Annotated in this window: 96 protein-coding genes and 1 pseudogene (2 of these 97 cut by a window edge); 44 read left to right on the top strand and 53 right to left on the bottom strand. The window is 69.5% G+C overall.

Features of this window, described 5'->3' with window-relative positions; genetic code table 11:
• Nucleotides 1-1,118, bottom strand: partial view of an ABC transporter substrate-binding protein gene (locus ETAA1_RS17100; RefSeq protein WP_202920185.1) — the beginning only. Its footprint begins 1,582 nt before the window's first position; only the first 1,118 of its 2,700 coding nucleotides appear in the window; it begins with the start codon at nt 1,116-1,118; the stop codon falls past the left edge of the window.
• Nucleotides 1,119-1,257: 139 nt separating this feature from the next.
• Between ETAA1_RS17100 and ETAA1_RS17095 the strand changes: the two genes are divergently transcribed.
• Nucleotides 1,258-1,587, top strand: a complete 330-nt coding sequence (locus tag ETAA1_RS17095; protein ID WP_145240536.1) for a hypothetical protein — start codon at nt 1,258-1,260, stop codon at nt 1,585-1,587.
• 60 nt (nt 1,588-1,647) lie between these two features.
• On the opposite strand, the gene ETAA1_RS17090 is transcribed toward ETAA1_RS17095, so the two are convergent.
• Nucleotides 1,648-3,012: a sulfatase family protein gene (locus tag ETAA1_RS17090; protein WP_145240534.1), complete on the bottom strand. Its 1,365-nt coding sequence runs from the start codon at nt 3,010-3,012 to the stop codon at nt 1,648-1,650.
• A gap of 223 nt (nt 3,013-3,235) precedes the next feature.
• Here ETAA1_RS17090 and ETAA1_RS17085 point away from each other — a divergent pair, with 223 nt between their 5' ends.
• From ETAA1_RS17085 to ETAA1_RS17070, 4 genes are read left to right on the top strand one after another with little or no spacing between them, the layout of a single operon-like run.
• Nucleotides 3,236-4,300, top strand: coding sequence for an NHL repeat-containing protein (locus ETAA1_RS17085; protein ID WP_145240532.1), 1,065 nt, complete (start codon nt 3,236-3,238; stop codon nt 4,298-4,300).
• A gap of 2 nt (nt 4,301-4,302) precedes the next feature.
• Nucleotides 4,303-4,767: a hypothetical protein gene (locus ETAA1_RS17080; RefSeq protein ID WP_145240530.1), complete on the top strand. Its 465-nt coding sequence runs from the start codon at nt 4,303-4,305 to the stop codon at nt 4,765-4,767.
• Nucleotides 4,768-5,826 (top strand): sensor histidine kinase, encoded by a 1,059-nt coding sequence (locus tag ETAA1_RS17075; RefSeq protein ID WP_145240529.1) that lies wholly within the window; start codon nt 4,768-4,770, stop codon nt 5,824-5,826.
• Between the two features lie 5 nt (nt 5,827-5,831).
• Nucleotides 5,832-6,449: a response regulator transcription factor gene (locus ETAA1_RS17070; RefSeq protein ID WP_145240527.1), complete on the top strand. Its 618-nt coding sequence runs from the start codon at nt 5,832-5,834 to the stop codon at nt 6,447-6,449.
• Here the strand turns inward: ETAA1_RS17070 and ETAA1_RS32050 are convergent, their stop codons facing one another.
• Genes ETAA1_RS32050 through ETAA1_RS17055 form a run of 3 tightly spaced genes read right to left on the bottom strand, consistent with a single transcriptional unit; the run spans nt 6,450 to nt 7,990 of the window.
• Nucleotides 6,450-6,659 carry an Rdx family protein gene (locus ETAA1_RS32050; protein ID WP_202920184.1) on the bottom strand — a complete coding sequence of 70 codons (210 nt, stop codon included), beginning with the start codon at nt 6,657-6,659 and terminating at the stop codon, nt 6,450-6,452.
• 56 nt (nt 6,660-6,715) lie between these two features.
• Entirely contained in the window at nt 6,716-7,435 is a 720-nt protein-coding gene (locus ETAA1_RS17060) for a DUF3379 family protein (protein WP_145240523.1), read from the bottom strand.
• 39 nt (nt 7,436-7,474) lie between these two features.
• Nucleotides 7,475-7,990, bottom strand: coding sequence for an RNA polymerase sigma factor (locus ETAA1_RS17055; RefSeq protein WP_145240521.1), 516 nt, complete (start codon nt 7,988-7,990; stop codon nt 7,475-7,477).
• A 597-nt stretch (nt 7,991-8,587) separates the two neighbouring features.
• Here ETAA1_RS17055 and ETAA1_RS33475 point away from each other — a divergent pair.
• A complete protein-coding gene (locus ETAA1_RS33475) occupies nt 8,588-8,719 on the top strand; it encodes a hypothetical protein (RefSeq protein WP_261341987.1) in 132 nt (43 codons plus the stop codon).
• A 102-nt stretch (nt 8,720-8,821) separates the two neighbouring features.
• Here ETAA1_RS33475 and rho read toward each other — a convergent pair whose 3' ends face one another.
• The 3 genes from rho to polA all read right to left on the bottom strand — a co-directional run bounded on the left by rho (nt 8,822) and on the right by polA (nt 14,026).
• Nucleotides 8,822-10,255 (bottom strand): transcription termination factor Rho, encoded by a 1,434-nt coding sequence (gene rho / locus ETAA1_RS17050; protein ID WP_145244692.1) that lies wholly within the window; start codon nt 10,253-10,255, stop codon nt 8,822-8,824.
• A gap of 204 nt (nt 10,256-10,459) precedes the next feature.
• Nucleotides 10,460-11,092 carry a dephospho-CoA kinase gene (gene coaE, locus ETAA1_RS17045; RefSeq protein ID WP_145240519.1) on the bottom strand — a complete coding sequence of 211 codons (633 nt, stop codon included), beginning with the start codon at nt 11,090-11,092 and terminating at the stop codon, nt 10,460-10,462.
• A gap of 45 nt (nt 11,093-11,137) precedes the next feature.
• Nucleotides 11,138-14,026 carry a DNA polymerase I gene (gene polA, locus ETAA1_RS17040; protein WP_145240517.1) on the bottom strand — a complete coding sequence of 963 codons (2,889 nt, stop codon included), beginning with the start codon at nt 14,024-14,026 and terminating at the stop codon, nt 11,138-11,140.
• A 325-nt stretch (nt 14,027-14,351) separates the two neighbouring features.
• On the opposite strand from polA, the gene ETAA1_RS17035 reads away from it, so the two are divergent.
• The gene (locus ETAA1_RS17035) at nt 14,352-15,995 is read left to right on the top strand and encodes a hypothetical protein (protein ID WP_145240515.1); all 1,644 of its coding nucleotides are present in this window, start codon (nt 14,352-14,354) and stop codon (nt 15,993-15,995) included.
• Nucleotides 15,996-16,044: 49 nt separating this feature from the next.
• Here ETAA1_RS17035 and ETAA1_RS17030 read toward each other — a convergent pair whose 3' ends face one another.
• The gene (locus ETAA1_RS17030; protein ID WP_145240513.1) at nt 16,045-16,758 is read right to left on the bottom strand and encodes a 4'-phosphopantetheinyl transferase family protein; all 714 of its coding nucleotides are present in this window, start codon (nt 16,756-16,758) and stop codon (nt 16,045-16,047) included.
• A gap of 82 nt (nt 16,759-16,840) precedes the next feature.
• Here ETAA1_RS17030 and ETAA1_RS17025 point away from each other — a divergent pair, with 82 nt between their 5' ends.
• Nucleotides 16,841-17,287, top strand: a complete 447-nt coding sequence (locus tag ETAA1_RS17025; RefSeq protein WP_238389239.1) for a YybH family protein — start codon at nt 16,841-16,843, stop codon at nt 17,285-17,287.
• Between the two features lie 50 nt (nt 17,288-17,337).
• Here the strand turns inward: ETAA1_RS17025 and ETAA1_RS17020 are convergent, their stop codons facing one another.
• Entirely contained in the window at nt 17,338-18,360 is a 1,023-nt protein-coding gene (locus tag ETAA1_RS17020; protein ID WP_145240509.1) for an AAA family ATPase, read from the bottom strand.
• Between the two features lie 160 nt (nt 18,361-18,520).
• Between ETAA1_RS17020 and ppc the strand changes: the two genes are divergently transcribed.
• Entirely contained in the window at nt 18,521-21,268 is a 2,748-nt protein-coding gene (ppc, locus tag ETAA1_RS17015) for a phosphoenolpyruvate carboxylase (RefSeq protein WP_145240507.1), read from the top strand.
• 55 nt (nt 21,269-21,323) lie between these two features.
• Here ppc and ETAA1_RS17010 read toward each other — a convergent pair whose 3' ends face one another.
• Together ETAA1_RS17010 and ETAA1_RS17005 are read right to left on the bottom strand one after the other, a co-directional pair.
• Nucleotides 21,324-21,665, bottom strand: a complete 342-nt coding sequence (locus ETAA1_RS17010; RefSeq protein ID WP_145240505.1) for a hypothetical protein — start codon at nt 21,663-21,665, stop codon at nt 21,324-21,326.
• Nucleotides 21,666-21,804: 139 nt separating this feature from the next.
• A complete protein-coding gene (locus ETAA1_RS17005) occupies nt 21,805-23,121 on the bottom strand; it encodes a homoserine dehydrogenase (protein WP_145240503.1) in 1,317 nt (438 codons plus the stop codon).
• A 197-nt stretch (nt 23,122-23,318) separates the two neighbouring features.
• Here ETAA1_RS17005 and ETAA1_RS17000 point away from each other — a divergent pair, with 197 nt between their 5' ends.
• From ETAA1_RS17000 to ETAA1_RS16975, 6 genes are all read left to right on the top strand, one after another.
• Nucleotides 23,319-24,677 carry a serine/threonine protein kinase gene (locus tag ETAA1_RS17000; protein WP_145240500.1) on the top strand — a complete coding sequence of 453 codons (1,359 nt, stop codon included), beginning with the start codon at nt 23,319-23,321 and terminating at the stop codon, nt 24,675-24,677.
• Between the two features lie 114 nt (nt 24,678-24,791).
• A complete protein-coding gene (locus ETAA1_RS16995; protein ID WP_145240498.1) occupies nt 24,792-25,328 on the top strand; it encodes a YceI family protein in 537 nt (178 codons plus the stop codon).
• Nucleotides 25,329-25,342: 14 nt separating this feature from the next.
• Nucleotides 25,343-26,281, top strand: coding sequence for a hypothetical protein (locus ETAA1_RS16990; protein WP_145240496.1), 939 nt, complete (start codon nt 25,343-25,345; stop codon nt 26,279-26,281).
• A gap of 52 nt (nt 26,282-26,333) precedes the next feature.
• Nucleotides 26,334-27,191 (top strand): sugar phosphate isomerase/epimerase family protein, encoded by an 858-nt coding sequence (locus ETAA1_RS16985; RefSeq protein WP_145240494.1) that lies wholly within the window; start codon nt 26,334-26,336, stop codon nt 27,189-27,191.
• A gap of 9 nt (nt 27,192-27,200) precedes the next feature.
• Nucleotides 27,201-28,610 (top strand): CehA/McbA family metallohydrolase domain-containing protein, encoded by a 1,410-nt coding sequence (locus ETAA1_RS16980; RefSeq protein WP_145240492.1) that lies wholly within the window; start codon nt 27,201-27,203, stop codon nt 28,608-28,610.
• A 101-nt stretch (nt 28,611-28,711) separates the two neighbouring features.
• On the top strand, nt 28,712-30,661 hold the full coding sequence (locus ETAA1_RS16975) for a PAS domain-containing hybrid sensor histidine kinase/response regulator (protein ID WP_145240490.1): 1,950 nt from the start codon (nt 28,712-28,714) through the stop codon (nt 30,659-30,661).
• Here the strand turns inward: ETAA1_RS16975 and ETAA1_RS16970 are convergent.
• A complete protein-coding gene (locus ETAA1_RS16970; RefSeq protein ID WP_145240488.1) occupies nt 30,636-31,565 on the bottom strand; it encodes a DUF1571 domain-containing protein in 930 nt (309 codons plus the stop codon). The two genes, ETAA1_RS16975 and ETAA1_RS16970, sit on opposite strands and share 26 nt — an antisense overlap.
• A 180-nt stretch (nt 31,566-31,745) precedes the next feature.
• On the opposite strand from ETAA1_RS16970, the gene ETAA1_RS16965 reads away from it, so the two are divergent.
• From ETAA1_RS16965 to ETAA1_RS33850, 3 genes are all read left to right on the top strand, one after another.
• Nucleotides 31,746-32,579, top strand: coding sequence for an alpha/beta hydrolase (locus ETAA1_RS16965; RefSeq protein ID WP_202920183.1), 834 nt, complete (start codon nt 31,746-31,748; stop codon nt 32,577-32,579).
• Between the two features lie 12 nt (nt 32,580-32,591).
• Entirely contained in the window at nt 32,592-33,695 is a 1,104-nt protein-coding gene (locus ETAA1_RS16960; RefSeq protein WP_145240484.1) for a BBP7 family outer membrane beta-barrel protein, read from the top strand.
• A gap of 459 nt (nt 33,696-34,154) precedes the next feature.
• Nucleotides 34,155-35,762, top strand: a complete 1,608-nt coding sequence (locus ETAA1_RS33850) for a hypothetical protein (RefSeq protein WP_390621217.1) — start codon at nt 34,155-34,157, stop codon at nt 35,760-35,762.
• Here the strand turns inward: ETAA1_RS33850 and ETAA1_RS16950 are convergent.
• Nucleotides 35,723-36,343 (bottom strand): annotated as a pseudogene (locus ETAA1_RS16950) (ISAs1 family transposase); the annotation flags it as partial. The gene ETAA1_RS33850 and the pseudogene ETAA1_RS16950 overlap by 40 nt on opposite strands.
• 112 nt (nt 36,344-36,455) lie before the next feature.
• On the opposite strand from ETAA1_RS16950, the gene ETAA1_RS16945 reads away from it, so the two are divergent.
• On the top strand, nt 36,456-37,067 hold the full coding sequence (locus ETAA1_RS16945; RefSeq protein WP_202920182.1) for a GMC oxidoreductase: 612 nt from the start codon (nt 36,456-36,458) through the stop codon (nt 37,065-37,067).
• Between the two features lie 2 nt (nt 37,068-37,069).
• Here the strand turns inward: ETAA1_RS16945 and rpe are convergent, their stop codons facing one another.
• From rpe to ETAA1_RS16915, 6 genes are read right to left on the bottom strand one after another with little or no spacing between them, the layout of a single operon-like run.
• Nucleotides 37,070-37,750 (bottom strand): ribulose-phosphate 3-epimerase, encoded by a 681-nt coding sequence (gene rpe, locus ETAA1_RS16940; protein ID WP_145240481.1) that lies wholly within the window; start codon nt 37,748-37,750, stop codon nt 37,070-37,072.
• 18 nt (nt 37,751-37,768) lie between these two features.
• The gene (locus tag ETAA1_RS16935) at nt 37,769-38,071 is read right to left on the bottom strand and encodes a hypothetical protein (RefSeq protein WP_145240479.1); all 303 of its coding nucleotides are present in this window, start codon (nt 38,069-38,071) and stop codon (nt 37,769-37,771) included.
• Complete coding sequence (locus tag ETAA1_RS16930; protein WP_145240477.1) at nt 38,068-39,135, bottom strand: HlyD family secretion protein; 1,068 nt, start codon at nt 39,133-39,135, stop codon at nt 38,068-38,070. Before ETAA1_RS16930 ends, ETAA1_RS16935 begins: the two co-directional genes overlap by 4 nt.
• 11 nt (nt 39,136-39,146) lie before the next feature.
• Complete coding sequence (locus tag ETAA1_RS16925) at nt 39,147-39,875, bottom strand: ABC transporter ATP-binding protein (protein WP_145240475.1); 729 nt, start codon at nt 39,873-39,875, stop codon at nt 39,147-39,149.
• The gene (locus ETAA1_RS16920) at nt 39,872-41,023 is read right to left on the bottom strand and encodes an ABC transporter permease (RefSeq protein WP_145240473.1); all 1,152 of its coding nucleotides are present in this window, start codon (nt 41,021-41,023) and stop codon (nt 39,872-39,874) included. Before ETAA1_RS16920 ends, ETAA1_RS16925 begins: the two co-directional genes overlap by 4 nt.
• A gap of 51 nt (nt 41,024-41,074) precedes the next feature.
• Nucleotides 41,075-41,767: a CerR family C-terminal domain-containing protein gene (locus ETAA1_RS16915; protein WP_145240471.1), complete on the bottom strand. Its 693-nt coding sequence runs from the start codon at nt 41,765-41,767 to the stop codon at nt 41,075-41,077.
• A gap of 139 nt (nt 41,768-41,906) precedes the next feature.
• Here ETAA1_RS16915 and ETAA1_RS16910 point away from each other — a divergent pair, with 139 nt between their 5' ends.
• Together ETAA1_RS16910 and ETAA1_RS16905 are read left to right on the top strand one after the other, a co-directional pair.
• The gene (locus ETAA1_RS16910; RefSeq protein WP_202920181.1) at nt 41,907-42,233 is read left to right on the top strand and encodes an Mpo1-like protein; all 327 of its coding nucleotides are present in this window, start codon (nt 41,907-41,909) and stop codon (nt 42,231-42,233) included.
• Between the two features lie 209 nt (nt 42,234-42,442).
• Nucleotides 42,443-44,863 carry a TolC family protein gene (locus ETAA1_RS16905; protein WP_145240467.1) on the top strand — a complete coding sequence of 807 codons (2,421 nt, stop codon included), beginning with the start codon at nt 42,443-42,445 and terminating at the stop codon, nt 44,861-44,863.
• A 30-nt stretch (nt 44,864-44,893) separates the two neighbouring features.
• Here ETAA1_RS16905 and ETAA1_RS16900 read toward each other — a convergent pair whose 3' ends face one another.
• A complete protein-coding gene (locus ETAA1_RS16900) occupies nt 44,894-45,859 on the bottom strand; it encodes an SMP-30/gluconolactonase/LRE family protein (RefSeq protein WP_202920180.1) in 966 nt (321 codons plus the stop codon).
• A 56-nt stretch (nt 45,860-45,915) separates the two neighbouring features.
• Here ETAA1_RS16900 and ETAA1_RS16895 point away from each other — a divergent pair, with 56 nt between their 5' ends.
• Nucleotides 45,916-46,710, top strand: coding sequence for an SDR family NAD(P)-dependent oxidoreductase (locus tag ETAA1_RS16895; RefSeq protein ID WP_145240463.1), 795 nt, complete (start codon nt 45,916-45,918; stop codon nt 46,708-46,710).
• Between the two features lie 2 nt (nt 46,711-46,712).
• Here ETAA1_RS16895 and ETAA1_RS16890 read toward each other — a convergent pair whose 3' ends face one another.
• Entirely contained in the window at nt 46,713-47,645 is a 933-nt protein-coding gene (locus ETAA1_RS16890) for an excisionase family DNA-binding protein (protein WP_261341985.1), read from the bottom strand.
• A 276-nt stretch (nt 47,646-47,921) separates the two neighbouring features.
• Here ETAA1_RS16890 and ETAA1_RS16885 point away from each other — a divergent pair, with 276 nt between their 5' ends.
• The 5 genes from ETAA1_RS16885 to ETAA1_RS16865 all read left to right on the top strand — a co-directional run bounded on the left by ETAA1_RS16885 (nt 47,922) and on the right by ETAA1_RS16865 (nt 53,095).
• The gene (locus ETAA1_RS16885; protein WP_145240459.1) at nt 47,922-48,695 is read left to right on the top strand and encodes a sigma-70 family RNA polymerase sigma factor; all 774 of its coding nucleotides are present in this window, start codon (nt 47,922-47,924) and stop codon (nt 48,693-48,695) included.
• 17 nt (nt 48,696-48,712) lie between these two features.
• Entirely contained in the window at nt 48,713-49,954 is a 1,242-nt protein-coding gene (locus ETAA1_RS16880) for a PQQ-binding-like beta-propeller repeat protein (protein WP_145240457.1), read from the top strand.
• A 144-nt stretch (nt 49,955-50,098) separates the two neighbouring features.
• A complete protein-coding gene (locus ETAA1_RS16875) occupies nt 50,099-50,482 on the top strand; it encodes a hypothetical protein (protein WP_145240455.1) in 384 nt (127 codons plus the stop codon).
• Between the two features lie 100 nt (nt 50,483-50,582).
• Nucleotides 50,583-51,344, top strand: coding sequence for a 3-deoxy-manno-octulosonate cytidylyltransferase (gene kdsB, locus ETAA1_RS16870; RefSeq protein ID WP_145240453.1), 762 nt, complete (start codon nt 50,583-50,585; stop codon nt 51,342-51,344).
• Nucleotides 51,345-51,481: 137 nt separating this feature from the next.
• Entirely contained in the window at nt 51,482-53,095 is a 1,614-nt protein-coding gene (locus ETAA1_RS16865; RefSeq protein ID WP_145240451.1) for a CTP synthase, read from the top strand.
• Between the two features lie 44 nt (nt 53,096-53,139).
• Here the strand turns inward: ETAA1_RS16865 and ETAA1_RS16860 are convergent, their stop codons facing one another.
• The 7 genes from ETAA1_RS16860 to ETAA1_RS16830 form a co-directional block, all read right to left on the bottom strand.
• On the bottom strand, nt 53,140-54,357 hold the full coding sequence (locus ETAA1_RS16860; protein ID WP_145240449.1) for a serine/threonine-protein kinase: 1,218 nt from the start codon (nt 54,355-54,357) through the stop codon (nt 53,140-53,142).
• Nucleotides 54,358-54,641: 284 nt separating this feature from the next.
• Entirely contained in the window at nt 54,642-55,430 is a 789-nt protein-coding gene (locus ETAA1_RS16855) for a hypothetical protein (protein ID WP_145240447.1), read from the bottom strand.
• Nucleotides 55,431-55,530: 100 nt separating this feature from the next.
• A complete protein-coding gene (locus ETAA1_RS16850; RefSeq protein ID WP_145240445.1) occupies nt 55,531-56,307 on the bottom strand; it encodes an inositol monophosphatase family protein in 777 nt (258 codons plus the stop codon).
• A gap of 27 nt (nt 56,308-56,334) precedes the next feature.
• Nucleotides 56,335-57,288, bottom strand: coding sequence for an ROK family protein (locus ETAA1_RS16845; protein WP_145240443.1), 954 nt, complete (start codon nt 57,286-57,288; stop codon nt 56,335-56,337).
• Nucleotides 57,289-57,358: 70 nt separating this feature from the next.
• On the bottom strand, nt 57,359-58,003 hold the full coding sequence (locus tag ETAA1_RS16840; protein ID WP_145240441.1) for a phosphoribosylanthranilate isomerase: 645 nt from the start codon (nt 58,001-58,003) through the stop codon (nt 57,359-57,361).
• 1 nt (nt 58,004) lies between these two features.
• The gene (locus ETAA1_RS16835) at nt 58,005-58,622 is read right to left on the bottom strand and encodes a Uma2 family endonuclease (RefSeq protein ID WP_145240439.1); all 618 of its coding nucleotides are present in this window, start codon (nt 58,620-58,622) and stop codon (nt 58,005-58,007) included.
• Nucleotides 58,623-58,643: 21 nt separating this feature from the next.
• Nucleotides 58,644-59,576: an ROK family protein gene (locus tag ETAA1_RS16830; RefSeq protein WP_145240437.1), complete on the bottom strand. Its 933-nt coding sequence runs from the start codon at nt 59,574-59,576 to the stop codon at nt 58,644-58,646.
• A 131-nt stretch (nt 59,577-59,707) separates the two neighbouring features.
• On the opposite strand from ETAA1_RS16830, the gene ETAA1_RS16825 reads away from it, so the two are divergent.
• The 4 genes from ETAA1_RS16825 (at nt 59,708) to ETAA1_RS16810 (ending at nt 64,146) form a co-directional block, all read left to right on the top strand.
• Nucleotides 59,708-60,190 (top strand): GNAT family N-acetyltransferase, encoded by a 483-nt coding sequence (locus ETAA1_RS16825; protein ID WP_145240435.1) that lies wholly within the window; start codon nt 59,708-59,710, stop codon nt 60,188-60,190.
• A 598-nt stretch (nt 60,191-60,788) separates the two neighbouring features.
• Nucleotides 60,789-61,364, top strand: a complete 576-nt coding sequence (locus tag ETAA1_RS16820; protein ID WP_145240433.1) for a response regulator — start codon at nt 60,789-60,791, stop codon at nt 61,362-61,364.
• A 118-nt stretch (nt 61,365-61,482) separates the two neighbouring features.
• Nucleotides 61,483-63,171, top strand: a complete 1,689-nt coding sequence (locus ETAA1_RS16815) for an FAD-dependent oxidoreductase (RefSeq protein ID WP_145240431.1) — start codon at nt 61,483-61,485, stop codon at nt 63,169-63,171.
• Nucleotides 63,172-63,192: 21 nt separating this feature from the next.
• Nucleotides 63,193-64,146 (top strand): aldo/keto reductase, encoded by a 954-nt coding sequence (locus tag ETAA1_RS16810; RefSeq protein WP_145240429.1) that lies wholly within the window; start codon nt 63,193-63,195, stop codon nt 64,144-64,146.
• 8 nt (nt 64,147-64,154) lie between these two features.
• Here ETAA1_RS16810 and ETAA1_RS16805 read toward each other — a convergent pair whose 3' ends face one another.
• Genes ETAA1_RS16805 through ETAA1_RS16790 form a run of 4 tightly spaced genes read right to left on the bottom strand, consistent with a single transcriptional unit; the run spans nt 64,155 to nt 70,032 of the window.
• Nucleotides 64,155-65,120, bottom strand: a complete 966-nt coding sequence (locus tag ETAA1_RS16805; protein WP_145240427.1) for a prenyltransferase/squalene oxidase repeat-containing protein — start codon at nt 65,118-65,120, stop codon at nt 64,155-64,157.
• 15 nt (nt 65,121-65,135) lie between these two features.
• Complete coding sequence (locus ETAA1_RS16800; RefSeq protein ID WP_145240425.1) at nt 65,136-66,254, bottom strand: dienelactone hydrolase family protein; 1,119 nt, start codon at nt 66,252-66,254, stop codon at nt 65,136-65,138.
• A gap of 14 nt (nt 66,255-66,268) precedes the next feature.
• Nucleotides 66,269-67,702, bottom strand: a complete 1,434-nt coding sequence (locus ETAA1_RS16795; protein ID WP_145240423.1) for a DUF1501 domain-containing protein — start codon at nt 67,700-67,702, stop codon at nt 66,269-66,271.
• 20 nt (nt 67,703-67,722) lie between these two features.
• Nucleotides 67,723-70,032 (bottom strand): PSD1 and planctomycete cytochrome C domain-containing protein, encoded by a 2,310-nt coding sequence (locus tag ETAA1_RS16790; protein WP_145240421.1) that lies wholly within the window; start codon nt 70,030-70,032, stop codon nt 67,723-67,725.
• Nucleotides 70,033-70,330: 298 nt separating this feature from the next.
• Between ETAA1_RS16790 and ETAA1_RS16785 the strand changes: the two genes are divergently transcribed.
• Nucleotides 70,331-74,569, top strand: coding sequence for an FG-GAP repeat domain-containing protein (locus ETAA1_RS16785; protein WP_145240419.1), 4,239 nt, complete (start codon nt 70,331-70,333; stop codon nt 74,567-74,569).
• Between the two features lie 13 nt (nt 74,570-74,582).
• Here the strand turns inward: ETAA1_RS16785 and ETAA1_RS16780 are convergent, their stop codons facing one another.
• Complete coding sequence (locus ETAA1_RS16780; RefSeq protein WP_145240417.1) at nt 74,583-75,971, bottom strand: hypothetical protein; 1,389 nt, start codon at nt 75,969-75,971, stop codon at nt 74,583-74,585.
• The gene (locus tag ETAA1_RS16775) at nt 75,968-76,780 is read right to left on the bottom strand and encodes a sugar phosphate isomerase/epimerase family protein (protein WP_145240415.1); all 813 of its coding nucleotides are present in this window, start codon (nt 76,778-76,780) and stop codon (nt 75,968-75,970) included. The genes ETAA1_RS16780 and ETAA1_RS16775 overlap by 4 nt, the downstream gene beginning before the upstream one ends.
• 78 nt (nt 76,781-76,858) lie before the next feature.
• Here ETAA1_RS16775 and ETAA1_RS16770 point away from each other — a divergent pair, with 78 nt between their 5' ends.
• Nucleotides 76,859-77,077, top strand: a complete 219-nt coding sequence (locus tag ETAA1_RS16770) for a hypothetical protein (protein WP_145240413.1) — start codon at nt 76,859-76,861, stop codon at nt 77,075-77,077.
• Here ETAA1_RS16770 and ETAA1_RS16765 read toward each other — a convergent pair.
• The 3 genes from ETAA1_RS16765 to ETAA1_RS16755 form a co-directional block, all read right to left on the bottom strand.
• Nucleotides 77,064-78,047, bottom strand: coding sequence for a WD40 repeat domain-containing protein (locus tag ETAA1_RS16765; RefSeq protein ID WP_202920179.1), 984 nt, complete (start codon nt 78,045-78,047; stop codon nt 77,064-77,066). The two genes, ETAA1_RS16770 and ETAA1_RS16765, sit on opposite strands and share 14 nt — an antisense overlap.
• Before the next feature lie 146 nt (nt 78,048-78,193).
• Nucleotides 78,194-79,573, bottom strand: coding sequence for a sigma-54-dependent transcriptional regulator (locus ETAA1_RS16760; protein WP_145240409.1), 1,380 nt, complete (start codon nt 79,571-79,573; stop codon nt 78,194-78,196).
• Complete coding sequence (locus tag ETAA1_RS16755) at nt 79,570-80,892, bottom strand: sensor histidine kinase (protein ID WP_145240407.1); 1,323 nt, start codon at nt 80,890-80,892, stop codon at nt 79,570-79,572. Before ETAA1_RS16755 ends, ETAA1_RS16760 begins: the two co-directional genes overlap by 4 nt.
• A gap of 43 nt (nt 80,893-80,935) precedes the next feature.
• Here ETAA1_RS16755 and ETAA1_RS16750 point away from each other — a divergent pair, with 43 nt between their 5' ends.
• Nucleotides 80,936-81,475: a translation initiation factor gene (locus tag ETAA1_RS16750; RefSeq protein WP_145240406.1), complete on the top strand. Its 540-nt coding sequence runs from the start codon at nt 80,936-80,938 to the stop codon at nt 81,473-81,475.
• Here the strand turns inward: ETAA1_RS16750 and ETAA1_RS16745 are convergent.
• Nucleotides 81,472-82,068 carry a glycine zipper domain-containing protein gene (locus ETAA1_RS16745; protein WP_145240404.1) on the bottom strand — a complete coding sequence of 199 codons (597 nt, stop codon included), beginning with the start codon at nt 82,066-82,068 and terminating at the stop codon, nt 81,472-81,474. The genes ETAA1_RS16750 and ETAA1_RS16745 overlap by 4 nt on opposite strands.
• A gap of 173 nt (nt 82,069-82,241) precedes the next feature.
• On the opposite strand from ETAA1_RS16745, the gene ETAA1_RS16740 reads away from it, so the two are divergent.
• From ETAA1_RS16740 to ETAA1_RS16730, 3 genes are read left to right on the top strand one after another with little or no spacing between them, the layout of a single operon-like run.
• Nucleotides 82,242-85,253: a PVC-type heme-binding CxxCH protein gene (locus ETAA1_RS16740; protein ID WP_145240402.1), complete on the top strand. Its 3,012-nt coding sequence runs from the start codon at nt 82,242-82,244 to the stop codon at nt 85,251-85,253.
• A 6-nt stretch (nt 85,254-85,259) separates the two neighbouring features.
• On the top strand, nt 85,260-86,948 hold the full coding sequence (gene ggt, locus ETAA1_RS16735) for a gamma-glutamyltransferase (RefSeq protein WP_145240400.1): 1,689 nt from the start codon (nt 85,260-85,262) through the stop codon (nt 86,946-86,948).
• A gap of 52 nt (nt 86,949-87,000) precedes the next feature.
• On the top strand, nt 87,001-87,210 hold the full coding sequence (locus ETAA1_RS16730; RefSeq protein ID WP_145240398.1) for a hypothetical protein: 210 nt from the start codon (nt 87,001-87,003) through the stop codon (nt 87,208-87,210).
• A gap of 1 nt (nt 87,211) precedes the next feature.
• On the opposite strand, the gene ETAA1_RS16725 is transcribed toward ETAA1_RS16730, so the two are convergent.
• Nucleotides 87,212-87,589 carry a holo-ACP synthase gene (locus ETAA1_RS16725; protein WP_145240396.1) on the bottom strand — a complete coding sequence of 126 codons (378 nt, stop codon included), beginning with the start codon at nt 87,587-87,589 and terminating at the stop codon, nt 87,212-87,214.
• A gap of 76 nt (nt 87,590-87,665) precedes the next feature.
• Between ETAA1_RS16725 and ETAA1_RS16720 the strand changes: the two genes are divergently transcribed.
• On the top strand, nt 87,666-89,921 hold the full coding sequence (locus ETAA1_RS16720) for an ATP-dependent helicase (RefSeq protein ID WP_145240394.1): 2,256 nt from the start codon (nt 87,666-87,668) through the stop codon (nt 89,919-89,921).
• A gap of 3 nt (nt 89,922-89,924) precedes the next feature.
• On the opposite strand, the gene ETAA1_RS16715 is transcribed toward ETAA1_RS16720, so the two are convergent.
• From ETAA1_RS16715 to ETAA1_RS16680, 8 genes are all read right to left on the bottom strand, one after another.
• Complete coding sequence (locus ETAA1_RS16715) at nt 89,925-90,824, bottom strand: serine/threonine protein kinase (RefSeq protein ID WP_238389238.1); 900 nt, start codon at nt 90,822-90,824, stop codon at nt 89,925-89,927.
• A gap of 15 nt (nt 90,825-90,839) precedes the next feature.
• Nucleotides 90,840-91,670 (bottom strand): acetyl-CoA carboxylase, carboxyltransferase subunit beta, encoded by an 831-nt coding sequence (gene accD, locus ETAA1_RS16710; protein ID WP_145240392.1) that lies wholly within the window; start codon nt 91,668-91,670, stop codon nt 90,840-90,842.
• A 13-nt stretch (nt 91,671-91,683) separates the two neighbouring features.
• The gene (locus tag ETAA1_RS16705; RefSeq protein ID WP_238389237.1) at nt 91,684-92,922 is read right to left on the bottom strand and encodes a phosphoglycerate kinase; all 1,239 of its coding nucleotides are present in this window, start codon (nt 92,920-92,922) and stop codon (nt 91,684-91,686) included.
• 77 nt (nt 92,923-92,999) lie between these two features.
• The gene (gene gap / locus ETAA1_RS16700; RefSeq protein WP_145240390.1) at nt 93,000-94,052 is read right to left on the bottom strand and encodes a type I glyceraldehyde-3-phosphate dehydrogenase; all 1,053 of its coding nucleotides are present in this window, start codon (nt 94,050-94,052) and stop codon (nt 93,000-93,002) included.
• Nucleotides 94,053-94,147: 95 nt separating this feature from the next.
• Nucleotides 94,148-96,085 carry a DNA gyrase/topoisomerase IV subunit B gene (locus ETAA1_RS16695; RefSeq protein ID WP_145240388.1) on the bottom strand — a complete coding sequence of 646 codons (1,938 nt, stop codon included), beginning with the start codon at nt 96,083-96,085 and terminating at the stop codon, nt 94,148-94,150.
• A 47-nt stretch (nt 96,086-96,132) separates the two neighbouring features.
• A complete protein-coding gene (locus ETAA1_RS16690) occupies nt 96,133-98,481 on the bottom strand; it encodes a DNA gyrase/topoisomerase IV subunit A (protein ID WP_238389236.1) in 2,349 nt (782 codons plus the stop codon).
• Between the two features lie 200 nt (nt 98,482-98,681).
• The gene (locus ETAA1_RS16685; RefSeq protein WP_145240386.1) at nt 98,682-99,578 is read right to left on the bottom strand and encodes a phosphate/phosphite/phosphonate ABC transporter substrate-binding protein; all 897 of its coding nucleotides are present in this window, start codon (nt 99,576-99,578) and stop codon (nt 98,682-98,684) included.
• A 95-nt stretch (nt 99,579-99,673) separates the two neighbouring features.
• On the bottom strand, nt 99,674-101,017 hold the full coding sequence (locus ETAA1_RS16680; RefSeq protein WP_145240384.1) for a TolC family protein: 1,344 nt from the start codon (nt 101,015-101,017) through the stop codon (nt 99,674-99,676).
• A gap of 227 nt (nt 101,018-101,244) precedes the next feature.
• Between ETAA1_RS16680 and ETAA1_RS16675 the strand changes: the two genes are divergently transcribed.
• Together ETAA1_RS16675 and ETAA1_RS16670 are read left to right on the top strand one after the other, a co-directional pair.
• Entirely contained in the window at nt 101,245-102,774 is a 1,530-nt protein-coding gene (locus ETAA1_RS16675) for a thiamine phosphate synthase (RefSeq protein ID WP_145240382.1), read from the top strand.
• 72 nt (nt 102,775-102,846) lie between these two features.
• On the top strand, nt 102,847-103,392 hold the full coding sequence (locus tag ETAA1_RS16670) for a hypothetical protein (protein WP_145240380.1): 546 nt from the start codon (nt 102,847-102,849) through the stop codon (nt 103,390-103,392).
• Nucleotides 103,393-103,456: 64 nt separating this feature from the next.
• On the opposite strand, the gene ETAA1_RS16665 is transcribed toward ETAA1_RS16670, so the two are convergent.
• The 5 genes from ETAA1_RS16665 to ETAA1_RS16645 are packed head-to-tail and all read right to left on the bottom strand — an operon-like array spanning nt 103,457 to nt 110,491.
• Nucleotides 103,457-104,170, bottom strand: coding sequence for a phytanoyl-CoA dioxygenase family protein (locus ETAA1_RS16665; RefSeq protein WP_145240378.1), 714 nt, complete (start codon nt 104,168-104,170; stop codon nt 103,457-103,459).
• Nucleotides 104,167-105,624, bottom strand: a complete 1,458-nt coding sequence (locus tag ETAA1_RS16660; protein WP_145240376.1) for an APC family permease — start codon at nt 105,622-105,624, stop codon at nt 104,167-104,169. Before ETAA1_RS16660 ends, ETAA1_RS16665 begins: the two co-directional genes overlap by 4 nt.
• A 22-nt stretch (nt 105,625-105,646) precedes the next feature.
• A complete protein-coding gene (gene purU, locus ETAA1_RS16655; RefSeq protein WP_145240374.1) occupies nt 105,647-106,501 on the bottom strand; it encodes a formyltetrahydrofolate deformylase in 855 nt (284 codons plus the stop codon).
• 39 nt (nt 106,502-106,540) lie between these two features.
• Nucleotides 106,541-108,931, bottom strand: coding sequence for a DEAD/DEAH box helicase (locus tag ETAA1_RS16650; protein ID WP_145240372.1), 2,391 nt, complete (start codon nt 108,929-108,931; stop codon nt 106,541-106,543).
• A 36-nt stretch (nt 108,932-108,967) separates the two neighbouring features.
• Nucleotides 108,968-110,491: a purple acid phosphatase family protein gene (locus ETAA1_RS16645; RefSeq protein WP_145240370.1), complete on the bottom strand. Its 1,524-nt coding sequence runs from the start codon at nt 110,489-110,491 to the stop codon at nt 108,968-108,970.
• A 135-nt stretch (nt 110,492-110,626) separates the two neighbouring features.
• Between ETAA1_RS16645 and ETAA1_RS16640 the strand changes: the two genes are divergently transcribed.
• The 4 genes from ETAA1_RS16640 to ETAA1_RS16625 all read left to right on the top strand — a co-directional run.
• On the top strand, nt 110,627-112,060 hold the full coding sequence (locus tag ETAA1_RS16640; RefSeq protein WP_145240368.1) for a Gfo/Idh/MocA family protein: 1,434 nt from the start codon (nt 110,627-110,629) through the stop codon (nt 112,058-112,060).
• 61 nt (nt 112,061-112,121) lie between these two features.
• Nucleotides 112,122-112,598: an RNA polymerase sigma factor gene (locus ETAA1_RS16635; protein WP_145240365.1), complete on the top strand. Its 477-nt coding sequence runs from the start codon at nt 112,122-112,124 to the stop codon at nt 112,596-112,598.
• Nucleotides 112,595-112,951: a hypothetical protein gene (locus ETAA1_RS16630; RefSeq protein WP_145240363.1), complete on the top strand. Its 357-nt coding sequence runs from the start codon at nt 112,595-112,597 to the stop codon at nt 112,949-112,951. The genes ETAA1_RS16635 and ETAA1_RS16630 overlap by 4 nt, the downstream gene beginning before the upstream one ends.
• A gap of 22 nt (nt 112,952-112,973) precedes the next feature.
• A protein-coding gene (locus tag ETAA1_RS16625) for a hypothetical protein (protein WP_145240361.1) crosses the window boundary here: on the top strand, nt 112,974-113,990 show its 5' portion. 453 nt of this gene lie beyond the right edge of the window; only the first 1,017 of its 1,470 coding nucleotides appear in the window; its start codon is at nt 112,974-112,976; its stop codon lies beyond the right edge, outside the window.

The following is a 113,990-nucleotide window of genomic DNA, read 5'->3' as shown; positions in this document are numbered from 1 at the left end:
CGGGCGGTGACGGGGCTGAGTCGCTCGGGGAAGACACGCGCCCCGACGGTCAGCGTGGTCGAGCCGGTGCCCAGGTCGCGGGCGAGCTCGCGGAGGCCGGGTAGGTTCGGGTCGAGCGCCTCGGCCTGACGGGCGTAGTCGCGGGCGCGCACGGGATTGCCGTTGGCCTTGTCAGCGCGGGCAAGCGTGAAGAACCGTTGGGCCTCGTCCGAGAGCTCTTTGCGGGCGCGCTTCACCGGGTCGCCGCCGGCCCCGGGGAACTTCAACTCGAAGTCGTCGAGAAGTTCGCGGGCCAACACTTGGTCGCCGAACTGCTTCGTCCTCAGCAGTCGTTCCGCCTCGGCGACGCGGGCCTCGGCGGCCTCCTTCGCCATGACTGGGTCGTTCGGGTATGCGGCGATGATCCGCCCGGCGGCCTCGCGGACCCGCGCCCACTCACCGGCTGTGGTCGCCTGCCGCAGGTCGCGGATGCGGGCCTCCTTGAGCTTCTCGTACAACGGCCGGCGGACCTCGTCCCACTGCTTGCCGGTGCGGAGGTTGTTGGCCTTGGCGTAGTCGTGATACCGTAGCCCGGCGGCGAGCAACTTCTCGGCCCCGGCCAGGAACTCGGGCGGCGGCCCGCCGTCGGGCGCGCCGCTCCTCTTCAGCCACACGTCGGCTTCGATCAGCATCATCTCCTCGAAGTGCTCGAACCGCCTTACCTCAGACTTGGCAACGTTCTTGCTCGGGCCGGGCACACCCGTCGGCGATAGTTCCTGAACGCCGAACTCGGCCGGAAGTCCGCCGGACCTGTGGACCGGGATCGGCTTCACGCGAACCGCCCCGGTTGCGCCGGTGAGTCGGTCGAACGGCACGAGGTACTTCTCGAACGCGGCCTTGATCGCCGGGTTGGTCGCGGCTTTCGCCGCGGCCGCGAGTTCGTCGAGCTTCACCGACGGGTCGCCGGTCGGTCCGGTGGTTGGCCCCTTCGGCGGTAGCGGGTCGGGGTCGTCCACGACGATCTTCTTCAACTTCGGCTTGATGTCCTCGACTTCCGGGGGCTGGGCGGGCGACGCGGTAACGACGAGCGCAAGGCCGAACGCCAGGGCGACGGCTGCGGGGCGGAACGATGTGAGCACGATGAAAACTCCTCGCCCGCGGAACCGACCCGGCGACACGGGGTTTGTGAATGATACCATGTCGGTGCGTCCGCTCGTGGTCAAGCCCCGGGCCGGCCCAGGGCGGAGAAGTACGTTTCCCCTCTCCAGGAGTCGTTCGATGCGGAAGATGCTGATGGCCGTCGGCCTGGCCCTGTTCGCGGTGGGCGTGGTGTGCGCCGACCCGGTTACGCTGGTGAAGTACGACGCCTCCAAGAAGGAGGTCACCGTGAAGGACAAGGACGGCAAGGAGGCGACGTACAAGCTGACCGAGAAGACCAAGTACTTGACCACGGACAAGGACGGCAACAAGAAGGAAGGCGACGCCGAGAGCGCCGCGAAGATCCTGGGCAACGAGAAGGCCGCCGGGAAGGCCAAGTTCGAGATCACCACCGCCAACGGCGCCGTGACCGAGATTCAGTTCAAGCGCGGCGGGAAGAAGACCAACTAAGGCACGACGACAGCGAAGCCCACCCGCCGCGGCGAGTGGGCTTTTTTCGTTTCTTCAGGCTCACTCGTGACGGTACTTCACGACCCAGGGGTCGCTCGTCGCTTCCTGCCACGCCCGGCAACTCGCACGGAGCTGCCCCAGCACACCCGCCGCGGCCGGGTCAGCAGCCAGGTTCCGCAGCTCGTCCTGGTCGGCCGTGAGGTCGTACAGTTCCTCGCGCGGCCGGTTCAGGTACGCCGCCACGGTCCGCCGGCCGAACATTCGGTCGCCGCGGCTCAGCACGCCCTGCCACGTCGGCGACGCCCACAAGTCGCTGGCGTGCGGCACTTCCAGCCCGTGCGCCAGGTTGAGGAGGTACTTGTGCGTCCGGGTGCGGACCATCCGCGTCGGGTAGTACATCGTGATCTCGTGGAACTGGTGCGAGCCGTACACGTGGTTCCAGCCCTCCGGGTTTGCATGCGTCAGCCCGGGGGCGATCGAGCGGCCCGGAAGCCCCTTCGGAGCGGGAACGCCGGCCCAGTCCAGGATCGTCGGCGCGATGTCGGTCCAGCTCGCCATCGCGGCGGTGGTGGCGACGTGCTTCGTGCCCGGCCTGCGAACGACCAGCGGCAGGTGGACGCCGGGGTCGTACAGCGTCGTCTTCGCGCCCTGGAACGGCGGGCCGTTGTCGCTCAGGAAGATGACGAGCGTGTCGTTCAGCACGCCGGCCAGTTCCAGCTCGCGGAGCACGAGCCCGACGCCGTGGTCGAGCCGAGCGACCGCCTGAAGGTACTCGGCCCACTCGCCGCGGGCGTCGGCGTTGTCCGGCAGGAACGACGGGATCGCCACAGTTTTGGGATCGAACGTCACTGCCGGGACGCCGGCCGGTTGCTTCTCCTGGTTGCCGAACCCCTTTGCCGTGCGGTGGGGTTCCGCGAACCCGACGTGCAGGAAGAACGGCTTCCCCTCCCGACCGGCGAGGAACTGCCGCACCTGAGTAGCAATCTGCACGACGTTTCGGGCGGGTGCCTCGACGTGGAACGGGTACACCGCCTGCGGCAGAACGTGCAACTTGCCGACGACGCCCGTTCGGTAGCCGGCGGCGTTGAGGAGCTGCGGCAGGCTGCGGACCGTCCGGAAGCTGTGAACGTTGTGCTCGGCGTGTGCGTGCCCGAACTGGCCGCACTGGTGAGTCGGCATCCCGGTCAGGAGTGTGGCTCGGCTGGCACTGCACGACGCGACGCTGGCGAAGCCGTGGGTGAAGCGGGTCCCCTGGGCGGCGAGGCGGTCGAGGTTCGGGGTGCGGGCGGTGGCGTCGCCGTAGCAGCCGAGTTGCAACCCGAGGTCGTCGGCCACAAGAAGTACGACGTGCTTCGGTGCGTCAGCCGCGGCCGTCGGTGAGCTCAGGCCTGTGACCAGCGCGACGGCGAGTACATGGCGGAACATCGGATGAACCTCCGGAGAGACATGGGGTGAGTGTAGACGGTAGGTGCCCGGCCCTGGGCGTCGAACGGAGCGGTTGACAGGTGAACAAATGTAACCTATGGTTATCGTGGAGTCAACTCGCGGCCTCACAAACCGGCCGATTGTGCGGGCCGGCCGCCCGTTGCACCTTTCCACGCCGGCGGTTACATTCAATCTCAACACTCACCCACAACCCCTCTCCGCCATGAACCGCCGCACGTTCCTGAAGGCCGCTTCCGCCGGACCGCTGCTCCTCGGCACTACCGCTCGCGGGCAAACCGCCACGCCCGTGGTCGGCAGCGGCGAGCACCGCTACGAGTGCCACCACAACTGGGGCACGCTTCCGCCCGACTACGTCTGGCAGACCACACACAACGTCGCACTCGACGCCGAGGGGAACGTCTACATCACGCACCAGGGCGTCGGGAAGGGGATGGACACCGTACTGGTGTTCGACCCGCGCGGCCGGTTCGTGCGGTCGTTCGGCAAGGAGTGGCACGGCGGCGGCCACGGCATCGAAATCCGCCGCGAGGGCTCCGAGGAGTTCTGCTACCTGGCGAACACCTGGACGCCGACGATGAAGCTGGTGAAGACCGACCTGCGCGGCCGCGTCGTGTGGCAGAAGGGCCGGCCCGATTGCCCCGAGTACGCCCCACGGCCCGGCGGCAAGGAGCCGAACGGCATGATCACGCCGCCGTACAACCCGACCAACATCAGCTTCCTGCCGGACGGCGGGTTCACCGTCGGCGACGGGTACGGCTCGAACCACCTGCTCAACTACGACCGCGAGGGGCGGCTCGTGAAGGTGTTCAGCGGCACCGGCACCGACAAGGGGAAGTGCCGCACCCCGCACGGCAACTGGCTCGACACCCGCGACGCCGCCAACCCGCGCATCGTCGTCTGCGACCGCGCCAATGCCCGCCTTCAAACCTTCACCCTCGGCGGCGACGTCGTCGACGCCACCGAATCCGGCAAGTCGGTACTGTTCCCGGCGAACGCCGACACCCGCGGCAACGTGCTGCTGGTGCCGGACCTGCACGCCCGTGTGAGCCTCTTCGGGCCGGGGCTTACGCCGATCGTCCACCTCGGCGACGACGAGGAGTGGCGGAAGCGGGTGCTGGACGGGTTCAAGATTCGCCAGCAGCCGCGGGACTGGCTGCCCGGCAAGTTCGTCCACCCGCACGACGCGGCATTCGACAAGGACGGCAACATCTTCGTGGTCGAGTGGGTGTCCACCGGCCGGGTGACGTTCCTCCGCAAGGTGAGCTGACCATGCCCCCGCCGCCCCGCCGCGACCCGTTCCTGTCCGGAATGGCGCCCATCGACGCCGAGGTGCTCGACGCGGAAGTCCTGGACGCCGAGGTGCTCGACGCGGAAGTCCTGGACGCCGAGGTGCTCGACGCGGAAGTCCTGGACGCCGAGGTGCTGCCGGCGGAATCGGTGGAGCAACCGGCCGCGAAGGTGCCGCCACTGGAACTCGACGACGGCCCGGCGGCGGTGTTCGACCTCGACGCCCTCGACGGCGCGCCGCTCGTGCGAACGACGCCGGCCCCGCCGACGCCGGTCGTTGAGTCGCAGCCTCCGGCCCCGACCGGGGCCGACTTGTTGTCGCTGGACGTGGACCCGCCGCCGAAGCCGACCCGGATGTCGGCCCGGCCGGCGACGGCGACGCGGCCGGCTGTGCGGATCACCTTCGTGTGCCCCGGCGAGCAGTCCCCGTTCGGCGGGCGCGGTTGAATGCCCGCCGCTCCCCGGGTGGCCGCGCTCGCCCTCGGCCTGGTCTTGGCCGTGTTCATTACCGACCTGAACCTGCCGCTCGGCGTGGCGGCCGCAGTGCCGTACACGTTCGCCGTGTTACTGGCCCTCCGCGTCCCGGTCCCGTGGTTCGCGCCGGCAATCGCCGCTCTGTGCGGTGTTCTCACGGTGGCGAAACTGCACCTCCACCCCGAGCGCGGAACAACCGAGTACTGGAAGGTGCTCGTCAACCGCGCACTGGCCCTGTTCTCGATCGGCATGACGCTGTTCCTGGGCGTGCTGCGCCGTCGCGCGGAGGACGCCCGCCGCCGGGCCGAGGAGGAGACGCGCGAGCACCTGGCGGCGCTGGCCCACCTCGATCGACTACACTCCGCCGGGCAATTGGCGACCGGGCTGGCTCACGAGGTGAACCAGCCGCTCGCCGCGATCGGGCTCCAGGCGGAAGTGGCCGTCCGCCTCGCGGCGGAGACAGCCCACGGGCCGGCCCTTGCGGCGTGCCTCGAGGAGATCGCGGCGCAATCGCATCGGGCCGGCGAGATCGTAAACTCACTCCGGCGGATGACCGCGCGCGGTCACCCGGCCCCGGCCGCACTCGACGTGAACGAGGTCGTCGTCGGCGCCGTCCGCGTCGTCGAGTGGGAAGCCCGTCGTGCCGGGGCCGCCGTCTCCGTACAACTGAAAGAACCTCTCCCGCCCGTGTGGGGCGACCGCGTTCAGTTGGAGCAGGTCGTCTTCAACCTGCTGATGAACGCCGTCCAGGCGGTCACCGAGCAAGCCGGCCCGCGAGACGTTCGCGTCGAGACCGGGGCCGCGGCCGACGTGGTGATCGTGACCGTCCGCGACAACGGTCCCGGCCTCGGGGACGACGACCCGGACCGGGTGTTCGAGCGGTTCTACACGACGAAGCCGGGCGGCATGGGCGTCGGGCTGTCGATCAGCCGGGCGGTCGTGGAAGGGCACGGCGGAAAGCTGTGGGCCGCGAACGACCCGGCGGGCGGGGCGGTGTTCTCGTTCCACTTACCGGCCGACCAGAGGAACTGACCGACGTGGGTGTCGAGCCGACGATCTTCGTGGTGGACGACGACGCCGGCGTCAGCCGGGCGCTGGCCAGCGCCGGCGCGCTGCTCGGACACCCGGTGCGGGCGTTCGCGTCGGCGGCCGAGTTCCTCGCGGCGTACGACCCGGCCGCGCCCGGCTGCCTCGTGCTCGACGTCAAGATGCCGGGGATGACGGGCCTGGAACTGCAGCGAAAGCTGGCCGACGACGGCGTCCGGCTGCCGGTGGTCATGGTGAGCGGTCACGCCGACGTGCGGATCGCCGTGGAGGCGATGACGCTCGGGGCGCTGACGCTGTTGGAGAAGCCGTTCCGGCTCGACGAGTTGATGGCGCACCTGCGTACGGCGCTGGCCCGCGACGCGGCGGCGCGGGTCGCGGCGGAGCGGCAGGACGCTGCCGCGGCCCGGCTCGCGGCGCTGACGCCGAAGGAGCGCGAGGTGCTGGAGCGGATCGCCCGCGGGGCGACGAACAAGGACATCGCCGCCGAGCTGGGCCTGAGTGTGCGGGCTGTCGAAGACCGCCGGGCGCGGCTGATGAAGAAGATGGATGCCCGCTCGGTCGCGGATTTGGTGTGGGTCATCTCCGCAACCGGCGACCCCGGGGCGTAGTTACTTGAGCCGCTCGCCGACGGCATTCACCACTTCGTCCTCGGCGGGGAAGGTGCCGGTCGCCAGCTTCGAGTAGACGAGTTCGCCGTTCACGACCACCTCGAAGCAGCCGCCGCGTGAGACGGGATCAGCCGCAGGCTCAGAAGCTTCTGCTTGTACGCGGTGAGCACCTTGGCCGCCAAACTGACGGCCTTCGGCTCGTAACCTCACGCCGCGCAGTAGGTCAGGTCGATGGTCATAGATGCATCTTTGATGTGAGTCGGGGGTCAGGCAGTCCCGCCGCCGCCGCGGAGGAACGGCGTCAGGTCCATGCCGGTGTAGACGACCACGTAGGTGACACCGGCCGCTGGGTGGGCGTACAATTTCGTCGAGCAGTGCGACGCCTGTTCCTCGCGGAGGGCGTCCAACTTGAACGACGTGGCGCGGAAGGCGTACACCTTCGCCACCCCGGGGCCGTTCCGCTCCCGGAAGACGAGCACCGGTACGTCTCGACCCTGCACCGACTCGGTACCGGCGTGGATGAACAGGCTCGGGTCGAGTGGGGGAGGTTCCGGCAGCCGCTGAGACTTCAGGAATGCCGAGATCTGCTTTTCAGCCCCCTGCGGCATCGCCAGTTCGTCGCCCTGGGCGAGCATCCCCGCAACGTCTGCCTGGGGTCGCGCCGCGGAGTAGACGCCGAGCGCCAATCCGCACGTCACCAACACCGACGCGGCGGCGGCGAGCAACCGGAAGGTCCTACGCCGCAGCGCGGCTCCGCGACGGACGGAAGCTTCAGTGAACAACTGGTCGCGCAACCCGTCGGGGACCGGCACGGCCCGCATGGCGCGGCCGACTGCCGCGTCGAAGCCGGCGAGCGCCCGACCGGCCGCGGCACAGGCCGGGCAACAGGCCAAGTGGCGGTCGAGGGAAGCCATCGCGTCCGGGTCCAGGTCGTCGGACCCGGGGCGGCGGAGTCGCAGAAAGTAGTGAGCGTCGCGGCAGTCCATAAATCCAACGTTTCGCGCCGTCGCGGAGAGAGTGTACGCTCAGGTCGGCGGGTGGGTGCCGTTCGCGGCGGTTGGCGCCAGCCGTGTGCGAAGGTAAGCCCGCCCGCGGGCGATTCGGGACATCACGGTGCCGATGGGAATACCCATCTGCTCGGCGATGTCGGCGTAGCTGAACTCCTCGAAATGGAACAGAATCAGGGGCGTACGGAACGCCTCGTCCAGGTCGTCGAGTGCCTCCTGTAGCCGGGCCGGCTCGATGTCCGGTGGCTCCGCCGGCGCACGCTCCGCGAAATCCCCCACGGCGTCAAGGGGAACTGTCCGGTGCCGCTTGGCGTCGCGGACGCGGTGCAGGTAGGCGTTCCGCAAGATGCGGTAGAGCCAAGCCTTGGCACGGTCCGGGTCGCGGAGCTGGGGCAGCCGGTCGATCGCCTTGCGGAAGGCCTCCTGGGTCAGGTCTTCGGCGTCGGCCGCTGCGCCGGCGAGGCGGTACGCGTAGCGGTACAGCCCCTGATAGTGCTCGTCGATCAGCTGGTGCAGGCCGACAGCTGAGCCCATCACACCACCCTACATTGTGGGAACCCGAACCCGGGCACTTTATTCCCGAGAATGTTCGCCCGCACGGGTTTCCTCTTCAGCCGACACGGTGGCGGAGGGCGAACATTCCGCGGAATCGAAAAGGCGACAGTTGAGCCGGCTTCTCGGTGCAACGGATCGTAACCATCTGTCGGGTCGAATCTTGGGCGCGCTGATGCCGGTCGCTTCGAACCTGTACTCTGGCCCCACCGGCAAAAATGCGACTGCCGGGGGATTTTTCCGGGAATAAGTCCGGTGCGGTTGGGTCATGTGAGGCGTGGGCGGCGTCGGTTCGCTCGGTGCCCGCCCGACAGACGAGAGGACCGCGGTCGGACTGCCCGGCCGGGAGAGTTGCCTCCTCGTGTTTCCACCGCACCCCGTTCCTGTGGAGTTTCCGATGAAGAAGATCGTCATGGCTCTGGTCCTCGCCGTCACCGTCGTCGGCGTCGTGGGCTGCGGCGGCGCCAGCCCGACCACCAAGACCAGCGCCAAGTAAGTCGGTTCGGAGCACCGCTCCCTCGGGGCCGGTCGCTTCGGCGACCGGCCCCGTGTCGTTTGTGGCTTCCGTCCGAGAGGGAGATGATGCGACGCACCCAGGTTTGGCTGGCGGCATTGGCAGTACTGACGGGCATGTCGGCCGGCTGCGGCCGCGGCGGTGAGCGGAACAAGAACCTCGACCACGACCGCCCCAAGGCGACCGACCGGCGCTAGCCTCACGACCGAGTCCGATCATGAACAAAGCCCACCCGTTGCAGCGGGTGGGCTTTTCGCATCGGTACTACACGACATGGACCTCTCGCCTCACTGGGCGGGTTAGCCACCCTGGGTCATGCTCGCCAGGAAGTCGGCGTTCGTCTTGTGCTTCCCGAGTTGCTTCAGCAGCAAGTCCATCGCCTCCACCGGGTTCATGTCCGCCAGGACCTTGTGCATCATGTCGACGAGCCGCAACTCGTCCTCCGTCCGCAGCAGTTCCTCTTTGCGGGTGCCGCTGCGGTTGATGTCCACGGCCGGGTAGACGCGGCGGTCGACCATCCGCCGGTCGAGGTGAACCTCCATGTTGCCCGTGCCCTTGAACTCCTCGAAGATCACCTCGTCCATCTTCGAGCCGGTGTCGACAAGGGCCGTGGCCAGGATGGTGAGGCTGCCGCCCTCTTCAATGTTCCGGGCTGCGCCGAAGAACCGCTTCGGCTTGTGCAGGGCGGTCGCGTCGAGACCGCCCGAGAGCAACTTCCCGGAGCCCGGCGATGCCGTGTTGTACGCCCGCGCCAGCCGGGTGATGCTGTCCAGCAGGATGACCACGTCGGTGCCGTACTCCACCAGCCGCTTCGCCTTCTCGATCACCATCTCGCTGACCTGGATGTGCCGCTCCGGCGGCTCGTCGAACGTGCTGCTCACCACCTCGACCCGCTCCCCGATGACGGTGCGGCTCATGTCCGTCACCTCCTCGGGCCGCTCGTCGATGAGGAGGACGATGACGTAGCTGTCCGGGTGGTTTTTGATGATGGCGTTTGCCATCTTCTGGAGAAGCACCGTCTTGCCGGTCCGCGGCGGGGCCACGATGACGCCGCGCTGCCCCTTGCCGATCGGGGCCACCAGGTCGATCACCCGCATGTCCAACTCGTCCGGCGTCGTTTCGAGCCGGAGCCGCTGGTCCGGGTGGAGCGGCGTCAAGTCGTCGAAGACGGTCTTGTGCGTCAGCAGGTCGGGGTCCTGGTAGTTGATCGCCTCGACCCGCAGCAGGGCGAAGTAGCGCTCGTTCTCCTTCGGCGGGCGGACCTGACCGGCAACGACGCTGCCGGTGCGGAGGCCGAACCGGCGGATCTGGCTCGGCGAGATGTAGATGTCGTCGGGGCAGGGGAGGTAGTTGTAGTCCGGGCTGCGGAGGAACCCGAAGGCGTCCGGCAGCACCTCCAGCGTCCCTTCGCCGATCATCAGACCGTTCTGCTTCACCCGCGCCTTGATGATCAGGAAGATCAGGTCTTGCTTCTTCAGGCCGACCATGTCCTCCTTCGCGATGCCGTCCTCCCGCGCCGCGGCCTGGAGTTGGGCCACGGTCATGTGCTGGAGTTGGGTGATGAACGTGTTGCCGCGCTTGATCTCCTCATACCGCGAGTTCGTTTCGGCGTCGAATCCGTGCTCGCGGGTGTCGACAGGCGGTCGGGCCGGGGCCGGCGACCGCTCCACGATCCCGGCACCGAATTCGTCGTCCGGCTCGGGGCCGGCGGAGTGGGGTGTGTTGGTGGGCATGGTTCGGCGGAGTGTGGGCTTGGGTGTGACTTCCAGAATGTCCGACATGAAGGAACCTCCGACCGGCGGGCGATCGTTGAGGGTCGTGCGGCGGGTCCGGCGGGGCGGCGGGTGCCTGCCCGTGAACGCCGGTGACCGTGGTAGGACGAACCGCACGACCAAACAATTGGGGGGCCGACGAGTCGCGAAACGCAGTGATCGCGATTAGCCGGCCGGTATCCCCCAGTGACGAAGCAACTCATCCAACCTGCGGCCGAGCTCCTCAGGCCCGGCGTCGTTGACAACCACGGCGTGTGCCGCGGCCATTTTACGCTCGGCCGGCCACTGCGCGGCTTCGCGTGCTGCCAGTTCTTCTTCGCTCCAGCCGCTTCGGGCTGCGACCCGGGCCAGCCGCTGCTCGCGAGGGGCGTCCACGTAGACGACCTTGTCGCAAACCCCGTCCCAGCCGGCTTCTAGCATCACAGCGGCGTCCAGAACGACGAACCGGGCGGCGGGGTCGGCCTGTGCTGCGGCGAGCGCCGCCTCGGCCCGCACCCGGATATACGGAAGCACAACCGCTTCCAGGGCACGGCGTGCGTCATTTTTTTGGAAAACGATCCGGCCTACTGCGCGGCGGTCGATCCGGCCGTCAGGGCGAATGATGCTCGAATGATCGCCGAAAAGACGTATAATAGACTGTCGAATATCTGGTTGTTCGAGGGCGTCGTGCCCAAGGGCGTCGGCGTCCACCATAATGCCACCCCGGGCGGTGAGCAAGCGCGCGGCAGTACTCTTGCCAGCGCCGATACCGCCGACGAGCCCGATTACCGGCTTCGGTCCGTGCCGCCACCGAGACATTCCGGCTCCTGAAGTCAAACCCGCCGTCCGTGCGTAGACGCTGACTTACTTGACACTCGAAACGTCTAGCCAGTTCGGTCCGGCCGCGACGTCTACCTTCAGTGGTACGTTCAGGCTCATCGCCCCGGACATCTCCGTGCGCACCAAATCGACCACCGGTCTTAGGTCGTCCGGGTGAACCTCAAGAACCAATTCGTCGTGGACTGTCAGCAACAGGTGTGCGCGCAACCGGCTCTCGGACAGCCGGCGGTGGACGCCGAGGAGCGCTAACTTCATGAGGTCGGCGGCGCTCCCCTGGATCTCCATGTTGATCGCCTCGCGCTCGGCCGTCGAGCGCTGCTGGTAGCTCGACCGCGGGCGGATCGCGCTCGGGTCGAAGCGCCGACGCCGGCCCAGCAGCGTGCCGACGTAGCCCGTCTGCCGGGCCTTATTCAACAGGTCCGTCTGGTACTGAAGCACCTTCGGGTAGCGGTCGAAGTACGAGTCGATGAACTGGTCCGCCTCGGCACGGCTGATCCCGAGGCGGGCCGCAAGGCCGGTACCGCTCATTCCGTAGAGGACGCCGAAATTCACGGTCTTCGCCACGCCGCGCTGCGCCTTCGTCACCTCGGCTTCGGGCACGTTGAAAATCTGGGCCGCGACGATGGCGTGAACGTCCTTGTCCGCGGCGAATGCCTGCTGGAGTGCATCGTCGCTTGTGAAGTTTGCCAGCAGCCGGAGCTCGACCTGCGAGTAGTCGGCGGTCAGGATCAGCCACCCGTCCGGTGGCAGGAACGCCTGCCGAATCTGTCGGCCCTGCTCCGTCCGGGAGGGAACGTTTTGCAGGTTCGGGTCCGACGAGCTGAGCCGGCCCGTGGCCGCGACCGTCTGGTTGAATGAGGTGTGGACGCGGCCGGTGCTCGGGTTCACGAGCGCCGGCAGGGCGTCCACGTACGTGCCCTTCAGCTTTGCGATCTGGCGGTGCTCGATGATCTTGGTCGGCAGCGCGTGCCCGAGGGCCGCGAGTCGTTCGAGTGACTCCTGATCCGTGCTCGGCTCGCCCGTGGTGTCGGTCCGCTTCTGCACGGGCAGCTTCATCTCGTCGAAGAGGATCTCCCGCAGTTGCTTCGGCGAGCCGATGTTGAACGGCTTCCCGGCCAGTGCGTAGATGTCCGTCTCGGTCGTCGCCAGTTGCCCCTCCATCTCCTTCGACAGCTTCGCCAGGAACGGCACGTCCAGCCGCACGCCGTTGAACTCGAGTTCGGCCAGCACGTCGATCAGAGGTAGTTCCAGCGTCTCGTAGAGGGTGCGCAACCCGCCCTGATCGATCTCGGGTTCGAGGCGGTTGGCCAGGCGCAATGCGGCGTCGGCGTCCTCGCCGGCGTAAGCGGCCACCTTCGCGGTGCGGACCTGGGCCATGCCGATCTGCTTCTTCCCCTTGCCGATCAGGTCGCTGATCGGGATGTTTTCGTGGCCGAAGTAGTTCCGCGTCAGGTCGTCCAAACCGTGGCTCCGCTCGCCGGCGTGGAGCAGGTAGTGGGCGACCATCGGGTCGCCGGCGACGCCCGCGAGCCGTACGCCGGCCTGCCGCAGCACGAGCAGGTCGTACTTGATGTTCTGGTTGACCTTCTTCACCGCCGGGTTCTCGAACAGCGGCTTCAGCGCTGCCAGCACGCTGTCCGGGTCGAGCACCTGATCCTCGGCGGGGCCGCGAACGGGAACGTAGTACGCCTTCCCTTCCTCCCACGAGATTGCGTAACCGACGATGTCCGCACGGCGCGGTTCGAAGCTGGTCGTCTCCAGGTCGAAGACGAACCGCGGCTGCTTCGACAGGTCCGTGAGGAAGCCGGCGAATTTGACGGGTGTGTCAATCAGGGTGTACTCGCCTGTCCAATTGTCGGCCGGCGGCGGGGGCGGCACGACGGGGCCGTCGTTGTCGATGGCATCGAACAGTGACGGGCCGGTGGGCTTCGCCACCTTCGGACGACCGGCGTGTGCGGCTGCCTTCACAGCGGTCGGTTGTGAAGCGAGGCCAGCGTCTTCGAGGATAGCCGCGTTGCGGGCGGCGCCGCCGGCGGTCATCGTCTTGCGGACACGTTCGGCGAAGCCGCGGAAGCCGAACTCGTGAAACAATTCCAGCAACTTCTGCCCGTCCCAGTCGCGGCGCCGCCAGGTGTCCCACTCCATCGGCAGCGGCACCCGCGTGTCAAGTGTCACGAGCTTCTTCGACCGCTCCAGGTTGCCGTTGGCCACGGCCTCCTTCAGAGCCGCGCGCGCCTTCGGGCCACCGGGGAGTTCGTCGGCGTGCGCCACCACATCGGCCAGCGTCGGATACTGCTGCAGCCACTTGGCCGCGGTCTTGGGGCCGACGCCGGGCACGCCGGGGACGTTGTCGACGGCGTCGCCGACGAGTGCCTGAAAGTCGATGACCTGCTCCGGCCGCACGCCCCAGGTCGCCATCAGGCCGGCGGCATCCATCTCCTCCGCCTTGCGGAGGTTGAGGATCTTCACCTGCGAACCGAGACACTGCCGCAGGTCCTTGTCCGAGGAGCAGATGTAGACCGACAGCCCGCGCGCCGCACCTTCCGACGCCAGCGTCGCCATCACGTCGTCGGCCTCAAACCCGTCGGCCGACAGGAACGGGATGCGCATCGCGTCGAGCACCTGATCCACCATCGGCTCCTGGACGGTCAGGTCGGCCGGCGGTGGGTCGCGGTGGGCCTTGTACTCCGGGGCCAGTTCCTCGCGGAAGGTTTTGCCGCCGCGGTCCCAGGTGGCGATAAGGTAGTCGGCCCCGCGGTCGTAAAGCGACATCAGCGCCCGCGTGACGCCGAAAACGGCATTCGTCGGCCGGCCGTCCGGGGCGGACATCGGGCCGATCCCGTGGAACATCTGGTAGATGAGGCCGTGGGCGTCCAGCAGGTACAGGCTGCCCGCCGGCGGGGTGTCCGACATGGGGACCGATCCTTCCGCGCCCGGGGCAGGGTGGGGTGGGCGTGCGGGTTGTGGCGGGCGACACCCGGAACCCCGGCGCTCGGCGGCGGGGCGGGCGGACGGCAGAATGATGACGCGGATAGTGTACAGATGCCACGTCAGGTGTGTCAAGCCGGCGGTCGGCGGGCGTTGTAACCGGTAGCGCCGTCACCGCCGCCGCCGTAGTCGGCCCCACGTTCGTCTTTCGCGTTGACCGCCCGGCCGGCGCAGTTATCCTCATTTGAAGGGGCGTCGGCGTATAATCCCTGGGGCCGCACACGTCTCGACTCCCGTCGCCGAGGTACCGATGGCCAAGTCCGCGCCGAAAGAGACGAGCCTGCCGGTGGTGGTGTCGCTGGTCTTCTTCGTGCTCACCACGATCGGGCTCGGGGTGTTCGTGTACGTCCTCTTCTCCGACCAGGAGGCGAAGGACGCCGAGGTGGCCAAGGCCAAGGACGAGGTGAAAAACCTCCGCGCCGAGGCCAAGGAGAAGGAATTGATCGCCCGCGCCCTCCGCGTCGCGGTCGGTGTGCCCGAGGCCGACGACCTGACCGTCCTGCAGGGCGACGTGAAGGAGGGTGACAAGGTCCAGCAGGAGATCAAGAAGGTCGCTGACGCGGTCAAGAAGAAGGCGCCCGAGCTGACCAAAGCCCAGGCCGACCGGTTCAACGCGGCCATCAAGGCGTTTGCCATGAACCCCGACGCCAAGGCGCTCGACCCGGCCATCGCCCCGGGTGAGTTCGACGCCTGGGCCGGCGAGTTCGACAGCCAGTTGCGGGCGCCGAGCCTGGACAAGACACTCCTTGGCCTGGCTGCCCGTGCCCGGGTCCAGCGCGACCTGGCTCTGAACCAGTCGGCGGACACGACCGCCGCCTACGCCGACGCCCTCACCAAGCTCGACGCCGCCTCGAAGGCGTACACCGCCGCCAACAAGCTCTTCGCCGACCGGGCCGAGCAACTCCCCAAGGAGTTCAAGGCGAAGATGGACGAGCTGGAGAAGACGCTCAACAGCAAGACCGCCCTGTACATGAAGGACGTGGGCGACCTGCGGGCCAAGTTCGACGAGCAGACGGCGGCCCTGGAGAAGGTGACGGACGAGAAGCGGCGGGTGGCGGGCGACTTCGACGCGCTGAAGGGCGTGAACCGGATTCTGCTCGACAAGATCAAGCCGCCGGACCCGCTGCAGTACGACGAGCCGCAGGGGAAGATTACCCGCCGCCTGCCGAACAACCTCGTCGAGATCGACCTGGGCTCCGGCTCGCTCGTCACCCCAGGGCTGACGTTCAGCGTGCTGCCGATCGACTTCCAGGAGAAGGGGAAGGCGTCGCAACTGCGGACGTTCCGCATGCCCGACGAGCGCGGCATCATGCGGACGCGGACGGAGTTCGTCCCCAAGGGGACGATCGAGGTGATCGAGGTGCTCGGGCCGTCGCTCTCGCGGGCGCGGATTACCGGCGAGCACGACGCCATCAGCGAGGCCGTGCTGGCCGGCGACTTGCTGTACAACTCGGTCTGGCGGCGCGGAGTCGGCGACCACATCGCCCTCATCGGCGTCTTCGACATCAACGGCGACGGCACCGACGACGTTGAGGCCGTCGAGCGCGACCTGCGGCGGATGGGCGTGGCGGTGGACGCCGTGTTCGACCTGCGAACGGGTGCGTGGAAAGGGCGGCTCACCGACCGGACGAGGTACGTCGTCGAGGGGTACCAAATTCCGGTGTCGGCGAACGACCCGCACCAGGCGGCGAAGGCTCAGCTGATCAGTAAGCTCGGCGCGGCCCGGCAGGAGGCCGTGGGGAAGGCGATCCAGATCGTCAACTTCCGCGACTTCTTCGGCCGCACAGGTTACCGGGTGAACCCGAACGTCCCCGAGTCGCAGATCTCGCGGGCCGTGTCGAGGTACTTCGGGGCCGTCGGGACGGACCCGATGCCGATGGTGCCGAAGGACTGAGGTCGACGCGAACGCCCACCCGTTACGACGGGTGGGCGTTTTCGTTTCGTCACACCAATTCCACGCTGTCGTCTTCCACCGCAACCGCCGCCGAGTATCCAGGTGCGGGGCACCAGTCGGCCACGGCCCATGCAGAGCCAGCCAACTGTGGGTGTCGCGCGGCCAGCACCGCCGCGGGACGGGCGGGGTCGAGTTCCACGTCGAAGGCGTCGAGGACGTGCATCGTCGCCCCCGCAGCCTTGATGACCGCCTCCTTGCACACCCACCCGCGGTAGAAGGCGTCCGGCCGCACTGCGGCACTCAGATCGTGGTAGACGGCGCGCTCAGCCGGGGAGAAGAATCGTTTCACCAGCCCGTCGGCATCGGGAATTGTGCGGCGCTTTTCCGCGTCTACGCCGACGCGCACGCCGGCGACCGCCACGAGCGCCAGGCCGGGCGTGTGTGTCAGGTTGAAGTGCAACCCCCCACTGGCGAGTTCCGGCTTGCCGCCGGCCGCGACGACAATCGGCACTCGTTGTGGGGCCAAATCGAGGTAACCGCCGAGGAGCCGGCGCAGCGCCCCGCGCGCGAGTGTGAACTGGTCGCGCACCTCCTTCACGCGGTACCGCTCGGCGCGGGCCCGCTCGTCTTCCGTCAGCAGGCTTGCGAGAAGGTCCGCGGCGACCGGGGGGCAGTTCAGGTCGATCACCCAAACGTGGCACTCGCCGACACCGGGCGCTTCGGTTACAGGATCGGCGGGGCAGGGGCGGACGCGGGCGCGCATGCCGTCGGACACCTGGGTTGTGGGACTTATTCAGCTGACCGCGGCAGTATACTCACCGCGTCACACCTCTGGAGGCCAACCCGTGACCCGCGCTGCCGTCGCCGCCCTACTGATGTGTGTCGCCCCCGCCGTCGCCGACCCGCCGAGCCCGCCCGCCGCGGCTGACGAGGCCGCGGTGCGGAAGGTGCTCACCGCTCAGGTCGAAGCCTGGAACAAGGGCGACCTGGCCGGGTTCATGGCCGGCTACTGGAACGACGAGCGGATGACGTACATCTCGGGGGCGAAGTCGGTCCGCGGCTGGAAGGCGCTGCACGAGCGCTACCGGGTGGCGTATCAGGGCGAGGGGAAGGAGATGGGAAAGCTGTCGTTCTCCGACCTGGACAGCGAGGCGGTCGGCAGTGGGGCGGTGCTGGTCCGAGGCAAGTGGGAGGTGACCGTGGGCAAAGACGCCGTTGGTGGCTGGTTCACGCTGCTGTTCCGCAAGCTGCCGGAGGGGTGGAAGATCACCCACGACCACACCTCGAAGTAAGCGAGACGCGGTCTCGAACCGTACAGGTGGTGGGCTTCTCGCCGTCGTCCTCACACGTCGCCAAGCAGCTGCGGCACCTTCTCGCGGAGGTGATCAATCTCCTGGTGGGTCTCGCCCAGGTACGTCAGTAGCCGCAGGTCGTCGCGGCTCACGGTGCCGCCGCCGAACACCCAGGCCCGCACGCGGAACAGTTTGTACAGCTTCACCAACTTGCGGTCGGAGATGAACACCTTGTCCTCTCGGACCAGCGTCTTCACCAGCCGCTGGAACTCACGGAACACGTCGGCCGGGAAGAACAGCTGCCGGTCGGTCTGCTCCTCGCCGCGGCCGTCGCCGGTGCGGCGGGCGAACAGGAGCGTCAGGTAGCGGTTCGCCTTCAGCAGGTCGTCGAGCGAGCAGTGCCCCTCGGCCCAGGGCTTCTGGTTCAGCCCGCGGTACGCCTCCGCCCGCAGCCCGGCGTCGATCAGCTCGGTGAAGTGGTCGTCCTGCACCGAGCGGCTCTGCACCTTCAGTACGAACCGGTCCTTCAGCGCCGCCAGTTCGCCCTGTTCGGGTACCTCGTTCGTGGCCGCGAACAGTACCCGCAATGGCACCGGCTCCGGCTTCCCCTCCTGGTAGAACTTCTTCTCGTTGATGATCGTCAGCAGGATGTTCAGGATCGCGGAGTTGCTCTTGAAGATCTCGTCGAGGAAGACCAGCCGCGCGGTCGGCAGCTTCCCCTCCTTCTTGCGGATGTAGCGGCCGGCGCGCAACTCCTGGATGTCGATGGCGCCGATGATCTCGCTCGGCTCGGTGAACCGCGTCAGCATGTACTCGAAGTAGTCGGCCTCCTCGATGCCGAGAGCGTCCTTGAACTTGAGGATCAGGTCACTCTTGGCGGTGCCGGGCGGGCCTACGAGCAGCAGCGGTTCCTGGGCCACGGCGGCGACGACCATCAGGTCGATGATCTCCTGTTTGTTCACGAAGAACCGACCGAGCGACTCGCGGAACCGGTTGATCCGGGTGCGGAGGGCGTCGGCCTCGGCCTGGAGGTCGGCCAGCGAGAGGTCGTCAGGGGCGGGGTTTGCGGGCATCGGGTACGGATTCCGTGGCCGAGGTCGAAAGGGGAATTCTAACCGGACCGGCCGCCAGGGGGAATCTCGGCCGCGGGATGGCTCGATGACCCCGTATGTTATCCCACACGGCCGCCGCCCCCTCTCCCGGCGAGCAGCCGCGGTGTGCGCGGGAGACGACATGCAGGCGGCGGCACAGAAGGCCCTGGGCTCCGACATCCGCCTCCTCGGCGACCTCCTCGGCTACGCCATCCGTCGGCTTGCCGGCGAGGACGCCTACCAGCTCGTAGAGGAGGTCCGCGGTGCTGCCAAGGAGCTGCGGGCGAACCCCTCCCTCGACGAAGCCCGCCGCCTCCGCGACCGGTTAGGACAACTCGACCTGTCGGCGCTGCGGGGGCTCATCCGCGCGTTCAGCGTCTTCTTCGATCTCATCAACCTCGCCGAACAGCAGGCCCGGGTGCGGGCGTTACGCACCCGCGGCGGCGGCGGTTCCGAGTCCGCCGAGGCGGCGATCAGGCTCATCCGCGACCGCGGCACCGCCGTCGGCGAGCTGGCCGACCACCTGGCTCGCGCCATCGTCGTGCCGGTGTTCACGGCACACCCGAGTGAGGCACGACGGCGAACGGTACTGGAAAAGCTCGCCGCCCTCGCCGGCCATCTGGATCGACTCGAACTCGGCCCGCCGTCGGTAGCCGGGCAGGCGGACACGCTCCGCGCCGTCGCCGAGGAGGTGGAATCGTACTGGCTCACCGACACCGTCCGCGCCGCCCGCCCGACCGTGCTCGACGAGGTGAAGCAGGTGCTCGGCCTCGTCGAAACGCGATTGCTGGACGTGGTGCCGCGCGTCTACCGCCGTGTGGAGGCGGCGCTGAACCGCGTGTACCCCGGGGCCGATCGACCGGTGCCGGCGTTCCTCCGCTTCGGGTCGTGGATCGGTGGCGACCGCGACGGGCACCCGAACGTGACGCACTCCGTCACCGCCGACGCGGTTCGCCTCGGGCAGGAGACGATCCTCCGCCACTACCTCACCCGCGTCGACGAACTCGGCCGCCGGCTCAGCCACTCGGACCGCTTCGCCGCCGTCGGCCCCGAGTTGCGGGAATCGGTCGCTGCCGACCGGCTACTGTTGAAGGTGGCAGCCGAGACTCGGGATCACGAGCCCTACCGGGCCAAGTGCCTTCTCATCGCGGAGAAGCTGCGGCGGACGCTCGACTACGTCCGCACGCACGCCCCCGACTGGGCCGCCGAGTTTGCTCCGCCCGCCGGCGTGTACCTCGGCCGCGACGGGCTCCTCGCCGACCTACGTGTCATCGAATCCGACCTGCGCCGCTCCGGCGCCACGGCCGCGGCCGACGGTGCGGTCAAGGACTTCGTCCGCCTCGTGGACGTGTTCGGCGTCCACCTGCTGACGCTCGATCTGCGGCAGCACAGCGGGCGGCACGAGCAAGCCGTCGCCGAGGTGTTCCGCGCCGCCGGCGTGTGTGCGAACTACCTCGACCTGTCGGCCGACGAGAGGTTCGACGCCCTCGCCGCGGAACTGGCCGGAACCCGGCCGCTGATCCCGGCACGGCTGGCGTACTCGGCCGACGCGTGCGAAGTGATCCAGACCTTCCGCACGATGGTCGCTGTACTGGAGCAGCAGTCGCCGGACGCGCTCGGCACCTACATCATCAGTTCGACCACAACCCCCGCGCACCTCCTCGAAGTGCTGCTACTGGCCCGCGAGGCAGGGCTGTACCGACCCGCCGATGGCGTCAGCCGAATCGACATCGTGCCGCTCTTCGAGGCGCTTGAGCCGCTCCAGACCGCGAAAGCGATACTCGCGAAGCTGTTCGCGCTTCCGGTGTACCGGCGGCAGCTCGACCTGCGAGGCCGGCTCCAGGAGGTGATGATCGGGTATTCGGACAGCAACAAGGAGAGCGGCTTCCTTCAGTCGGCGTGGGCGCTGTACCGTGCGCAGGAGGATCTCACCGAGCTCGGCCGTGCCGAGGGAATAGCGGTTCAGTTCTTCCACGGCCGTGGCGGGGCGGTCGGCCGCGGCGGCGGCCCTGCCAACCGCGCGATCCTCGCGCAGCCGCCGGGCACGGTCGATGGTCGGTTGCGGGTGACGGAGCAGGGCGAGATGATCGCCGACCGCTACGGGCACTCGGCGATCGCGGAGCGACACCTCGAACAGGTCGTAAACGCGGTGCTGCGCACGAGCTTCCCCGACGACGCGTCCCGCCCCGAGCCGGCGTGGGTGGAGGCGCTCGACGGCCTCGCCACCGCCGCCCGCCGGCACTATCGGGAGTTCGTTTACGACGACCCCGAGTTCCTGCCGTACTTCGAGCAGGCTACGTGCGTCGGCGAGATCGCCGAGCTAAAAATCGGCTCGCGACCCGCGCGCCGTAGTGCCACGCGGTCGATCGAGCAACTGCGGGCGATCCCGTGGGTGTTCAGCTGGATGCAGAGTCGACACACGCTGCCGGGGTGGTTCGGGCTCGGGTCGGCCGTGAGGGAGTTCCTCGCCGCCCGCCCGGCCGGGCTTGCGATGCTCCGCGAGATGTACCGGCGCTGGCCGTTCTGGACGACGCTCATCGACAACGCCCAGATGATCCTGGCGAAGGCCGACCTGGTGATCGCCCGACTCTACGCCGACCTCGTGGACGATTCGGCTCTGGCGGCCCGGGTCTACGGCCGCATCGAGGCCGAGTACCGCGCCACCGCGGACGCCGTGTGCAGCATCACGGAGCAAGCAACCTTGCTGGAACGGACACCGATTCTGAAGACGTCGATCGAACGCCGCAACCCTTACGTAGACCCGCTGAGCTTCATCCAGTTGGTGCTGCTTAAGCGGTTGCGGGCCGGGGACGGGCCGCGGGAGGAGTTGGTGACGGCGGTGCTGGAAAGCATCAACGGCGTAGCTAGCGGGTTGAAGAACACCGGGTGAACGCGAAAAGCCCGGGGACAGCCGTCCCCGGGCTTCGTCGCGAGTCGGGCGGGTGTTACTTCGCCTTCTCGACCTTGGCCTTGGTGATGGTCAGCTTGTCACCGTCCTTGCCGGCCGTGCCGGTGACCTTAACCGCCAGCTCGTTCCCGGCCGGGCAGACGGCGCCGTGGAACTCCTTGCTGTCGATGTAGTAGGTCAGCGTCTTCTCGCCGGCCTTCACCTTCACCGCGTGAGCGCACTTGTCGGTCTCGTTCAGGGTGCACTTGGTGCACACCAGCTTCCCCTCGACCGTGGTGGCCTTCGCCTTGTCCTTCGCCTTGTCCTGGGCGTCGATCGAGTTGCCGGCGGAGAGCACGACGGCCAGACCGAGGGCGGCCGCGAGAGCGTAGCGGAGCATCGGATGGGTTCCATCAGGCGGGTTCAGGCCGGCCCCCGCGCGGCCCAACGCAGGCGCGCGGATCCGTCCAGTCCGGGTACTATACCTATCGGTTCCGTCGGGTGCAACAATCTGCGCAAAATCATTTCCACCCGCGTAATCAGTCACCCATCGCGTATGACACGGGCGGCGCCGACACGGCCGACAGGGTTGCCATCTTTCGCAGTGCGGCGCGGAACCGCCCAGTCTCGGCGGTGTGCGTGAGGATGACGAGCGGCACCGGCTCCGTGGCCCCTTCGCCCGCCTCGTGCTGGACGACGCTCGAAATGCTGATCCCCTCGTCGGCGAGGATGCGAGTGATGTCGGCCAGGACACCCGGCCGGTCGGCGACGGTCAGCCGTAGGTAGAACCGGCTCCGCACCCGCTCGACCGGCTCGACCACGAACCCCTTCCCCTCGCGTGACCACAGTCGCGCCGCCGCGAACGTGGCCTGAGCGCGGCCGACCGCCAGGTCGATCAGGTCGGCGACGACCGAGCTGGCGGTCGGCATCATACCGGCGCCCGGCCCCTGATAAAGCGTCTCGCCGACCACGTCGCCGTGGACCGAGATGGCGTTGAACGCCCCTCTCACCTGAGCGAGCAAATCGGTCCGCCGTAGTAGCACAGGGGCGACGTGCAGCGCGACTTCGCGGCCGCCTGTCGTGCTCTCGCCGGTCCAAGCCTCGGCGAGCAACTTGATGGTGTAGCCGAGTTCGCCGGCGAAGCGGATGTCCTGTGCGTCGAGCGTGTCGATCCCGCGGCGCTCGATCTGTTCCGGCCGGGCGGACACGCCGAAGGCGATTTGCGCGAGAACGGCCAGTTTGTGGGCGGCGTCGCTGCCGTCCACGTCGAGCGTCGGGTCGGCCTCGGCGTAGCCGAGGCGCTGGGCCTCGGCGAGCGCCGCCGGGTAGGACATGCCGCGCTCGGCCATGCTCGTCAGGATGAAGTTCGACGTGCCATTCAGAATGCCCTGGATGGCCGTGACCTGGTTGGCGGCCAAACTCTCGCCGAGCGCCCGGATGATCGGCACGCCGCCGGCGACCGCGGCCTCGAAGCACACCGTCCGCCCGGCGGCCCGCGCCGCCTCGAACACCTCGCCACCGGCCTCCGCGAGCAGCGCCTTGTTTGCAGTCACGACGTGCTTGCCGGCCGCGAGCGCGTCCAGCACGACGCGCCGGGCGACGGTCGTCCCGCCGATCAACTCGACCACCACGTCCACCCTGGGATCGGCGATCACGGCCGCAGGATCGGCTGTGACCACGCCCGGTGGCAGGGCGACCTCACGCGGCTTCTCGGGATGGCGGACGGCGACCCGACAGAGATCCAACGGCCGACCGGCGCGGCGGGCCAGGCGGTCCGGCTGTTCGAGTAGCAGTCTGGCGACGCCGGTGCCGACCGTCCCGCACCCGACCAACCCGACGCCGAGCGGCTCCGCCATCACGTTCTCCGTTGTGGTGCGGGGTGTTCTTACGGCCGGCCGCGGCCTAGAGGAGGGGGCGCCTGACGCAGTATTCAGGCCCGGCCCGAACAGACTGCCCGACCGGCACAACCCGGCGATTCGATTTGGCCGTGCGTGATTCACGACCTACGGTTGGGGTGCCCGCCCCGGTGCCGGGGCCGGCGCGAGACGCGATTATGATCGGCCGGATTTTCCTGGGTCGGTACGAGGCCAAGCGGCTCCTCGGCGAGGGGGGCATGGGCCGCGTTTACCTGGCCCGCCAGCTCGACCTCGGCCGCGAGGTCGTCATCAAGGTGATGCACGACCACATCGCCACCGACCCCAAGTTCTGCGACCGGTTCCAGCGCGAAACCCTTCTGATGGCCCGGTTCCACCACCCGGGCGCCGTCACCCTCTACGACGCAAGCCTGACAGACGGCAACGGGCCGTGCATTGTGATGGAGTACGTTAAGGGCGTGAACCTGGAGACACTTCTGGCGCGGAACGGGCGGATGAACGCGCCGCGCGTCGGCCGCATCCTCGGCGAGCTCTGCGAGGTGCTCCAGGCGGCACACGAAGAAGGGATCATCCACCGCGACCTGAAGCCGGCCAACCTGATGATCGTGGACCCCGACACGCCGCGCGAGCGGATCAAGGTCATGGACTTCGGCCTCGCCAAACTCATCGAGGCCGATCACGCCCGGAAGGTGACCGACACGAACGTCGACTTCGCCGTCGGCACGCCGGGGTACATTGCGCCGGAGCAGGTCCGTGGCGAGGAAATGGACCACCGCGGAGACCTGTACTCGGTCGGCGTGATGATGTACGAGCTCCTCACCGGCCGGCTGCCGTTCAGCGGACCGAACAGCATGGACATCCTGCTGGCACACGCGACCGAGCCGCCGCCGACGTTCGCCGAGATCGGCCTGAAGGGCTGGGTGCCTCGTGAGATCGAACAGCTCGTGATGCAGTGCCTGGCCAAAGACCCCGACGACCGCCCGCAGTCCGGTCGGGAACTTGCCGATCGGTTCGACACCGCACTCGCCCGCGCGCAGGAACGCGTGGACTCCAATCCCGGTCGGCCGGGGCTGCCCGACAGCCGTCCCTCCGGCTCGCGGCCGGGCACGCCGTTGCCGGGTGGCGTCGCCGCGGCAGTGCTCGAGGTGCCGCGCTCGACGGCCCGCGAGAACGCCGTGCTTCCCTTCCAGCTCGAAGCCTGGCTACCGGAGCGGATCGCCATCATGAAACTGCGCGGGTTCGTTCACGACGCCGACGGCGAAGTCGTGGAGAGCCTGCCCGGGCTGGTCCGCGTCCGACTCGGCGGGCGGGCCGGGGCCGGGGGCGGGCCGCTGTCGTGGTTCGGCATGCGCAAGGCTGGCTCGCCGCTCGACGTGGAACTCCACCTCCGACACGCCGACCCCACGCAACCGAGCCGGCTGACGGTCGATGTGCTTTTCCGCCCGGCCCACCCGACGCAGTTGGCCGACACGGCTTGGAAGCTGCGCTGCAACGCCGTCTTCGTCGAGCTTCGCTCCTACCTCATGGGACGCAGCTGAGCCTCTCCGCGTACAATCCCCTCCGTACTGCGACAGGATTCCGCCGCCATCGGGGTTAGACCCGCGACGGCCGATGGTATCCCCGTCGTCTCACGTCCCCGGAGGGTTCCGTAGATGTCCCGCGTCCTGCTCGCCGGCGCCTTTGCCATGCTGTTCGGCACTCAGGCGTCCGCCACCGACTTCCCGTTGACCGGTAGCAACACGAAAGTCGAGTTCGTCGGCACCAAGCCTGGGGGTAAGCACACCGGCGGCTTCTCCAATCTCGACGGTAAGGCCACCGTCGAGGGGACCGAGCCGGTGTCACTCAAGATCGACGTGACGATCGACACCGATTCATTGTACAGCGACGACACCAAGCTGACGGCCCACCTCAAGGCGCCGGACTTCTTCTCGGTGAAGGACTACCCGAAAGCCACGTTCAAGAGCACGAAGGTGGAGAAGACCGCGGCCGGCTATGCAATTACCGGCGACCTGACGCTGCTGGGGAAGACGAAGGGCGTGACCATGCCGGCGACGGTGACGGCGGGTGCGGACGCGCTGACACTCAAGAGCGAATTTCGCATCAACAAGACGGATTGGGGCATGACCTACGGCAAGGGGAAGATTGACGACGAGGTGACGCTCAAGGTGAGCGTGACCGCGAAGAAGTAACCCGCGAGTCCGTCATGCCCCCGCTGCCGCCGGCGAAGGACGTTCTGGACGCCCTGCATCACACCGTCTTGCCGGCCGCGGCAGGAGCGGCGATGGTGGTGTGTGTGTTCCTGTGTTTCGGCCGGCGGGCAGCGGCACTCGGGTCGGCGGCCGCAGTCGTCGTCGGCTTCGGCTGGGCGAATTTCACCTTCGAGGCCGTCAGCGGCGACAACACGGGGCGCGTAATTCCCTGGGTCGCTGAGCCCGACGCGCCCGCGTGGCACGCACTTCCGTGGGCAGGAGTGGTCCTTCTTGCGGCGGGTCTGGTGTCGCGTGGGATCGGCTTCCTCGTCGCGCGACTTCTTGATGAACGTCGCCGCTGGATTGCAAGTCTTCTGGTGTGGGTCGTTCGTGCCGGCGTCGTCGCGGTCGTCGCCCCTGGCCTGGTGCCGCTGGCGTGGGCGGCCGAAGTCGCTTGGCTGAAACCGGCCTTGGCGGCCGCCATGCTCGCGCTGTGGCTCGTGCTCGACCGCGCGGCCCGCGATAAAGCCAGCAGCGAAGTGACCGCGTACCTTGCGGCCGCGTTCCTCGCAGCGGGGGCGGTGCTGCTGTATCACCATACCGCCCGCTTCATGGACCTCGCAGTCATGTGCGGCTGTGCCGCCGCGGGCGTTGCCGTCGCCTCGTTCCCGACCCGTGCCGACGCCAGCGCTGCGGTGCCGCTCGGCGTCGTCGGGCTTCCGGGGCTCATGCTCAACGGCCGGTACCTCGTCGAGAGTCAGGTTCCTGTCACGTCCTTCTGCCTGGTAGCGCTCGCGCCGCTCGGCCTGATTCCATTCCTGATCCCCGTCGTCGCCCGTCTGCCGCGTTGGGTCGTGATCCTGCTCCGGGCGGTGTTCGTTCTCGCCCCACTCGTCGCGGCCGTGGTGTTGGCCGCGCAGCACGAGAAGCTGGCGTTCGAGGAGGAGTGGTGAGCCTCGGACGGGTTCATAGAGTAGCGGCACCGATCCCCCACGGTGCCCGGTCATGTTCCTCCTGAGCGCGTTCGCCGACGAAATCTCGCCCGACCCGCGAGTGCAGGTGTCGGTCCTCAAGGACTGCCGGGTGCGGTTCATCGAGTTCCGTTCGATCTTCCACACAAACGTGCTCGCGCTGTCCGACGAGCAGGTCCGCGAGTTCAAGAAGCTGCTCGACGACGAGGGGATCGGCCTGTCCGCGATCGGCTCGCCCGTCGGTAAGTACCCCGTGGACGCCGACTTCTCCCCGCACCTCGACAAACTCAAGCGGGCGATCGAACTGTGCGGTGTGTTCGGCACCCCGAACATTCGTGTGTTCAGCTTTTACCCGCCGGGGAACGACGTCGCGTTCGACCCCTCCGCGTGGCCAACCCACCGCGACGAGGTGATTCGCCGCATGGCCGCGATGGCCGAGCTCGCGGCGAAGTCGAAGGTGGTGCTTCTCCACGAGAACGAGCACCGCATCTACGGCGACTCGCCTGAACGTGTCCGCGACGTGCTGACGACGGTGAACAGCCCGGTCCTGCGCGCTGCGTACGACGCAGCCAACTACGCCTACTGTGGGTACGACCCGGTCGCCGGCTGGGAGCAGACGAAGGCGTGGACTACCCACCTGCACATCAAGGACTGGTACGCCGGTGGTCACGACGCGGGCCACAAGTGGGGCGTCCTCGCGGGCCACGGCGACGGCAAAATCGCCCACAGCATTCGCGACGCGGTGTCGCGCGGCTACCACGGTTTCGCCGTGATGGAGCCGCACCTCCGCGGCGGCGGCCCGACCGGCGGCGTGACCGGGCCAGACCTGTTCCCGCCGGCCGTGGAAGCGTTCCGCGCGATCCTCCGCGACTGTGACGGGCAGGAAGGCTGAAGCCGCCCCATGCTCACCGTTCACATCCGCGTCAATGACGCAGGCACGGGTCGGCCGACGCCCGTACGCCTCCGGGTGTCTGCGCCGGACGGCACGAACTATGCCCCGCTCGGCCGCTTTGCGGACTTCCCCCACGGCGTCAACGAGGACGTCGGTGGCGGGCTGCGGCTCGGTCGAGAGGCCTGGTTCGCGATCGACGGCGCCTGCGAAATCCCGCTGCCTGCCGGCGTCCCACTCCGCGTTCAGGCGACGAAGGGGCCGGAGTACCGTGCTCTCGACACCGCAGTGAGCTTGGGTGCCGGGCAGATGGCGCTCCGCTTCGCTGTCGAGCGCTGGTACGACCGACGTGTCGACGGCTGGGTGAGCGGCGACGGCCGCTGTCTATTCCTGCCGCCCCATGCGGCACTGCTCGAAGCCGCGGCCGAGGACGTGGACGTCGTCAACCTGCTGGCCGCGGTTCAGCCCTACCCCAGCATCGACGGCACGGCGTACCGTACCGTGCCGAACCTCGCCGCGTTCAGTGGCCAGGCTCCGGCGCTCGAATCCGACGGTCGGCTCGTCGTGGTCAACACGTTGAACGACCACCCGGCGCTCGGTACCGTCGGGCTACTGCACTCGCACCGCCCAGTCTTCCCGCTCACGTTCGGGGGCGAGGACCCAGACGACTGGGGCGTCTGCGACTGGTGCGATCAGTGCCACCGTAAGAACGGCCTGACGGTGTGGGTCGAGGCGTTCCAGCGGCACTCGGGGCTCGTAGGCGGCGAGGCACTCGTCGCGGCGATCCTCGGCAAGATCGACGCCATCGAGGTGACAGGGAGTTCGCGCTCGGCCGTGTTGCCGTGGCTCTACCGGCTCTGGTCGGCTGGCGTGCCGGTTCCGCTGGTCGGTGCGAGTGGCAAGAACAGCAACCGCGCCCCACTCGGGGTGCAACGCACCTACGCGAAGCCGGCCGCGCCCGGGTACACTGGGTGGGTGGAAGCCGTCCGCGGTGGCCGCTCGTTCGTGACCGCGGGGCCGATCCTGTCACTGTCCGTCGAAGGCGGCCGTGCCCGCGCCGAGGCGCGGTCGCTATCTCTTTTCGATCGGCTGGAGTTGGTCGCGGACGGGACGGTGATTGGTGCGGTCACACCACAGCCCGACGGGCGCTGCGTCGCCGCCGAACTCGACGCGGCGGTTGGTGGAGTGGGCTGGGTCGCGGCGCGGTGCACTCCGACGACCGGACCGGGTTTCGCGCACACATCGCCGATTCGCCTCGACCCCACACGCACTGATGCAACCGCGGCCCGAAGTCTTCGACTACTATTGGATTCGACAGCCGAGTGGGCGGAGGCCGCGGGGCGGTACGAGAACCCGAAGCGGAAGCAGACGCTACTCGATCGTTGCGCGGAAGCTCACGCTGTTCTCACGACACACGGCTGACTGGTGCCGGGCCGGCGGGCGGTTTGTATCACTCAGGTAGGCGCGCCCGTTCGTACACGCTGCCTCGTGTCGCCACCGTAGTCACCCCCTCGGAGGCCCGCATGTCGCAGGACGCCAGCCCCTCCGCACCGTCGCTCCGTGAGCTCGCGTCCCATTTGGAGAACACCCCACTAGCGGTCATCGCGTGGGACCGCGAGGGCCGCGTGCGGCAGTGGGGTGGGCAGGCCGAGCGAATGTTCGGGTGGACGGCCGGCGAGGCGTTCGGGCGGCACACCTTTGAGATCGCCCCACCTCACCCGGACGACCTTGCTCGCGTGGACGAACTCGTCCGCGACATGCTCGCAGCCCGCCGCCCGCGGGCCGTGATGCGGAACCGGAACATCGCCCGCGACGGCCGCGTCGTGTGGTGCGAGTGGTACAACTCGGTCGTGTTCGACGACACGGGCGAGCCGGCCTCGTCGCTGTCGTTGGTTCTCGACGTGTCCGATCGAGTGGCGGCTGAGCAGGCGTTGCAGTGGGGCGAGACCCGGCTACGGCAGGTGCTCCGAGGCGCCGGGATGCTCGGGTGGGACTGGGACTTCGCCACGAGCCGGGTGCATGCGACGGCTGACATCGGCGAGTACTTCGGGCTCCCCGCGGGTCAAGAATACGTGACTGGGGAAGCGGCCTGGGAGCCGATCCACCCCGACGACCGGCCGGTGGTCGTTGCCCAAATGGAAGCGTCGGCGCGGACCGGCGGCGACTTCGTTTACCAGTTCCGCGGCTCGGCCCCCGGCGCGGACGGGCGCGACCGGTGGTTCTCGGCCCGCGGACGCACGCTGTTGAACCCGGCCGGCAAGCCGCTGCGGATCGTCGCCGTGACCGCGGAGATCACCGAGCGGGTGCATGCCGAGAACGAGCAGGAGGCGCTCGGCCAACAACTACTCGACGCTCAGAAGTGGGAAAGCCTCGGCGTGCTTGCGGGCGGCATCGCCCACGACTTCAACAACATCCTGACCGTCGTGCTCGGCAGTGCCGGGCTGGCGCAGCGGCACGTCCCGCCGGGCTCCCCGGCGGCGCCGTACCTGGAGCAAATTGAGAAGGCCGCCCAGCGGGCCGCCGGGCTGTGCCGCGAGATGCTCGCCTACGCCGGCCGCGGCCCTGCCCCCGGCGGCACCACCGACCTGTCGCGCCTGGTCCGCGACGCACAGGCACTGCTGGAGGTTTCGACCACGCGCCACGCCCGCGTTCAGTTCGACCTCGGGACCGGGCTCCCGCCGGTGCGGGCCGACAACGATCAGGTCCGTCGGGTGCTCGTGAATCTCGTCATGAACGCCGGCGAGGCGGTCGGCGACGGCGGACGAGTCGTCGTGCGGGCGGGGATGGCCGAAGTCACCGGCGCGGAGTCGGCCGAGCACTTCCGCCTGGCCCCGGCACCTGGCGAGTATGTGTTGCTGAGCGTGACGGACGACGGACCTGGAATCCCCACGGAGGCCATGGGCCGATTGTTCGACCCGTTCTTCACCACGAAATTCCCCGGCCGTGGGCTCGGGCTCGCGGCCGTGCTCGGCATCGTCAAGACGCACCGCGGTGGCATCCGTGTCGAGAGTGCGGCCGGCCGCGGCACCACGTTTGAGGTCTACTGGCCGCCCGCGTCCCCCGCCACGAGGCCGCGGCAGCCGGACCCGAAGCCGGTCGCGGCCCGCGTCGCGCTCGTGGTGGACGACGAGATGTTCGTCCGCGAGGTGGCTGCGTCCACGCTGGAAGACGCCGGGTACTCGCCGATACTCGCCGGCGACGGCACCTCAGCGTTGGAGGCGTTTCGTGCGAACCGGGCGGCCGTGTGGGTGGTCGTGTCCGACGTGGTGATGCCGGGCATGACCGGCGACGAACTGCTGGCCCGGATCCGCGCCGAGGCGCCCGACACCCCGGCAGTACTCATCAGCGGCTACTCCGACCGTCGCACCACCGCCCGCGACCCGCGGACGGAGTTCCTGCAGAAGCCGTTCCACCCCGAGGAACTCGCGGCGGCGGTCGAGCGGGTGGTCAATTCCGCAGCGCCGCCGGGGTGAAGGTGTCCGCCGGGAACTCGGCACTCACCAACTCCGCGTCGCGGAAGTAGTACTCGCCCACCAACTCGCCGTCGGCGCGGCGGATGACCGTGCCGACCTGCAGCCGCCGCTCGGCGTCGATGAACAGGGTAACTTCGCTGAACCCGTCGCGGTCGATGATCCTCGCGTCGGTCGGCGGTTGCTCGTCGAGCGCGAACGGGTCGGCTTCCACGGTCTTGCAGGTGCGCTTGATCGCGTAACACTCGCGACCCCCGGCCTGGAGTACGATCTGCTTGCCGAGGTAGGTCACCGCCAACTCGCCCGTGTCCTGCCGTTTCTTCCACGCGACGTAAGTGCGGAGCATGCTCCGGTACATGCCCGCGTCCTTGACGCAGTATCGGGAGGCGTCGCGGGCCAGGCCGCTCTTGCTGGGCACAGAGAATTCCTTGAGCAGGGCCGTCGGCCGAAAGATGACCATCTGCTCGGGCGACTTATCCTCGCTGTAGAGGCAACCGCGGACCACGTTGCCGAGCAAGTCTTTGCTGCCGCCCTGGTCCCAGATCATCCGCACGCGGATGTGGGTCTTTTTGTCCGGGCCGGGCACGTCGCCGGCGGCCACCACCCGCACCAACTCCGGCTCCTGGAGCTTGCCGGCCACACGCTCCCGCTTCGCCAGCGTCGCACGGAAGCCGGTCGTCTCCTTCTCGTAGTTCGAGAGGCACGCGGCGAGCGTCGCCACCACGTCGGTCTGGGCCAGGTTGGCGAACTGCTCCGCTTCCGTAGGTGGCGGCTCCGCCGGCTTCACGAACTGCGGTTCGTCGACGATCACCACGGTGGGCGACGCGAACCATTTCGAGTACGCGCCAAGGCCAGCCAGGCACAGGGTCGCGGCGATCAGCAGCGCGACGGCGACTCGGCGCACCATGCGGCGTCCTCCCGGGAATTCCTCGCGGCAGTGTAGCCGTCGATTCGGTTCGGAACAACTGCGGCCGGCAGGGCTTGCCCAGCTTACCGGGCCGCCGTGAAACTCAGGTTGCGGCCGACCGCGGCCGATAGTACATGCGTCACTCGGACCGGGATGTCGCGCCCCCGCCGGGTTCCATCGATGCGAAGGCTTCTCCGTACCGCGCTGCTGGTCGCCGCCGCCCTGACCGCGGCGAACCTCGCTGGCCGGCCGAATCGCCCCGCCCCGCCACCCGTCCCGGGCGCGGTGTGGATGGCGGCCGCTCAGCCCGCGCTGGTCCACCGCACCCAGTGCCCCGAGCCGCAGAACACCGCCGACCCGCGGCCGCTGCTGTGGGTCGTGGACGGCGCCGGCGACCTGCGCGGCTGCTCGAACGCCGTCTCCCAGGCGAACCTCCTCGCCGGCACACCCGTCGAGGTGGCGACGTTCCTCTGGTCGCACGGCCACCGCCGGCTCCTCGCCGACCAGATCGACGCCGACCACGCCCGCGATCAGGGGAAGCGCCTCGCCGGCCTCATCCGCATTCGACAGGCCCGGGAGCCGGGGCGTCGCGTGCTCATCGTCGCCCACAGCGCCGGCTGTGCCGTCGCGCTGGCCGCCGGCGACAACCTGCCGGCCGACTCCGTGGATCGCGTCGTCCTGTTCGCGCCGTCCGTCTCGGTCGGCTACGACATCCGGCCGACGCTCCGCGCCAGCCGCGAGGGCGTCGACGTGTTCTGCAGCAAGAAGGACTGGGTGGCCCTCGGCCTGGTCACCCGCGTTGTCGGCACCACCGACCGGTTCGGCGCCGCGGCCGCGGGGCGGAACGGCTTCCGCGCCGGCACCGTCAGCGCCGACGACGTGCCGCTGCTCCGGCAGCACTTCTGGACCGCCGACGTGGCCTGGACCGGGCACACCGGCGGGCACCACGGGATGTACTCGACGACGTTCCTGCACCACTACCTCTTCCCGCTCGTCGGCGTCAGCGTTCGCTGACAAGGAGCCCGGATGCGGACCCGCTGGCTGGCGGCGTGGGCGGCACTGCTCGGCGGCGGACCCGCGTTCGCACAGCCGCCGGCCGAGCTGCCGCTCATCCCCGTGCCGATCCCCGAGGCGCCGCCCGCCCCGTTCGCCCCCGGCGGCCCCGTCCCGCCCTACGACCACGGCCACCTGTACCTCCCCGAGCCCGGGCCCGAGTTCGAGCGGCGGCAGCCGATGCTCGACGAACTGTGGCGCGTCTCGGCCGCGGCACAACTCGGCTGGCTGTCCACCCGCGGTCTCCCGGGAACTCTCAGGCTGACGCCGCCGGACGTATTCGGCCGGACCGTCGCCGGCCTGAACATTCCGACCGACGGCCGCGGGACCGACAGCTTCCAGGGTGGGCTGAGCCTTGACGTGGGCCGCCGCCTCGGTGAACGGAGTGGCGTGGACGCGTCGTTGTTCCTGCTGCCCGAGGGTGTCCGCCGCCTCCAGGGGTACGCCCCCGGGGCGCTCGTCTACTCGCCCGACTGGACCCGCGACGCGCCGGTCCTCGTGGCCCTGCCGCCGGGGCTCGGCACGACGTTCCCGGCCACGCTCTCGACCACGTTCGTCGGTGCCGACGTGAACTACCGGTACACGCTGCTCCGCGCCGAGACCGCCCGCGTGGACGTGCTCGCCGGCTACCGCTTCGCCTACCTCACGGACGAGCTTTACCTCGGCGACCGGCCGGACGACAGCGGCCGGGCTTACCAGATCAACCGGCTCCAGGCCGAGACGACGTTCCACGGCGGGCAGGTCGGGGTGGCCGTGGGGCTGGACTACGGCGCGTGGTACACCGACGGCGTGGCGAAGATCGCCTACGGCACCGTGACCACCGACACGAGCGCCAGCGGCGCGTTCGGCTTCGCCAGCCCGCGGCCGCGGCTCGGCGGCGGGAGCTCCGGAGCCGTGCTGCCGACGGTCGGCTGGAAGGTGGGGGTGCGGTTCGGCGGCTCGGGGAGCGTGTTCGCGTCGTACTCGTTCCAGTACCTCGACCGCGTGGCGCGGCTCGGCGACGCCTTCTGCGGCTGCGGCGGAACATCCGACCTGTGGGTGAACGCGCTCGGCCTCGGCATGGAGCTGCGCTTTTAATGGCATCCGCGCCCGGTAGCGCGTCATCCACACCCGGGCGAGCACTTCGGCGGACCGGAACACCAGCGAATGGTTGTCCGACTTCAGCAGCCGGCGTAGGCCGCGGACCGCGGCCAGGAACGCGTTCGTGACCGCGGAGCGGGTCGCGTCGTCGTTCGGTGCGTCGGCGGACGTGACGACATCGGCGAGGCGTTCGAGCTCGGCGCGAACGGCCCCGCGGCCGGCGACGGCGGGCATGGCGGCTCCCGGAGTGGGGATGTGGGCGCGGGCGAAGACGTGTACAAACGAACCGTAAGCTCTCGCCTCGGGAAGTCAAATCCGCACCGGGCGAAATCGGAGGAATCGGCCCGCGGTGGCGGCGAGCAGTTCCGAGCTATTCGCCGGCACCTTCTTGCGACTACTCGTGGAACCGGGTACGCTCCATCGACAGGTACAACCCGTACTCCGACCGTATCACGCATGCCATTTCAAAACAACTACGCCAACTTGGTGTCGGAGAAGAGCGAGGCCCACACCCGTCTGATCCGCGATTACGACGGCACGAACCCGGACTTCGACTACATCGTCATCGGCTCCGGCATCGGCGGCGGGGTTGTGGCGGACGAGTTGGCCGACCGCAACGCGGGAAAGCGCATCCTCGTCGTGGATGCCGGCTCGTTCGTCTACCCGACACACGCCTACAACATCTGCCGCTTCGACAACAGCGACGTGGCGGCCCACTTCGGCGTCGACAACTTCCAGCAGGCGGAGACGCCGCAGCGCTTCATCGGCGGCAAGCCGCAGCTCGTCTTCGGCGGCCGCTCCATCTTCTGGTCCGGGCTCATCCCGGAGCCGCAGGACTGGGAGCTGGACTTCTTCCCCGACGCGGTCCGGACGGACCTGAAGGGCGGGTTCCTGAACCTCGCCGGCGAGCGGATGAACGCGTCGCGGTCGCTGGGCGACAAGGCCCGCCAGTTGGCCGTCCACTTCCGGAACAGCCCGCTCGGTCAGGATTTCGTGATTCACGAGACGCCGCGGGCGCTGCACCAACCGTACCTCCTCGCGGACGGCACGCCGGCGACCCAGTTCTTCGTGGAGCCGACGGGCGTGTTCAACACGGCCGAGCTCCTGATCAACCAGACCGGGCTGACGCGCCCCACCCTCAACCTCAACGGGGCCGGGCTGTTCGTGAAGCTGAACAGCTTCGTCGAAGCCGTTAATAGCGTGCCCCACGACTGGTACGAGGTGCGGACGACGAACACCGTGACGGGCGAGCAGCGAAGCTTCTACACGCCGAGAGTGATCATTGCGGCCGGCTCGACGGAGAGCCCGAAGCTGATCAACCGGTCGTCCGTGTTTCACACACTGCCCGCCGACATCCGGCAACTGGTCGGCTTCGGCCTGACGGATCACCCGGTGTCGGCCGAGTCGCAGGCGTACGTCACGTCCGCGGGCAACCCCCGCATCCCGATCAGCCCCGACGAGCACGCTAAGATCGTCTTCTATTCCAGCAGGACGATTGCAAAGTCGCAGGTATCAGCGGGTCATGAGGTTGATGGCGCGTTCGATGTCCCAGTTGAGGGCGTCGGCTTGCGCCTTGAGCGGCTCGCCCTTACCCCCGGGGTTGAGTACCCGCAACACGCTCACGGCCGCGCTCAGCAGGGTCGTGAAGCGCTCGGCCAACCCCGGCCGGCGGCACACGTGCCGGTCCTCGTCCCACCACCGGTCCTTCTCGAAGTGCAGGCTGTTCTCCACCGACCAGTGCCCGCGAACGAGCCGGAGCAACGCGGCGGCGGTCACCACGGCCGGGTCGAGACTGGTGGCGAAGTACCGCGTCTCGCACGTCCGGGCGCCGTCGGCCCCTCGGGTCTCCCGGTCCACCCGCACGACCGCCCGCAGGCCGGGGACGTTCAGCGCCTCGCGGGCGTAGTCCGCCGTCGCCGCGTCGCACCAGACCCGCCGGGTCTCGACCGCCCCGCGTTTTTTCCCCGCGCCGTCGCGCTCGCCGACGCCGGGGTGGCGTCGGCGAACGCGGCCCGGATCGTCTCGTGCAGGTCGGGCTGGTTGTCCTTGACCGCCAGCACGTAGTCCCGCCCGGCCTCGACGATCGCCCGGGCCAGCGGGCGCTGGCAGAACAGGGCGTCCCCGGTCAGCACCCGGAGCGACGGCCAGGCGGCGAACAACTCGTCCAGGTGGGCCTTGAGGACCTCGGGCTCGGTCTCCTTCCCGTCCCCGATCGGCCAGTCGGCCAGGCACACCCGGGCGTCGTGGGCGAACACGTTGAGGACGTGGATCGGGTCGCCGTCGGCGTCGTGGGCCTGCTTGCTCGTCTTCCCGTCCACCGCGGCCGCGGTCGGGGCGTCGGCCATCACCCGGGCGAGCCACCCGGCCAGGGCGCCGCGGAACTCGTCGATCGAGAAGGCGGCGGCCGCGCGGCTGTAGGTCGTCGCGTGCGGGGCGTACGGGCGGGTCAGCCCGAACGCCTCCCGGAGGGCCGGCCAGTGCCGCTTGGCCCACCGGGCGAGGGAGGCGAAGTCGGGGTGCCGGCTCAGCAGCCCCAGGAAGACGACGGACAGTAACCCCGCGAACGGGTGGCGGACACCACGGCGGTGGCGAGGGTCCGTGAGTTGGCGGAACGCGGCGACCAGTGAGTCGGAAGTGGGTGACATCGGGGCTCCATCCCGAGGTGAGTAACTCGCAACCCGTCAACACGTTAACCGGAATTCTGGACTTTGCAATCGTCCTGTCTATTCCAGGGGGACGCTCGACGGCAACGGCCACGTGCAGTACCCGTTCAACGTCGAGATGAACGTGAACCACGAGTACTGGCACCTGCGGAACAACGACCCGTCCGCGGGCCTCGTCGACCACGACCCGAGCCGGACGCGGGTGGACATCAAGTTCAGCTTCGCCAACTGCCTGGACGACCAGAACGGTATCCACTCGCACGCCAACGACGGGTACACGCCGTTCGTCAGCTTCAAGCGGTTCGCCGACCTCGGCGACCTGCTCGACTCGCGGTTCCCGGCCGTCGCCGGCTGGCACAAGACGGCCGCCGAGTTCATGAACATGCTGAACGACACGCGGGACCGCGTCTTCGCCGAATTCAACGACGTGGAGGTGCTGACGAAGCGCTACGGTGGGATCAACGACGAACTCCGGCCGTTCGGCTGGGGCACCGTCCACCACGCCTGCGGCACGCTGCGGATGCCGTGGAAGGCGAACCGCGACGCGGCGTTCAACCCGCGGTCCGTCGTGGACGAGAACCTGAAGGTGTACGGCACCACCGGCGTGTACGTCTGCGACATGTCGGTGCTGCCGGTCAGCACGGCGGCGAACCCGGTGCGGGCGCTGGGCGGCCTGGCGCTGCGGCTGGCGCGCCACATCGGGTAGGCTCAGGCACCGCCGCCGGCCGCTCGCGCGGCCAACTCCCGCAGGTGGCGGGTCGCCGCGGCGGGACCTTCTTTCGCGCCGAACACCGCGGTGCCCGCCACGAACACGTTCGCGCCCGCACCCGCCGCCGCGCCGATCGTCGTGGCGTCAATGCCGCCGTCCACCTCGATCTCGCACGCCGGGTTGATGCGGTTCACCAGCCCGCGCAGCTCGCGGATGCGGTCGTTGCTCGCGGGGATGTACGCCTGCCCGCCGAACCCGGGGAACACCGTCATGCACAGCGCCAGGTCGATGTCGGCGAGGTACGGCTCGACGCGGCTCACCGGCAGGTCGGGGTTGAACGCCAGCCCCGCCTTCTTGCCGAGCGTGCCGCGGATGTGCTTCAGCATCGGCCGCGGGTCGGGGAGCACTTCGAGATGAACGATCAGGCTGTCGGCCCCGGCCTTCACGAAGCCGTCGAGGAACTTGTCCGGGTCGGTGACCATCAGGTGAACCTCGAGCGGCAGCCGGGTCGCGGGCCGCAGCCCCTTCACGACCACGGCCCCCATGCTGAGGTTCGGCACGAAGTGGCCGTCCATCACGTCCACGTGGACGCGGTCGGCCCCGGCGGCTTCCACCTCGCGGACGTGTTCGCCGAGGCGGGCGAAGTCGGCGGACAGGATCGACGGGGCAATCGCGGCCATGACGTGTCCTGGTGTGGGTCAGTACAGTTGCTGCGGCTGTTGTACCAACTCGATGTCCGCGTCCACCTTCTTGAGCTGGCGCTCGGCCTCGATGTACTGCACCTGGAAGACCGTGAGGCGGGCGGCGCTGTCGGGCGGCAGCTGGTCGAGCGGGCGGCCGGCGATCTCGGCGTCGGCCGCCATGCGGAGGTTCGACTGGTGGAGGGTGAGGTACTGCCGTTGCTTCACGAGCCCGTCGAGCTCGGTGCGCTGCCGGCGGGCGTCGGAGTCGTCGCAGCCGACGCCCGCGAGGGCGCACAGCAGCGGCAGGGCGCGGGTCATGGCGTGGCGGCGTTCAAGGACACGTCCATCTGCTGCCCGACATAAAGACCCGGGTTCGGGCTGTCAATCGCGTAAATGACCTGGAGCACCCGCGTGTCTACCCGCTCGGTATTCCCGCCGGTCAGCGATCGCTTCGGGATCACGAACGGCTCGACGCGGACGAACCGCAGCGGGAACGTCGTCCGCGGGTTGCCGCGCGGGCTGGCCGTGCCGGGGATGCCGGCGCGGAAGCGCGGGATGTCGTTCTCGTCGATGTCCACGCGCACGTGGAGCCGGCCGACGGTGCCGAGCGCCACCATCGCCGTTCCGGGGGCCGTGGCCACGTACTCGCCCGGCCGCACGTTTACCTGCAGCACGCGGAACGTCACCGCGGCGCCGTCCGGGGCGCTCATCCACGGGGCGGTCACCTTGAGCCGCATAAGCTCGGTCGCGGACTGCGCCAGCTGCGCCTCGGCCTGCGCAACGGCGGCGGCGGCGACGAGCTTGTCGGCCTGCCACGCCCCGGCCTCGGTCAGCGCCAGGTCGGCCTCCGCCTTCGCCACCTGGGCCTTGCCGACCTCGACGGCCATCTGGCGGCCGATGAGTTCCTCGTCGGACACGCCGCCGCCGGCCCGCTGGAGGCGGGCGTACTGCTTCACCTTGTCGTCGAGGGACGCCCGCGCCTCGGCCACCTTCGCGCGCAGCGGCGGCAGTTCCTCCGCCCGCGGCATTTCCTGCAGCTTCTGGAGCGACGCGCGGGCGCTGGCGAGCGTCGCGCGGCGGATCGCCTGCTCGGCGAGGAGTTGCCGGTCGTCGAGCTCGAACAGCGGCTCGCCGGGCTTCACCTCCTGCCCGACGCGGACGTGAACCACCTTCACGACGCCGGGCAGATTCACGCCCACGCGAATGTTCTCCGTCTCGGGTTCGACGAGGCCGGCGCCGGACACGGCCGTTTGGTACGGCGCCCGAGCGGGTTCGACGGTCGGGCTGACCGGCGGCGCCTTCTGCTGGGCCTTCGTCATCTGCACGACGGCGAAGGAGAACGACACGACCGCCAGGGCGGGAAGGGCGTAGCGGGTGAACATCGAGTGTCCTCCTATTCTTGCGCCGCCAGCGGGCCGGCGTCGCGCGTCTCGACCGATTCGATCCGACCGTCCGCCATCGACACGATCCGGTCGCCGAAGTCGTAGACGCGGCTGTCGTGCGTCACCACGACGACGGCCCGGTCGGTCGCCACCGCCACCTGCCGGATCAGGCCCATCACCGTGCGGCCGCTAGCCGCGTCGAGCGCCGCGGTGGGTTCGTCACACACCAGCAACCGCGGGCCGTGGACGAGGGCGCGGGCGATGGCCACGCGCTGCTGCTGCCCGCCCGACAGCTGGTTCGGGAACGACTTCAGCCGCGACCCCAGGCCCACCGCGTCGAGTAACTCGGAGGCACGGGCGACGGCCTTCTTGCGGTCCCAGCCGGCGATCAGCAGCGGCACGCAGGCGTTCTCGGCGGCCGTGAGCGCCGGCAACAGGTTGTACTGCTGGAAGACGAAGCCGATGTTGTCACCGCGGAACCGCACCTTGCGGCCGCCGCGCATCCGCGTCAGGTTTTGCCCCAGCACTTCCACCTCGCCGGCGGTCGCGTCGAGCAGCCCGGCGACGATCGAGATGAGCGTCGTCTTGCCGCACCCGGACGGGCCGACGAGCAGCACCAACTCGCCGTACGGTATCTCCAAGTCGACCTCGTGCAGCGCCGTCACGCGGGCGTCGCCGGTGCCGAACTCCTTCGTCACGCCGCGGAGGGCGATCGCGGGTTGCGTGGCCGTCGCGGTCATCGGAACACCACCCCGGCTTCGAGGAACAGGACGCGCCGCATGCTCACGAGCGCCGCGGCGGTGACGATGACCGCCACCGCGACGGCCGTGAGGGCGAGGATTTGCCACGGGAAGTAGAACGCCGGCGGCGCCGTCTTCACCACCCGCTCGAACACGTACCCGAACAGCGCCGCCCCGCCGACGCCGATGCCGTACCCGATGACGCCGACCACCGCGGCTTGCAGCAGGATCATGCCGACGAGCCGGAGGTTGCCGACGCCCATAGCCTTCAGAGCGCCGAACTGCTTCAGGTTCTCGATCGTGAACAGGTAGAACGTCTGCCCGGCGATCGCGCAGCCGACGACGAACCCGAGCGCCACGGTGATGCCGAAGTTGATCGGGATGCCGGTCCGCTTCAGGTAGTAGCCGATGGTCGTCCACACGAAGGCGTCGTCGGTCAGCGCCTTGTGGCCGGTCTGCGCCTCGATGCGCTGCCCGACTTCTTGGGGGCTCACGCCGTCCTCCGCCTTGGCGAGCACGAACGACAGCGTCTTCCGCTCCTGCGGGATGAACTGGAGCGCCTGCGAGTACGTGCAGTAGAGGATCGGGAACGTCTGGAACGTCGGGCTGCACTCGCACACGCCGACGATCACGGCCCGGCGGTCGTTCAGCTCCAGCGTCTTCGCCCCGGGCACGAACGGCTCGTCGCCGAACAGGTAACGCCAGCCGAACTCGTCGATGAACACCGCGTCCGGGCGGCGCAGGTCTTCGACGCTGCCGTGCAACACACGCCACGGCGGCGGGGCTCCGACGAGCGTGGCGTTGTCCAGGCCGAGGATGATGACCTGCTGGAAGTTGCCGTCGGTCAGGCGGGCGCGGCCGAGCCCCTTGTACAGCCGCACCGCCCACTTCACCCCGGGGACGCCGCGGACGCGGTACAGGTCGTTCTCGCTCAGCGGCTTCACGTCGTCGATGAACTGGACGTTCTTGTCCATCACCCACAGGTCGGCGCCCTGGATGTCCCGAATCTGGCTCGTGGTGTTCCGCATCAGGCCGCAAAAAATGGCGCTCTGCTGCGCCATCAACAGCGCGGCGAAGCTGACGCCGAAGACGATGCCGAAGTACTTCGTGCGGTCGCCGGTCAGCATCTTGAGCGCGACCCAATTCATGGCGTAAACTCCGGCAGATTAGCCACAAAAAGGCACGAAAAGACACAAAAATTAAAGATCGTTCATTATTGTGTCTTTTCGTGCCTTTTTGTGGCCATCCGTCTTGGTTTCGGCGATCGGCGGGCCTTCGCCGAGCGCGGCCAGCGTGAACCGCACGACGTGATCCGCCACCGCGTCCAGGTCGAGCTCGGCGATCGCGTCCCGGCCGAAGATCAGCTCCGCGACCGGCCGGTTCTGGCGGTAGAACAGGCACTGCCCGATGACGCTGAAGCCGGTCATCAGCAGCCGCTTCTCGTCGAGGCCCGGCAGCACGGCGCGGAGATGCTCGCGCAACGCGAACGCCATCGGCCGGATGAACTCGTCCACCACCACGTTCGCCGCTTTCCCGGGGTCGGTCATCTCGCGCATCATCAGCTTCATCGAGGTCGGCCGGGCCGGGGCGTGCATCCGCCGCAGCATCTCGCGGATGAACGCCGCCAGCCGCTGCACCGGCGTCGTGCCCACGGGTGCCGTCGGCAGCGGGCCGCCGGTGGCGCAACTGTGGGCGTACTTCACCGCCTCGACGTACAGCCGTTCCTTGTCGCCGAAGTAGTAGTTGATCGCGGCGATGTTCGCGCCCGCCCGCCGGGTGATCTCGCGGACCGTCGCCCCGTCGTAGCCGCGCTCGGCGAACTCGACCTCGGCCGCGGCCAACAGCCGCTCGCGGGCGTCACTCGGCTCGGGGGTCGCAAGGGGAGATGTCATCGCGTCCCAAACATCGGTTTCAATCGTCTGTTGGGAACATAGCAAACGTTTGTTTCGTGGTCAAGTCCTGCTCGTTATGCGATTGCTCCCCACGTGCAACGCCTACCCGTGTTTCGCGCGGCGACCTATCGTAGTCGCCATGTCGCACCGCTTTCCCATCGCCCGGAAGTTGATCGCGTTCGCCGGTCGGGCGCGGCGGAACTGGCTGACTCGCCACCGGAACGGCTTCAACTTCGCCGTCCACATGGTCGGCATCCCGCTCGCGTTCGCGGGGGTGCCGCTGCTGTTCCTCGCCGAGTGGTACTGGGGCGCCGGCGCGATCGTCCTCGGTTACTTCCTCCAGTGGGTGGGGCACCGCGTGGAGGGGAACGACGTGGGCGAGCTGATTCCGTTGAAGCGGCTCCTCGGCCTCCCCGTCGTCGCCGTCGCCCCGCAGTACGCGGAGCGCCCCGCCGACGCTACTTGAGCCGAACCCCACAGCTTCTCCAGGTTGTGCGCCGCACGGGCCACACAGCCGCTACCGCCGGCAAAGTCGCTGAATTCTTCCTCACGGTCCGGCCGATAGGTTCCCGGACGCCCCACCGTGGCGGCCGCGCACCCTCGTCCGTTCAACCGGACGTCGGCCGCCGCCGCCGGGGGACGGTGGCGGCGCACGGCCGACGGACGGGGGGAACGATGAGCCGGTACACCTGGACAACGCTGGTACTCCGCATCTGCGTTCTGGCCGGGCTCGGCGGCGTCGTCGGTTGCAAGCAGCAGATCGTGTTCGAGCCGGGCGACCACGCCAAGGTCATGACCGCCAGCTTGCCGCCGAACCTCGAATCGAACGTACACGACACGATCATGCCGCCGCTCGTGGACCGGCCCGGCGGCGGCCTCGGGCCGGCCACGGTGCTCGACCCCACGCGGCCGCCGCGGTTCATGACGCTCCGCGAGTGCATCGCCATCGCCCTGGAGCAGGGGAACGTCGGCGGCCAGAACCCGAACCAGTTCGGCTTCGGGAGCGAGCAGCTGCCGGGCTTCAACTTCGGCCTCAACAACAGCACGGACTCGATCCGCGCGTTCGCCATCGACCCCGGCTACAACCAGGCCAGCATCGAGCGCTCGCTGTCCCGGTTCGACGTCCGCTGGCTCAGCAGCATGACGTGGCAGAAGGTGGACCAGCCGGTCGCCGCGCAGTTCCTGTCGTTCCAGCAGCAGCGCGACGCCGCCTCGTTCAACACGAGCCTGGTGAAGCCGCTGCCGAGCGGCGGCTACGCCGGCGTCACGTTCAGCGTGGACTACTCGAAGTTCGCGTCGGGGGCGAACCAGGCCGGGTTCGTGAACCCGAACTACACGCCGCGGGTGCAATTCTCGTTCGAGCAGCCGCTGCTGCAACTGTTCGGCGTGGAGGTGAACCAGATCACGCCGGCGAACCTCGCCCCGCGGAGCCAGCTGATCCAGGGCGTGGGGCCCACCGGCGGCACCGGCGGCATCGTCCAGGGCGGCACCGACGGCATCCTGATCGCCCGCATCCGGTCCGACCAGTCGCGGAGCCAGTTCGAGGCGTCGGTCAACTACCTGCTGGCGAACGTGGAGACGGCGTACTGGAACCTGTACGCCGCGTACTACAACCTGTACGCCCGCGAAGAGGGTCTGCGGCAGTCCTACGAGGGCTACCGGTTCACCGCCGCCCGCGTGCCGAACATCGACCCGCCGCAGCAACTCGACCAGGCCCGCGCCCAGCTCGAACTGTTCCGCGGTCAGGTGATCGCGACCCGCGGTCAGGTGCTCGAGAGCGAGCGCCAGCTCCGCAAGCTGCTCGGCCTGCGGAGCGACGACGGCCAGCGCATCGTCCCGGCCGACGAGCCGAACCTGGCCCCGTTCAGCCCGGACTTCTACGAGGCGGCCCAGGAGGCGGTGACGTACCGGCCCGAGCTGATGCTCGCCCGCCAGGAGGTGAAGATCCAGCAGCTGAACCTGCTGCTGGCGCGGAACCTCCGCCGCCCGAACCTGACCTCGTTCGCGCAGTACGACGTGGCCGGCCTCGGTACCCGACTCGACGGCTCCGAGCTGATCGGCGCCGGCGGCACGACGCCGGGGAACGCCTTCGCCAGCCTGGGGAACAACCAGTTCAACAGCTGGACGCTCGGCCTGCGCCTGGACATGCCGATCGGCTTCCGCGACGCCAACGCCCAGGTCCGGCAGCAGACGATGACACTGACCCGCAACTACCTCCAGCTGCGCGACGCGGAGCTGAAGGCGGTCGAGTACCTCATCCAGAAGCACCGCCGGGTGGCGGAGTCGTACGCCCTGATCGGGCCGGCCCGGGCGCGGCGCGAGGCGCTCCAGCAGTTCGTGGCCCGGGTCCGCATCCGCATCGAGATCGGGTCGTTCCAGTCGGCCGACTACTTCAACTACCTCCAGGTGCAACGCGACCTGGCGGACTCGATCGCGCAGGAGTTCCAGTTCATCGCCCAGTACAACTCGGCGCTCGCGGAGTTCGAATTCGCGAAGGGGACGATCCAGCGGTACAACAGCATCACAATGGCGGAGGGGCCGCTGCCGCAGTTCGTCCGCGAGCGGGCGGCCGACCACGAACGGGCGCGGGTGGAAGCGGCGATCAAGCTGCGGGAGCGGCCGGCGACCGACCCGACCCCGCACTCGCCGCCGCACAACCTCGGGCCGGCGGGTCCGGCGCCGGGCGGCCTGCCGCAGTTGTTGAACCTGCCGGCCGCGCCCGACCTCAACGCGGTGCCGCAGCCGGAGGTGCGTCCCGGTGTACCGGCCCCGTTGCCGCAGCCGCAGCCGATGGCGGTGCCGGTGCCGGTGCCCGGCCCGGGCGCGGCAGCGCCTCGGCCGCTGCCGATGGTCCAGCCGGGGCCGGTGGCGAACCCGGCGGGGACGCCGGAGCCGGGGTCGTTCTTCACGCCGAGCGGGACGGTGACGGTGCCGCGGTTCCAGCCGATCGCCCCGATGACGAATCCGGTGCCGGTACCGGAGGGCGGCCCGTCGAGCGCACGGCCCACGGTGCCGCCACTGTCAACGCCAGATGCCAGCGGCATCCCGGCAAGCCTGCCGCCGTCGGGGGCGCCGCCGGTAAACGTGTCGCAGTAACAAAAGGGCCGGCCTCGTGCCGGCCGTACGTCAGGCCAGCCGTACCGCCGGCGACGCCGGCGCGACGGCGAGCCGCGTCTCAGCAACAAACAGACTCCCGGCCGCCGGGCACGCCGCCCGCTGCTCGGCGGGCATCCCCTCCGTCGCCGTCGTCAGCACCAACCGCACGCCGTCGCCGTGCCGCACCAGGCACGGGCACGTCACCCGCGGCGAACCCGGCGTCGTCCACTCCTCGACCGCCGCCCCGGTCCGCAGGTCGTACCGCACCGCCCGCCCGGCCGCGACCGGCTCCGGGTTGTAGAACGCGACGATCACCGTTTCGGTACCCGCGTCCACCATCCCGTCCGGGAATCCCGGCTCGCCGCGGAGGTCGAGGGCCACGCCGGCCTCGACAAGTTCCCGCGCCGCCGCGTCGAGCCGGTAGCGCACCACCGTCCTCGTCGGCGTGTCGATGTCGAACAGCGTCAGCCCGCCGTCGCCGGCGGTGATCACCTTGCCGTTCGAGCACGTCTGCCCGCCGCGGAGGCGTGACACCCGGTTGTCACCGAGCGTCAGCAGGTACAGCCCCGCGAGCGGGTCTGCGAACCGCGTGTCCTTCGTGCCGAAGACGACCGCCCGCCCGTCCGGCGTCGGCTCGGCGTCGTTGATGAGGGTCCGCGGGTGCGGGTCGGGGACGGCGCCGAGCGGCGTCCACTCGTAGGAATCGAGGTCGAACGTGCCCACCTGGTGGTCGAGCCCGACGAGCACGACGCCGGGCCGGTCGGTGGGCAGGGCGAAGCCGGGCCGGCCGGGGAGCGCCCACGACTCGGTGCCGCCGGTGTCCCAGTAGCGGACGTGCAGCGCCCCCTGCGTCGCGTCCGGGGCCGTTTGGATGTTTACCCACAGCAGCGCCTCGCGCCCGTCGAGTACGATCGGTCGCGGCCCCTCGGGGAGGAAGCCCTCCTCGTCCTCGTCGGGGGTGAAAAGCACGGTCGCGGTGGTGCTGGGGGTCGGCACGGTGTTCTCCCGGCGGGGCGGCTGGTACGTTACGGACAGCCCTGGGAGAGGATACGATGCTGAACGGGAAGCGGGCGCTGGTTACCGGCAGTAGTCAGGGGATCGGCCTCGGCGTGGCGCAGGCGATGCTCGCCGCCGGTGCCGCGGTCACGCTCACCAGCGAGCACCCGCTCGACGCGCTCCGCGAGGTGCAGCGGCTTCTCAGCGACTACCCCGCCGCCCGCTACACCCGCGCCGACCTGCTCGCCGACGGCGAGCCGGAGCGGCTCGTCGCCGAGGCGTGGGACGGCATGGGCGGCGTCGACGTGCTCGTGAACAACGTCGGCACGTACAAGGAGCCGCCGCTCGCCGAACTGACGCGCGGGCACTTCGACTTCATCTTCCGGCTGAACGTGTGGGTCGGGCTGGCGCTGACGCGCGAGGTGGTGCGGCGCGCCACCGCTCTGAATCGCGGCGGCCGCGTGCTGTTCACCACGTCGCTGAACGCGACGCGGTCCGAGCCGCTGCACACGCTCTACGATTCCAGCAAGGGTGCCGTGAACGCCCTGTGCCGGCAGCTGGCGGTCGAGCTGGCGCCGCTCGGGTTCACGACCGCCGCGGTGGCGCCGGGCCTCGTCGAGACGCCGCTGACCGACTTCGGGCTCAAGTCCGACCCCGCCGGCCGCGCGGCCGTGATCGACCAGATCCCGATCCGCCGAATCGCCACCGTCGAGGACGTGGCCCACTGGTTCGTGTTCCTCGCGTCCGACCGCGCCGGCTACGCGACGGGGGCCGTCATCAACGTGGACGGCGGGCTCGACGCCCAGCAGATGCCGGTGCGGCCGGTGACGGACGCCGAGCGAGGCGGGTGACTTCAGGAGGCGGGCCGGCCGCGGCGCGGCGGCCGCGCCTGCGGGTGGAGAGTGCGGGCGAACGCGGCCAGGTGACCAAGCCCGTCGCCGAACGACGTGTAACGCATCTGGCGCCGCAGCCCTTCCGTCAGCGCCTGCCCGCCGACCGCGACGGCGACTCCACGCTCCTCGGCCTCGCGCGAGAAGGCGTTGAACTCGGCCAGAAACGTCGCCGGGTCGGTGACGTGCGTGGCCGACACCCAAACCAGCGCCGGCCGCAGGTCGTCGAGGGCGGTGCGGAACGCGCTCATCGGCGTGTGCGGGCCGAGGTTCACCGCATCCCACCCGGCTTCGAGCAGCGTCAGCTGTGCCAGCAGCGTCGGCAGCACGTAGTGATCGTGCTCCGGCGCCCCGCCGACGGCGACCGGCCGGTCGGCCCCCGCGGTCGGCCGGAGCTCCGCGGCCAGGGCGTACAGCGCGCCGACGCACGCCTGCGTGACGCGGTGCTCGTCAATCACCTCTAACCGGCCCGCCTCCCACTCGTGGCCGACCTGCCGCATCAGCGGCGCGAACACGCCGTCCGCCATCGTCTTGACCGAGATGCCGGACCGGTACGCCGCGGGGATCAGCAACGAGATGACATTCAGGTCGCCGGTGCGGACCGCTTCGAGAAGCCGGCGATAAACGACCTCCGGGTCGTTGTCCGTCGCGGCCTTTCCAAGGAGCCGGCCGAGGTCCGCCTGCGGCAGGGCGCCGTCGCGGACGAGCCGGTAGAGGTCGGCGACGAGCAGCTTGCGGTGCTTGCCGACGGTACGGTGCGCAGGGATGACGCCGTCGTCCACCCACCGCTTGACGGTGGTGACGCTGACGCCGAGGGCCACGGCCGCCTCCGCGGTGCTGACGTACCGCGACCCCGAAGAGTCCGGCGGCTCGGCGGAGGAATGTGGACGATTCATGCGTTTCGCGCAGTCTCCAGGGCGTCGCGGGCAGAGCTTCGGCACCCCAACTATAGCCGCCTCCGGGGCCACACGGCACATCGGGCGGCGAATTCGTCCGATTTCCACCCTTGACACCGGCGGGGTTCCGGTCGATACTAATGAACGATTTGGTCGTTTCTGTCAGCGGTGATCCGTTGCTGAGTGTGTGATTGGGCCGAAATCGGCCGGTTTAGGTAATGACGGGCCGCGGCAAAACGTTCGAATCGTCCACAAGCCGCCCTCACGGAGCGTGCCATGACCATCTCCGCCACCCGCCGTGTTTCCCGCCTGGACGCGCTACCCGGGTACGTCCGCCACCCGTCGTTCGACGCGCCGGGCGCCGACGAGTTGTACGCCGCCCGCCCCGCACTCGACGCCGCCGGCGATTTTGAGGCGCGGTACATGCCAGACGACGTGACCCGCGACCACGCCCGGCGGATGCACTACGCCGCCTACCGGATGCACACCGCCCGCACGGCCGGCGGTCGGATGCGCTGGCACGGCGTCTATCTCGCCCTCCGCGACCGCATCGTCCTCGGCAACCGCAAGCTCGTCTACCGCGCCGTCCGGCGGCGGATGTCCGTGTCGAACCGGGCGGACGACCTGGTCGGCGACTGCCACGTCGTCCTCATCCAGGCGGTCGCCGCGTTCAACCCGTGGCTCGACGTGAGGTTCAGCACGTACGCCTACACCTGCATCGTGCGCGCGTTGTCCCGGCTGTCGCAGCGGCTCGCGTCCGACTGGCTGGCCCGCGCCATGTCGCTCGACGCCCTCCCCGACGGCGACCCGGGCGGCCGGCCGAGCGGCGACCAACTCGCGTCGTCCGGGAGCCTCCGCCTCGACGAGTACCTCCGCGACGACCACCCATTGCTGACCGAGCGCGAGAAGCGGATTCTGGCGCACCGGTTCTCCGCCGACGGCCACGCCCCGACGCTGGCGAGCGTCGGTCGGGCAGTTGGTCTGTCCAAGGAACGCGTCCGGCAGGTCCAGGCCGAGGCGCTCGACAAACTCCGCCGCGCCCTCTCGTAGCCCCCCGGAGAGTACCGATGACCCGTCCCGTCCTCCTGGCGGCCGCGCTCGCGGCCGCACCCGTTTTCGCCGGCGAACCGACCACCTGGCCGCAGTGGCGCGGCCCGACCCGCGACGGCGTGTTCACCGGCCCGGCGTGGCCCGACCGCCTCACCGACGCGAGCCTCCAGAAGCTGTGGCGCGCCGACGACCTCGGGCCGAGCTACTCGGGGCCGATCGTTTCGGCCGATTCGGTCTTCACCACGGCCACGGTCGACAAGAAGGTCGAGGTGGTGACGGCGTTCGACCGCGCCACCGGGAAGCAGAAGTGGCAGGCGAAGTGGGACGGCTCGCTGACGGTGCCGTTCTTCGCCGCCCGAAACGGCAGCTGGGTCCGCTCCACGCCGGCCCTTGACGGCGACACCCTGTACGTGGCCGGCATCCGCGACGTGCTCGTGGCGCTGGACACCGCCAGCGGCAAGGAGCGGTGGCGCCTCGACTTCGTGAAGGAGTACGGCACCTCACCCCCCGACTTCGGGTTCGTCTGCTCGCCGCTCGTCGCGCCGGACGGCGTGTACGTGCAGGCCGGCGGCGGGCTGGCGAAGGTGGACAAGGCTACCGGCAAGGTGAAGTGGCGGTCGCTCACCGACGGCGGCGGCATGATGGGCTCGGCGTTTTCCTCGCCGGTGCTGGCCAAGCTCGACGGCCGCGACCAACTCCTCGTGCAGACACGCACGAAGATGGCCGGCGTGGACCCGGCCGACGGCCGCGTCCTGTGGTCGCGAACGATCCCGGCGTTCCGCGGCATGAACATCCTGACGCCGCAGCCGGTCGCGCCGGACGGGGTGTTCACGAGCACCTACGAGGGCACGACGCAGGTGTTCCGCGTGACGGCGAACAGCGAAGGGTTCGCGGCCCGCGACGGCTGGTCGGTCAAGTACGAGGGCCACATGACGAGCCCGGTCGTGGTCGGCGGCCACGCCTACCTCCTCGGCCGCGACCGGCGGCTGGCGTGCTTCGACCTGGCGGCCGGGAAAGAGGCGTGGCGGACCGAGGAGCGGTTCAGCGACTACTGGAGCCTGATCGCCAACCGGGACAAGCTGCTGGGCCTGGACAGCCGCGGCACGCTGTTCCTGGTGAAGGCCAATCCGCGCGAGTTCGAGCCGCTCGGCAGCACGAAAGTGGCCGCGTCCGAGACGTGGGCGCACCTCGCGGCCGCCGGCGACGACTTGTTCGTCCGCGACCTGACCGGGCTAACGGTATACCGGTGGGCGCGGTGATTTGCGTGCTTGCTTTCCCCCGCGGGCGTCTCTAGACTCACGTCCAATGTTTCGACCGGCGCCGCCCGCGGGACGATCTCTCCCCCGGCCCGCGGCCTGGTCACCCGCAGGGAGGCGGGGCGCCCGGGGACGGCCGGAGGAGCCATGGCGAGGAAGAAGGTCGGCCCGCCGACCGCCGCACTGACGGCCCAGCGCGCCGCCCGACTGTACAAGCTCCTCACGCTCCTCGGCGACGGGCCGCAGTCGCGCCGCCTCCTCCTCACCCGCCTCAAGCTCGACGTGCGCGGCTTCTACCGCGACCTGGAGACCCTTCGGGGCTTTTCCATCGACGTGGCCCCGGGCTTCGACACGCGCTACACGTTGACCGGGTCGGTGGACGACGCGCTGGCGAAGCTGCCGTTCCCCGACCCGGGCCTGAACGTCCGAGACGCTCTGCAGCTGTGCAACGGCAGCAGCCCGGCCCACCGCCGTCTGAAGCAGCGGGTGTCGGCGTTCCTTCAGAACGGCACCGGACCCAAGCCGCGCTAACCGGGCGAGTCACCCGGCACCCGGGGTGGGCTTGCAACTCGTTTCACTTCTACGGTGTAATCAGCCGCCCTACCTGTTCCCGACACGGAGGTCGGCCCCGATGCGCGTCGCCGTCGTCATTCCCGCCCGGTTCGCGTCGTCGCGGCTGCCGGGGAAGCCGCTCCTCCGCGAGACCGGCAAGTACCTCATCCAGCACGTCTACGAGCAGGCCGCCGCGGCCAAGACGGCGTCACTGGTTATCGTCGCCACCGACGACGAGCGCATCCGCGCCGCGGTCGAGGGCTTCGGGGGCAACGTCGTGATGACCCGCGCGGACCACCCGTCCGGCACCGACCGCGTGGCCGAGGTGGCGCGGGGCATCGGGGCCGACGTGGTGGTGAACGTGCAGGGCGACGAGCCGCAGCTGGAGCCGGCGGCGATCGACCAGCTGGTCGGGCTGCTCGTCGCCGACCCGGGCTCCGACATGGCGACGCTGGCGACGCCGCTGCCGGACCGCGAATCGTACCTCAGCCCGAACGTGGTGAAGGTGGTGTGCGACGACCGCGGCCGCGCGCTGTACTTCTCGCGCAGCCCGATCCCGATGACGCGCGACGGCGAGCCGGACCTGGCTGCGCGGCCGCCGCGATACCTCCAGCACCTCGGCGTGTACGCCTACCGGCGCGCGTTCCTGCTGCGGCTGGCCGGGCTGCCGCCGCACCCGCTGGAAGAGGCGGAGAAGCTCGAACAGCTGCGGGTGCTCGGGGCCGGCGGGACGATCCAGGTCGGGCGGGTGGCGCAGGCCCACCGCGGCGTGGACACGCCGGCCGACTACGCGGCCTTCGTCCGGGCCTACGGAGAGAGGCGGTCGCGCCGGGCCGCGTGAGCGGTGGCGGCGTGATCCGGCGGCACCGCCATTGGACCGCGGCCCGTCGGGCGATAGAGTGGGGGTAGGAGTGACTGACGGGGCCGGCGGCAGCGCCGGCCCCGCTCCGTTCACCGACCACCGGGGGCGTTCACCACATGGCCAAACACATTTTCGTCACCGGCGGCGTTGTCAGTTCGCTCGGCAAGGGACTCACCTCGGCGTCGATCGGGCTGCTGCTCGAGCGCCGCGGCTTCAAGATTCGGATGCAGAAGCTCGACCCGTACCTCAACGTCGACCCGGGCACGATGAGCCCGTACCAGCACGGCGAGGTGTACGTCCTCGACGACGGGGCCGAGACCGACCTCGACCTCGGCCACTACGAGCGGTTCACGGACGTGTCGCTCGACCGCGGCTGCAACCTGACCACCGGCCGCATCTACGAGACGATCCTGCGGAAGGAGCGGCAGGGGAAGTACAAGGGGAAGACGGTCCAGGTCATCCCGCACGTCACGAACGAGATCAAGCACTGCATCGCCCGGCTGGCGACGCCGGACGTGGACGTGGTCATCACCGAGATCGGCGGCACCGTCGGCGACATCGAGGGGATGCCGTTCTTCGAGGCGATCCGCCAGTTCGCGTTCGACGTGGGGAAGCAGAACTGCCTGTTCGTTCACCTCACGCTGGTGCCGTACCTGAAGGCGGCGAAGGAGCTGAAGACGAAGCCAACGCAGCACAGCGTCATGGAGTTGCGGAAGATCGGCATCCAGCCGGACGTGCTGGTGTGCCGCACGGAGCGGACGATTCCGCCGGGCGACATCGACAAGATCGCCCTGTTCTGCAACGTCGAGCCGCGGGCGGTGATCGAGGAGAAGGACAAGGAGTTCAGCATCTACGAGGTGCCCCTCGGGTTCGCCGACAAGAAAGTGGACGAGCTCGTGGCCTCCAAGCTCGGGCTCGAACTGACGCAGCCGCTGCGGATCGACGACTGGCGCGACATGCTGGCCCGGATGAAGCAGCCGCGACCGACGGTGAAGATCGGCTTCGTCGGCAAGTACGTGACGCACCGCGACGCGTACAAGAGCGTGTACGAGTCGCTGGACCACGCCGGCATTGCCAACCAGGTGACGGTCGAGGTCACCACGATCGACTCGGAGGAGCTGCACAAGGAGGGGGCGGCGAAGATGCTCGCCGGCGTGGACGGCCTGCTCGTGCCGGGGGGCTTCGACAAGCGCGGCATCGAGGGGAAGATCGACGCGATCCGCCACGCCCGCGAGACGGGGCTGCCGTTCTTCGGCATCTGCCTCGGACTCCAGTGCGCGACGATCGAGTACGCCCGCCACGTCGCAGGCCTCGACGGCGCGAACAGCACCGAGTTCGACAAGGCGTGCGCCCACCCGGTGGTGTGCCTGATGAGCGAGCAGGAGGGGATCGAGTACGTCGGCGGGACGCAGCGGGTTGGGTCGTACGCGTGCCACCTCGCCGCAGGCTCGAAGGCGCGGGAGGCCTACGGGGCGGACGTGGTCCACGAGCGGCACCGCCACCGGTACGAGGTGAACAACCTGTACCGCGACCGGCTGAGCGCGGCCGGGCTGGTGTTCAGCGGCACGAGCCCGGACGGCACGCTGGTGGAGGCGCTGGAGCTGCCGGGGCACCCGTGGTTCGTGGCGGTGCAGTGCCACCCCGAGTTCAAATCGAAGCCGACGAAGCCGCACCCGCTGTTCCGCGACTTCGTCGGAGCCGCCGTGAAGTACCGGCTCGCCAGGCAGTAGGGTTCGCCTTCCCGGGCCGTCAGCCCGGGCTCAGGCGCGGCGGGTCAGGCGAACTCGAGCAAGCCGGCGACATCGTCCTCGTGGATCGGCGGGTCGAAGACGCACCCGTGGACCCAGTACCCGCCACGGTCCGACTGGACGCGCACGACCCGCGCCGCGAACCGGCGCAAGCCGGGCTCGCGGCCGGCGTGGAGTTCGATCCCGAGTTCCGTCCCGACTTCAAACCGGCGGGCCAACGTCACGCCGATCCCCGTCCCGGAAACGTCGCGGACGACGAGCGGCCAGACTTCCTCGGTCCCACCGTGGAGAGTCGTATCGACCACCCCACACGCCCCGACCTTGAGGGTGTGCCGGCACGACACCCGACGGTCGTCGGGAGCGGCAGACTGGGTGAGGTTCGGGACGGCGCCCGGTCGCCCGAGCCGGGTTCTGGCGGTGAGTAGCTTGAAGAACTCGAGGACCGTCGCGGGCCGCTTGGTCGCGTCCGGGTTGAGGGCAGCCCGGATGGCGGCATCGACCCGCCCACTGATTCCGGGTAGCAGCGCCCGGGGGGACGTTCCGATCCCACGCTCCTTCATCGTCAGAATCGCCAGGTCCGTTTTGCCGTCGAACGGGATTCTGCCGGTGAGCAGGTGGAAGAGGGTGGCCGCGAGGGAGTACACGTCGCACTGGACACCGGCCGACCGGGCGTCCACGAACTGTTCCGGGGCCATGTAGTTCGGCGTCCCCAGCCCGCTCGCCTGCCGGGTCAGTTCCTCGTCGTTGTCCAACTCCTTGGCCAGCCCGAAGTCCGTCAACTTGACCCGCCCGCTCGGCAGGATCAGCACGTTATCCGGCTTCACGTCGCGGTGAATTACGCCGAACGAGTGGGCGTAGTGGAGCGCCTGGGCAACCTGGGTAATCAACTTCACGGCGTCCACCTCGGGGATCCGCCCGTGGTTGTCGAGCCGGTCTCCGAGGCTACCGCCGTTGATCAGTTCGTACACGAGGAAACAACTCCGCTCGTCCGTCTCGAACGCCAGCGCCCGGACGATGTTCGGGTGCTCGAGGTTCGAGGCCGAGCGGAACTCCCGTTCGATCCGCTTGAACAGGGTCGGGTTCGCCGACGGCTGGAACCGGAGGACCTTGATGGCGACCCGCTCACCCGTCCGGCGGTCGAGGGCCTGGTAGACCACCCCCATACCCCCGCTCCCCAGCAACTTTTCGAACTCGTAGCGGGTGGTGACCGGGAGTTGAAATTCGCGGGCGCGAGCAGACTTCATGGGCGAACTCCCACAACGGGACCAGGCAGGCCCGGGTACGACATCTCGGCGTGCGGAGCACACCGGCTCCGACGATTGTGACCGTTCTGTCGACAACTATGGCGTGCGTTTAAAAAAAGTCAAAGCGATGGTGGAACTCGGTCGGCCGCGGCACTGAGCCGGGCCAACGAGACTGGTAACGTGCGCGGGAGTTGCGAGTGTTGAGCGGGTGACGCCGAGGTGTCGAATCGCTGGTCGGCGCGGGTTCTGGCCGCTGGGCCAGAACCCGCGCTGTCGAGCCGGGATTACTTCGCAAGCTCGCCGAAGTCCATCGCCTTCAACTGGGTGGCGTCGCCCTTGATCTCGATCGGCGTGCCGAACCGGCCGTCCTTGCCGCCGAGGAAGCCGACCTTCTCGTGCCACACCACCATGCGGTACTTCCCCTGCGGGGCGTTCGCCAGCGAGAAGTTGCCGTCGTCGTCGGTCACCGCGTAATACGGGTGGTCGAACACGCGGACGACGCCGTTCATCCACGGGTGGATCGTACACTTGTACGGGATCGGCGCCGTCTCCGGGTTCAGCGGCCCGATCTTGTGCGAACCGCCGGCCGGGATCGTCGGGTTGTGGTCGCCGTTGTTACCGCTCGTCCAGAAGAAGTTGTGCGCCACCGGGGCCGAGTTCTTCGCCACCAGCGTGTCGCCGGCCCGCACCAGCGTGACCCGCGGGGTGAACATGCAGCACGGCTGGTCGATGGTCACTTCGGCGGCCTTGCGGCCCTTGTCGGACGGGTGAATCTGCTCGGCCGGCAGCTTCGACTTGGCGTTCATGTCGTCCGGCCGCAGCCACACGACCACGTTCTTGATGCCACGGTTCTTGCCGTTGACGATCAGCGTCTCGTCCGGGATCGGCCCCTTGCTCAAGCAGTGGGCCTTGTCCTGCGTCACATCGAGCGCCTTCCGCTCGGGGATCGGCGCGCCGGCGGGGAACGTAATCTGACCCTTCACGTTGGACCAGCCGGCGGGCGGCTGGGCGGCGGCCGAGGGGAGCACGGCGGCCGCGGCGAACGCGGCGAGGCTGAACAAGCGGCAGCGCATGGGGCGCGACTCCTGCACGGGGGAGGGGACGGCGAGGCGGGGCGGCCGACATCGGCCGTGGTGTCATTCTTCGCGTACGGCCGCGGAATGGCAACAGCGGTTACGGGGTGTCGCGCAAGATCGCCAGCACGTCGGCGTGCAGAAGGCCGTTGCTGGCCAGTACGTCCGGCGTCGTCGTGGTCGGCGTGCCGCCCCAGTCGGTGAACTGTCCGCCGGCCTCCTCGACGATCGCCTTCAGGGCCGACACGTCCCACTCGTGGACGCCGTGGTCGATCATGAAGTCGCACGCCCCCTCGGCGACGAGGCAGAACCCGTAGAAGTCGCCGAACCCGCGCTGCCGGTGCGTCCGCCGCACGAGTTCGAGGAACGCGTTCTCCCGGCCGACCTTGGTGAACCAGTTGAGGCTGCTGTAGCACATCAGCGCGTCGCCGAGCTTGTCGGTCTTCGCCACGTGGATGCGGCGGTCGTTCACGAACGCGCCGTCCCCGCGGAGCCCGCGGTACACCTGCCCGAGCACCGGGGCGTAGGCGACGCCGCCGATCGGCTCGCCGCGGTACTCCAGGCCGATCAGCGTGCCCCAGATTGGGATGTGCCGGATGAACGAGCGGGTGCCGTCGATCGGGTCGATGACCCAGCGGAAGCCGGAGCCGCCGGGCTGGTCCCCGAACTCCTCGCCGAGGAAGCCGTCGTCGGGAAACGACTGCGTGACCAGGCTTCGGATGAGCTGCTCGGCCTGCCGGTCGGCGACGGTGACGGGAGTGTCGTCGGCCTTGTTCTCGATGTCGAACGTCGTCTCGTAATAGGCACGGGCCAGGTCGCCGGCCTTGCGGCCGGCTTCGACGGCGAGCTCGTAGCGGGTCTGCCAGTCGCGATTCATCGTGTCGGTTGTCCGTATCGGGTTGGGTTACGACCGTGAGGCCCGGGCGCGCGCGTACGCCGCACAGCCGATGACGCCGGAGTCGTCTCCGAGCGCCGCGGCGACGCAGCGGACGTTGTCGGCCGCCCCAGGCAGCGTGTGCCGGCGGGCCAACTCCCAGACGCGTTCGATGTACGGGTCGCCGAGCGCCCCCGCGACGCCGCCGCCGATCACGACCACTTCCGGGCTCAGCAGGTTGACCACCCCGCCGACCGCCGCCCCGAGGGCGCGGGCACCGTCGTCCACCAGTTGCACCGCCACCGGGTCGCCCTTCTGGTAGAACTCGGCGAGCTGCGAACTGCGCACCTTCGCCAGGTCGACGTTCTTCCACTCCTTGCGGACGCGCTTCGGGGCGTCGTCGAGCACCTCCTTGGCCCGCTTCATCATGTACTTCCGGCCGGCGATGCTCTCCAGGCTGCTGCCGCGCCGCCAGTGGACGATGACGTGGCCGACCTCGCCGGCGTTGCCGTTGAAGCCGGTGAAGAGTTCGCCGTTCAGGATCAGCCCGCCGCCGACGCCGGTGCCGACGAACACGCCGAAGACGTTGCGGGCGCCCTTCGCCGCGCCGTAGGCGAACTCGCCGAACGTTCCCATCCGAACGTCGTTTTCCAGCATCACCGGCCATTTCCAGGAGGCGGGTAGCAGGGGTGCCACGTCCACATCGTGCCAGTCGAGGTTCGGCGCGAACTTGACGGTGGTCGTGCCGATGACGATCTGCCCCGGCACGCCGAGTCCCATGCCGCGAACCTGCGCGGGGTCGATGGCGGCCTCCTTCAGCACGCCCTCGACGCCCTCAATGATGCGGCCGACCACTCCAGCCGGGCCGTCGTCGGCGCGCGTCGGCTGCTTCGACTTGGCGAGAAGCTTGAGGTCGTCGTCGAACAGGCCGGTGAGGATTTTCGTGCCGCCGAGGTCCACTCCGAGCCAGTAGCCGCCGTTCATGTGATCCCCCTGCGTTGCGGCAGGTCGAGGTTCGAGGACGGCGACAATTCTAGAAATGGTGCGGTGCGGCTCAATGACAATCGCGGACGGCGCGCACGAACCGCGCGACCTTGTCGGGGTCCTTGACGCCGGGCGAGCTCTCGACCCCGCTCGCGACGTCGACCGCCCACGGCCTCACGGCGGCGACGGCGTCGGCGACGTTCTCGGGCGTCAGTCCGCCGGCGAGGATCACGGGCACCCCGGGGTCGAAGCCGGCCAGGAGGTGCCACGGTGCGACGTGCCCGGTGCCACCCATGTGGCCGGCGACGAACGAGTCGATCAGCACGGCAGAAGGGGCGCGGCCGGCGGCGCGGGCGGCGACGACGAAGCGGCGCACGGCATCGAGCTGGGTGGCGTCTGCGACGCGGAACGCCGGGACGTGCGCGAACGGGAACGGGTCGTCGCTGGGCGGGTGGTCGTTGTAGCTCTGTACGGCGCGGAGGCCGAGCTGGAACGCCACCGCGCACGCCTGCCGCATGGGCGTCCCGACGAACACGCCGACGGTCGCGGTGAACGGCGGCAGATCCCGGACGATTGCCGCGGCGGCTGTCGGCGTGAGGAAGCGAGGCGACTTCGGGTAGAAGTTCAGCCCGAGGGCGTCGGCCCCGGCCTCGGCCGCGTGGCGGGCGTCGGCCGGCGTGGTGACGCCGCAGATCTTGATGCGAACGGGTGCCATGCTACTCGGCTGGGGAAGTGTCCGACTCATCGCGTTCGGGTAGGACGAAGAACTGATCCACGGGGCAGACGAAACCCGGGAGTTCCGGATCGCCGGCCAACTCCGCGCCCGCGTCCACGACGGTGTGCCCCAGATCGGGCCGGTAGACGGTGACACTCCGCTCCTCGTAGTCCACCACCCATACGACCTTGACCCCGCCCTTGAGGTAGTCGTCTACCTTCCGCGTCACCTTGCCTGGCTTGTCGTTCGGCGACAGCACCTCGACGGCGAGCACCGGGGGGCGGTCGGACCACTTCGGGGGTACGTCCTCGAACCGTTTGATGCCGACGAAGTACGCCACGTCCGGCCCGACGACCGTGCCGGGTTTCTCCTCCAGCACGACGCCCGCGTCGTTCACCGTCACGAACCCCTTTCTCACCCGCCTCGCGTAGACCGTGAGGTCGGTCCCGATGTTCGCGGCGACAATGCCGTGGAGAGTCGTCGGGCGGCTCATCTCGACGACTCTCCCCTTGTGGAGTTCGAACAGGCGGTCGGCGTTCTCCGGGCGGTTGACGAACTCCCAGTACTCGTCCACCGTCATGCGCGTCGTCGGTACGGCGGCAGGCTGCGTCGGCGACATACTCACCTCCTGGTCCGCAGTTTACCCGCCGAGCTGCTGCCGTGCCAACGCGAGGGCGCCGTGGATCACCACCTCCTCGCCGAGAGCCGCGGGGACGATGTCCGTCAGACCGGCGAACGGCGGGAAGGCGGCGGCCGAGACGCGGCGGCGGAGCGGCTCGAAGAATAACTCGTCACCCATGAGTGACACGCCGCCGCCGATCACGACGCGCCGCGGGCACAGCAGCTTGATCATCTGGCCGAGCGCCTCGGCGATCGCGTCCAGAGCCAAGTCGAGAGCGTCGCGCCCGGCCGGGTCGCCGGCGGCGGCCGCTGCGGTGGCGATGTCCTTGCCGGTCAGGTCGCGGCCGACCGATCGGCGAAGGGCTGCGTACCGCTCGTCGGTCGCGGCCAGGCGGTTGGCACGGGCGGCGATCCCCCAGCCGGCTGCGTAGGCTTCCAAAATGTCGCCGTCGCGGACGCGTAGGTGGCCGATTTCGACCGCCCCCCGGCCACAGCCGCGGTACATCTTGCCGTCGATCACCAGCCCGCCCCCGATACCGGTGCCGACCGTCATGTAGAACAGGGGACTTAGCCCGCGGCCGGCGCCGTGCGTCGCCTCGGCCAGCGCCGCAACGTCGGCGTCGTTGCAGATGACGGTCGGTAGTCCGGTCAGCTCGGCCACCCAGTCGGCGAGCGGAAAGTCGTCCCACCCGGCGACGTGGTGCGACTTGATGACGCGCTGCGTGGTGTCGTCGGTCGGCCCGCCGAAGCCCACGCCGACGCCACGCAGGTCGGTGTGAGTCAGCCCCGCGGACTTCAGCAATTCGGGAACGGCGGTCACAATCTGCCGGCGGATTCCGTCGCCGCCGGCGGCGGACTCGACGCTACCACGCCACAACGCGACGAGGGTGCCGTCGCCGCGGCCGAGGCCGAGCTGGAGCTTCGTGCCGCCGATTTCGATTCCGAGGAGCATCGGCCCTCTCGCGGCCGGGGCGTGTGCGGTCGAACCGGATATGCGTTGTCTTACCCGTCTCGCCGGGCCGGACAACTGGCCGAACCACACGGGCCGTGCGAAGCCTGGAAACCTGGGTGGTATCCTTCGCCATGCTCCGCCCCGCGACCGCCGCCGACACCGACGCCCTCGTCGCCCTGACCGCGGGCACCGGCTTTTTCAAGCCGCTGGAACTGGACACGCTCCGCGAGGTGCTCGACGACTTTCACGCGGCCAACGCCGACCTCGGCCACCGCTGCTTCGTGTGGGACGAACGTGACGATTTGCTCGGCTACGTATACCACGCCCCGGCCCCCATGACGGACCGGACGTGGTACCTGTACTGGATCGCCGTTGACGCCGCGCGGCAGGGACAGGGGCTCGGCGGGAAACTCCTGGAGTTCGTCGAACAGGACGTGAGAGGGCAGGGCGGGCGGTTGCTTCTGATCGAGACGTCGTCGACGCCGCACTACGAGCCGACGCGCCGGTTCTACCGGAAGTACGGCTACGACCAGCCCGCGACGGTCCCCGACTTCTACGCCGACGGCGACGGGCTGGTGGTGTTCTCGAAGCGACTCCTGCCACCGGCCGAATAGCGCGAACGGGACTTGCCGCGGGCGCTATCATGGCACGGCGGGGCGGTAGAACCGGACCAACCGGTCCCACCTGTCCGCCGGCCACGGAAGGCACTCCCCGGACGCGAAGCAACACCCAAGACACACCTCCATCCGGCACGATTACTGGGACTGACAGCGGGGACGCCCGCGGGGCCGACGGTCGGCCCCGGGACCCGCCCGCCCCAACGACCCAAACCCCCGAGCCGGCCGCAGCCGACCGCACAGCCCCCATCTTCGCGGGTTTTGCAAAGTCGGGCGGTTCCTCCGGTCGAAACAGGTTGCGTCGGAGCCGTCGCCTGCGGCACCCGGGCCACCCGCCCGGCCCCCCGGACCCGCCCGCCTCCCCGCGGCCGGCGTCCGGGCCGCAGCTTCGGGCCCGACCGGCCGGGATCGGCCTGGGTTGCGGACCCCCGTTGGTGATCCACAGCCCCACACCCGGCGCGGCGCCTTGGCCCGCGACCGAGGCCAGACACGCCGCCCGCCACGGATGGCCAGCTCACCGGCCCGCCCCATTCCCCCGGGGCGGGTCGTACGTGCGGGGTGCGGGGTCAAGCGAGTTCAAACGGAGTGCCTCGCGATGAAAAAGGTGTTCACCACCGGACAGGTCGCCAAGATCTGTAAGGTCGCCCCCCGGACGGTGTCGAAGTGGTTCGACTCCGGCCGGCTGAAGGGGTACCGTATCCCCGGCTCGCAGGACCGGCGGATCCCCCGCGAACAGCTCATCCGGTTCCTGAAGGAACACGGCATGCCGCTCGGGGAGCTCGAAGAAGAGGAGTGGCACAAGGTGCTCCTCATCGGCACCGAGAAGCTGTTCAACGACCGCATTAAGGAACTGCTGCCCGAGGACGAGGACTACAAGTTCCAGTACGCCAACAGCGGGTTCGAGGCGGGGATGCTCGCCGGCAACTTCCAGCCGGACACGATCATCATTGACCTCGGCCTGGGCCGCAGCGAGGCCATCCAGATCGTCGCACGCCTGCGGGCCGACGAGACGCACACCGGCACGCTGATCGTCGGCCTGGCGAGCGAGGACGAGGCCGCCCCGGAGCAGCTGGCCCAGTACGGCTTCAACGACGCCTTCAAGAAGCCGTTCGACGTGGCCCTCCTCGGCGAGAAGATCCGCGCCATCGCCGACGCCAAGCGCGACGACTGAACCCCTTTCGGGGAATGTCGAATGACGAATGACCCACCAATGACGAAGTAAGACAGAACGGGTCTTCCTTCGTCATTGGTGGGTCATTCGTCATTCGACATTCCCGCGTGGAGCGGCGATGAACCGGCGCGCCTTTCTGTCGCTGTCCGCTGTGTCGCCGCTGGCGCACCTGATGGCGCAGGAGCGGCCACCGCCCGGCGAACTTGCCGCGGACGTGGTCGTCGTCGGGGCCGGCGTCGGCGGCGTGGCGTGCGCGCTGGCCGCGGCTCGCAACGGGCTCCGCGTCGTGCTCACCGAGTCGTTCGACTGGATCGGCGGCCAGCTCACCTCGCAGGCCGTTCCGCCGGACGAGTACCCGCAGGTCGAGACGCTTCCCTGCACCCGGCTGTACGGCACGTTCCGCACGAGGGTGCGCGACTTCTACCGCCGCAACTACCCGCTCACCGACGCCGCGAAGGCCAAGCCCGACCTGAATCCCGGCAACGGCAGCGTCTCGAAGCTGTGCCACGAGCCGCGGGTGGCGGTAGCGGTGCTGCTCGAACTCCTCGCCCCGCACCTCAGCACCGGCCGCATCCGACTCTTGCAGCCCTACGTGCCGGTGACCGCCGACGTGGACGGCGACCGCGTCCGTGCCGTCACCGTGCGCTCCGCCTTCGGCCCGCCGGTCACACTGGTCGCGCCGTATTTCGTCGACGCCACCGAGACGGGCGACCTGCTGCCGATCACGCGAACGGAGTTCGTCACGGGTTCCGAGGCGCGGCGCGACACGGGCGAGCCGCACGCCGCGGAAGTCGCTAACCCGCGGAACCATCAGGCGTTCACCGTGTGCTTCGCCTTGGATCACGTCGATGGTGCGGACCACGTCGGCGACGAACCCGACGGGTACCGCCGCTGGCGCGACTACGTGCCGCGGCTGACGCCGGCGTGGCCGGGGCCGCTGTTCTCGTGGACGATGTCGCACCCGGTCACCCTTCGGCCGCGCGACATGGGCTTCGACCCCACCGGCCGGGTGCCGCGCGAGGGGCCGAACCTGTGGACGTACCGCCGCATCGTGGACCGAGCGAACTTCGCCCCCGGCACGTTCGCCGGCGACGTGTGCCTGGTGAACTGGCCGCAGAACGACTACTGGCTTGGCAACCTGTTTGACGACCCCGCCCCCGGCGCGGCCCTCGCCGCCGGCCGGTTTCTGAGCCGCTGTCTGTTCCACTGGATGCAGACCGAGGCCCCACGCCCCGACGGCCGCCGCGGTTGGAAGGGGCTGCGGCTCCGGCCCGAGATCACCGGCACCGACGACGGGCTGGCGATGGCGCCGTACGTCCGCGAAAGTCGCCGCATCAAGGCGCTGTTCACCGTCACCGAGACCCACATCGGCACAGACGCCCGCACGAAGGCGACTGGCAAGAAGAACGGCGATTTCACCGCGGAAGTGTTCCCCGATTCGGTCGGGGTCGGCAGCTACCGCATCGACCTGCACCCGTCGAGCGGCGGCGACAACTACGTGGACGTGAGTTCGCTTCCGTTCCAGATACCGCTCGGGTGCCTGCTGCCGCAGCGAGTCGAGAACCTGCTGCCGGCGTGCAAGAACATCGGCACCACGCACGTCACCAACGGCTGCTACCGGCTCCACCCCGTCGAGTGGACGGTCGGCGAAGCGGTTGGTGAACTGGTGGCCTTCGCTTTGGCGAGGAGACGCAACCCGCGTCAGGTTCGCCGCGACGCCGAGTTGCTCAAGGACTACCAGGCCGCGCTGACGAAGGCGGGATTCATGCTGGCCTGGCCCGATAACGTGGCGAAGCAGCCGCGCTGAGCCGTCCGTATGCTACCCCGCATGACCCCAATCCCCCCCGTCGGCCTCGGCCTGTGGAAGGTGCCGAACGCCGCCGCCGCCGGCCTCGTTGCCGAAGCTGTTCGCCTCGGCTACCGCCACCTCGATTCCGCGTGCGACTACGGCAACGAGGCCGAGGTCGGCGACGGCATCGGCGCCGCGCTCGCGGCGGGTCATTGCCGACGCGAAGACCTGTGGGTCACGTCGAAGCTGTGGAACACGTACCACGCGGCGGGGCACGTTCGGCCGGCGCTCGATCGCTCCCTCGCCGACCTGAAGCTCGACTACCTCGACCTGTACCTGATCCACTTCCCGATCGCGCAGGCGTTCGTTCCGTTCGAGACGCGTTACCCGCCGGGTTGGTTCTTCGACCCGGCCGACTCCGCCGGCGGGATGCGCTTCGCACCCGTTCCGCTGGCCGAGACGTGGCGCGCGATGGAAGACCTGCACGCCGCCGGGCGCGTGAAGCACATCGGCGTGTGCAACGTCGGCACCGCCCAGCTGCGCGACCTGCTCGCCGGCTGCCGCGTGCGGCCGGCGGTGCTCCAGATCGAACTCCACCCGTACCTGACGCAGGAGAAACTGGTCCGCTTCTGCCGGGCGGAGGGGATCGCGGTGACGGCCTTCTCGCCGCTCGGGGCGCCGTCCTACGTCCCGCTCGGCATGGCGACGCCGGACGAGTCGGTGATGACGGAACCGGCCGTGGCCGCGGCCGCGACGCGCCTCGGGAAGACACCGGCTCAGGTGCTGTTACGGTGGGGCGTGCAGCGCGGCACGGCGGTGGTGCCGAAAACGAGCCGCGCCGAGCGGCTGGCGGAGAACCTGGCGGTGCTCGACTTCACGCTGACGGAGGCGGAGATGGCGGCGATCTCGGCGCTGGACCGTGGTCGCCGCTTCAACGACCCCGGCGTCTTCGCCGAGGCGGCATTCAACACCTTCTGCCCGATCTACGAGTAGCGGCTGCGCTACCGCGGCGGCGCCGTGAATACCAGCGCAGTGGTCGCCCATCCGGTCGCCGCCACGGAAACGAACTGATCCTTCTCGTGCGGGAAGCCGCTCTCGTAGTACGGCTGGAACGGCTTGCTCCGCGACCGCACGTGCCACGACCCGTCGGGTAGCTGCGTCCGCAGCAGGTACTCGACGCCGCGCGAGTACGCCGGGTGATTCGCTGCCAACCCGCCGGCTTCCTTCAGCGCCACGAGCGCGGTGCCGGTGGCGTAGGCGTCGGACGTCATCGTGTCGAGTTGGCGCCAGCCGCCGTCGGGCTGCTGTGCCTTCAGCAACTCCCACGCGGCCGCGGCGGTGTCGGATTCGCCCGCACCCGCCGCCTTCAGCCCGAACAGCCGAAAGACGCGGTCCTCGGTGTCGGCCGGGTGCGTTTTGATGAGCCAAGAGCGGGCCGCGGCCACGCGCTTGTCGGCGCGCTCACGCTGCTCGGGCGTCGCCCACTTCTTCAGCGCCCGGACGGCGAGTGCCGTCGTGGCGAAGCTGCTCGCCTCCGTCGGCGGGCGGTTCGAGCCGGTCCGCCAGTGGTCGCGGTCGGCCTGGGCTTGGAGCAGGTACTCGACCACGGCCGCGGTGTTCTCGTCGGCCTTGTGGCCGGCCTGCTCCAGTGCGAAGAGCAGCGAGCCGGCGGTGTCCACGCCGCCGCCGGTGCCCTGGCCCTTCACGAAGCGCTCGCGGTTGGCCGTGATGAACCCCACGGCGTGCTCGGCCTGCGCCTTGAACAGCGCGTCCGCCGAGGCAAAGCCGCGGCCGACGGCGGCGCGGTGGGCCATCAGCGGCGGCGCCTGGTTGTGGCAGGCGAAGCACGTCTTCTGGTCCGCGTGGCCGGTGGCGGCTTTCGCCAGCAGCGGCAGCGCCTTCGCGGCGCCGACGTGCGCGGGGGCCGGCGGTAGCGGGAACAGCGTCAGCGCGAGGGCGGCGAACACGGGCGCCTCCGGGGATCACTTTCTGACGGGACCGAGTGCCCACTCGAAGAACGTGTACAGCGCGGCGTTCGACTCCTCGCTCGGGTCGTGCGCCGGCCGAGTCGTGAGCGCCACACGATTCTCGACGCCGAGCACCCGGTTCACCGCGACGCTGTGGTTGAGCGCCTTCCAGCGTCCGATCGGGTCTTCGGCGCCACCCGATGCCAGGAACGGCCGCGGGGCCATCAACGCGTGCAGCTCGTGCAGGTCGCGCTTCTCGTCCATCATCCGCTTGTACGGGCCGGTACGCGGATTCTTCTCGTTCGGGATGCCACGGCCGCGCTGCTGGGCCTTGCCCGGCTCGAAACCCAGGTACCACGGTTCCCAGTAGTTCACGTTCGACCGCGCCTCGTCGAACACGATCCCGGGGTCGGACCACGCCCCGGCGGCGAACCGGTCGAACAGGCACGCCGCGAACATCGCCCACTTGCCGCCGTAGCTGTGGCCGGTGATGCCGATCCGGGTCGCGTCCACGAACGGCAGCGACGCCAGAAGCTGGTAGCAGTTCGCCGCCTCGTAGGCGTGGAACGACAGCGGCTGGATGCGGCACGTCTCCCGCGTCGGGTAGTACGTGTTCGGGTCGCCGCCGACGGAGAGCGTCACGAAGCCGCGGCGGGCGAGTTGGATGGCGAAGTCGCGGAGCGGCCCCTTGCCTTTGCCGACCGCCGTGTCCGCCTCGTAGAAGACGACCACGACCGCGGGGAACGGCCCCGGCCCGTCGGGAACGAGCAGGTAAGCGTCCTCCACGACCCGGCCCGGGGCGGTCTCGATCTTCACCCGCTGCTGCGTGACGGTGTCGCGCTTCTCTTTCGCACCGTACTCGATCTTCGGCCGCTCGATGAGCGGCGGCCACGCGCCCATCCGCCCGTGCCAGTACGCGAGTAGTTCGCCCCGGCGCTTGTGCCAGTCGGCGGGGGTACGGACGGGGCTGCCGTCGTCGAACAGGAGCGGCGAACGGTAGGGGCCGAAGTCCTTTTCCAACTCGGTCGGCGGCCGGAAGAACTTGGCGATCGACGCGGGCGGGTCGCCGGGCGGGGCGGCGACCGCCGGCACGAGCGCGACGACGATCACGAGCACGGCGACGGAGCTACGCATGGGAGCCTCCCCGGTCAGGCGAGGACGTCGCGGACGACCTTGCCGTGTACGTCGGTCAGCCGGTAGTCGCGGCCCTGGAAGCGGTACGTCAGCCGGGTGTGGTCGAAGCCGAGGCAGTGCTGCAACGTCGCCTGCAGGTCGTGGACGTGGACCTGATCGCGGCCGACGCGAAAGCCGAGCTCGTCGCTCTCGCCGTGGGTGTGACCGGCCTTGATGCCGCCGCCGGCGAGCATCAGCGAGAAGCAGTCCGGGAAGTGGTCACGCCCCAACACCTGGCCGCCGGCGGTGCGGCCCTCGCGAAACGGCGTACGGCCGAATTCGCCGCCCCAGATCACGAGCGTGTCGTCGAGGAGGCCGCGGGCCTTCAAGTCCTTGATGAGCGCCCCCACAGCGCGGGACGTGACCGTCCCCTTGCGCGTGAGGCCGTCGCGGATGTCCTCGTTCGGGTTCGTACCGTGGAAGTCCCAGCCCCAGTCGAACAGCTGCACGTACCGCACGCCGGCTTCGACCAGCCGCCGGGCCAGCAGGCAGTTGTTGGCGAACGTGCCGGCCCCCGGTTGCGCGCCGTAGCTCTCGAGCACCTTCGCCGGCTCGCGGCCGATGTCCATCACCTCCGTGGCGCTCATCTGCATCCGGAAGGCCAACTCGTACTGCGCGATGCGGGTGTGCGTCTCGGGGTGTCCGAGCTCGGCGGCCTGCTGCTCGTTCAGGTCGCGGAGGGCGTCGAGGCCCATGCGACGGGTGTCGCGGTCGAGGCCGGGCGGGTCGGAGAGGTACAGCACGGGTTCGCCGCGCGAGCGGCATTGCACGCCCTGGAAAACGCTCGGCAGGAAGCCGCTGCCCCAACAGCCCTGGCCGCCGCTCGGCTGCACGCCGTTGGAGATGAGCACCACGAAGCCGGGGAGGTTTTGGTTCTCGCTGCCGAGGCCGTAAGTCGTCCAGCAGCCGAAGCTCGGCCGGCCCTGGCGGGCGAACCCGGTGTACAGCAGTAACTCGGCTGGGGCGTGGTTGAACTCGTCGGTCTTCATCGAGCGGATGACGGTCACGTCGTCGGCGACGGCGTGCAGGCCGGGGATGGCGTCGGACATCCACACGCCGCTCTTGCCGTGCCGCCGGAACGGCTGCTTGGTGCCGAGTAGCTTCGGCACGCCGGACGTGAACGCGAACCGCTTCCCGCGCAGGTACACGTCGGGGCAGTTCTCGCCGTCGTGGCGGACGAGTTCGGGCTTGTAGTCGAGGAGGTCGAGGTGCGGCGGGGCGCCCGACATGTGGAGATAAATCACGCGCTTCGCCTTCGGCGCGAAGTGCGGCGCCCGCGGGGCCATCGGCCGGGCGGCGTTGATCGGGATGTCCTGGGCACCGGCAACATCCGCCAGCGCGAGGGCGCCGAGGCCGAGGCCGGACGCGCCGAGGAACTGGCGTCGGGTGGCGAGCAGGGAGGGGTGCATCGGGTCTCCGGGCGCCGGGGTCAGCGCTTCATGAACATCTCGTCCAGGTTCAGCAGCACGCTCGCCACCGTCGTCCACGCGGCGGCGTCGGCGGCGTCCACGCCCGCGGGGAGCGCCCCCAACGGGTTCGTGGCGAACTGCGCCGCACGGCCGCGGTCCTTGTCGAACGCAGCACGGGCGTCCGTGTACAACTTCACGAGCCGCGCCACCTCGGTGTCGGTCGGCGGGCGGGTCAGTGCGGTGCGAACAGCGTACGCGGCTCGCTCCGCCGGTGTCGCCCCGCCCTCGCGGAGGACGCGGCGGGCGAGCCCCTGCGCGGCCTCCACGTAGACCGGGTCGTTCATCGTCACGAGGGCTTGCAGCGGCGTGTTCGTGCGGGCCCGGCGGACGGTGCAGGCGTCGCGGTTGGGGGCGTCGAACGTGCTCATCGACGGGTACGGGTTCGACCGCCGCCACTCGGTGTAAACGCCGCGGCGGTAACGGTCTTCGCCGGTGCTCGGCTGCCAGTCGATCGAGCGGCCGAACGCCGCGCTCAGCCCCAGACTCGGTTGCGGCGGCTTCACCGACGGGCCGAGCACCTTCGGGCTCAGCAGCCCGGCGGCGGCAAGTGCCTGGTCGCGCACCATCTCGGCGGATAACCGCACCCGCGGGCCGCGGGCCAGCAGCCGGTTCTCGGGGTCGCGCTCGACCAGCGCCGGCGTCACCTTCGACGACTGCCGGTACGCCGCCGACGTGACCAGCAGCCGGAGGAACCGCTTGACGTTCCAGTCGGATTGCAACTCGACGGCGAGCCAGTCCAGCAGTTCGGGGTGGCTCGGCAGTTCGCCCTGGGCGCCGAACTCTTCGCTCGTGCGGACCAGGCCCGTACCGAAAATCTGCTCCCAGAAGCGGTTCGCCACCACGCGGGCGGTCAGCGGGTTGTCCTTGCTCACGACCCACTTTGCCAGGGTCAGCCGGCTCTTCTCGCCGGCCGGGAGGGGGTGAAGGGCGGCCGGGACGCCCTCGGTCACGACCTCGCCCAGGTCCATGAAATTGCCTCGGAACTGCAGCTTCGTCACACGGCGCTGGCCTTGCGGCAACTCCTTCAGGACCGGCACCGTCGCCAGCGGCTTGAGCTCGGGCAACTGCTTTTTCAGCGTGGCGAGCCGGTCGCGGTCGGCCTTCAGCTGGTCGGCCTTTACCCCCTTGAGAATTGTCTCCAGCGACGCGACCTCGGCCTCGGCGCGGCGGCGCTTTTCGCGCGTCTCCGGAACCCAGAACTCTTGCAGTGGCGACTCGTCGCTGCGGTCGGCGTCGGCGGTGTTGTTGAAGAACGCGAACAGGCCGAAGAACTCGCGCTGCGTCAGCGGGTCGTACTTGTGCGTGTGGCACTGGGCGCACGCGATCGACGTGCCCATCCACACGGTGAACGTCGTGTTCACGCGGTCCACCACGGCGACGTTGCGGAACTCCTCGTCGTTCGTGCCGCCCTCGTTGTTCGTGAGCGTGTTGCGGTGGAACGCCGTCGCGGTCAGCTGGTCCTCGGTCGGGTTCGGCAACAGGTCGCCGGCCAGCTGCTCGACGGTGAACCGGTCGAACGGGAGGTTGTCGTTGAACGCCCGGATGACGTAGTCGCGGTACTTCCAGATCGTCCGCGGCGGGTCGTCGGCGTAGCCGGCGCTGTCGGCGTAGCGGGCCAGGTCGAGCCACAGCCGCGCCCAGTGCTCGCCGAACCGCGGGCTCGCCAGGAGCCGATCCACCTGCCGCTCGTAAGCCGCCTTCCCGTTGTCGCGGGCGAACTCCGCGGCCTCGGCCCACGTCGGCGGGACGCCGGTCAGGTCGAGGCTGACACGGCGGAGCAGGGCGTAGCGATCGGCATCGGGCTGGGGGTTCAACCCCTCTCGCTCCAGCCGGTAGAACAGGAACGAGTCGATCGGTGTGGAAGTCGCGTGTTTCGTCGCCGGCACGGCCGGCCGCGTCGGCGGCACGTAGGCCCAGTGCGGGGCGTAGCCGCCGCCCTGTTTCACCCAGCGGTCGAGGATGTCGATCTCGCGGGGCGTCAGCTTCTTCCCCGACTTGGCCGGCGGCATGACCTCGGACGGCTCCGGGCTCCGGACCCGTGCCAGGAGCTCACTCTTGGCGGGGTTGCCGGGGACGATCGCGCCGAGCGCGCCGTCCTTGGTGTCGAGCCGTAAGTCGCCTTTGCGCTCCTTCTCGTCGGGGCCGTGGCAGGCGAAGCAATTGTTGGACAGGATGGGTCGTACGTCGCGGTTGAAGTCCACCGGCTGGGCCGACGCCGCGGGGGCGGCGGCAAACAGCGCGGCGAGGGTGACTACGAGGCGGGTCGACATGGCAGGCCGGTCCGGGAGGGGGGCGCTGGCGGTGTCTTTAGTCTACCCGCTGGCGAGGCCGGCGGGGGGAGAAATCCGGGCGCGGCCGGCCGTACGGGTTGTCGGGGCGGGGAAAATTGCCGGGGGTGGGACCGATTCACCGGCGGACCCATCCAACGCCGGGGTCGCGTCGTCGGAATGACACGCCCCGGGTGCGGTGGGTGTGGTACGGACATTTCGGACCCCTCGTTCGCGCCGCGCCCGGTCCGCCGTTGCACGCTGTCCCGGCCCTGCGTCCGGGTTGCCAGGAGTGGACTTCATGACCCGCCGCCGCAGCCGCCTGGAACTCAACCTGCTGGAAGACCGGGTTACGCCGGTCCTCGGGGGTTTTGACGTTCCCGTCCTCGCGGATGTCGACGATCCGGTCGTTCCCGCCGCCCCGATTCCGCCGGGGCAGACCGAGCGGCCCGACTTCACGGGTGTGGTCGCCGTCGGCAGCGGGGGCACCGGGTTCCTCCTGGACCGCGGCGCGTTCGTGGTCGGCAGCCGCCACATCGTCACCGCCGCCCACGTCGACCCGCAGGTCGGCGACATCATCACCTTCTTCCGCCGCCTCCCGGACGGGAACCTCGACCGCGTGCAGATCCCGGTTATCGAGGTCTGGAACCACCCGGAGTGGACGGGGAACGTCAGCGACGGCGTGGGCGACGTGTCGCTCGTCACGCTCGCTGCCGTGGCCCCGTTCGGGGTCGAAGACTACGCCATGTACACCGCCGGCCAGACCGCCCAGCGGTCGGAGATCGGCCAGACGTACTACATGGCCGGGTTCGGCCTCACCGGCACCGGGTTCACCGGACAGTCGAATAACGAAGAGTTGCAGCGGATCACCATCAGCGGGAACGGCGGGCAGTTCCAACTCGTAGTGCAGGGGCCCAGTGGGGGACCGGTCACCACTGCCCCGCTCCCATTCAACCCGACCGCGATCCAGATTCAGAACGCACTGGCGGCGATTGGGTTCAACACGCTCGTGAGCTCCATCTACACCGGCCCGCTGGCTCCGACCGCCACCCAGCGGAGCTTTGAAATCCTGTTCCTGCCGCTGGTCAACTACCCCCGGATCCAGTTCCAGCAGTACAACCCCGACCCGCTGGTGCTGAACGGGAACTTCGGCACGGTCACGAGCACTACGCTGGTCAACGGCCTGATCGACCCCGAGGCCCAGCGGCTGACCATCGACGCCGCCGGGGGCAACTTCACGCTTTCCTACGGCCCCACCGCCACCGCCCCAATCGTGTTCGACCCGGCAAACCCGACCGCCACCGCCGACCGCATCCAGCAAGCCCTGCAGAACCTCGGCGCGGCCGGCCCCGGCGAGGTCACCGTCCGCGCCCCCTCGACCGGGATCAACACCGGCACCTACCAGATCGTGTTCGACCAGATCGGCTTCGACATCCCGCTCCTCACCGCAAACCCCGCCGGGCTCCAGGGCGGCACTGGCACGGTGAAGGTGGCGACGATCATGGACGGCGGGTTCCGCCCGCTCCGGGCCGGGTCGAACGTGCACGACGCGGTCGACAAGGCCACGCTCCGCAGCGACTTCGTCGCTACACAGCCGGACAGTAGTGAGGGTCAGGGCGACTCCGGCAGCGCGGGATTTGTGCAACTGGCTGACGGCAGCCTCGCCGCCATCTCGGTCGTATCCTACGGCCAGAACCCGCCGAACTCCGGCGGCCGCATCTTCCCGTTCGGCAGCCTGTCGTTCAACACCCGCCTGTCACGGTACGAGGCGGACATCATGAATCAGGCCAACGGCGTTGTCCTGGTCAGCGGGGTGCCGACCCAGAACCGCTACCCACTCACGCTGGACATGCAGTACCAGTTCGCCGGGTTCGACGGCGTGCCCGACGTCATCACCGTGAAGCAGGCGAGCGTGTTCGACCGCACGGCCGGGACGAACGTGCCAGCCATCGAGGTGTACGTACGCGACCCGGCCACCAGTCAGGACGTGCTCTACTACCGCGACCGGGTCGACCGCATCGACTCCATCCGCCTCGTGGGCACCTCCGACGACGAGACGTTCATCATCTCGCCGGGCGTGAGCAAGGTCGTGAGCGTCATCGGCGGGTTCGGCAACGACACCGTCGTGGGGCCGGACGCGGCGACGGCGTGGCGGTTCACCGGCGCCGGCGTCGGCACGGGCGACACCCCCACGACCGACTTCGACTTCCAGGGGATCGAGAACGTCGTCGGCGGCGTCGGGGCCGATACCTTCTCGTTCACCGGTGCTGCGTCGCTGGTCGGTACCATCAACGGCGGCGCCGGGCTCGACGCCATTGACACGTCCGCCCGGTTCACCGGCATTTCCGTCCTCTTGCTCGGCGCCAGCACCGACGTGGGCGGGGTCGACGGGTTCTACGGCAACACGACCGGCGTCGCCGCCCCGGCCGCCAAGGGGTTCATCAACATCGACGGGTTCACCGGCTACGCCTTCGGCGGCGGCGACACCCTCATCACCCCGGGCGTCGCCGGTACGTTCACCCACAACGGCACCGGCGGGACGTACGTTTCGGCGACCGGCCTGCCCCTGAACTACTCGGGCGTGGACGTACTCATCGGCGGCGCGGCGGCGGACACGTTCAACGTCCGCTCGCTCGCCTACGCCCTCACCATCGACGGCGGCTCGGGTGACGACGTGGTGAACGTGGCCGCCGACGCGCCGACCATGGCCGCCAACGGCACGATCACCGCCAACCTCGTCGTCCGCGGCGGGGCCGGCACCGACACCTTCCGGTTCAACGGCAATGCTGCCAACGAGTCGGTCACCGCCCGAGTGGTCGGCCCGCAGACGGGTGACGTACTCGGCCTGACGCCCGCGAACATCCAGGTGGCGTTCGACACCCTGGAGCAGTTCCTGTTTGACGGCCGCGGCGGCACCAACACGTTTACCGCGCTCGACATCTCCGGCACGTCGCTCGGCACGCCGACCGACCCGGGCTCCGGCATCGTCTACTCCCCGACCGGGCCGACCGGCGGCGGCGCCCGCATCAACGGGGTCACCGTCGGCGGGTTCGCCCTCGGCTCGTTCACGGTGAACGGCGACCCGGACAACTCGGGCGACGACGACGTGCTTACGGTCGTGGGCACCAGCGCCCCCGGCCTCCAGTCGGCGTTCGGCGAGGGGGTCGTGGGCGACGGCCGCGACCGCATTACCGTCACCGAGCAGCAGGTGTCGTTCGTGAGCGCCGCGGCCGGCCCGCTGCTGCCGGTGCGGATCGGCTTCACGAACGGCTTCCAGACGTTCTCGACGCTCTACGTCGCGGGTGGTAACGAGCGCGGCAACGAGGGCGACACGTTCGACCTGCCGACCTCTCTGACGTTCAACCTAGTCGCCGACGGCATGCTGCCGAGCCCCTCGGCCCGGCCCGGCGACCGGCTCGTGCTGAGCGCCCCTGGTGGGTCCGACGCCCAGCTCGTGACCGACCCGAGCCTCGGGCCGACACAGGTCCGTGTCACCGCCCGCGCCGACGGCTCCTCGGCCGGCGTGCTCGGGTTCGAGTCGGGCGTGCCGGCGGTGCCGGGCGCCGGCGCGGTCGTCGTCGGCAGCGACACGGGCTACCCCTCGACGTTCCGGGTGTTCGACCGCATCACCGGCGCGTTCCGCTACGAGGTGACGCCGTTCGAGAACTTCTTCGACGGGCTCAAGGTCGCCAGCGGCGACGTGAACGGCGACGGCATCGCCGACGTGGTGGTCGGCGCCGGGCCGGGCGGCGGCCCGCGGGTGGCCGCCTACGACGGCCTGACCGGCGAGAAGCTGTACGACTTCTTCGGCTACGAAGAGTCGTTCCGCGGCGGCGTGACGGTGGCCGTCGGCGACGTGGACTTGGACGGGTTCGGCGACTTCATCCTCGGCACCGGCCCCGGCGGCGGCCCGCGCGTCCGGGTCATCAGCGGCCGCGACGGGGCCGCGATCCGCGACGTGTTCCCGTACGAAATGTCGTTCCGCGGCGGCGTGTCGGTGGCCGCCGGCGACGTGAACGGCGACGGCGTGCCGGACCTGATCACGAGCGCCGGCGAGGGCGGCGGCCCGCGGGTGGTGGTGGTGGACGGCGTCACGTCCGGCCTGCTGGCGAGCTTCTTCGTGTTCAACCCGAACAGCCGGGCCGGGTTTAGCGCCGCCGGGGCCGACGTGAACGGCGACGGGTTCGCGGACGTGATCGCCGGCTCCGGGGCCGGGGAGCAGGCCCAGGTCCGCGTCTTCAGCGGGATCAACCGGGCGGTGCTGAGCGACTTCTACATCAACGACCCGTTCAACCCGGGCCTCCCCTCGTCGCCGATCGGGGCGGGGGTGCGGGTCGCCGCGGCCGACACTGACGGCGACGGCGTGGCCGACGTCGTGACCGGCCTCGGGCCGGGCGGCGACGCGGTGGTCAGGACGTACAAGGTGACCGGCGTCAACCCGGAGACGAACGCCCTGTTCCCGACGCTGGCCGAGATCCGCCGGCAGGACGCCTTCGACGTCGGGTTCAACTTCGGCATCTTCGTCGGGGCCAGCGACTGACGGCGGCGCGGGGCTATTCGCCCCGTGCCAGCCGCCGGAACGTGCCACAAATGATCGGCGCCGCCTCGGCGCCGACACTATTCAGCTCGCCGTACTGAGCGGACCGCCGGCCGTAGCAGAACGGCGGTCGCTCGTCCCACTGCCGCTTCGGCACGAAGTACCCCAGCTCGTCGTTCGCCAGGCCGACCAACATCCGGTGCTTGCCGCGCATTTGATCGTAAACACCCGGCTCGGCCGGGGCGTCGGGGAAGTCGGCGCCCGGCTCCGCCTTCTCGACCACCTTGCCGAGCACCAGCTCCGGGTAAATCTCGCCGGGGATCGCGGCGAGTTCCAACTCGCCGAGCCTGAGGTAGCCCACCTCCGTCTTCACCGCGACGGGCTTCTCCAGGTTCGTGGTCGGCACCATCTTGGGCGGCGTCGGGTCGCCGTCCCACTGATAAATCTGCCGCTTCAGCACGTCGAGTTGGTACGCGAGCCGGTAGACGGGGTTCTCCATCGGGACGAGCACGTCGCGCCGGCGCACGTCGAACGGCGTCAGCTCCAGCGGAACGGCGGCCTTCAGCGCACGGTCGGCGGCCTGTCCGACGAGCGTGCCGTAGCGCTCGGCCTTCTCGAACGTGCCGTCCTTCAGCTCCCGGCCGGCGTCGTCCTTCACGCTGAGGCCGAGCTGCGTCATGAGCCCGCCGACGGTGCCGGTGAGGTACACGACGGGGCACTTCTGCGACGCCCGCAGGTGGCCGACGGTGTAGCCCACGAAGTCGGCCGTGACCGCGGTGTTGCGGCTGTCCAGCGTCTCGGGGTGGCAGTTCCACTGCATGACGACGCCGCGCGGCGCCTGCGTCTTCGGGTCGTGGAAGCGCAGGGCGACGAGTTCGTCGTGGAGTACGACCGGCAGCCGGCTGTCGCGCAACAGCTCGGGCGCCTTCGCGGTGCCGATGCGGGCGGCGGCGGGCGCGCGGGCCTTGTCCGCGGCCGTCACCGCTTCGACGCAAGCGACTTGCACGCGGCCGAGGTAGTCGCGGTCGATGCCGGGCTGGAGCGGGTTCGGCCCCCACAGGCCCATCGTGTCCGGGCCCTCGTGGTTGTGGGTGGCCGACACGAGTACGTACTTGAACCCCGGCAGCTTCGCCCGCACCGATTCCACGAACGGCAGGAACAGGCCGACCACGTCCACGGACACGAGCGCGACCTTGTCGCCGCCGTCGGCGAGGACGACGGCGCGGGCCATGAGCGGGTCGTGGACCGACTTTGCCAGTCGGTTCTGCCCGAACCCGGCGAGGAACACAGGCTGCTTCCCGATAGCCGGCGTGACGTCGGCTTCGCCGAACCCGACGGTGAGTTCGCCCGCGGTCGCGGGCAGGGCGGAGCCCACGACGACGAGCAGGGAGAGGAGACGAATCACGGTGCGCACTCCCGCATGTACCGGATGCTCTCACGGGCGATGGTGTCGGCGTCGGGCTTGTAGTCGAACACCTCGACGGACACCCAGCCCGTGTAGTTCACGTCCGCGAGTGCCCGGAATATCGGCCTGAAGTCGGTGGCGCCGAAGCCGGGGCCGCGCAGGTTCGGGTCGTTGGCGTGGAAGTGGTGGAAGAACTCGCGGTTCGCCCGGATCGTGTCCGCGACCGGCGCCGGCTCCGACGACATCGCCTTCACGTCGAGGTGCAACTTCACGAACGGGTGCGCCACCCGCCGGCAAAGGGCAGTCCCCTCGGCCGCGGTCGTCAGGTAGTTCGTCTCCGCCGTCGTGAGCGGTTCAAGGCAGAGCGTGACGCGGCCGTCCTCGAGTGCCTTCAGACAGTGGCTGAGCGTATCGACCGCCCGGTCGTCGCCCTCGGCCGTCGAGACGCCGGGGTCGAGATTGCGCTGGAACGGCGATCCGAGCACCATCAGGGTGCCGCCCAGGTCGGCAGTCGCTCGCGTCAGCTCGGCGAGGTACTCGCCGGTCTTCTTGCGGACGGCCGCGTCCGGGCTGGTGAGGTGGAAGCCGGTCGTCTTCGCCAGCAGCCAGTGGAGGCCGATGATGCTTACGCCCGCGGCCTCGGCCTGGCGGCGAAGTTCGGTTCGGCGCGCGGCGGACACGTCGGTGATGAGCGGGGCGAGGGTGAACGGCGCGACTTCGAGGCCGGTGTACCCGAACTCGGCGGCGCGGGCGCACACCCGTGCGTGGTCCCAGCCCTCGAACGTCTCGTTGCAGATCGCGTATTTCATGCGGCGGTCCCGGATTGGGTTCAGCCGGCGAGCCGACGCGGCCGATACGATCCGGAGCGTGGCACGGGCGGGGGAGACATGCGCGGCGTCGGCCGGCGGCTCGGGGTACTGGTAATCGCTGCGGCAACCGGCTGCGCGACGAAGCCCTACGACCGCGACCCGCTGCTCAGCAGCGGGTACGGCGTGCGGGGCGACCGCGCGGCCGCCGCCCGCCCGCCGCGCCCGGAGGCCGAGCCCGCCACGCCGGACGCGCCGACGGGGCCGGTGCTCGGCGACCGCGGCCTCACTTCGCGCTGATCTTCGTCAGCACCACCGTGCCGTTGTCGTGGCCGCTGATAAGCGCCTTGCCGTCCGGGGTGAAGATCACACAGTAGCCCGGCGACTTCACCTGCGCCGTGAACCCTTCCTTGTCGGCGCCCGCCGGCCACACCGCCAGCCGGCCCGAGTAGCCGCACACGCCCAGCGACTTAGCCTCCTTCGACCACGCCAGAGCGTAGGGGTCGTCCGGCGTGGGGCCGACCTTCTTCGTTTCCTTGCCGGTCGCCGTGTCCCAGAAGCGGATGGTGCGGTCCATCGACGCCGACGCCAGCGTCTTCTCGTCGCCGACGAACGTGATCGCCGTCACCGGGTGTTCGTGGCCGGTCAGCGTCTTGTGCTCCTTGCCGGCGGCCACGTCCCACAGCTTCACGACGTGCTCCTTGCCCGTCTTGCTCGAGTTGTCGCCGCCGGCCGAGGCGAGGAGCTTGCCGTCGGGCGAGAACACGACGGCGTACACCGAGCCGGCGTGCGTACCGAGGTTCTTCGTCTCCTTGCCGTCGGCCGGGTTCCACAGCCGCACAGACTTGTCGGCGCTGGCGGTCGCCAGCACCTTGCCGTCGGGCGAGAAGGCGACGGCGTCGACGATGTCGGTGTGGCCCTTGAACTCGGTCGTGGCCTTGCCGTCCTTCAGGCTCCACAGCTTCGCCGTCTTGTCGAGGCTCGCGGTGGCCAGGACCGCGTTGTCCTTCGGGTGGAAGGCCACCGCGTACACCGGCCCGGTGTGACCCTTGATCTCCTTGAGTTCCTTGAGCGTGCCGTCGGCGTTGATCGCCCACAGCTTCACGACGTTGTCGAACCCGGCGGTCGCGAGCGTCTTGCCGTCCGGCGACAGGGCGACGGCGTGGACCAGGGCGGTGTGGGCTTTCGTCCCGGTGCCGGGCTGCGCGGGTGCGACGGGCAGATAGACACCGACGGCGAAGCAGAGGAGGGCGAGCCGGGCGCGGGTCATCGGGACGTGCTCCGTGCGGAGAGTCGGGGCGGGGACGACGGCGGACATTGTGCCCGGCCGGGGGGTGTGTGGCAACCGGCAATTTCCGAGCCGGCCCGGTCAGGGGACGGAGCGTGGTACGCACCCCGATCCCTGACGGGGCCGGCTCAGGTGCTGCCGATGCCGTACTGCTCGATCTTCCGGTACAGCGAGCTGAGCCCGATGTCGAGTCGCCGGGCCGCTTCTTTTTTGTCCGGCGACAGCCGCAAAAGCCGCTCGATGTGTCGCTTCTCGAACCGCTTCACCGCGTCGTCCAGCGGTTCCACGGCCGACGGATCATCCGCCGCGGGGGCCAGGTCCGGCGGCAGGTCGGCGGGCGTCAGCAGCGGCCCGTCGCCGAGGATGACCGCACGCTGAATCGCGTTCTCCAACTCGCGGACGTTCCCCTTCCACGCCGCCACTTGCAACAGCGGCATCGCCTCGCGGCTGACGCCGGCGACGCGCTTCCCCATCGCCCGGCCGTGCTTGGCGACGAAGTATTCGACCAGCTCGGGAATGTCCTCGCGGCGGTCACGCAGCGGCGGCAGGCGCAGCACGACCACGTTCAGCCGGTAGAACAGGTCCTCGCGGAACCGTCCGGCGGCGACCGCCGCCGGCAGGTCGGTGTTCGTCGCAGCCACAATCCGCACCGCGACGTGTTCCGGCTCCGCGGCCCCGACCGGCGTGACTTCCTTGCCCTCGATCACGCGGAGCAGTTTCGCCTGCGTCGGCAGCGGCAACTCACCCACCTCGTCCAGGAACACCGTACCCGCGCCGGCGGCGGTGAACACACCGGGGGCGTCGGCGTCGGTCGTGGAGAAGGCGGCGGCCTTCTGGCCGAACAGGTGCGCTTCGAGGTGGTCGGCGGGGATGGCGGCGCAGTTCACGGCGACGAACCGGCCGTCGGTCGGCTTCGCTTCCTGTGCGGCGCGGTGGATGTCGCGGGCCAGCAGTTCCTTGCCGGTGCCGCTCTCGCCGGTGATGAGCACGGTGGCGTCGGTGGGAGCGACCTTCCGCGCCATCGCCACCACTTGTCGGACCGCGGGCGTGCAGCCGACGACCATGCCGCCCGCCGCCGCCTCGCGGTGCAGCTCGCGGCGGAGCCACTGGTTCTCGCGGTTCAGGTCGCGCTGGGCGATGAGCCGGCGAATCTTCCGGTCCACCTCGCGGAGGAGGATCGGCTTCATCAGGTAGTCGTGCGCGCCCTTGTGGAAGGCGTCCACGGCGCTCTCGACGGTGGCGTACGCCGTGATGAGCAGCACGAACGTCTCGGGGCTGAGGCGGGCCACCCGCTCGAGCACCTCGATACCGTCGATGCCGGGCAGGTTCACGTCGCAGAGGATCACGTCGTACCGGTTGCGGCCGACGAGCCCGAGTGCGGCCTCGCCGCTGGCCGCGGAGTGGACAGCGAAACCTTCCAGGTGGAGGTACTCGGCAACGTTGGCGCGGATGACCGGCTCGTCGTCCACGACCAGCACGGAGGCGACGGGGGAACGCGCCGCGGTCATACCACCACCTCAGCAAGCCCAGGGACCGCCGTCCCCGGGTTTTGGGTCAGCGCCGGGAACTCTAGCCGGAAAGTCGTCCCCTCGCCCGGCCGCGACTCGCACGCCACGGTGCCGCCGTGCGCGTCCACGAGCTTCCGCGTCACGAACAGGCCCAGCCCGGTGCCGTGCTTCTTCGTCGTGAAGTACGGCCGGAACAGTTTCTCCCGCTGCGCCGCGTCGATGCCGTGGCCGTCGTCGGTCACGGTAGCAATCAGCTTCCCCGAGTCGTGTTCAGCGGCGATGACCACCCTACCGCCCTTACCGGTAGCGTCGATGGCGTTCAGCACGAGGTTGAAGAACACCTGCACGAGTTGGTCGCGGACGCCGACCATCGGCGGCAGGTCGGCCGGGACTTCCGATCGCACCTCGCGGCCCTTCACGCCCTTGTAGTACTTGGCGATGCCGAGCGCCTCGTCGACTACCTCGCGGAGCGAGCAGCGGCCCCGGCTGTCGCTCGCCGGTCGGCTGAACGCCACCAACTCGCGGAGCGTGCCCTGGATGCGTGTCAGCTGCGCCGTCACGAGGCCGAGGCGCTCGCGGGTGTGATCGTCCAGGTCGCGCCGTTCGAGCATCTGGACAATGGTGCTGACGGCCGTCAACGGGTTGCCGACCTCGTGGGCGATGCCCGCGGCCAAAAGCCCGAACGCGGCCATCTTCTCCTGGTGGAGCACCTGTGCCTGGCTCTCCTGGAGCTGCCGCGACCGCTCGGCGATCCGGGCCTCCAGCTGCGCGTTCACCGTCGAGAGCTCGTCGCCGACGCGCCGCAGCAACCGAACCAGGGACACCGCCGCCCACGCCACCCAGCCGAGGACGATGAGCGTGAACAGCAGCGTGGTGATGCTGGTGCCGTAGACGGGGACCGCGGCATACAGCACGGCGTACCCGACGCAGTTGACGCCGCACGTCCACACGGTGACGGCCGGCGAGTAGCGGATGGCCGCGCACACGACGGCGAGCACGGAGAAGTGGCGGAACGGGCTGTCGGGGCCGCCGTCGAGGTAACACAGCAGGACGATGTACGCGGCTTCCAGCGCCGACACGAGGAGCGGCAACCCGCCGAGGAAGACGCGGCCGCGCCAGGACTGGTACGTGTCGAGAACGGTGAAGCCGAAGCCGAGACTGAGGAGGACGTTGAGCGGCACCGGGTCGGCGTCGGTCACGACGTTCGCGTACAGGTAGCCGACGACGAGGCCGAACCAGCGGATTTTGACGGCGACGGCCTCGGCCGCCACGTCCCACCGGGCCGGTGACGGGTCGGGTTCGGAGGGTGGGTGCGACATTCACTCGTATTGTAGCCGGGAGGGTGCGGCGGGAGGGCGGCCGATGGCGAAGGCGGCGACGAAGGTGGTGCTGTTCGTGGGCGAGCACGCGACGGCGGCCGCGGGCGTGTTCCGGACCGTCGCCGGTCGCTTCGGCCTGCCGTGGGACGCGCGCACGGGCGACCCCGGCGGCGCGGAGCCGACGGCGGTCGTCGCCTTCTCCGCCGATTCGCGCTACCCGTCGGCCGAGGTATGGAGTGCGACCGACCTGGAGACGCAGGTGAACGGCCTGGTCGCCCGCTTGCTCGGCGGTCGCGTCGTGGCCGAGGCCGAGTTGCCGGCGAAGAAGGAGCCGCCGAAGAAGGTTCACACGGTGAAGGTGAGCCGCGAGACGGCCGGCCGTCGGGGCAAGGGCGTGACCGTGGTCAGCGAGCTGCCACTCACGCTCGACCAGATCGACGCGCTGGCGACGACGTTGAAGACGAAGTGCGGCACCGGCGGCACCGCGAAGGACGGGCGGATCGAGATACAGGGCGACCACCGCGACCGCCTCGCGGCCGAGCTGGAAAAGCTCGGCTACAAGGTGAAGCGGGCCGGCGGTTAGTGAATGTGCCCGCGGATGTACAACCCCGGCGGCGGGGCCGGCCGCACGAACACCACCGGCGGCGGCTCCTGGTAGATCACCGTCGGCTGCTCGCGGACGATCACCGGCCGCGTCCGCACCGCGATCGGACGAGCGTTCTGCATCTCGATGATGACCCGCGACGGCACGTTGTTCTGCCGCAGGAAGTCGAGGTCGCCCGGCGTCAGCGAGTAGGTGCTGCCGGTGTTGCGAATCTGGTTGATGATGACCTGCTCGTCGTGCCCCTGCTGAACCATGTGAATCACGTCGGTAAGCCCGAGCCGCTGGGCCTGCGCGGCGTTGGCCGCGGCCGTTGCCTGGATCACTTCCTTCTTCTGCTGATCCTCGCGGTCCACGCTGTTGCCGATAAGTCCGCCGGTGCCCGCGCCGACGAGCCCGCCCACGACGGCGCCCGTCTTCGGGTTGCCGGTCGCCGCCCCGACCGCGGTGCCGAGCCCGGCCCCGACGAGTCCGCCGAGGCCGACGCCCTTCTCGGTGTTGCTCATGGTCGAGCAGCCGCCGCCGGACAGGGCCGCTGCGAGCAGCAGAGCGGTTCGGGGTCGTGCGGTCGACATGGAATGCGCTCCTCGTGTGGGTCGGGGGTGATACCGTCGGCCCCCACGGCCGTCAATTGAAGAATCGGCCGCGGGCGGAACTTGCGCTCAGCCGAACCGCAGCCCATCGCTTCCGGCCGGTGCGTGCGGTAGAATCGCTCCGTTCCCCACCCTCCCCGGTCGACGCACCCGCCATGAAGCACTGGCCCTCCGCCGCCGTCGTACTCCTCCTCGCCTCCCCGGTCGTGGCCCAACCCAAGGCCGCCGACCGGCCCATCCCGGCCGCTGCGGCGGCGAAGGCGATCACGCTGCCGCCCGGCTTCAAGGCGACCCTGTTCGCCGGCGAGCCGGACGTTGTGCAGCCCATCGCCATGACCTTCGACACCCGCGGCCGGCTGTGGGTCGTTGAGTGCATGAGTTACCCGAAGTGGCGAGCCGACGGGAAGGGGAGCGACCGCGTCCTCATTCTGGAGGACACCGACGGCGATGGCGTCCACGACAAGCGGACGGTTTTTCTGGACAACGGCCCGAACCTGTCGGGCATCGAGGTCGGCCACGGCGGCGTGTGGCTGTGCTCGGTGCCGAACTTGATCTTCGTCCCCGACCGCGACGGCGACGACAAGCCGGACGGCCCGCCGGAGGTCGTTCTCGAAGGCTGGAACATGAAGGACACGAAGCACAACATCTTCAACAGCCTGGCGTGGGGGCCGGACGGCTGGCTGTACGGGTGCAACGGCATCCAGTCCAAATCGCTCGTCGGCAAGCCGGGCACGCCGGACAAGGACCGCGTGAAGCTCGACTGCGGCGTGTGGCGCTACCACCCGGTACGGAAGGCGTTCGAGCTGTACGCCAGCGGTACCACGAACCCGTTCGGCCTCGACTGGGACGACCACGGCCAGCTGTTCATCACCAACTGCGTGATCCACCACCTGTGGCACGTCGTGCCGGGCGGGCACATGCAGCGAATGTACGGCGAGGACGTGAACCCGTGGGTGTTCGCGTACCAGACCAGCTGCGCCGACCACCTCCACTGGGGTGGCGGCGCGTGGACGAGTTCGCGCAGCACCGGCGTCGGCGGCAGCGCGGCCCACAGCGAGGCCGGCGGCGGTCACGCCCATAGCGGAGCGGCCGTATACCTTGGTGACAACTTCCCGCCGGAGTACCGCAACAGCCTGTTCACGTGCAACATCCACGGCAACCGCCTGAACCGCGACCGGCTGGAGCGGAACGCCGGCGGCTACGTCGGCAAGCACGCCCCGGACTTCCTGTTCGCCAACGACAGCTGGTTCCGCGGGATCGCGGTGAAGGGCGGCCCCGAGGGCGGGCTGTACGTCACCGACTGGTCCGACACCGGCGAGTGCCACAACTACGACAAGGCCGACCTGACCAACGGCCGCGTCTACCGCGTCGTCCACGGCACGCCGATGCGGTGGACCGGCGACCTGGCGAAGCTACCGGACGCCGAGCTGGTGAAGATGCAGATCCACGCCAACGACTGGTTCGTGCGCCAGGCCCGCCGCGTGCTTCAGGAGCGCGCCGCGGCCGGGAAGCTGGAGAAGGATTCCAAGGATTCGCTGGTCCGCATGGTGAAGGGGACCGACGACGTGACGTGGAAGCTGCGGGCGATGTGGGCGCTGCACGTCGTGGGTGGGATGACGCCGGAACTGCTGACGGACCTGCTCGCGCATCCCGACGACAACGTACGGGCGTGGGCGCTGATGCTGGCGACCGAGGTTCCGATGCCGCCCGCGGTCGCGGCCGTTCTCGCGGCGGTGGAGAAGGAAGAGTCCCCCTTCGTGTTGCAGTTCGCGGCCGGCGTGTCGCAGCGACTGACTGGCGCGGACGGCCGGAAACTGGCGCGGTTGGTCGAGTGGCGCATCCTCGACAACGACGAGCCGAACCTCGCACTCGCCGGCTGGTACGCAGTGCAAATGGCGCTCGCCAGCACGGACCACCCGAGTGAATGGAGTGCGTTCCTGGAGAGCGCCCGGCACCCGCTGATCGGCCGGCACATCGCCCGCTACCTGGTCGCGTCGGTCCCCGCCAGCCAGCGCGACGCCCGCCTTAACTTCCTGGTCGAGCACCTCGACAACGTGAAGATCGAGTCATCGCAGTTGCCCGTGCTTGCCGGCATCCAGGAGGCACTGGCGAGCCTCCGTGAAGCTCCCGAGCCGCAGGGCTGGGGTGCGGTGTACGCTCAGCTTTCGATGAGCGAAGTGCCTGAAGTGCGGAGTCGCGCCGAGGCGCTGGCGGTGTTGTTCGGCAACGCCCGCGCCCTCGCCGACCTGAAGGGTCGCGCCGCCGACGCGAAGGCCGACCCCGCCGCCCGTGCCGCCGCGATCGAGTTACTGGCCCGCCGTCGCGTCGCCGACCTGCCGACGCTGCTACAACCGCTGCTGACCGACGCCGCCGTCCGCGGCCCGGCCGTGCGGGCGCTCGCCGCGGTGCCGCACGACGCCACCGCGGCCCGCGTGCTGGCCGCGTACCCAACGTTCAGCGCCGCCGAAAAGGCCGACGCCGTGCAGACGCTCGGCTCGCGTCCCGCCTGGGCGCTGGCACTTCTCACGGCCGTCGAGAAGGGGTCGGTTTCGCGCGCGGACGTGTCCTTGGTCGCCGCCCGTCAAATGCTGGCGTTGAACGACTCCGCCGTGGCCGCGAAGCTGGGCACGGCGTGGGGCACGATCCGCCCCGCGTCCGGCGATCGCACCGCTCTGGCCCGTAAGTGGCGCGGCACCCTGACGACGGAATACCTCCGCACCGCCGACGTGGTAAACGGCCGCCAGCTGTACACGCGCCACTGCGCGAGCTGCCACCGCATCTTCGGCGAGGGCGGCGACCTTGGCCCCGACCTGACCGGCTCGCAGCGGACGAACCTCGAGTACCTCCTCGAAAACGTCCTCGACCCGAGCGCGGTGGTGCCGCGCGAGTTCCGCGTCACCAACGTCCGCACCACCGACGGGCGGCTCGTGTCCGGCGTTGTCACGCGCGACACCGCCGAGGGGCTGACGGTCCGCACCACGAACGAGACCGTCGTTCTTCCCCGCGCCGACATCGAGGGCGTGACGCAAACCGCCATCTCGATCATGCCGGATGGGCTGTTCGACGCCCTTCGCCCCGAGGAGGTGCGCGACCTGGTCGCGTACCTCGGCCGGCCGCATCAGGTGCCACTGCCGGAGACCGCCCCGCCACCGACCCCGAAACGGTAATCGCCGATGCGCACCCTCGCCGTCATGACGCTGTTGCTGCTCGCGGACGACGTTCTCGCCCAGCGGCCGACCGCCGAGCCCTTCAAGGCCGGCCGGTCGGTCACGGTGGTGAACAACGGCATCGTTGCCACCAGCCACCCGCTCGCGGCCCAGATCGGCCTCGACGTGCTGAAGCAGGGCGGCAACGCGGTTGACGCGGCGATCGCCGCCAGTGCCGCGATGGGCCTGCTGGAGCCGATGTCGTGCGGCATCGGCGGCGACCTGTTCGCCATCGTGTGGGACGCGAAGACGCAGAAACTCCACGGCCTGAACGCCTGCGGCGGCGCCCCGGGGAAGGCGTCCATTGATTTGTTCCGCGGGAAGGGACTTGCCGAGATTCCCGAGAAGGGGCCGCTCAGCTGGTCGGTCCCCGGCTGTGTCGACGGGTGGGATCAGCTGCGGCAGAAGTTTGGCACCCGCACCTTCGCCGATCTGCTCGCCCCGAGCATCCATTACGCCGAGCACGGGGCTCCCGTCCCCGAGGTGATTGCGGGCTACTGGCGAAGCGCCGACGCGAACCGCGACGCCGAGTTCCGTCAGGTGTACGTCCCCGGCGGCACGGCGCCGCGCGTCGGCGAGGTGTTCAAGAATCCGGCGCTGGCTAAGACTTATCGCGCGCTCGCCGCCGCCGGCAGCGACGCGTACTACACCGGCGACATCGCCCGCCGCCTCGTCGCCTTCTCTGAGCGCAAGGGTGGGTTGTTCGCCGCCGCCGATTTGGCCCGCCACAAGTCCGAGTGGGTCGATCCGGTTTCGACGCGCTACCGCGGCGTGGACGTGTGGGAGTTGCCGCCGCCGGGGCAGGGGATCGCCGTTCTGCAGATGTTGAACCTGCTCGAAAGCTACGACCTGCGGGCACTCGGCCCCACGTCGCCCGCCTACTGGCACCTTTTGATCGAGGCCAAGAAGCTGGCCTACGCCGACCGGGCACGGTTCTACACCGACCCGCTGTTCGCCCGCGTCCCGGTCCGCGAGCTGATTTCGCCCGAGTACGCCGCCGCGCGTCGCCTACGAATCGACAAGGCGAAGGCCGCCACGGACGTGCCGCACGGCGACCCGAAACTCGGCAAGGCGGACACGATTTACCTGTGCGTCGTGGACAAGGACCGGAACTGCGTGTCGCTCATCCAGAGCAATTATTTCGGCTTCGGCTCCGGGCTCGCGGCCGCCGACCTCGGGTTCGCGCTCCAGAACCGCGGCTGCCTGTTCGCCCTCGACCCGGAGCACCCGAACCGCCTCGAACCCGGCAAGCGGCCGTTCCACACCATCATCCCGGCAATGGCCACGAAGAACGGCAAGCCGTGGCTGACGTTCGGCGTCATGGGCGGCGACATGCAACCGCAGGGGCACGTACAGGTGCTCGTGAACCTGCTCGACTTCGGGATGAACGTCCAGCAGGCCGGCGAAGCGCCACGCGTCGAGCACGTCGGCCACGCGACGCCGACCGGCCGCCCCGCCGCTCCCGGCGGCGGTACCGTGAAGGCCGAGTACGGAATCCCGGAAGCGGTGGTCGCCGAACTGACCCGCCGCGGCCACCACGTTGAGCGAGTGCGCACGAACGGCGGCGGCTACCAAGCCGTCCTGATCGACCCGACCACCAACGTGCTGCACGGCGGCACCGAGGCCCGCAAGGACGGCGCCGCCGTCGGCTATTGAGCGGCCGCCGCCGACCCGCTACGGTACGGACAGCCCCCACCCGGAGACCGCCATGAGCGACGCCGTGACCCCCGAGACGAAGAGCGCCCGGATGACGGAGTTCCTTCGGCTGCTCCCGCTGACGATCGACCTGGCCGGGCTTCCGAAGGCGGCCACGGGGGCGGTGTTCACGCCCGACCAGATCGAGGGGCGGGCGATGAGCATCCGGGCCGCGTACAAGGCCGCCCGGAACCTCATCAAGGACGTGGGCGAGAACGGCTGATTCACCCGGCCCGGTCGGCCAGCGCGATCCCGGTCGCGGTGGCGAACGCCCGGCAGAACGCCGTCGTCACCATCACCCGGCTCGCCCCCTTCGCGGTCATGCGGTCCGCCGTCGCGCCGGCGACCGCAACGGCGTTCCCCGCACCGATCTCCACGTCGGTCCAGTCCATGCCGCGCCGCCACGGCGAGCCGAGCGCCCGGAACACGGCGTCCTTCGCCGCCCACACCGCGGCGAACGCCTCCGTGGTGCGCGGGTCGGCGTTGCACCGGCCGATCTCGCGGTCGGTGTAGACGCGGCGGAGGAACGCCTCGCCGTGCCGGTCGATCAGCTTCCGCACCCGGGCGCACTCCAGCACCTGGGTGCCGATCCCCACGATCATCGCACGTCGTCCTCGGCCGGGCGGGGCGGTAGAATCACCCCTTCAGCCTACCCGACGCGGCCGATGGAGTCAGCCCGTGCCCGACCCCGGTGACCTGCTCGCCGACCTGACCGACGACCAGCGCGCCGCCGTGACGCACGCCGAGGGGCCGCTGCTCATCCTCGCCGGGGCCGGGTCGGGCAAGACGCGCGTGATCACCCGCCGCGTCGCGTACCTGCTGCAACAGGGCGTGCGGCCCGGCAGCATCCTGGCGATTACCTTTACCAACAAGGCCGCCGGCGAGATGCGGCAGCGCGTCGAGAAGCTCGTGCCCGGTAACCGCGTGTGGGTGAGTACGTTCCACAGCCTCGGCGCCCGGCTGCTGCGGCAGTACGCCGACCGCCTCGGCATCGACCGCAACTTCACCATCTACGACACCGACGACCGCAACAAGCTGGTGAAGGACGCCCTGGCCGCGACCGGCATGGACGACGTGAAGTTCAGCCCCGACCGCCTCGGCGGCGCGATCAGCAAGGCGAAGAACCAACTGCTCACGCCGAACGGCTACGAGAAGACGGCGAACGACTTCTTCACGCAGACCGTGGCGAAGGTGTACCACGGCTACGAGAAGCGGCTCCGCGCCGCGAACGCGATGGACTTCGACGACCTGCTGTACCTGCCGGCCCAGGCGCTGCGGCTGAACGAGGAGTTCCGCCGCGACCTGGATTCGCGGTTCCGCTACGTGCTGATCGACGAGTACCAGGACACCAACTCCGCGCAGTACGAGGTGGCCCGCCGGCTGTCGGTGGACCACCCGAACCTGTGCGTGGTCGGCGACCCCGACCAGTCGATCTACAAGTGGCGCGGCTCGGACATCAAGAACATCCTCGACTTCGAGCGCGATTTTCCCGCGGCCCGGGTCATCACGCTGACGCGGAACTACCGCAGCACAAAGAACGTCCTGCACGCCGCCGGCGCGCTCATCGACCGCAACAAGCAGCGGAAGAAGAAGGCGCTCGTCACCGACAACCCGGCCGGCGAGCCGGTCCGCGTCCTCACCTTCGACAACGGACTCGACGAGGCCGAGGGCGTCGTCGTGCGGATCAAGGAGGCGGTGAAGGCCGGCCGGTTCCGCTACCGCGACCACGCCATCTTCCTTCGCATCAACGCGCTCACGCGGTCGCTCGAGTCCGCGTTCGTGAAGCACGGCGTGCCGTTCCAAATCGTGAAGGGGCTGGCGTTCTTCGAGCGGAAGGAGAACCGCGACGTGCTTGCCTACCTGCGGCTCGTCGCCAACCCGCAGGACAACGTCAGCTTCCTCCGCGTCGTGAACGCGCCGAGCCGCGGCGTCGGCAAGACCTCGCTCGACCGGCTCGTGGCGTTCGCCGGCCGCGAGGAAATGCCACTGCTCGCGGCCGCGGCTCAGGTGGCCCGTATCCCCGAGATCAAGGGAAAAGGAGCGTCCGGCCTCCGCGACTTCTACCGGCTCGTCACCGAGCTGCGCACGAAGCTCGACCTGCCGCCGCACGAACTCATCGACCTCGTCATCAAGCAGTCCGGCTACGAGAAGATGCTCCGGGATTCTGACGACCCCGAGGACGCCGACCGGCTGGCGAACGTGTCCGAACTCGTCACCGCGGCGAAGCAGTACCACGACGAGAACCCTGACAGCAAGGTCGTGGACTTCCTCGAACAGATCACCCTCGCTTCCGACACCGACGGCTGGGACGAGGCCGCCGACCACGTCTCGGTGATGACGCTGCACTCCAGCAAGGGGCTGGAGTTCCCGGTGGTGTACGTCATGGCCGTGGAGGAGGGGCTGCTGCCGCACGAGCGGAGCCTCGGCAAGGACGAGGACGTGGAGGAGGAGCGGCGGCTGTGCTTCGTCGGCATGACGCGGGCGATGAAGGAACTGCACCTGTGCCACGCCCGGATGCGCGAGTTCCGCGGGCAACTGAACTACGCCATCCCGAGCAGCTTCCTCGGCGAGTTGCCGCGCGACTCGTCCGTCGAGCACGTAGACCTGTCGATGACGCGGAACGTCGCGCGGGGGGCCGCCGACGAGTGGCGGGCGAAGGTGGCGCCGGCGGCACGCGACTGGGCCGACACCGGGGTCCGGCCGTTCATCCCTCCGAAGAAGCCGGAGGAGGCCGCGTCGATCGTCGTGCCGCCGGACACCGGCCTGGCAGTCGGGGCACTTGTCCAGCACGACGAGTACGGGCTGGGGCAGGTCACCGATCTGAGCGGGTTCGGCGCGCTGCGGCGGGTGAAGGTGCGATTCCCCGGCCACGGCGAAAAGGTATTCGTGGCCGACAAGGCGAAACTGAAGGTGGTCGGGCGGCGGCAGGGGTGACGGCTACCAGTCCTGCCGCGGGAGGCGTTCCAGGGCTTCCTTGAACGCCTTCGCCGAGCCGAACCGGTCCGTCGGCACCTTGGCGATCCCCTTCAACAACACGGCGGCCGTCTCGTCGTCCAGGTCCTTGTTCACGTCCTTCGGGTTCTTCGGCGGCGTGTTCATCACCCGCCGGGAGTACTCGTTCGAGTCCATCGACCGCTCCCACGGCAGGCTGAACGTGAACATTTCGTAGGCCGTGACGCCGAGAGCGAACATGTCCACGCGGTGGTCGGTGGTCCGCCGCGCAAGCAGCTCCGGGGCCATGATTTCCTTGGTGCCGGTCCGGTTGCCGGGGGCGCAGAACTGCGGCGTGTACGGGATCGCGAGCCCGAAGTCGATGAGCTTGAGCACGCCCTCGGTGTTGACCATGATGTTGCGGGCGCACAGGTCGCGGTGCAGGTACTTGGAGTCGTGAATGTACTGGACGGCGTCGCTCAGCTGCGACAGGTAGTTGATCCGGTTTCCCTTAAGCTGGGCGTTCCGCGTCTCGACCAGGTAGCTGAGGCCGTAACCGTCCACCCACTCCATGACGATGTACGGCTCGCCGTTCGTCGTCAGCCCGTGCTCGTAGGTGCGCACGATGTTCTCGTGCCGCAGGGCCATGCAGATCTCGCCCTCGGACGGCTTCTTCAGGCCGGGGAAGCGGGCCTCGAACTCCTTCGTCTTGACCTTGTCGAGGACCTTGAGGCAGACGTTGCGGCCGATCTCGCGGTCGTAGGCCCGGTAGACCTTGGACATGCTCCCCTGGCCGGTCTTGCCGCTCAGCTCGAAGCGCTTGGCGATGTTCGCCACCTTGCGCGGCGAGCCACCGACCCCGCCCCTGTCCTTGCCCTTGCCGGTCAGAAAATCGAAGAAGCCCACGGGCGCCTCACGGCGTTACTGGATGTCGCAGTAGTCGATGATTCGGGCGACCTCGGTCCGCAGGTCGCGGCGGTGGACGATCCGGTCCACGAACCCGTGCTTCAGCAGGAACTCGCTCGTCTGGAACTTCTCGGGCAACTCCAGCCCGACGGTGTTGCGGATCGTCCGCCGGCCGGCGAAGCCGATCATCGCCCCGGGCTCGGCCAGGTGGATGTCGCCCTGCAAGGCCCAGCTCGCGGCCACCCCCCCCATCGTCGGGTTCGTCAGGATCGAAATGTACAGCCCGCCGGCCGTATCGTACCGGGCCAGTGCGGCCGACACCTTGGCCATCTGCATCAGCGACAGGATGCCCTCCTGCATCCGCGCCCCGCCGCCGGAGCCGCTGACGAAGATGAGCGGCAGTTTCGCGTCGGCGGCGCGCTCGGCGGCGCGGGCCAGCTTCTCGCCGACCACACTCCCCATGCTCCCGGCCATGAAGTGGAAGTCGGTGATGCCGAGGACGACCGGCCGGCCGCGGACGAACCCCTTGCCGCAGACCGCCGCGTCCTTCTGGCCGGTCTTCGCCTGCTCCTCAACGAGCCGCTGGGCGTACGGGATGCGGTCCACGAACCCGAGCGGGTCGCACGGCGCCAGCTCGGCGTCCCACTCCTCGAAGCTGTCGGTGTCGAGGAGCTGGGCGATGCGGTCGCGGACCGGCACGGTGAAGTGGTGGTCGCACTCCGGGCAGACGAACAGCCGGGCCTCGACCTCCTTGCGGTAGACCGTGGCCTTGCACCCCGGGCAGCGGAGCCAGAGCCCCTCCGGGACGCCCTTCTTCCGGTCGGCGGGTTGGGGGATCGAAGACATCAAGAACTCGGAGTTAGCCGCGGTCGTCGATCTGGGCCAGGGACTGGAACTTCCGCCCCTCGACGTAAGCGAGGAACGCCCCGCCGCCGGTGGACACGTGCGTCATCTTGCTGTCGTAGCCGAACTGCTCCACCGCCTCCGCCGTCTCGCCACCGCCGACCACGGTGACGGCGCCGCTGTCGGCCATCGCCGCCGCGACGCCCTTGGTGCCGGCGCTGAACGCGGGTTGCTCGAACCACCCGACCGGGCCGTTCCAGATCACCGTCGCGGCCTGGTTGATCTTGCCGGCGAACAGGGCGAGGGTCTTCGGCCCGATGTCCACACCCTCGTAATCCGCCGGGATGGCTCCGCCGACCTCGACGACCTGCGTGACGCCCAGGTCGCTCGATTTCGCAGCGAGGCAGTCCACGGGCAGCGTGATCTTCCCGCCGACGTGGCCGAGCAGCGGCGTCGCGGCCGCCAGTTCCTCTTCGGCGACGCGGGTGGCGCCCACGTCGAAGCCCTTCAGCTTGAGGAAGGTGTAGGCCATCTTCCCGCCGATGAGGAGCGAATCGACCTTCGAGAGGAGGGCGTTGATGAACGCGATCTTGTCGGACACTTTCGCCCCGCCCATGACGGCCAGCACCGGCGTCTTCGGGGCCGTCATCAGGCCGTCGACGATGGTCAGTTCCTTCTCGACGAGCAACCCCACGGCCCGTGGCTTGCCGGCCGCCTTCATCGCGGCGGGAACCGCGACCATGCTGGCGTCCTTGTCGTTGTGGCAGGTGCCGAAGGCGTCGTTCACGTAGGCGTCGGCGAGGCCCGCGACCGCGGCCGCGAACTCGGCGTCGTTCTGCTGCTCGCGCGGGTCGAACCGCAGGTTCTCAAGCAGCAGTACCTCGCCCGGCTTCAGCGCCGCGGCGGCTGCCGACACCGCCGGACCGACCACGTCGTTCGCCGCCTTCTTGACCGGCCGGCCGAGCAACTCGCCGAAGCGGGCGGCGACCTTGTCCGTCGTCAGGTTGGCGCGCTCCTCGGGCGTGGCCTTCTCGGGCCGGCCGAGGTGGCTCATGGCGATCACGGCGGCGCCGGCGTCGAGTAGCGCCTGCACGGTCGGCAGGGCGCCGCGGATGCGGCGGTCGTTCTTGACCGCGCCGGTCTTCTTGTCCAGCGGGACGTTGAAGTCCACGCGCACCAGCACCCTCTTACCGGCGAGCGGGCCGAGGTCGGACAGCGTCTTCTTGGGCATCCGTTTGTTCCAGAGGAAGCTCACGCGGAGGCGTCGCTCCGCAGCGAAGACCCGAGTCTTGGATTCGCTGCGGCGCGACGCCTCCGCGTGAGATTGCTTGCTCAGCCCTTCTTGATCATGTACTGGAGCAGGTCCACGCAGCGGTTGCTGTAGCCCCACTCGTTGTCGTACCAGCTCACCAGCTTGAAGAACTTGCTGTTCAGCTCGATGCCGCTGCCGGCGTCGAAGATGCTGCTGTGGTTGTCGTGGATGAAGTCGGTGCTCACCACCTCGTCGGCGGTGTACGCGAGAATACCCTTCATGTACGTCTCGCTCGCCTTCTTCATCGCGGCGCAGATGTCCTTGTAGCTCGTCTCCTTCGTCGTCTTCACCGTCAGGTCCACGACGCTGACGGTCGGCGTCGGCACGCGGAACGACATGCCGGTGAGCTTCCCCTTCACCTCGGGGATGGCCAGGCCCACGGCGCGGGCGGCGCCGGTGCCGCTCGGGATGATGTTGATCGCCGCCGACCGGCCGCCCTTCCAGTCCTTCTTGCTCGGGCCGTCCACCGTCTTCTGCGTCGCGGTGTAGCTGTGGACGGTCGTCATCAGCCCCTCCTCGACGCCGAAGCCCTCCTTGAGGAGGACGTGGACGACCGGGGCGAGGCAGTTCGTGGTGCAGCTGGCGTTGCTGATGATGTTGTGCTTCGACGCGTCGTACTTCTCGTGGTTGACGCCCATCACCACGGTGATGTCTTCGTCCTTGGCGGGGGCCGAGATGACGACCTTCTTCGCGCCCGCCGTGATGTGCCCCTTGGCCTTCGCGGCCTCGGTGAACAGGCCGGTGCACTCGATGACGTACTCGACGCCCAGGTCCTTCCAGGGCAGCGCCGTCGGGCCTTCCTTCACGGCCAGGCACTTGATCTCGTGGCCGTTCACGACCAGCACGTCGTCCTCGGCGACCGACGGGCTCGACTTCTTGCTGGCGACCTCGCCGGCAAACTTCCCCTGGGTGGAGTCGTACTTCAGGAGGTAGGCGAGGTTGTCGGCGGGAACCAGGTCGTTGACGGCGACCACGTCCAGCGTCTTGCCGAGGTGCCCCTGCTCGACCAGAGCCCGGAACACCAGCCGGCCGATCCGCCCGAACCCGTTGATCCCGACCTTGACAGCGGCCATCTGCGTGCGTCTCCCGTAGGGTGCCGTTCCGGGGTGAATCTACGGACGGGTGTGGGGAACGCCCACCCGCCGCGACGGGCGGGCCTCACCCGTTGCTAAACGTCCAAGTCCTCGGCCACCGCCTGGTCGGCCTTCTCCATGATGAACCGGTAGCGGTGCTCCGCCTCCTTGCCGAGCAGCTCCCGGAAGGCGTCGTGGGCGTCCAGGTTGGAGTCGATCTCGACCTTCAGCAGCGTCCGCGTCCTGGGGTGGAGCGTCGTCTCGGCGAGCACCCGGAACGGCATCTCGCCGAGGCCCTTGAAGCGCGTGATGTCCGGCTTCGCGTTCGCCTTCAGGCCGGCCAGGATCTCCTCCTTGTGCTCGTCGTCGCGCGCCCAGTGCGTCTCCTTCCCCACGTCGATGCGGTAGAGCGGCGGCTGAGCGATGTAGACGTGCCCCTTGCGGACGAGCTCCGGGGCGTGGCGGAAGAAGAAGTCGAGCATCAGCGTGGTGATGTGGTGCCCGTCCGCGTCGGCGTCCATCAGCAGGATGATCTTGCCGTAGCGGAGGCCGTCGTAGTGGAACTTGTCGCCGGCGCTGGTGCCCACGGCCGTGACCAGGTCGGCGATCTCCTGATTGCCGAGCACCTTCGCCGTCGGCAGGTCCTCGCCGTTGAGAATCTTTCCCCGCAGCGGCAGCACCGCCTGCGTGTTGTTGTTCCGCCCCTGCTTCGCGGAGCCGCCGGCCGAGTCGCCCTCGACGATGAACAGCTCCGTCTCGTCGCGGTCCGTGCTCTTGCAGTCGGCGAGCTTGCCGGGGAGGCTCAACCGCCGGCTGCCCGGCGTCTTCCGCTTCACCTCGATGACGGCGGCCCGGCTCGCCTCGCGGGCCTTCGCCGCCAGGATGATCCGCCCGACGATCGCGTCCGCGGCCGTCTTGTTGTTGTTGAGCCACGCCTCCAGCGCCGGCCGGACGAAGTTGTCGACCGCCCCTTCGACCTCTGGGTTGTTCAGCCGCTGCTTGGTCTGCCCCTCGAACTGCGGCTCCCGGACGAACACCGACAGCACCGCCGTCACGCCCTCGCGGATGTCGTCGGCCGTGACCTTCAGCCCCTTGATCTTAATGTCGTGCGTTTCGACGTACTCGTTCACCGCCTTGCGGAGCGCCGACTTCAGGCCGTTCTCGTGGGTGCCGCCGTTCGGCGTGCGGATGCCGTTGACGTAGCTGCGGTACGTCTCCTCGGTGGACTCGGTCCACTGGAGGGCGACCTCGATCTTGCTGCCGGTCTCGCGCACGGCCGCGAACGCCGCCTCGGTCACGCTCGGCTTGCCGCCGTCGGCCACGAGCTTCTGGAGGAACGACGGCAGGCCGCCCGGGTTGTGCAACTCGTGGACGTGGCCGCCGTGCTCGTCGCGGAAGGTGATGCGGAGGCCGCTGTGGACGAACGACATGTCTTCGAGCCGGGCCTTGAGCGTGTCGGCATCGAACTTCGTCGTCTTGAAGATGGTCGGGTCGGGCTCGAACGTGATGATCGTCCCGTGCCCGCGGAACGGGCCGACCTTCTCGATCTTCCCCTGCGGCACCCCCTTCGCGTACTCCTGGCGGTACTCGAACCCGTCGCGCCGCACCAGGGCGACGAGCTTCCGCGAGAGGGCGTTCACGACCGACGCGCCGACGCCGTGGAGGCCGCCGGAGTGGAGGTAGCCGCTCTCCGTGTCGCCGAACTTGCCCCCGGCGTGGAGCACCGTCAGAACCAACTCCAGGCCGCTCTTGCCGTGCTTCTTGTGAATCTCGACGGGGATGCCGCGGCCGTTGTCGGCCACCGTGACGGCGTCGCCGCTCTTGTGGAGCGTGACGACGATGTGGTCGGCGAAGCCGTTGATGTACTCGTCGACGGCGTTGTCGATGATCTCCCAGGCGAGGTGGTGGAGCCCCTTCGCGTCGACGCCGCCGATGTACATGGCGGGCCGCTTGCGGACGGGCTCCAGCCCTTCCAGAACCTGGATGTCTTCCGTGCGGTACTGGGCGTTCCGCCCGGCGCTCAGGGTGCTCATCGAATCGGTCTCATCAGTCGTTGTTTGCCGTGAACGCCGTGTTCGACTCAGGCGGACGCCCCATCGCCTTCCGCCGCCTTGCGCGGCGCCTTGCCGTCAAGCTCGTCCCAGTTCACCAGCTCGATCGGCGGCGGCAGCACGCGGGCGAACTTCGTCCGCACCCCCGGCTTCTCGCCCTTGCCGCCGCGGTTCTGGACCTTGATCGCCCCCGGCCCGAACTCCTGCTCCTTCCCCGCTTCCGTCTCCAGTTGCAACTTGTCGAACCGGCCGCCGACCAGGACGCCGCCGATGCACGTGTCGCCGCCCTCCACTTTGATGCCGATCACGCCCTTGGCCGCGCCGCTCACCACGTTCACACTGTCGATGCTGAAGTGAATCAGGTGGCCGCCGGCCGACGCCAGCATGACGCCGGTCTCCGCACCGACCAGTTTCGCCATCACCGCCTTGTCGCCGTCGTCGAGCTTGACGAAGCGTCTGCCGGCCTTCGTGGACTCGGTGCGGAACAGCGCCACCGGGATGCGCAGGACGTTTCCGGCGCTCGTCGCCACCAGCAAGTATGGGCCGCCGTCGGGCACGTCGGCGGGGGTGAAGCGCGGGTCGGTCGTCACGGCCGCGATCACCTTCGCGCCGTCGGCGAGCTTGAAGTACTTGGTGATCGGCTCGCCGTGGCCGGTGGTCGCGGGCACCTCGTTCACCCGCATCGTGTACGCGGCCCCGTCGTCGGTGAAGAACGCGACGTGGTCCAGCGTGCTCGCCGGGATTACCGCCACGACCTCGTCGCCCTCCTTCACCCGCGTCGACTCGACCGACTGGAGGCGGCCGACGCGCTTCAGCCAGCCGTTGCGCGTCAGCACGACGTTGGCGTTCTCGCGGACGATGTACGCCTCCTCGTCGAACTCCAGGACGTCCTCGTCCTGCGCCATCCGCGTCTTGCGCCGCTCGGGGAACCTGGCCGTCAGCGCCTCGAACTCGTCGCGGATGACGCCCCACAGCTTCTTCTTCGACGCCAGGATGGCCTCGATCTTCGCGGCCTCCTTCCGCTTCTCCGCCAGCTCCTCCAGAATCTTCTGGATTTCCATCTGGGCGATCTTGTAGAGCTGGGCGTCGAGGACGGCCGTGGTCTGCTCGTCGTCCAGCTTGAACGCCGCTTTCAGCTTCTCGGCCGCGTCCGCCTTGCCGCTGCTCTCGCGGATCAGCTTGATGGCCCGGTCCAGGGCGTTGAAGATGACCGCGAAGCCTTCGAGGATGTGGATGCGCCGCCGCAGCACCCGCAGGTGGTACTCGAAGCGCCGCTTCACCGTGGCGAAGCGGAAGTCGAGGAAGTGCTGGAGGATGTCCTTGAGCGACAGGCCGTCCCGCGGCACCATCGTCTTGCCGTCCTCGAGCGGGACGAGGGCCGTCATGTTGTAGGCGAAGTTCTTCTGCAGGTCGGTGTGCTTGTAGAGGTAGGCCATCACCAGGGCCGGGTCGGTGTTCGGCCGCAGCTCCAGCGTGATGCGCAGTCCCTCCTTGTCGTTCGTCTCGTTGGAGAGCCCCAGCAGCTGCGGCAGCTTGCGGTCCTCGATCATGCCGCCGATGGTCTTCTCCAGTTCGCCCTTGTCCACGCCGTAGGGGATGGACGTGACGACGATCTGCGACTTGCCGCGGCCCAGGTCCTCCTCCTTCCACTCGCCCTGCACCTTGATACTGCCGCTGCCGGTCTCGTAAATCTTGCGGAGCGTCGCCCGGTCGGTCACGATCTTCCCGCCGAGCGGGAAGTCCGGCCCCTTGACCTTCTCCATCAGCACGGCGACGGTGGCGTCGGGGTTGTCGATGAGCACGACGCACGCCTTGAGCACCTCGGCAAAGTTGTGCGGCGGGATGTTCGTGGCCATGCCGACGGCGATGCCGGACGTGCCGTTCACCAGCAGGTTCGGGAACTGCGCCGGCAGCACCACCGGCTCGCGGCGGTTGCCGGCGTAGTTGTCGCGGTAGTCGATCGTCTCGAAGTCGAGTTCGCCGAGGAGGTTGCCGGCGACGGCCGAGAGCTTGGCCTCGGTGTACCGGTAGGCCGCGGGCGGGTCGCCGTCCACCGAGCCGAAGTTCCCCTCGCCGTGGACGAGCGGCACCCGCATCACCCATTCCTGGCTGAGGCGGACCATCGCGTCATAAATGGCGCCGTCGCCGTGGGGGTGGTAGCGGCCCATCACGTCGCCGACGATCTGGGCCGACTTGGCTGCCTTTCTGTCGAACGTAAGGTTCGAGTCGTTGTACATCGTGAACAGGATGCGCCGCTGCACCGGCTTGAGGCCGTCGCGCACGTCCGGCAGCGCCCGGCCGGTGACCACCGACATGGCGTAGCGGATGAACCGCGTCCGCACTTCCTGCGCGATCGAGACCGTCTGAACGCCCGCCATCACTCGCCTCGCCGAACTCGGTGCCACCCGCCCATCATAGAAGGCGGGCAAATCACCCACCCAATTTGACTGGTGAACGGATTTATAGTATAAGCCACTAATCGCCCGCGGGCGGAGGTCGGTAGTCGGGGCCGCACCAAACGCGAACAACCCCCGGGAGCCGGGGGTTGCGGGGCGTCGGGATTATCCGGGTCGCCCGTCTACGGGTGCATCGTCATGCCCGTCGCGGCCCGCGGCGCGGGGTACTTCGCGGCCACGGCCCGCAGCTCGGCGTCGTGCCCGGCCGGCACCTCCTCGAAGCCGCGCAGCTTCCACATGAACAGGAACGCCCGGCCGGTCGGTTCGTTCTTCGTGTTCAGCAGCCCGGACTTGATCCTGGCGACCATCTCGGGAGTGAGCGTGTCCTTGCGGTACACGACGGTCGAGAGGGGGAACGGGTCGCTCTGGGCGAGCACGCGGAGCTGGGCGCCGCGGCCGGGGCGGTCGCTCCGGAAGGCGTCCAGCGTCGCCACGTCGATCACGGCCGCCTGCTCCTTGCCGTCGATGACGAGGTCGAGCACGTCGTCCGGTCCATGCTTCGGCGTGTGAGTCGGCACGATCGTCCCGGCCGGCAGCGTCTCGGCGAGCCGCTCCGCGAACAGGTAGCAGTGTGCCTTCGAGCCGAGCGGCAGGGTCACGGCCCCCTTCAGGTTCGCCGGCACCTGGGCCTTGCTGTCGGCGTTCACGACCAGCGCCGCCTGGAAGCGGCGGGCCGGCACGCTCACGGCGAGCGGGATCAGGTCCGGGTGGCGGTCCTTCACCCACGCCCACTCGAACCCGTGGAAGACGCCGACGTGAACCTTCTTTTCCTGGAGGCGGGCGGCCAGCTCCTCGTGGTCGGGCTGGATGTCGAGCTGGCCGTTCAGCCCGGTCTGCCGCTTCAGCAACTCCCGGAACGGCGTGGCGGCGGCCTGCACGAGCGGCGCCGGCACGTCGCGGAACATCCCCTCGAGCACGCCGAGCCGGATCGCCTGCGGCGGCTCGGCCGCGGCGGGCGTGGCGAGGCCGACGGCCACCACGAGCATTGTCAACGCCGTCCACGCGGAAGCCCGTACCACGTCCCACCCCCGGTAGAAGGGAAGCACGAAATTCGAAGTCCGAAATTCGAAGCCCGGAGTTCGAATTTCGGACTTCGAATTTCAGTTTGGTTTTGTCAGCGGCCCGGGAAGTCCGGGCGCACGCCGCCGGCCGTCACCCGCTCCAGGTGGGCGAGCGTCAGCAGGTACTGCCACACCGACTCGACGTAGTCCGACTGCGCCTTCGCCGCGTCGATGTACCCGCGGACCAGCTGCTCGCGCTCGACGTTGGGGTTGTCCACCCGGGCCCGGACGTACTCCATCAGGTCCTTGCCGAAGTCGAACTTCCGCTTCCCGCCGAGGACGTTCTTCGACGCCAGCTCGTACTCGAGGTAGGCGTTCTCGGCCTCCAGCCGGACGAGGTTACGGGCCTTCTCGAACACCGCGTCGGCCCGCTGGCTGTAAGCCATCGCCCGCGCCACGCGGTCGGCCTGGTTGCCGACCAGCTGCGGCGGCATCTCGGGGATGATGGCCCCCGGCTTGTACTGCTGGGCCAGGTCGCGTACCGTCGCGGGCACCTCGCGGGCCTTGATGTCACCGCCGATGGCGAGCGTCGGCACCGACTTCTTGAAGCGGACGGCGCCCTGTGCGTACACCTCCAACCGGAAGGCGTCGGCCCCGGCCGCGGCGAGGGCCAACTCGGGCCTGCGGCACAGGGCCAACTCGACGATCAGCTCCTCGGTCAACGGCACGTTCGCCGACAGGATCGGAAGCTCGCGGTCCTTCACCTTGAAGCGCGGGCCGGTGTCCTGGGCGGCCATCATCTCGCGGAGCGCCCCGTACGCCTTCCGCTCGCCGAGCTGCGCCGTGCGGAGCAGCTTGCGGGCGTCCTCCAGGCCGATCTCCATGGCGTTGAGCTTCGCCTTGGTCATCGTGCCCGGCTGCGGCGAGTTCAGCAGGTCGCGGCCGATCTTCGTCAGCAGCTCGACCTGGGCGACCACGTCCTCGGCGATCAGGCTCCCCTGCCGGGCGTAGACGGCGGTGTAATACAACCGGGTGACGTCGTGGACGATCTCGTTGTGCGTCTTCTGCACGTCGGCGGCGGCGGCCACCGCCCCGCGCTGCGCCTGCTCCTTGCGGACCGGCAAGTCCTTGGCGACGAGCTGGCCGAGCTTTCCGATGTTGTCGAGCGCGTGGACCCCGGCCGACGTTGCTTGCTGGCTGGACCGCGACGCCCGCAGCGTCGGCTGACGCTCGATGGCGATCGCGATGCACTCGCCGAGGGTGTACTCCGGAATCTCGGCGTCACCGTTCTTCGGCGGCTGGGCGGCGGCGAGGCCCGGCACCGGCAGAGGTGCAGGCTGCGGAGCCGGGGCCTGGCCCGGCTGCCGGCCGGAGCTGGACGAGGCGAGGACGAACAGCCCGAACGCCAGCGCCGCCAGGCGGGCGGGACGGCTGCTTCGGGCGGACGGCGACGGCATGGCCGATCCCCTGGCCGAATCCCCCGGACCACACGGTTCTGACCGTGTCGGTGCCAGGCGGTGGCGGTGCGAACGAGTCCGGACTGTGGGTATGTCCGTACCCCTACCAATCGGCCGTGGGCCGGGCGCTCTGGACGAACCGGGTGGTTTGGCTGACCAATCCAGAGGCACTCGGTGTCGAAGAGTCAGGCTGTAACGGCTGGTCCGGGTGTGGGAAGGAACAGACGATGCACCAGGTGAGTCCCGGGGTCGAGCGGGCGGTGGCGGCGGCGGCGGCGTGGGCGGCCCGCCGCGGCTCCCCGGCCGTGCGGTTTTCCGACTACGTACTGGGGCTGCTCGACGAGGAGGAAGGCCGACCCGCCGAACTCCTGACCCGCGCCGGCGGCGACCTGACGACCGTGCGGCAACGGTTCGAGCAACTGACCGGTCCCGTACCCGTGCTGCGGACGCTGTACGACGCGGCCCGCGACTGGTCGCTCCGCCACCGGGCCGACCCGGCCTTCATGACCGACGCGCTCCTGATGGCCGTGCTGACAGCAGACGCCGACTTCGAGCGCGCCGCGGCCGCCGCCGGGCTCGACGCCGCGCAGCTGTTCGGCCGGATGGTCGGCGGCGTGAACGACCCGTTCGACCGCCCCGAGCAGCCGCCCGCGACGTTCACGCCGCCGGACGCGGCCGATGACCTCGCCGCGGCGCGGGTGCTGGACGCGAACTTGAACCGAAGTCGGGAAGCGCTCCGCGTTCTTGACGACCACTGCCGCTTCGTCCTGAACGACCGCACCCTCACGGAACAGGTGAAGGCCGTCCGTCACGCCCTGGCCGCGGCGACCGATCAGCTTCCCCCGGGCCTCCTGCTCGCGGCGCGCGACACGCCCGGCGACGTCGGCACCGCCGTGACCGCCGGCGGCGAGTACGAGCGCGGTTCGCCGGCGCAGGTGGCCGCGGTCAACCTCAAGCGGTTGCAGGAGGCACTCCGCAGCGTCGAGGAGTACGGCAAGCTGGTGAGCCCGGGGTTCGCCCGCGAGGTCGAGTCGCTCCGCTACCGCACCTACACCCTCGAACGGGCCGTGGTCCGCGGCTCCGACGCGCGCCGGCGGCTGGCCGACGCCCGACTCTACGTGTTGCTCACCGGGGCGCAGTGTGCCGCGGCACTGGACTGGACGATCGCCCAGGCCGCGGCCGGCGGTGCGACCGTGTTCCAGCTCCGCGAGAAGGAGCTGCCCGACGCCGAACTGATCGCCCGCGCCCGTCAGGTGCGCCGCTGGACGCGGCAGGCCAACGCCCTGTTCGTCGTCAACGACCGGCCCGACATCGCCCGCCTCGTCGGGGCCGACGGCGTGCACCTGGGGCAGGACGATTTGCCCGTCGCGGACGCCCGCCGGGTCGTCGGCCCCGACGTGTTCGTCGGCGTGAGCACGCACAACATCGCCCAGCTGAGGCAGGCCGTGCTCGACGGGGCCGACTACCTCGGCGTCGGGCCGACGTTCCCGTCCCGAACCAAAGCGTTTGACGAGTTCCCCGGGTTGGCGTTCGTCCGCGCCGCGGCCGGGGAAACGACACTTCCCGCGTTCGCACTCGGCGGCGTGGGCCCGTCGAACGTCGCCGACGTGGTCGCGGCCGGGTTGCGACGGATCGCCGTGAGCGCGGCCGTCTGCCAGGCCGACGACCCCGAAGCGGTCGCCCGGATTCTCCGGGCGGCGCTGGACCTGCCGGGGGCCGCGGGTTCCGATCCGGCCGAAAGCCGACCGCCAGGTTAGTAGCAGGCCGAGGGGGGCCGATGATGCGAGGAGCGGGCTGTGGGTCTGGAGTAACTCCGGCGGACTGGTAAAATGGGCGAGATGTATCGGACCGTGCCGGCTGTAGTCGCCCCGGCCGCGAACCGCATCCTTCCCCCGCCGGCGGCCCCGGCGGCCGACCCGGCGAGCGATCGGAGCGTGGGCATGGAGGGAATCCGCCGCCTGCTCGACACCGCCCGCGACGCGGGGCTCGCGGCGGGCCGATTTCGCGGGCTGCTTCACATCGCCATCGGCCGGACCGTGTCCGACGGGGCGGGGGCGGTCCTGTCGCGCGGGCTGACGTGGCGCGAGGCGGCCGCGGTGCTGAAGGAGCTGCGCTACGACCGAGAACTTGTCCGCGAGTTCGGCGCCGACCCGGACTCGCTCTCGCCGCGCGACCGTGAACGGTTCTGGTACTCCGCCATCGCGCTGGCCCGTGTCGACTCCGCGGAGGCGTCGGCGCAGGCGGACCTCCTGACGCCGCTACTGAGGCCGCACGGGTTCGTGGTGGCTCCGTCGGCGACCGCGCCACGGGTGACGAAGCCGGCCCCGCGGCCGCCCGAGCCGCCGGCGGAGAAGCCGAAGCGGAAGAAGAAGTAGGGTTCCGGGCTTCGCCGCTTGCGGCGTAGCACCGCGGTGCTACGCCGCAAGCGGCGACTTCTCTTCACGACAAATCCAAGAACTCACGCCACTCGTACCCGTCTTCCAGCGCCCCCGCGGGGGCGCACTCCAGGTGAACGATCCGCCGGTGCCGTGCTGTCGCCGCGTCGGCGTGGCCGCTGGCGTGCGTCAGCAACGGCCGCATCAACAGCACGTCGCCGGCCCGGCAGTGCACGACGACCGGCGGCCGCGGCTCGTCGGCGGCGGTGCGGTCGAAGCGGTGCGAACCGGGGACGACTCGCAGCGGGCCGTTCTCGTCGGTCATGTCGTCGAGGTGGACTCGCGCCGTCAGCATCCGCGACAGCAACTCCGTCGGTGCTTCGAGGTGCGGGATGCCGGCCTTCGTGGTCGGCTTCCGGAATCGGCCGAGTGGGCCGTGCGCCCGTACGGCCACGGTGTAGTCTTTGTGCCACGGCAGCGCCCACCCGTGGCCCGGCGGCTTGTCGAAGTACAACCCACGCACGACGCCGGCACCCGCACCCAGCGCCGCGATCAGCGCGTCCCGCAGCGCCGGAGCTCGGGCCAGTTCGGCGGCGCCGGGCCAGAGGCGGAACAGGTCGCGGGCCCCGCTCACGGCCCCGGTCGGGTCGGCCAGGATCGCGGGGTCACCGGCGTGACGTGACAACGCGGTGTCACAGGCGGCGCGGACGTCGGCAACAGCCGCGGCGTCGAACACGGCCGGGAGCAACACGAAGCCGTCCGCGGCGAGTGTGGTCATTCCCCGCGCCACCGGTAGGCCAACAGGTAGACGCCGACGCCGACCCCCATGAAGCCGAGGCCGATCCGCGCCTCGCTCCGTTGCTCGGGGGTCATGAACATGTTCGCCAGCACCGCCGCCATCAGGAGGCAGTAGACGGCCGGCACCACAGGGTATCCCCAGCAGCGGTACGGCCGGTCGGCTGTCGGTAAGCGGTAGCGGAAGACGAAAATCGACGCAACCGCCAGCGTCTCGAACGCGACCGCGCCGAACATGGCGAAGTCGGTCACCACGTCGAACGGCGCCTTGTTCGCCGGCAGGTTGAGGTCGAGGCCGAGGACGACGGGCAGGCGGTACTGCGTCAGCGCGCCGACGCCCAGCACCGTGAGGCACGACCACCCGGCGAGTACGCCGATGGCCAGCGCTGGCGTGCCGAACGACGGGTGGAGCCGCTGCAGCGCCGCCGGCGCAAGCCGGTCTTTGCCCATGGCGAACAGCAGCCGCGGGCCGACGAGCAGGTTGCCGTTCAGCGAGCCGAACACGGAGGTCATCACGATCCCCGACGCCAGCAGGCTACCGACGGGCCCGAGCAGCCGCAGGCAGAACTCGGTCGCGACCGTCGTGTTCCGCAGCTCGCGCATCTCCTCGCGGGGGATGACGAGGTAGTACGCCAGGTTCGCGCCGCAGTACAGCGCCACGAGCAGCAGCACGCCGCCGAGCAGGGCGCGCGGGATGTTCCGCTGCGGGTCGGTCACCTCCTCGGCGACCGGGGCGATGTTCATCCACCCGTGGTACGCCCACAGCACGCCCACGAGCGCCGCACCGTAGAGGCTCCAGTTCACGCCGCCGAACGACCCCGGCCACGGCGGCGAGAGGTACTCCGCCCGCGGCGGGTGGCTCGGCTCGCTGACGAGCGCCAGCACCGCGAACGGCAGCGTGACGATCAGCAGAAGCGAACCCACCTTCACGGTCGTGACGACGACTTGCAGCCGGCCGCCGAGAATCGTGCCGCGGGCGTTCAGAGCCGCGAGCGCGGCAATGACCAGCACGGTGAGCGCCTGCCGCGGCCAGAACGCCAGCACCTCGACCGACTGGCCCGGGTACAGCGCCTGCCGCAGCACGTCGTGGAAGGACTCGGTGAACATCGTCGCCAGGGCGGCGATCGAGCCGGTGCGGATGATCCAGAACTCGACCCAGCCCCACAGGAACCCGGCCATGCGGCCGTAGGCCTCCCGCAGGAACACGTAGTTGCCCCCGGCCCGCGGGAACAGCGTCGCCACCTCGGCGTAGGCGAGCGCCCCCAGCAGCGCGAGGACGCCGCCGAGCACCCACACGCTGAGTGCGAGGCCGGTCTCGGGGACGTTCTCGGCGACGTTGCGGGCCTTCTTGAACACGCCCGAGCCGATGACCGTGCCGACGACGATCGCGGCGGCCATCCACGGCCCGAGGACGCGGGCGAGTTGCGGGGTGTGCATGGGGACCGATCTTACCCCGAAATCAGTCGAAGATCACCGTCTTGCGGTCGTAGACGAGGATGCGGTGGTCGATGTGCCACCGCACGGCGCGGGACAGCACGACTTTCTCCAGGTCGCGGCCCTTCTCCAGCAGGTCTTCGAGCCCGTCGCGGTGCGAGATGCGGACCACGTCCTGCTCGATGATCGGCCCCTCGTCCAGGTCCTCGGTCGCGTAGTGGCTCGTCGCGCCGATCAACTTCACGCCGCGCTCGAAGGCGCGGTGGTAGGGTTTGGCCCCGACGAACGCCGGCAGGAACGAGTGGTGCACGTTGATGACGCGGTGCGGGAACGCCCGCACGAACTCGCCCGACAGCACCTGCATGTACCGGGCCATCACCACCAGGTCGATCTTGTGCTCGGCCAGCAGCGCGAGTTGCTGCCGCTCGGCCTCGGCTTTCGCTCCGGCGGGGACGGGGATGACGTGGAACGGCACGTCGTAGAACTTCGCCCAGCGCTCCGCGTCCGGATGGTTGGCGACGATCAGCGGGATGTCGCAGGTCAGTTCGCCGGTGCGGTGCCGGTACAGCAGGTCCATCAGGCAGTGGTCGTACTTCGACACGAACAGCGCGACGCGGACCGGCTGGTCGGAGCGCTCCAGCCGCCAGCGCATGTCGAAGCGGTCGGCGATGGGGGCGAACCGGCGCGGGAACTCGGCGAGGTCGAGGGTGAAGCCGGGCAACTCCCACTCGACGCGCATCAGGAACAGGCCGCGCTCGGCGTCCTGGTGCTGGTCGGCGTGGAGGATGTTGGCGTCGTGCCGGTAGAGGAAGTCGCTCACGCCGGCGACGATCCCCTTGCGGTCCGGGCAAGTCACGAGCAGGACGGCGGTGTTCTTCATGGCGGCCGGTGGTCAGTGGTCGGTTGTCAGTCGGGCACGTCAGTCGGTGAGGCCTTCCGCGAAGGCGTCGGCCTCGGCGGTCGTCTGCGCGGTGTGAATCACCTGCACTGCGGCGTGAACTTCGCCCTCCACCACGTCGGCGGCGTGAGCCTTCTTGATCGCCTGCTCGGTGCTCGTCGGGTCCACTACGCGGCACGTCTCCGTCAGCCGGTCGGCGAGGTCTTTCAACTCGGCCTGCCACGTCGCGGCCTCGACGCCAGGTGGCGTCAGTTGCTGGAACTCCTCCAGTAGCAGGATCAGCCGCAGCAGGTGGCGGAAGATCAGCCCTTCCTGTTTGGTCAGCTCCCGGCTCGTGACGTACAGGTTGAAGTTGCCGCCGAAGCCGATCAGGATTTCGCCCGCGGCCCACACGCCCTCGGTGGCGAAGTCGCCGACCTCGGGATACTTGGCGTCGAACAGCAATCGCAGCTTCTGGGCGAACACCGGCGGCCGCTCGTCCCACGGGATGTACTCGTCTTCGTCCTCGTCGCCGTCCTGCTTCGGCGGCTTCGCCACCATCAGCCCGCGGGCGATCAGTTCGGGGTTCAGCACCTCGGTTTGCAGCGGCCCCTCGGGCATTTCCCACGGCACGCGGACGTACCGCAGCAGCGGCTTCGGCAGTTCCAGCACGCTCTCGAAGGCCTGAAGGCGTTCTTCGGGCGTGGCCGTGGCGAGGGTGTTGATGAGGTACGCGCCGTACAGCGGGTGGCAGGCCCGAAACACCAGCAGCGTGTCGAGCGCAGGCGTCGGCGTGGCGGTAACGGGAACGTACTCCGGCGTCGCGGGGACCGCCGAAACGGTGGTCGGCTCGCCGACCTTGATGTCGATCACGAGCCCGCTCTTCTTCTCACCTGTCTCCTGTTTCCTGCCCCCTTCCTCCGCAGGCGGCGGCGGGTCGAGCACCACGAACCCGTGGTCGTGGAGCGTCCGCAGCATCCGCGTCAGCTGCTTCATCCCCGCTTCGACGCGCGGCTGGTCCAGCAGCCGTTTGCGGACGACGGTGCGAATCTTCTCCACCTCCGGCGACACCTTCAGCAGGTACGCCAGCAGCCGCCACGGTAGCGGCCCCTTGCTGTAGAGCCGGGCCGGCGGCGCCGCCTTGAGGCGCTCGAAGTCGCCTTCCCCCCAGTACTTTCGCTGCTGGTTGCGGCTCGGCTTCTTCTTCAACAGCGCCTTCTTGGCCTTCATCAGGCCGGGGTCTTTGGTCGTCTCGGGAATCTGGTCGTACTGCTGCTTCCAGCGCACGATGCGCACGTCGTCCTCGTGCGGGAAGGCGTACACGAAGCCTTCGGTGTCGTACTGCGGGCGGCCGGCGCGGCCGAAGATCTGGTGTGCCGTGCTGGGGTCGATCACCTTCTCCTTGCCGAACGGCCCCTTCATCAAACTTGACAGCACCACCGACCGCGCCGGCAGGTTGATCCCCGCGGCCAGCGTCTCGGTGCAGAGCGCGACGGACAGCAGCTTCTTCTCGAACAAGTCTTCGACGACGCGGCGGTACTTCGGCAGCAGGCCTGCGTGGTGGACGCCGACGCCGCGGCGGAGCATCTGCTTGAGCTTCGGGCCCACGCCCTGCGGCCACTCGAGCAGATCGACCTCCTTGTTCAGCGCCGACTTCTGCGTGGCGGTCATCAGGTCGAGCCCCTTCAACTGCTCGGCCACGCTCCAGCACTCGTCGCGGTTGAAGCAGAACACCAGCGCCGGCGTCTTCCGCGTCGCCTCGTCGCCCTTGGCGAGATCGACGACGAGTTCGTTCAGGAACTGGTCGGGCACCCACTTGTACGTCAGGGGAATCTTCCGCTCGCGGCCCTCGACCAGTTCGACCTTTCGGCCGTGACAGCGGTCGAGCCAGTTGATGAACTCGACGGCGTTGCCGACGGTCGCGGAGAGGAGCAGCAGCCGGACGTGCTTCGGGAGCATGTTCAGCGACAGCTCCCAGACGATGCCGCGCTCGGGGTCGGCGAAGCTGTGGAACTCGTCCATCACCACGCCGGACACGTGCGAGAAGTCGAACCCGTCCTGGTGCAGCAACCGGTTCAGCAGAATCTCGGCGACGACGACCAGCACGCGGGCGTTCGGGTTGACGCGGCGGTTGCCGGTGACGAGGCCCACGTCCTCGGCCTTGAACCCCCAGCGGACGGCGGCCGCCTGCATCTCGGCGAACTTTTGCTCGGTGAGGGCAATGAGCGGCGTGGTGTAGTAGGCGACGGTGTTGGTGTGGAGCGCCTCGAACAGCGCCGCCTGGGCGATGAGCGTTTTGCCGGTGCCGGTGGGGGCGCAGACGAGCACGCCCTGCTCGGCGGTGAACCACGACAGGAGGGCTTCTTCCTGGACGGGGTAGGGCGGGTAGGGGAGCTGGTCGAGGTACTTCGTCGCCAGTTCGCTGCGGTCCACGGCCGTCCCCCGGTGTGAACCGTTAGTGTAGCCGGCTCAGCGGGCACGAAGTGCCCACCCGATCGCCAACCCGACCAGCGCCAGGATCACGACCGCGGCCGCCGCGCTCCACCCGTCGCGCGGCGCCGCGCGGCCGACGTCCGTCGCCGCCACCGCCGCGCCGTACGGCCCCGACGGTCCGTCGGGGCCGGGTGGGTTCTCGCCCTCGACCAGGTCGTTCCCGCCGTCGGGTCGCTTCTGCAGGGTGAAGGCGTCGTACAGGTCGCCGCGGGCGGTGCGTGACTCGTACACGAGTTCGTCGCCCTCGAAGCGGACGAGCTGGTACAGCTGCACGCCGTTGCCGCGGCGGACCATCCACGGCGCGTCGCCCCCGGTGTACAGCTTCGGGCCGCTCACCGACACCACGTACACCGTGCCGCGCAGCGCCTGCACCTGGAAGCCGGTCAGCGTGTTGTCCTCGCGCATCAGCCCGCTGCGGCCGTAGGTGTGGTCGTGGCCCTGCAACACGAGATCGACGCCGCGGGGGGCCGCGTCGATGACCTTGCGCCACGCCTCGCGGACGGTCGGGTTGTCGCGGTTGGCGGGTGAGTAAACGGGGTGGTGGAACGCGAGTACGGTCCAGCGATTCGGGTTGTCGGCGAGCACGCCTTCGAGCCACTCGGCCTGCTCGGCGTGCTTCTCGTTCGAGTTCAGGACGACGACGCGGACGCCCTGGTAGTCGATGACGTAGCAGCTTTCCTGCAAGCCGGGCGGGCCGTGCTCGGGGAGCGTGAACTGCGGCCGCCAGTGGTTCGTGAGCCCCTTCGGGCCGGTGTACTCGTGGTTCCCCGCGGCCGGCACGCTCGGCACCATGCCGTTGATCCACCCCGCCGCGGCGTGCCACTCGCCCCACTGCTGGTCGCTGTTGCCGCCGTCCACCAGGTCGCCGGCGTGGACGATGAACCGCGCCTTCGGCATGTCCGAGTACGCCCCGCGGGCCACGCGCGACCACAGGCTGCGGATGCCGTTCTGGGCGTCGCCGAAGTAAATGAAGCCGAACGGCTCGGGCTCCTTCGCGGCCGTCTCGAACTGGAACCACTCGCTCCAGTTCGACCCGTCGCCCACGCGGTACACGTACTTCGTCTTCGCCGCGAGGCCGGTGAAGTTCACGCTGTGGTACAGCGCGTCGTACCCGCCGGCGGTCAGCTTCTCGGTGCGGGCGGCGGCGCGGGTCACGCGCTTCTCGTCGTACCCGTGCCAGCCCTTTTCGAACGCCGGCCCGTCGGTGGCGACGGCCAGTTCGGCGACCGGGCCGCGCACGGTCGTGTCCGTCCGCCAGGTCACGGCCTGCGAGTTCGTGGGGTCGCCGGCGAACGTGAGGATGACGCGATCGGGCAGCACGGTCGGCCGGTAGGTCGCGGCCGGGTTCGCGCGCGGCGACTCGCCCGCCGGTGGTGAGTCGATCGACGCCGCCGCGGGAAATGATGCCGGCGCGGCCTGCCGGAAGGCGACGACGACGGCGACGAGCCCCACGAGGGACGCGACGGCCAGCAGGACGGCGTGCGAGCGCGGCGAGGTCATGGCGACCGTGGGGGAGGGTGCGAGTCCGCTCCATCATGCGCGAAACGCGGCCGGTGTCCACCCGGTTCGCCGCTTGCGACCCGCCCCCGCGGCGGGTACTGTTCAGGATCGGTTCGCCTCCTCCCGGAGTTCCGCATGTCCCGCCTCAGCCGCCGTGCCTTCGTCCGCACCACCCTCGCCACCGCCGCGACCGTCACCGTCGCCGGCACCAAGTCGTCCGGCAAAGTGCTCGGGGCCAACGACACGATTCGCGTCGCCGTCGCCGGGTTGAACGGCCGCGGCGGCTCGCACGTCGACGCGTACCTCGGCATGGAGGGCGTTCAGGTCGCGTACCTCGTGGACCCCGACACCCGCACCTACAAGAAGCACCTCGACAAGATCGCGAAGGCGAACAAGCCCGCGCCGCAGACCGTGCAGGACATCCGCCGCGCCCTCGAAGACCGGAACGTGGACGCGGTCAGCATCGCCACGCCGAACCACTGGCACGCGCTGATGACGATCTGGGCGTGCCAGGCCGGCAAGGACGTGTATGTCGAGAAGCCGTGCAGCCACAACGTCCACGAGGGCAAGATCGCGGTCGAGACGGCCCGGCGGCACCGGCGGATCGTCCAGCACGGCACGCAGAACCGGAGCAGCCGGGCGTGGGCCGAACTCGCGGCGGTCGCCAAGAGCGGGCAGCTCGGCAAGCTGCTGGTGTCGCGCGGGCTGTGCTACAAGACGCGGAACTCGATCGGCACGAAGGCCGCGACGCCGCCGCCGGCCGAGCTCGACTTCAACCTGTGGACCGGCCCCGCCCAATCCCGCCCGCACCACGGCAACCTCGTGCATTACAACTGGCACTGGTTCTGGGACTTCGGCAACGGTGACATTGGCAACCAGGGAGTCCACCAGATGGACGTGGCCCGCTGGCTGATTCCGAACGCCACCTGGCCGCGGTCCGTGCTCAGCCTCGGCGGCCGGTTCGGCTACACCGACCAGGGCGAGACGCCGAACAGCCAGATCACCGTCATGGACTACGGCGAGACGCAGCTCGTGTTCGAAGTCCGCGGCCTGCGCACCGACCAGTATCACGGCCAGACGGTCGGCAACATCTTGCACTTCGAGGCCGGTGTGGTGGCGAACGGCCGACTGCTCCGCCCCGGTCGCACCGAGGGCGAGCCGCTGCCGAAGGTGGAAGGGCCGCTGCCGAAGCCGGGGAGCATCTTCCAGAACTTCATCGCGTGCGTGCGCAGCCGCCGCGTCGAGGACCAGCACGCCGACATCGCCGTCGGCCACGTCTCCAGCGGGCTGTGCCACCTGGCGAACATCAGCTACCGCCTCGGCCGCGAGGAGGCGTTCAACCCGCGGACGCAGAGTGTGGCCGGGAACACCGCCGCGACCGAGACGCTGGAGCGGCTCGAAGCGCACCTCCGCGGCAACGCCGTGCAGCTCGACGGCGCGAAGCTGAAGGTCGGCCGGCGGCTGGAGTTCGACGCCCCGACGGAGCGGTTCAAGACCGACGCCGAGGCCAACGCGCTGCTGACGCGGCAGTACCGGGCGCCGTTCCTTGTTCCCGACCGCGTGGCCTGAGCCTCACTCTTTTCCCCGCCCGGCGGAAAATCCGCCGGGCGGTGTCGTCTTACCTTCTGACATGACGCCCCGCCAGCTCGCCGACCTGGTCGCGGCCCACGCCCCGGCGCTGGCGCTGTACGCCCGGACGTGGTGCCTCACGCCCGACGACGCCGTGCAGGACGCGTTCTGCAAGCTCGCCGCGCTGCGCGTCGCGCCAGCCGACCCGGCCGCGTGGCTGTTCCGCGCCACGCGAAACGCCGCGATCGACCTCGGTCGAGCCGACCGTCGCCGCCGGCGCCGCGAGGAAGCGGTCGCTCGCCCGGACCGCTGGTTTGTCGAGGCCGAGATCGACGGCCTGGCTGCGGCCGAAGCCGTGGCGGCGCTGGAGTGTCTGCCGCCGGAGCAGCGAGAGGTAATCGTCGCCCGGCTGTGGGGCGGGCTGACGCTGGAGCAGGCGGCGGGCGCGGCCGGGTGCGCCGTCAGCACCGCGTTCCGCCGCTACGAAGCCGGCATCGCCGCGCTGCGGGCGCGGCTCGGCGTGGGGGACACCGCATGACCGACCGCCTCGCCCGCTTCACGCCCGTCGGCCCCGACCCGGCCGAGTTGCTGGTCCGCATGGGGCGTGCGTCCGCCCCGACGCGGATGCGCTGGAGAGTTGCCGTCGCGGTGCTGCTGGCGTCGAACGTGGCTTTCGCGTGGTTCGCGCTGCGGCCCGCGCCACCGACTGAGCCGGTTCTCGTGCCTGTCGTCGTTCCGATCGCCGTTCCAAACACACCCGTACCGCCGTGGTCCGGCGGGCTCCGCGTGTACGACGACCCCGACCGCTGGCAGCCCGAGCCCCTGGCCGGTGTCGCCCCGTCCGGCCCGATGCTGACCCCCCTCGCCGCCCGCCACGGCGACATCGACTGAACCCCAACCCGAAGGTGAACCCGTGCGGTTCCTCGTGCCCCCGTGCGCCCTCGTGCTCGCCGCGCTGCTCGTCGCCGACGCCCGATCACAGCCCGGCCCGCAGGTGAAGGACGGCAAGTTGACACTCAAGTTGAGCGCCAGTCCCGCCGCACCGCCGGTGCCGGCGCTGCGGTGGACGCTGCTCCCGACGACCCGCGACATGATCCCCGGCAACCAGGTGCAGGGCTTTTACAAGTGCTTCGGCGAGCAGCACAACTTCTACCACAACAAAGAGGCCGTGGAGCAGCGCGAGAAGTGGCTGAACGCCCCGCTCGCCGACCTCCGCACGGTCAAGGAGCTGGAGAAGTACGGTGGCTCGTCCGTGCGCCTGGCGACCCGCGCGGCCCGCATGGAGGCGATCGACTGGCAGATCATCGCCGAACTGAAGCAGGACGGCATCTACACGCTGTTGCCCGACATCCAGCAGTTCCGTGACTTGGCCCGCGTCCTGCGGGTGCGGGCGCGCGGCGAGATCGCCCGCGGGGACTTCGCGGCCGCCGCCGAGACCATCCAGACGCACCTCGCCCTGGCTCGCACTCTGAACGAGCACCCCACGATCATCGGCTCGCTGGTCGGCATCGCCATCGCGGCGACGGCGCTCTCGTCGGTCGAAGAGTTCGTCGCGCAGCCGGGGGCGGCGAACCTGTTCTGGGCGCTCGCCGACCTGCCGACGCCGCTGTTCGACCTCCGCAAGGCGACCCACGGCGAGCGGACGTTCCTGGCGGTCGAACTCGACCCGGTCCTCGACCGCAAGAACCCGATGACGGAGGCGCAGGTCGGCGTCGCGGTCTTGAAAGTCACCCGCCTGCTCGACCTCGTCGCCCCGTTCAAGGAGGGACTCGCCCCCCCATTCAAGGAGGGGGATCCGCCCCCGCCGCTGCCGAAGGCTCAGCCGAGGCCGAAGGAGCCGCCGACGCCTGCCACCTACCTCGGCGGGCGCGCGGCGGACGCCAAGCAGGTCGCCGAGGCCCGCGCCCGCCTCCTGCCCGCGCCGCCGGTC

Source organism: Urbifossiella limnaea, assembly GCF_007747215.1.
GTDB classification, from domain to species: domain Bacteria; phylum Planctomycetota; class Planctomycetia; order Gemmatales; family Gemmataceae; genus Urbifossiella; species Urbifossiella limnaea.
This window is presented reverse-complemented; position numbering and strand designations above follow the sequence as displayed.

Coding starts and splice junctions, on each gene's coding strand:
- ETAA1_RS16810 (WP_145240429.1), top strand. CDS start 63,193: ATGACCCCAATCCCCCCCGTCGGCCTCGGCCTGTGGAAGGTGCCGAAC.
- coaE (WP_145240519.1), bottom strand. CDS start 11,092: ATGTCTCGGTGGCGGCACGGACCGAAGCCGGTAATCGGGCTCGTCGGC.
- ETAA1_RS16920 (WP_145240473.1), bottom strand. CDS start 41,023: ATGAATTGGGTCGCGCTCAAGATGCTGACCGGCGACCGCACGAAGTAC.
- ETAA1_RS16860 (WP_145240449.1), bottom strand. CDS start 54,357: ATGAAGTCTGCTCGCGCCCGCGAATTTCAACTCCCGGTCACCACCCGC.
- ETAA1_RS16965 (WP_202920183.1), top strand. CDS start 31,746: ATGCGAAGGCTTCTCCGTACCGCGCTGCTGGTCGCCGCCGCCCTGACC.
- ETAA1_RS16820 (WP_145240433.1), top strand. CDS start 60,789: ATGAAAAAGGTGTTCACCACCGGACAGGTCGCCAAGATCTGTAAGGTC.
- ETAA1_RS16835 (WP_145240439.1), bottom strand. CDS start 58,622: ATGTCGCCGACGCAGCCTGCCGCCGTACCGACGACGCGCATGACGGTG.
- ETAA1_RS16885 (WP_145240459.1), top strand. CDS start 47,922: ATGACCATCTCCGCCACCCGCCGTGTTTCCCGCCTGGACGCGCTACCC.
- ETAA1_RS16760 (WP_145240409.1), bottom strand. CDS start 79,573: ATGACCGCGGCGCGTTCCCCCGTCGCCTCCGTGCTGGTCGTGGACGAC.
- ETAA1_RS16740 (WP_145240402.1), top strand. CDS start 82,242: ATGAAGCACTGGCCCTCCGCCGCCGTCGTACTCCTCCTCGCCTCCCCG.
- ETAA1_RS16875 (WP_145240455.1), top strand. CDS start 50,099: ATGGCGAGGAAGAAGGTCGGCCCGCCGACCGCCGCACTGACGGCCCAG.
- ETAA1_RS16635 (WP_145240365.1), top strand. CDS start 112,122: ATGACGCCCCGCCAGCTCGCCGACCTGGTCGCGGCCCACGCCCCGGCG.
- ETAA1_RS16865 (WP_145240451.1), top strand. CDS start 51,482: ATGGCCAAACACATTTTCGTCACCGGCGGCGTTGTCAGTTCGCTCGGC.
- ETAA1_RS16825 (WP_145240435.1), top strand. CDS start 59,708: ATGCTCCGCCCCGCGACCGCCGCCGACACCGACGCCCTCGTCGCCCTG.
- polA (WP_145240517.1), bottom strand. CDS start 14,026: ATGTCGGACACCCCGCCGGCGGGCAGCCTGTACCTGCTGGACGCCCAC.
- ETAA1_RS16980 (WP_145240492.1), top strand. CDS start 27,201: ATGCTCACCGTTCACATCCGCGTCAATGACGCAGGCACGGGTCGGCCG.
- ETAA1_RS17035 (WP_145240515.1), top strand. CDS start 14,352: ATGGCCAAGTCCGCGCCGAAAGAGACGAGCCTGCCGGTGGTGGTGTCG.
- ETAA1_RS16925 (WP_145240475.1), bottom strand. CDS start 39,875: ATGACCGCGACGGCCACGCAACCCGCGATCGCCCTCCGCGGCGTGACG.
- ETAA1_RS17095 (WP_145240536.1), top strand. CDS start 1,258: ATGCGGAAGATGCTGATGGCCGTCGGCCTGGCCCTGTTCGCGGTGGGC.
- ETAA1_RS16815 (WP_145240431.1), top strand. CDS start 61,483: ATGAACCGGCGCGCCTTTCTGTCGCTGTCCGCTGTGTCGCCGCTGGCG.
- ETAA1_RS16640 (WP_145240368.1), top strand. CDS start 110,627: ATGTCCCGCCTCAGCCGCCGTGCCTTCGTCCGCACCACCCTCGCCACC.
- ETAA1_RS16890 (WP_261341985.1), bottom strand. CDS start 47,645: ATGAATCGTCCACATTCCTCCGCCGAGCCGCCGGACTCTTCGGGGTCG.
- ETAA1_RS16935 (WP_145240479.1), bottom strand. CDS start 38,071: ATGACCCGCGCCCTGCCGCTGCTGTGCGCCCTCGCGGGCGTCGGCTGC.
- ETAA1_RS16995 (WP_145240498.1), top strand. CDS start 24,792: ATGTCCCGCGTCCTGCTCGCCGGCGCCTTTGCCATGCTGTTCGGCACT.
- ETAA1_RS17080 (WP_145240530.1), top strand. CDS start 4,303: ATGCCCCCGCCGCCCCGCCGCGACCCGTTCCTGTCCGGAATGGCGCCC.
- ETAA1_RS16755 (WP_145240407.1), bottom strand. CDS start 80,892: ATGTCGCACCCACCCTCCGAACCCGACCCGTCACCGGCCCGGTGGGAC.
- purU (WP_145240374.1), bottom strand. CDS start 106,501: ATGAAGAACACCGCCGTCCTGCTCGTGACTTGCCCGGACCGCAAGGGG.
- ETAA1_RS17075 (WP_145240529.1), top strand. CDS start 4,768: ATGCCCGCCGCTCCCCGGGTGGCCGCGCTCGCCCTCGGCCTGGTCTTG.
- ETAA1_RS17005 (WP_145240503.1), bottom strand. CDS start 23,121: ATGGCGGAGCCGCTCGGCGTCGGGTTGGTCGGGTGCGGGACGGTCGGC.
- ETAA1_RS17055 (WP_145240521.1), bottom strand. CDS start 7,990: ATGGGCTCAGCTGTCGGCCTGCACCAGCTGATCGACGAGCACTATCAG.
- ETAA1_RS16730 (WP_145240398.1), top strand. CDS start 87,001: ATGAGCGACGCCGTGACCCCCGAGACGAAGAGCGCCCGGATGACGGAG.
- ETAA1_RS16845 (WP_145240443.1), bottom strand. CDS start 57,288: ATGAACGGCGGCTACTGGCTCGGAGTGGACCTCGGCGGCACGAAAATC.
- ETAA1_RS33475 (WP_261341987.1), top strand. CDS start 8,588: ATGATGCGACGCACCCAGGTTTGGCTGGCGGCATTGGCAGTACTGACG.
- ETAA1_RS17090 (WP_145240534.1), bottom strand. CDS start 3,012: ATGTTCCGCCATGTACTCGCCGTCGCGCTGGTCACAGGCCTGAGCTCA.
- ETAA1_RS16770 (WP_145240413.1), top strand. CDS start 76,859: ATGCGCGGCGTCGGCCGGCGGCTCGGGGTACTGGTAATCGCTGCGGCA.
- ETAA1_RS17020 (WP_145240509.1), bottom strand. CDS start 18,360: ATGCCCGCAAACCCCGCCCCTGACGACCTCTCGCTGGCCGACCTCCAG.
- ggt (WP_145240400.1), top strand. CDS start 85,260: ATGCGCACCCTCGCCGTCATGACGCTGTTGCTGCTCGCGGACGACGTT.
- ETAA1_RS16750 (WP_145240406.1), top strand. CDS start 80,936: ATGGCGAAGGCGGCGACGAAGGTGGTGCTGTTCGTGGGCGAGCACGCG.
- ETAA1_RS16790 (WP_145240421.1), bottom strand. CDS start 70,032: ATGTCGACCCGCCTCGTAGTCACCCTCGCCGCGCTGTTTGCCGCCGCC.
- ETAA1_RS16795 (WP_145240423.1), bottom strand. CDS start 67,702: ATGCACCCCTCCCTGCTCGCCACCCGACGCCAGTTCCTCGGCGCGTCC.
- ETAA1_RS16985 (WP_145240494.1), top strand. CDS start 26,334: ATGTTCCTCCTGAGCGCGTTCGCCGACGAAATCTCGCCCGACCCGCGA.
- ETAA1_RS16930 (WP_145240477.1), bottom strand. CDS start 39,135: ATGTTCACCCGCTACGCCCTTCCCGCCCTGGCGGTCGTGTCGTTCTCC.
- ETAA1_RS16630 (WP_145240363.1), top strand. CDS start 112,595: ATGACCGACCGCCTCGCCCGCTTCACGCCCGTCGGCCCCGACCCGGCC.
- ETAA1_RS16670 (WP_145240380.1), top strand. CDS start 102,847: ATGGGCGAGATGTATCGGACCGTGCCGGCTGTAGTCGCCCCGGCCGCG.
- ETAA1_RS16915 (WP_145240471.1), bottom strand. CDS start 41,767: ATGACATCTCCCCTTGCGACCCCCGAGCCGAGTGACGCCCGCGAGCGG.
- ETAA1_RS16745 (WP_145240404.1), bottom strand. CDS start 82,068: ATGTCGACCGCACGACCCCGAACCGCTCTGCTGCTCGCAGCGGCCCTG.
- ETAA1_RS17030 (WP_145240513.1), bottom strand. CDS start 16,758: ATGCGCGCCCGCGTCCGCCCCTGCCCCGCCGATCCTGTAACCGAAGCG.
- ETAA1_RS17000 (WP_145240500.1), top strand. CDS start 23,319: ATGATCGGCCGGATTTTCCTGGGTCGGTACGAGGCCAAGCGGCTCCTC.
- ETAA1_RS16840 (WP_145240441.1), bottom strand. CDS start 58,003: ATGGCACCCGTTCGCATCAAGATCTGCGGCGTCACCACGCCGGCCGAC.
- ETAA1_RS16975 (WP_145240490.1), top strand. CDS start 28,712: ATGTCGCAGGACGCCAGCCCCTCCGCACCGTCGCTCCGTGAGCTCGCG.
- ETAA1_RS16800 (WP_145240425.1), bottom strand. CDS start 66,254: ATGCGTAGCTCCGTCGCCGTGCTCGTGATCGTCGTCGCGCTCGTGCCG.
- ETAA1_RS33850 (WP_390621217.1), top strand. CDS start 34,155: ATGCCATTTCAAAACAACTACGCCAACTTGGTGTCGGAGAAGAGCGAG.
- rpe (WP_145240481.1), bottom strand. CDS start 37,750: ATGGCCGCGATTGCCCCGTCGATCCTGTCCGCCGACTTCGCCCGCCTC.
- ETAA1_RS16695 (WP_145240388.1), bottom strand. CDS start 96,085: ATGAGCACCCTGAGCGCCGGGCGGAACGCCCAGTACCGCACGGAAGAC.
- ETAA1_RS16905 (WP_145240467.1), top strand. CDS start 42,443: ATGAGCCGGTACACCTGGACAACGCTGGTACTCCGCATCTGCGTTCTG.
- ETAA1_RS16690 (WP_238389236.1), bottom strand. CDS start 98,481: ATGGCGGGCGTTCAGACGGTCTCGATCGCGCAGGAAGTGCGGACGCGG.
- ETAA1_RS16785 (WP_145240419.1), top strand. CDS start 70,331: ATGACCCGCCGCCGCAGCCGCCTGGAACTCAACCTGCTGGAAGACCGG.
- ETAA1_RS16960 (WP_145240484.1), top strand. CDS start 32,592: ATGCGGACCCGCTGGCTGGCGGCGTGGGCGGCACTGCTCGGCGGCGGA.
- ETAA1_RS17010 (WP_145240505.1), bottom strand. CDS start 21,665: ATGCTCCGCTACGCTCTCGCGGCCGCCCTCGGTCTGGCCGTCGTGCTC.
- ETAA1_RS16830 (WP_145240437.1), bottom strand. CDS start 59,576: ATGCTCCTCGGAATCGAAATCGGCGGCACGAAGCTCCAGCTCGGCCTC.
- rho (WP_145244692.1), bottom strand. CDS start 10,255: ATGCCCACCAACACACCCCACTCCGCCGGCCCCGAGCCGGACGACGAA.
- ETAA1_RS16850 (WP_145240445.1), bottom strand. CDS start 56,307: ATGAATCGCGACTGGCAGACCCGCTACGAGCTCGCCGTCGAAGCCGGC.
- ETAA1_RS16775 (WP_145240415.1), bottom strand. CDS start 76,780: ATGAAATACGCGATCTGCAACGAGACGTTCGAGGGCTGGGACCACGCA.
- ETAA1_RS16895 (WP_145240463.1), top strand. CDS start 45,916: ATGCTGAACGGGAAGCGGGCGCTGGTTACCGGCAGTAGTCAGGGGATC.
- ETAA1_RS16665 (WP_145240378.1), bottom strand. CDS start 104,170: ATGACCACACTCGCCGCGGACGGCTTCGTGTTGCTCCCGGCCGTGTTC.
- ETAA1_RS17060 (WP_145240523.1), bottom strand. CDS start 7,435: ATGGACTGCCGCGACGCTCACTACTTTCTGCGACTCCGCCGCCCCGGG.
- ETAA1_RS17085 (WP_145240532.1), top strand. CDS start 3,236: ATGAACCGCCGCACGTTCCTGAAGGCCGCTTCCGCCGGACCGCTGCTC.
- ETAA1_RS16725 (WP_145240396.1), bottom strand. CDS start 87,589: ATGATCGTGGGGATCGGCACCCAGGTGCTGGAGTGCGCCCGGGTGCGG.
- ETAA1_RS16660 (WP_145240376.1), bottom strand. CDS start 105,624: ATGCACACCCCGCAACTCGCCCGCGTCCTCGGGCCGTGGATGGCCGCC.
- ETAA1_RS16855 (WP_145240447.1), bottom strand. CDS start 55,430: ATGCGCTGCCGCTTGTTCAGCCTCGCCGCGTTCGCCGCGGCCGCCGTG.
- kdsB (WP_145240453.1), top strand. CDS start 50,583: ATGCGCGTCGCCGTCGTCATTCCCGCCCGGTTCGCGTCGTCGCGGCTG.
- ETAA1_RS16675 (WP_145240382.1), top strand. CDS start 101,245: ATGCACCAGGTGAGTCCCGGGGTCGAGCGGGCGGTGGCGGCGGCGGCG.
- ETAA1_RS16990 (WP_145240496.1), top strand. CDS start 25,343: ATGCCCCCGCTGCCGCCGGCGAAGGACGTTCTGGACGCCCTGCATCAC.
- ETAA1_RS16765 (WP_202920179.1), bottom strand. CDS start 78,047: ATGACCCGCGCCCGGCTCGCCCTCCTCTGCTTCGCCGTCGGTGTCTAT.
- ppc (WP_145240507.1), top strand. CDS start 18,521: ATGCAGGCGGCGGCACAGAAGGCCCTGGGCTCCGACATCCGCCTCCTC.
- accD (WP_145240392.1), bottom strand. CDS start 91,670: ATGTCTTCGATCCCCCAACCCGCCGACCGGAAGAAGGGCGTCCCGGAG.
- ETAA1_RS16645 (WP_145240370.1), bottom strand. CDS start 110,491: ATGACCTCGCCGCGCTCGCACGCCGTCCTGCTGGCCGTCGCGTCCCTC.
- gap (WP_145240390.1), bottom strand. CDS start 94,052: ATGGCCGCTGTCAAGGTCGGGATCAACGGGTTCGGGCGGATCGGCCGG.
- ETAA1_RS16910 (WP_202920181.1), top strand. CDS start 41,907: ATGTCGCACCGCTTTCCCATCGCCCGGAAGTTGATCGCGTTCGCCGGT.
- ETAA1_RS16970 (WP_145240488.1), bottom strand. CDS start 31,565: ATGGTGCGCCGAGTCGCCGTCGCGCTGCTGATCGCCGCGACCCTGTGC.
- ETAA1_RS16880 (WP_145240457.1), top strand. CDS start 48,713: ATGACCCGTCCCGTCCTCCTGGCGGCCGCGCTCGCGGCCGCACCCGTT.
- ETAA1_RS16680 (WP_145240384.1), bottom strand. CDS start 101,017: ATGCCGTCGCCGTCCGCCCGAAGCAGCCGTCCCGCCCGCCTGGCGGCG.